This is a genomic window from Traorella massiliensis, assembly GCF_900104665.1.
Taxonomy (GTDB): Bacteria; Bacillota_I; Bacilli_A; order Erysipelotrichales; family Erysipelotrichaceae; genus Traorella; species Traorella massiliensis.
Genome location: NZ_LT629969.1, coordinates 822,402 through 937,744, shown reverse-complemented (window position 1 = coordinate 937,744; position 115,343 = coordinate 822,402). Strand labels below are relative to the sequence as shown.

The 115,343-nt window shown below is 33.7% G+C and carries 102 protein-coding genes, 7 tRNA genes, 3 pseudogenes and 1 riboswitch (2 of these 113 cut by a window edge); of the genes and pseudogenes, 13 read left to right on the top strand and 99 right to left on the bottom strand.

Annotated elements, in window-relative coordinates; genetic code table 11:
- From BQ5367_RS11835 to BQ5367_RS11665, 35 genes and pseudogenes are all read right to left on the bottom strand, one after another.
- Positions 1-170, bottom strand: the start of a protein-coding gene (locus BQ5367_RS11835) for an extracellular solute-binding protein (protein ID WP_071442680.1). It extends 805 nt beyond the left edge of the window; the window shows 170 of its 975 coding nt (coding positions 1-170); it begins with the start codon at positions 168-170; its stop codon lies beyond the left edge, outside the window.
- Between the two features lie 78 nt (positions 171-248).
- Complete coding sequence (locus tag BQ5367_RS11830; RefSeq protein WP_071442679.1) at positions 249-1,508, bottom strand: lipopolysaccharide biosynthesis protein; 1,260 nt, start codon at positions 1,506-1,508, stop codon at positions 249-251.
- The gene (locus BQ5367_RS11825; RefSeq protein ID WP_071442678.1) at positions 1,495-2,355 is read right to left on the bottom strand and encodes a LicD family protein; all 861 of its coding nucleotides are present in this window, start codon (positions 2,353-2,355) and stop codon (positions 1,495-1,497) included. Before BQ5367_RS11825 ends, BQ5367_RS11830 begins: the two co-directional genes overlap by 14 nt.
- Before the next feature lie 121 nt (positions 2,356-2,476).
- Positions 2,477-3,322 carry a dTDP-4-dehydrorhamnose reductase gene (rfbD, locus tag BQ5367_RS11820; protein ID WP_071442677.1) on the bottom strand — a complete coding sequence of 282 codons (846 nt, stop codon included), beginning with the start codon at positions 3,320-3,322 and terminating at the stop codon, positions 2,477-2,479.
- A gap of 39 nt (positions 3,323-3,361) precedes the next feature.
- A complete protein-coding gene (rfbB, locus tag BQ5367_RS11815) occupies positions 3,362-4,390 on the bottom strand; it encodes a dTDP-glucose 4,6-dehydratase (protein ID WP_071442676.1) in 1,029 nt (342 codons plus the stop codon).
- The gene (gene rfbC, locus BQ5367_RS11810; RefSeq protein ID WP_071442675.1) at positions 4,390-4,968 is read right to left on the bottom strand and encodes a dTDP-4-dehydrorhamnose 3,5-epimerase; all 579 of its coding nucleotides are present in this window, start codon (positions 4,966-4,968) and stop codon (positions 4,390-4,392) included. Before rfbC ends, rfbB begins: the two co-directional genes overlap by 1 nt.
- Before the next feature lies 1 nt (position 4,969).
- Positions 4,970-5,857: a glucose-1-phosphate thymidylyltransferase RfbA gene (rfbA, locus tag BQ5367_RS11805; protein ID WP_071442674.1), complete on the bottom strand. Its 888-nt coding sequence runs from the start codon at positions 5,855-5,857 to the stop codon at positions 4,970-4,972.
- Between the two features lie 55 nt (positions 5,858-5,912).
- Positions 5,913-7,073: a MerR family transcriptional regulator gene (locus BQ5367_RS11800; protein ID WP_071442673.1), complete on the bottom strand. Its 1,161-nt coding sequence runs from the start codon at positions 7,071-7,073 to the stop codon at positions 5,913-5,915.
- Positions 7,070-7,867, bottom strand: coding sequence for a glycosyltransferase (locus tag BQ5367_RS11795; RefSeq protein ID WP_071442672.1), 798 nt, complete (start codon positions 7,865-7,867; stop codon positions 7,070-7,072). The genes BQ5367_RS11800 and BQ5367_RS11795 overlap by 4 nt, the downstream gene beginning before the upstream one ends.
- Position 7,868: 1 nt before the next feature.
- Positions 7,869-8,231 (bottom strand): DUF2304 domain-containing protein, encoded by a 363-nt coding sequence (locus BQ5367_RS11790; protein ID WP_071442671.1) that lies wholly within the window; start codon positions 8,229-8,231, stop codon positions 7,869-7,871.
- On the bottom strand, positions 8,221-8,943 hold the full coding sequence (locus tag BQ5367_RS11785) for a glycosyltransferase family 2 protein (RefSeq protein WP_071442670.1): 723 nt from the start codon (positions 8,941-8,943) through the stop codon (positions 8,221-8,223). Before BQ5367_RS11785 ends, BQ5367_RS11790 begins: the two co-directional genes overlap by 11 nt.
- A gap of 62 nt (positions 8,944-9,005) precedes the next feature.
- Positions 9,006-10,850, bottom strand: coding sequence for a hypothetical protein (locus BQ5367_RS11780; protein ID WP_071442669.1), 1,845 nt, complete (start codon positions 10,848-10,850; stop codon positions 9,006-9,008).
- Between the two features lie 21 nt (positions 10,851-10,871).
- Entirely contained in the window at positions 10,872-12,581 is a 1,710-nt protein-coding gene (locus BQ5367_RS11775) for a glycosyltransferase family 2 protein (protein ID WP_071442668.1), read from the bottom strand.
- Positions 12,582-12,598: 17 nt separating this feature from the next.
- Positions 12,599-13,384 (bottom strand): ABC transporter permease, encoded by a 786-nt coding sequence (locus BQ5367_RS11770; protein ID WP_071442667.1) that lies wholly within the window; start codon positions 13,382-13,384, stop codon positions 12,599-12,601.
- A gap of 12 nt (positions 13,385-13,396) precedes the next feature.
- Positions 13,397-14,518, bottom strand: coding sequence for an ABC transporter ATP-binding protein (locus tag BQ5367_RS11765; RefSeq protein ID WP_071442901.1), 1,122 nt, complete (start codon positions 14,516-14,518; stop codon positions 13,397-13,399).
- Positions 14,519-14,573: 55 nt separating this feature from the next.
- Positions 14,574-15,539: a glycosyltransferase family 2 protein gene (locus BQ5367_RS11760; RefSeq protein ID WP_071442666.1), complete on the bottom strand. Its 966-nt coding sequence runs from the start codon at positions 15,537-15,539 to the stop codon at positions 14,574-14,576.
- Entirely contained in the window at positions 15,536-16,714 is a 1,179-nt protein-coding gene (locus BQ5367_RS11755) for a glycosyltransferase (RefSeq protein WP_071442665.1), read from the bottom strand. The genes BQ5367_RS11760 and BQ5367_RS11755 overlap by 4 nt, the downstream gene beginning before the upstream one ends.
- An 8-nt stretch (positions 16,715-16,722) precedes the next feature.
- Positions 16,723-17,679 (bottom strand): glycosyltransferase family 2 protein, encoded by a 957-nt coding sequence (locus BQ5367_RS11750; RefSeq protein WP_071442664.1) that lies wholly within the window; start codon positions 17,677-17,679, stop codon positions 16,723-16,725.
- A gap of 8 nt (positions 17,680-17,687) precedes the next feature.
- The gene (locus tag BQ5367_RS11745; RefSeq protein WP_161940494.1) at positions 17,688-18,596 is read right to left on the bottom strand and encodes a glycosyltransferase; all 909 of its coding nucleotides are present in this window, start codon (positions 18,594-18,596) and stop codon (positions 17,688-17,690) included.
- A gap of 32 nt (positions 18,597-18,628) precedes the next feature.
- The gene (gene pssE, locus BQ5367_RS11740; protein ID WP_071442662.1) at positions 18,629-19,108 is read right to left on the bottom strand and encodes a PssE/Cps14G family polysaccharide biosynthesis glycosyltransferase; all 480 of its coding nucleotides are present in this window, start codon (positions 19,106-19,108) and stop codon (positions 18,629-18,631) included.
- A complete protein-coding gene (gene pssD, locus BQ5367_RS11735) occupies positions 19,108-19,572 on the bottom strand; it encodes a PssD/Cps14F family polysaccharide biosynthesis glycosyltransferase (RefSeq protein WP_071442661.1) in 465 nt (154 codons plus the stop codon). Before pssD ends, pssE begins: the two co-directional genes overlap by 1 nt.
- A 188-nt stretch (positions 19,573-19,760) precedes the next feature.
- Positions 19,761-20,603 carry an aldo/keto reductase gene (locus BQ5367_RS11730; RefSeq protein WP_071442660.1) on the bottom strand — a complete coding sequence of 281 codons (843 nt, stop codon included), beginning with the start codon at positions 20,601-20,603 and terminating at the stop codon, positions 19,761-19,763.
- A 14-nt stretch (positions 20,604-20,617) separates the two neighbouring features.
- Entirely contained in the window at positions 20,618-21,178 is a 561-nt protein-coding gene (locus BQ5367_RS11725) for a flavin reductase family protein (RefSeq protein WP_202615301.1), read from the bottom strand.
- A 37-nt stretch (positions 21,179-21,215) separates the two neighbouring features.
- Entirely contained in the window at positions 21,216-21,830 is a 615-nt protein-coding gene (locus BQ5367_RS11720; protein WP_071442659.1) for a flavodoxin, read from the bottom strand.
- Positions 21,831-21,842: 12 nt separating this feature from the next.
- Positions 21,843-23,012, bottom strand: a complete 1,170-nt coding sequence (locus tag BQ5367_RS11715; RefSeq protein ID WP_071442658.1) for an iron-containing alcohol dehydrogenase — start codon at positions 23,010-23,012, stop codon at positions 21,843-21,845.
- A gap of 125 nt (positions 23,013-23,137) precedes the next feature.
- Positions 23,138-24,037 carry a LysR family transcriptional regulator gene (locus BQ5367_RS11710; protein ID WP_071442657.1) on the bottom strand — a complete coding sequence of 300 codons (900 nt, stop codon included), beginning with the start codon at positions 24,035-24,037 and terminating at the stop codon, positions 23,138-23,140.
- Between the two features lie 98 nt (positions 24,038-24,135).
- Entirely contained in the window at positions 24,136-24,831 is a 696-nt protein-coding gene (locus BQ5367_RS11705; RefSeq protein WP_071442656.1) for a dihydrofolate reductase family protein, read from the bottom strand.
- A 1-nt stretch (position 24,832) separates the two neighbouring features.
- Positions 24,833-25,840: pseudogene (locus BQ5367_RS11700) on the bottom strand (aldo/keto reductase).
- 182 nt (positions 25,841-26,022) lie between these two features.
- On the bottom strand, positions 26,023-27,378 hold the full coding sequence (locus BQ5367_RS11695; RefSeq protein ID WP_071442655.1) for an NCS2 family permease: 1,356 nt from the start codon (positions 27,376-27,378) through the stop codon (positions 26,023-26,025).
- 102 nt (positions 27,379-27,480) lie between these two features.
- Complete coding sequence (locus BQ5367_RS11690; RefSeq protein ID WP_071442654.1) at positions 27,481-27,795, bottom strand: hypothetical protein; 315 nt, start codon at positions 27,793-27,795, stop codon at positions 27,481-27,483.
- A gap of 5 nt (positions 27,796-27,800) precedes the next feature.
- Positions 27,801-29,651, bottom strand: a complete 1,851-nt coding sequence (locus tag BQ5367_RS11685; protein WP_071442653.1) for a vWA domain-containing protein — start codon at positions 29,649-29,651, stop codon at positions 27,801-27,803.
- Between the two features lie 235 nt (positions 29,652-29,886).
- On the bottom strand, positions 29,887-30,504 hold the full coding sequence (locus tag BQ5367_RS11680; protein ID WP_071442652.1) for a flavodoxin family protein: 618 nt from the start codon (positions 30,502-30,504) through the stop codon (positions 29,887-29,889).
- Positions 30,505-30,506: 2 nt separating this feature from the next.
- Positions 30,507-32,327 (bottom strand): alpha-glucosidase, encoded by a 1,821-nt coding sequence (locus BQ5367_RS11675; protein WP_071442651.1) that lies wholly within the window; start codon positions 32,325-32,327, stop codon positions 30,507-30,509.
- A 142-nt stretch (positions 32,328-32,469) separates the two neighbouring features.
- Positions 32,470-36,396, bottom strand: a complete 3,927-nt coding sequence (locus BQ5367_RS11670) for a glycoside hydrolase domain-containing protein (protein ID WP_161940493.1) — start codon at positions 36,394-36,396, stop codon at positions 32,470-32,472.
- A gap of 603 nt (positions 36,397-36,999) precedes the next feature.
- Complete coding sequence (locus BQ5367_RS11665) at positions 37,000-38,232, bottom strand: ATP-binding protein (RefSeq protein ID WP_071442649.1); 1,233 nt, start codon at positions 38,230-38,232, stop codon at positions 37,000-37,002.
- Between the two features lie 188 nt (positions 38,233-38,420).
- Here BQ5367_RS11665 and BQ5367_RS11660 point away from each other — a divergent pair, with 188 nt between their 5' ends.
- A complete protein-coding gene (locus tag BQ5367_RS11660) occupies positions 38,421-39,680 on the top strand; it encodes a methionine gamma-lyase family protein (protein WP_071442648.1) in 1,260 nt (419 codons plus the stop codon).
- On the opposite strand, the gene BQ5367_RS11655 is transcribed toward BQ5367_RS11660, so the two are convergent.
- The 16 genes from BQ5367_RS11655 to BQ5367_RS11585 all read right to left on the bottom strand — a co-directional run bounded on the left by BQ5367_RS11655 (position 39,677) and on the right by BQ5367_RS11585 (position 56,447).
- The gene (locus tag BQ5367_RS11655) at positions 39,677-40,423 is read right to left on the bottom strand and encodes an SDR family NAD(P)-dependent oxidoreductase (RefSeq protein ID WP_071442647.1); all 747 of its coding nucleotides are present in this window, start codon (positions 40,421-40,423) and stop codon (positions 39,677-39,679) included. The two genes, BQ5367_RS11660 and BQ5367_RS11655, sit on opposite strands and share 4 nt — an antisense overlap.
- Before the next feature lie 19 nt (positions 40,424-40,442).
- Complete coding sequence (gene efp / locus BQ5367_RS11650; RefSeq protein WP_071442646.1) at positions 40,443-41,000, bottom strand: elongation factor P; 558 nt, start codon at positions 40,998-41,000, stop codon at positions 40,443-40,445.
- A gap of 76 nt (positions 41,001-41,076) precedes the next feature.
- Positions 41,077-42,303, bottom strand: coding sequence for a nicotinamide riboside transporter PnuC (gene pnuC, locus BQ5367_RS11645; RefSeq protein WP_071442645.1), 1,227 nt, complete (start codon positions 42,301-42,303; stop codon positions 41,077-41,079).
- Between the two features lie 162 nt (positions 42,304-42,465).
- The gene (locus BQ5367_RS13875) at positions 42,466-43,629 is read right to left on the bottom strand and encodes a DUF2075 domain-containing protein (protein ID WP_235858767.1); all 1,164 of its coding nucleotides are present in this window, start codon (positions 43,627-43,629) and stop codon (positions 42,466-42,468) included.
- Between the two features lie 67 nt (positions 43,630-43,696).
- Positions 43,697-44,320 carry a hypothetical protein gene (locus BQ5367_RS13870; protein WP_235858766.1) on the bottom strand — a complete coding sequence of 208 codons (624 nt, stop codon included), beginning with the start codon at positions 44,318-44,320 and terminating at the stop codon, positions 43,697-43,699.
- Positions 44,317-44,631, bottom strand: coding sequence for a nucleotide pyrophosphohydrolase (locus BQ5367_RS11635; RefSeq protein WP_071442644.1), 315 nt, complete (start codon positions 44,629-44,631; stop codon positions 44,317-44,319). The genes BQ5367_RS13870 and BQ5367_RS11635 overlap by 4 nt, the downstream gene beginning before the upstream one ends.
- A gap of 572 nt (positions 44,632-45,203) precedes the next feature.
- Positions 45,204-47,117 (bottom strand): UvrD-helicase domain-containing protein, encoded by a 1,914-nt coding sequence (locus BQ5367_RS11630; protein ID WP_071442643.1) that lies wholly within the window; start codon positions 47,115-47,117, stop codon positions 45,204-45,206.
- Between the two features lie 16 nt (positions 47,118-47,133).
- A complete protein-coding gene (locus BQ5367_RS11625) occupies positions 47,134-49,056 on the bottom strand; it encodes an ATP-dependent nuclease (protein WP_071442642.1) in 1,923 nt (640 codons plus the stop codon).
- 367 nt (positions 49,057-49,423) lie between these two features.
- Entirely contained in the window at positions 49,424-50,653 is a 1,230-nt protein-coding gene (locus tag BQ5367_RS11620; protein WP_071442641.1) for a hypothetical protein, read from the bottom strand.
- Between the two features lie 106 nt (positions 50,654-50,759).
- Positions 50,760-51,158, bottom strand: a complete 399-nt coding sequence (locus BQ5367_RS11615; RefSeq protein ID WP_071442640.1) for a hypothetical protein — start codon at positions 51,156-51,158, stop codon at positions 50,760-50,762.
- Positions 51,139-52,122 carry a DUF4365 domain-containing protein gene (locus BQ5367_RS11610; RefSeq protein WP_071442639.1) on the bottom strand — a complete coding sequence of 328 codons (984 nt, stop codon included), beginning with the start codon at positions 52,120-52,122 and terminating at the stop codon, positions 51,139-51,141. Before BQ5367_RS11610 ends, BQ5367_RS11615 begins: the two co-directional genes overlap by 20 nt.
- 285 nt (positions 52,123-52,407) lie before the next feature.
- On the bottom strand, positions 52,408-52,842 hold the full coding sequence (locus BQ5367_RS11605) for a very short patch repair endonuclease (protein WP_071442638.1): 435 nt from the start codon (positions 52,840-52,842) through the stop codon (positions 52,408-52,410).
- A gap of 10 nt (positions 52,843-52,852) precedes the next feature.
- On the bottom strand, positions 52,853-54,367 hold the full coding sequence (locus tag BQ5367_RS11600) for a Sau3AI family type II restriction endonuclease (RefSeq protein ID WP_071442637.1): 1,515 nt from the start codon (positions 54,365-54,367) through the stop codon (positions 52,853-52,855).
- Positions 54,368-54,421: 54 nt separating this feature from the next.
- The gene (gene dcm / locus BQ5367_RS11595; RefSeq protein WP_071442636.1) at positions 54,422-55,639 is read right to left on the bottom strand and encodes a DNA (cytosine-5-)-methyltransferase; all 1,218 of its coding nucleotides are present in this window, start codon (positions 55,637-55,639) and stop codon (positions 54,422-54,424) included.
- 161 nt (positions 55,640-55,800) lie between these two features.
- Entirely contained in the window at positions 55,801-55,962 is a 162-nt protein-coding gene (locus tag BQ5367_RS11590; RefSeq protein WP_071442635.1) for a helix-turn-helix domain-containing protein, read from the bottom strand.
- 134 nt (positions 55,963-56,096) lie between these two features.
- Positions 56,097-56,447, bottom strand: coding sequence for a hypothetical protein (locus BQ5367_RS11585; RefSeq protein WP_071442634.1), 351 nt, complete (start codon positions 56,445-56,447; stop codon positions 56,097-56,099).
- A 181-nt stretch (positions 56,448-56,628) separates the two neighbouring features.
- On the opposite strand from BQ5367_RS11585, the gene BQ5367_RS11580 reads away from it, so the two are divergent.
- Positions 56,629-58,080: a transposase gene (locus BQ5367_RS11580; RefSeq protein WP_071441052.1), complete on the top strand. Its 1,452-nt coding sequence runs from the start codon at positions 56,629-56,631 to the stop codon at positions 58,078-58,080.
- A 184-nt stretch (positions 58,081-58,264) separates the two neighbouring features.
- Here the strand turns inward: BQ5367_RS11580 and BQ5367_RS13440 are convergent, their stop codons facing one another.
- Together BQ5367_RS13440 and BQ5367_RS11575 are read right to left on the bottom strand one after the other, a co-directional pair.
- Positions 58,265-58,408 carry a helix-turn-helix domain-containing protein gene (locus BQ5367_RS13440; RefSeq protein WP_328586478.1) on the bottom strand — a complete coding sequence of 48 codons (144 nt, stop codon included), beginning with the start codon at positions 58,406-58,408 and terminating at the stop codon, positions 58,265-58,267.
- A 1,108-nt stretch (positions 58,409-59,516) separates the two neighbouring features.
- Positions 59,517-60,974, bottom strand: coding sequence for a hypothetical protein (locus tag BQ5367_RS11575; RefSeq protein WP_071442633.1), 1,458 nt, complete (start codon positions 60,972-60,974; stop codon positions 59,517-59,519).
- 139 nt (positions 60,975-61,113) lie between these two features.
- On the opposite strand from BQ5367_RS11575, the gene BQ5367_RS11570 reads away from it, so the two are divergent.
- Together BQ5367_RS11570 and BQ5367_RS11565 are read left to right on the top strand one after the other, a co-directional pair.
- On the top strand, positions 61,114-61,809 hold the full coding sequence (locus tag BQ5367_RS11570; protein ID WP_071442632.1) for a PIN domain-containing protein: 696 nt from the start codon (positions 61,114-61,116) through the stop codon (positions 61,807-61,809).
- Positions 61,810-61,821: 12 nt separating this feature from the next.
- Positions 61,822-62,019, top strand: coding sequence for a hypothetical protein (locus tag BQ5367_RS11565; protein ID WP_071442631.1), 198 nt, complete (start codon positions 61,822-61,824; stop codon positions 62,017-62,019).
- A gap of 386 nt (positions 62,020-62,405) precedes the next feature.
- Here BQ5367_RS11565 and guaA read toward each other — a convergent pair whose 3' ends face one another.
- The 3 genes from guaA to BQ5367_RS11550 all read right to left on the bottom strand — a co-directional run bounded on the left by guaA (position 62,406) and on the right by BQ5367_RS11550 (position 65,006).
- A complete protein-coding gene (guaA, locus tag BQ5367_RS11560) occupies positions 62,406-63,947 on the bottom strand; it encodes a glutamine-hydrolyzing GMP synthase (protein ID WP_071442630.1) in 1,542 nt (513 codons plus the stop codon).
- A gap of 110 nt (positions 63,948-64,057) precedes the next feature.
- A complete protein-coding gene (locus BQ5367_RS11555; protein ID WP_071442629.1) occupies positions 64,058-64,558 on the bottom strand; it encodes a GNAT family N-acetyltransferase in 501 nt (166 codons plus the stop codon).
- Between the two features lie 31 nt (positions 64,559-64,589).
- Entirely contained in the window at positions 64,590-65,006 is a 417-nt protein-coding gene (locus tag BQ5367_RS11550; RefSeq protein WP_083383258.1) for a CBS domain-containing protein, read from the bottom strand.
- A gap of 243 nt (positions 65,007-65,249) precedes the next feature.
- Between BQ5367_RS11550 and BQ5367_RS11545 the strand changes: the two genes are divergently transcribed.
- On the top strand, positions 65,250-65,450 hold the full coding sequence (locus BQ5367_RS11545) for a cold-shock protein (RefSeq protein WP_071442628.1): 201 nt from the start codon (positions 65,250-65,252) through the stop codon (positions 65,448-65,450).
- A 40-nt stretch (positions 65,451-65,490) separates the two neighbouring features.
- Here the strand turns inward: BQ5367_RS11545 and BQ5367_RS11540 are convergent, their stop codons facing one another.
- A complete protein-coding gene (locus BQ5367_RS11540; RefSeq protein WP_071442627.1) occupies positions 65,491-66,333 on the bottom strand; it encodes a hypothetical protein in 843 nt (280 codons plus the stop codon).
- 215 nt (positions 66,334-66,548) lie between these two features.
- Here BQ5367_RS11540 and BQ5367_RS11530 point away from each other — a divergent pair, with 215 nt between their 5' ends.
- Positions 66,549-68,000, top strand: coding sequence for a transposase (locus BQ5367_RS11530; protein WP_071441052.1), 1,452 nt, complete (start codon positions 66,549-66,551; stop codon positions 67,998-68,000).
- A gap of 234 nt (positions 68,001-68,234) precedes the next feature.
- Here BQ5367_RS11530 and BQ5367_RS11525 read toward each other — a convergent pair whose 3' ends face one another.
- The 17 genes from BQ5367_RS11525 to BQ5367_RS11445 form a co-directional block, all read right to left on the bottom strand.
- Positions 68,235-68,879 (bottom strand): rhodanese-like domain-containing protein, encoded by a 645-nt coding sequence (locus BQ5367_RS11525; protein WP_071442625.1) that lies wholly within the window; start codon positions 68,877-68,879, stop codon positions 68,235-68,237.
- Between the two features lies 1 nt (position 68,880).
- Complete coding sequence (gene srtB / locus BQ5367_RS11520) at positions 68,881-69,621, bottom strand: class B sortase (protein ID WP_071442624.1); 741 nt, start codon at positions 69,619-69,621, stop codon at positions 68,881-68,883.
- 48 nt (positions 69,622-69,669) lie between these two features.
- The gene (gene purD, locus BQ5367_RS11515) at positions 69,670-70,935 is read right to left on the bottom strand and encodes a phosphoribosylamine--glycine ligase (protein ID WP_071442623.1); all 1,266 of its coding nucleotides are present in this window, start codon (positions 70,933-70,935) and stop codon (positions 69,670-69,672) included.
- Complete coding sequence (gene purH, locus BQ5367_RS11510; protein ID WP_071442622.1) at positions 70,935-72,473, bottom strand: bifunctional phosphoribosylaminoimidazolecarboxamide formyltransferase/IMP cyclohydrolase; 1,539 nt, start codon at positions 72,471-72,473, stop codon at positions 70,935-70,937. Before purH ends, purD begins: the two co-directional genes overlap by 1 nt.
- Positions 72,470-73,042, bottom strand: coding sequence for a phosphoribosylglycinamide formyltransferase (purN, locus tag BQ5367_RS11505; protein ID WP_071442621.1), 573 nt, complete (start codon positions 73,040-73,042; stop codon positions 72,470-72,472). The genes purH and purN overlap by 4 nt, the downstream gene beginning before the upstream one ends.
- The gene (gene purM / locus BQ5367_RS11500; RefSeq protein ID WP_071442620.1) at positions 73,039-74,064 is read right to left on the bottom strand and encodes a phosphoribosylformylglycinamidine cyclo-ligase; all 1,026 of its coding nucleotides are present in this window, start codon (positions 74,062-74,064) and stop codon (positions 73,039-73,041) included. Before purM ends, purN begins: the two co-directional genes overlap by 4 nt.
- Positions 74,065-74,072: 8 nt before the next feature.
- Positions 74,073-75,482 carry an amidophosphoribosyltransferase gene (gene purF / locus BQ5367_RS11495; RefSeq protein WP_071442619.1) on the bottom strand — a complete coding sequence of 470 codons (1,410 nt, stop codon included), beginning with the start codon at positions 75,480-75,482 and terminating at the stop codon, positions 74,073-74,075.
- A 9-nt stretch (positions 75,483-75,491) separates the two neighbouring features.
- Complete coding sequence (purC, locus tag BQ5367_RS11490) at positions 75,492-76,199, bottom strand: phosphoribosylaminoimidazolesuccinocarboxamide synthase (RefSeq protein WP_071442618.1); 708 nt, start codon at positions 76,197-76,199, stop codon at positions 75,492-75,494.
- Between the two features lie 17 nt (positions 76,200-76,216).
- Entirely contained in the window at positions 76,217-79,912 is a 3,696-nt protein-coding gene (locus BQ5367_RS11485; protein ID WP_071442617.1) for a phosphoribosylformylglycinamidine synthase, read from the bottom strand.
- Between the two features lie 8 nt (positions 79,913-79,920).
- Complete coding sequence (gene purE / locus BQ5367_RS11480; protein WP_071442616.1) at positions 79,921-80,409, bottom strand: 5-(carboxyamino)imidazole ribonucleotide mutase; 489 nt, start codon at positions 80,407-80,409, stop codon at positions 79,921-79,923.
- Positions 80,410-80,462: 53 nt separating this feature from the next.
- Positions 80,463-80,564: riboswitch (purine riboswitch) on the bottom strand.
- A gap of 336 nt (positions 80,565-80,900) precedes the next feature.
- Positions 80,901-80,976 (bottom strand) — tRNA-Phe (locus BQ5367_RS11475).
- A 3-nt stretch (positions 80,977-80,979) separates the two neighbouring features.
- Positions 80,980-81,056, bottom strand: a tRNA-Met gene (locus BQ5367_RS11470).
- A gap of 24 nt (positions 81,057-81,080) precedes the next feature.
- Positions 81,081-81,171: transfer RNA gene (locus BQ5367_RS11465), tRNA-Ser, on the bottom strand.
- 15 nt (positions 81,172-81,186) lie between these two features.
- Positions 81,187-81,263, bottom strand: a tRNA-Ile gene (locus BQ5367_RS11460).
- Positions 81,264-81,276: 13 nt separating this feature from the next.
- A tRNA-Met gene (locus BQ5367_RS11455) sits at positions 81,277-81,353 on the bottom strand.
- Between the two features lie 7 nt (positions 81,354-81,360).
- Positions 81,361-81,437, bottom strand: a tRNA-Pro gene (locus tag BQ5367_RS11450).
- Positions 81,438-81,442: 5 nt separating this feature from the next.
- Positions 81,443-81,519, bottom strand: a tRNA-Arg gene (locus BQ5367_RS11445).
- Positions 81,520-81,876: 357 nt separating this feature from the next.
- Between BQ5367_RS11445 and BQ5367_RS11440 the strand changes: the two genes are divergently transcribed.
- The 3 genes from BQ5367_RS11440 to BQ5367_RS11430 all read left to right on the top strand — a co-directional run bounded on the left by BQ5367_RS11440 (position 81,877) and on the right by BQ5367_RS11430 (position 85,441).
- The gene (locus BQ5367_RS11440; protein WP_071442615.1) at positions 81,877-82,137 is read left to right on the top strand and encodes a co-chaperone GroES; all 261 of its coding nucleotides are present in this window, start codon (positions 81,877-81,879) and stop codon (positions 82,135-82,137) included.
- Positions 82,138-82,155: 18 nt separating this feature from the next.
- Positions 82,156-83,775: a chaperonin GroEL gene (groL, locus tag BQ5367_RS11435; RefSeq protein ID WP_071442614.1), complete on the top strand. Its 1,620-nt coding sequence runs from the start codon at positions 82,156-82,158 to the stop codon at positions 83,773-83,775.
- A gap of 223 nt (positions 83,776-83,998) precedes the next feature.
- Entirely contained in the window at positions 83,999-85,441 is a 1,443-nt protein-coding gene (locus BQ5367_RS11430) for an IS200/IS605 family accessory protein TnpB-related protein (protein ID WP_071442613.1), read from the top strand.
- A gap of 320 nt (positions 85,442-85,761) precedes the next feature.
- Here BQ5367_RS11430 and BQ5367_RS11425 read toward each other — a convergent pair whose 3' ends face one another.
- The 15 genes and pseudogenes from BQ5367_RS11425 to BQ5367_RS11355 form a co-directional block, all read right to left on the bottom strand.
- A complete protein-coding gene (locus tag BQ5367_RS11425) occupies positions 85,762-86,388 on the bottom strand; it encodes a V-type ATP synthase subunit D (protein ID WP_071442612.1) in 627 nt (208 codons plus the stop codon).
- Positions 86,381-87,826 carry a V-type ATP synthase subunit B gene (locus BQ5367_RS11420; protein WP_071442898.1) on the bottom strand — a complete coding sequence of 482 codons (1,446 nt, stop codon included), beginning with the start codon at positions 87,824-87,826 and terminating at the stop codon, positions 86,381-86,383. Before BQ5367_RS11420 ends, BQ5367_RS11425 begins: the two co-directional genes overlap by 8 nt.
- 14 nt (positions 87,827-87,840) lie before the next feature.
- Positions 87,841-89,592, bottom strand: coding sequence for a V-type ATP synthase subunit A (locus BQ5367_RS11415; protein WP_071442611.1), 1,752 nt, complete (start codon positions 89,590-89,592; stop codon positions 87,841-87,843).
- A 9-nt stretch (positions 89,593-89,601) separates the two neighbouring features.
- Positions 89,602-90,177, bottom strand: a complete 576-nt coding sequence (locus BQ5367_RS11410) for a V-type ATP synthase subunit E family protein (RefSeq protein WP_143052397.1) — start codon at positions 90,175-90,177, stop codon at positions 89,602-89,604.
- Positions 90,178-90,188: 11 nt separating this feature from the next.
- The gene (locus BQ5367_RS11405) at positions 90,189-90,497 is read right to left on the bottom strand and encodes a V-type ATP synthase subunit F (RefSeq protein WP_071442609.1); all 309 of its coding nucleotides are present in this window, start codon (positions 90,495-90,497) and stop codon (positions 90,189-90,191) included.
- A gap of 8 nt (positions 90,498-90,505) precedes the next feature.
- Positions 90,506-90,946, bottom strand: a complete 441-nt coding sequence (locus tag BQ5367_RS11400) for an ATP synthase subunit C (RefSeq protein ID WP_071442608.1) — start codon at positions 90,944-90,946, stop codon at positions 90,506-90,508.
- A gap of 12 nt (positions 90,947-90,958) precedes the next feature.
- Entirely contained in the window at positions 90,959-92,872 is a 1,914-nt protein-coding gene (locus BQ5367_RS11395; RefSeq protein ID WP_071442607.1) for a V-type ATP synthase subunit I, read from the bottom strand.
- A gap of 12 nt (positions 92,873-92,884) precedes the next feature.
- Positions 92,885-93,913, bottom strand: coding sequence for a V0D/AC39 family V-type ATPase subunit (locus BQ5367_RS11390; RefSeq protein ID WP_071442606.1), 1,029 nt, complete (start codon positions 93,911-93,913; stop codon positions 92,885-92,887).
- Between the two features lie 13 nt (positions 93,914-93,926).
- Positions 93,927-94,235 carry a hypothetical protein gene (locus tag BQ5367_RS11385; protein WP_071442605.1) on the bottom strand — a complete coding sequence of 103 codons (309 nt, stop codon included), beginning with the start codon at positions 94,233-94,235 and terminating at the stop codon, positions 93,927-93,929.
- Positions 94,236-94,267: 32 nt separating this feature from the next.
- On the bottom strand, positions 94,268-95,215 hold the full coding sequence (locus BQ5367_RS11380) for an RluA family pseudouridine synthase (RefSeq protein ID WP_071442604.1): 948 nt from the start codon (positions 95,213-95,215) through the stop codon (positions 94,268-94,270).
- Positions 95,216-95,288: 73 nt separating this feature from the next.
- Entirely contained in the window at positions 95,289-95,555 is a 267-nt protein-coding gene (locus BQ5367_RS11375) for a hypothetical protein (protein WP_071442603.1), read from the bottom strand.
- A 54-nt stretch (positions 95,556-95,609) separates the two neighbouring features.
- The gene (gene thiI / locus BQ5367_RS11370) at positions 95,610-96,818 is read right to left on the bottom strand and encodes a tRNA uracil 4-sulfurtransferase ThiI (protein ID WP_071442602.1); all 1,209 of its coding nucleotides are present in this window, start codon (positions 96,816-96,818) and stop codon (positions 95,610-95,612) included.
- Positions 96,799-97,929: a cysteine desulfurase family protein gene (locus BQ5367_RS11365; protein WP_071442601.1), complete on the bottom strand. Its 1,131-nt coding sequence runs from the start codon at positions 97,927-97,929 to the stop codon at positions 96,799-96,801. The genes thiI and BQ5367_RS11365 overlap by 20 nt, the downstream gene beginning before the upstream one ends.
- Before the next feature lie 3 nt (positions 97,930-97,932).
- Complete coding sequence (locus tag BQ5367_RS11360) at positions 97,933-99,672, bottom strand: septation ring formation regulator EzrA (RefSeq protein ID WP_071442600.1); 1,740 nt, start codon at positions 99,670-99,672, stop codon at positions 97,933-97,935.
- A 259-nt stretch (positions 99,673-99,931) separates the two neighbouring features.
- Positions 99,932-100,441: pseudogene (locus tag BQ5367_RS11355) on the bottom strand (IS1634 family transposase); the annotation flags it as partial.
- 142 nt (positions 100,442-100,583) lie between these two features.
- On the opposite strand from BQ5367_RS11355, the gene BQ5367_RS11350 reads away from it, so the two are divergent.
- Together BQ5367_RS11350 and BQ5367_RS11345 are read left to right on the top strand one after the other, a co-directional pair.
- Positions 100,584-100,886, top strand: coding sequence for a transposase (locus BQ5367_RS11350; protein WP_071440699.1), 303 nt, complete (start codon positions 100,584-100,586; stop codon positions 100,884-100,886).
- On the top strand, positions 100,850-101,821 hold the full coding sequence (locus BQ5367_RS11345; RefSeq protein WP_083383113.1) for an IS3 family transposase: 972 nt from the start codon (positions 100,850-100,852) through the stop codon (positions 101,819-101,821). Before BQ5367_RS11350 ends, BQ5367_RS11345 begins: the two co-directional genes overlap by 37 nt.
- Before the next feature lie 9 nt (positions 101,822-101,830).
- On the opposite strand, the pseudogene BQ5367_RS11340 reads toward BQ5367_RS11345, so the two are convergent.
- Positions 101,831-103,063 (bottom strand): annotated as a pseudogene (locus BQ5367_RS11340) (IS1634 family transposase); the annotation flags it as partial.
- A 452-nt stretch (positions 103,064-103,515) separates the two neighbouring features.
- On the opposite strand from BQ5367_RS11340, the gene rpsD reads away from it, so the two are divergent.
- Together rpsD and BQ5367_RS11330 are read left to right on the top strand one after the other, a co-directional pair.
- Positions 103,516-104,118, top strand: a complete 603-nt coding sequence (rpsD, locus tag BQ5367_RS11335) for a 30S ribosomal protein S4 (protein WP_071442597.1) — start codon at positions 103,516-103,518, stop codon at positions 104,116-104,118.
- A gap of 222 nt (positions 104,119-104,340) precedes the next feature.
- Positions 104,341-104,655 carry a single-stranded DNA-binding protein gene (locus BQ5367_RS11330; RefSeq protein WP_071442596.1) on the top strand — a complete coding sequence of 105 codons (315 nt, stop codon included), beginning with the start codon at positions 104,341-104,343 and terminating at the stop codon, positions 104,653-104,655.
- 39 nt (positions 104,656-104,694) lie between these two features.
- Here the strand turns inward: BQ5367_RS11330 and yfmH are convergent, their stop codons facing one another.
- The 9 genes from yfmH to BQ5367_RS11285 form a co-directional block, all read right to left on the bottom strand.
- The gene (gene yfmH, locus BQ5367_RS11325) at positions 104,695-105,975 is read right to left on the bottom strand and encodes an EF-P 5-aminopentanol modification-associated protein YfmH (RefSeq protein WP_071442595.1); all 1,281 of its coding nucleotides are present in this window, start codon (positions 105,973-105,975) and stop codon (positions 104,695-104,697) included.
- Entirely contained in the window at positions 105,968-107,233 is a 1,266-nt protein-coding gene (gene yfmF, locus BQ5367_RS11320) for an EF-P 5-aminopentanol modification-associated protein YfmF (protein WP_071442594.1), read from the bottom strand. The genes yfmH and yfmF overlap by 8 nt, the downstream gene beginning before the upstream one ends.
- Positions 107,234-107,287: 54 nt before the next feature.
- Positions 107,288-108,235 (bottom strand): D-2-hydroxyacid dehydrogenase, encoded by a 948-nt coding sequence (locus BQ5367_RS11315; protein ID WP_071442593.1) that lies wholly within the window; start codon positions 108,233-108,235, stop codon positions 107,288-107,290.
- A gap of 46 nt (positions 108,236-108,281) precedes the next feature.
- Positions 108,282-110,423: a polyribonucleotide nucleotidyltransferase gene (gene pnp, locus BQ5367_RS11310; RefSeq protein ID WP_071442592.1), complete on the bottom strand. Its 2,142-nt coding sequence runs from the start codon at positions 110,421-110,423 to the stop codon at positions 108,282-108,284.
- Positions 110,424-110,508: 85 nt separating this feature from the next.
- Complete coding sequence (gene rpsO, locus BQ5367_RS11305; RefSeq protein WP_071442591.1) at positions 110,509-110,775, bottom strand: 30S ribosomal protein S15; 267 nt, start codon at positions 110,773-110,775, stop codon at positions 110,509-110,511.
- A gap of 121 nt (positions 110,776-110,896) precedes the next feature.
- Positions 110,897-113,035 (bottom strand): Tex family protein, encoded by a 2,139-nt coding sequence (locus BQ5367_RS11300; RefSeq protein WP_071442590.1) that lies wholly within the window; start codon positions 113,033-113,035, stop codon positions 110,897-110,899.
- 53 nt (positions 113,036-113,088) lie between these two features.
- Positions 113,089-114,291, bottom strand: a complete 1,203-nt coding sequence (gene pepT / locus BQ5367_RS11295; protein WP_071442589.1) for a peptidase T — start codon at positions 114,289-114,291, stop codon at positions 113,089-113,091.
- Between the two features lie 52 nt (positions 114,292-114,343).
- Positions 114,344-114,700, bottom strand: a complete 357-nt coding sequence (locus BQ5367_RS11290; RefSeq protein ID WP_071442588.1) for a hypothetical protein — start codon at positions 114,698-114,700, stop codon at positions 114,344-114,346.
- A 48-nt stretch (positions 114,701-114,748) separates the two neighbouring features.
- Positions 114,749-115,343 carry the 3' portion of a transglutaminase-like domain-containing protein gene (locus tag BQ5367_RS11285; protein WP_071442587.1) on the bottom strand. It continues 1,517 nt past the right edge of the window, so 595 of the gene's 2,112 nt are visible here — the last part of the coding sequence; the start codon falls outside the window, past its right edge; it ends in the stop codon at positions 114,749-114,751.

Genomic DNA, 115,343 nt, shown 5'->3' with positions numbered 1-115,343 from the left:
ACCGTAATATTATATTCAGGAAATTTTTTATCTAATTCTTCCTGAAACATTTCATTTCTAAAACTCTCAGCAGTTGAATAAATCATGACACTTGGACGATGATCGCTACTGCAGGATGTGAGCATTATTCCAGATATGATGGTAAGCAAAACTTTTAAAATTTTTTTCATTCATATTCTCCGTTCATTCTTAGTAAGAATACTTCATATATTGAACATTGTCAATAGTAGGTTGAGCAGAAAAAAGATTTATCTTCTTATAGCCTTAAAAAACTGAATTGCAACCAGTAGGAACAAAATAACTCCTAAAACTAACATTGTTAGAGTGAAGGAAAAAGAAGCCCCTAACACCTCATACTGTTGTGTTAAAACATTTGGAACAATCAGTGAAAAGATAAATGTTAAAACATAAGCAAACAAAACATATCTCTGTTTTCTCATGACTGACAGCGTATAATATAAGATCACATTCGCTGAGTTCAATCCTCCCCCTATAAGAAGAATCATGAATGGTAACTTATATCCATTTAAATCTGTCGCATATAAAAAGGATAAGACAGGAATTCCTAAGTAATAACCACAAAAAAGCACTAAAAGTGTAACTCCTAAAACCCCACCTAACAACATCATGATTGTCTTTATAAATTCTTCATAATAACAATAATTCCATTTTCTTGCCATATCTGTCAGCATAGGCTTAAAAAGAAAGCCAACGCATAGATTAATCACTGAAACAGGTAAAAAAATCGCTGTATAGCTGCTATGATAATTTGATGGCATGATACCTTCGATAGCATATCTTGATGCATTCAATATATATGTAGACATAAATGTACTAATGAACAAAGGAAAACAATCAATTATGATATTTTTAATTTTATTAAACTTAAAAATGTATTTTCTAGAATAAAATTCTGGTATGATACAAATATTTGTGTAATAAATAATTACTATACTAATAATAATTGCTGCTAAACTGGAAATATAAAGATTTCTTGTTATATATAAAATAACAATTAAAACAACTGTAGAAAGTACGATGCGTAAAGTCATTGACTTTCCAGATATATCTAATCTTTCTCGTAGCTGAAATTCACCTTCAAATACATCAGCATATACATCCATAAGCTTATAAACACATAGCAAAAAAACAAGAAATGATTTTTCAATAGTAAATCCCTTGATTAAAATATAAATAATTGAGGAAATGATCATGATAATGCTAGTAACAATTTTACTAAAACAATAATCAGAAAAATCATATCTCTCTTGTGTATCTGTTACTTGATAAACTCTTGTTTCAAAATAGCCAATCGTTGCCATCAGTTGCCCGGCAGCTAATGCCATCGCAAAATCTCCGCCCGCAAAATCACCCATGATACGATTGGCTGCAATCGTTAATACCATCGTAGAAAGGGCCATCGAAAGGCTTCCTAACATATTCCAAATATAGTTATTAGCCATCTTTTTTTCTGGTTCTGTCATTAACCAATTTTTAATTGTTTTCATAATAATCTCCAAAATCTAATTCAAAAGGAAAATGATTTTTTCTTTTCTCAACAGGTGGTAATTGCATATAGTCACCAAAGGTATATTCAAGATGTTTTTCAAGACTTTTTGGAAAATTTAACTCTATATCTTCAAATTTTAATTTTTTTAATGGATATAAATCATCTAAATCAAACATATTCGAATAAGGATTGGTATCACATAAAAAACCAATTCGTTTTGTTGGCTGATGGTTGTACTTTGTACATGCATTCAAACATTTTTTATATATCCAAAACTTATTTATATGTAATATTCTCATAGAATAATGCACACATGCACATATAAATTGTACAAGATGTGCTCTAAAGCCTTTAAAGCCTAGAACAGGATGAGGCACACTTCTTAGTATTAATATTTTAGACCAAAACCAAGCATTTCTTGCTTGTTTTTTAAATTGTTTTTCATCATCGCAAAGATTGTCAAAAGGGTACAAATCAAGAAATATTCCAAAATCACAATCAATATTTTTTAATGCATATTCTCTAAATTTTGTACCTTTTAATACAAGTCTTGTAGTCATCAAAGGATAATTAACATTTGTTTTCGTATTTAAAACTTCGTATTTTTCTGGAAATTTTTGCTGGACAAGTTCAAGAAATCTATCAAAGTCCTTTCTTGGCAAAGCGATATCAATATCATCATCCCAAGGAATAAACCCTTGATGGCGAATAGCTCCAATTCCGGTACCTGCTAAGCCAAAATACTTCAAATCATATTCATCGCAAACTGACATAAAATCTTTCAATATTTCTAATTCCAATCTTTGAACTTTATGCAAAGTAATATCATCATATTCTTTAGCCATATCCTATAACTCCAATCTCCTGATACATTTATTTTATCTCTGCGATTCTAATTGATCATCGCCATTTGATTATAGCATTCTAATTTACTCAAATCAAATTCTAAATAAAAAGCAGTGAATTTTATTCACTGCTGATTTCCTTCAAATATCTTCCTAAAGCATCCTGCCAGCTAGGAAGTCTACTAAATCCATTTTTATCTAGCTCATTTTTATTCATACGCGAATTTTTTGGACGTTTTGCCTTAGCGGGAAAAGCATCAGAATCCACAGGTGTAACATCTACCTTCATATTTGCTTGCTTGAATATTTCGCAAGCAAATTCATACCAGCTGCATAGTCCTTCATTAGTTGCATGATACGTGCCATATTTATCTGTCTGAATCATATCTATGACCAGTTTCGCCAGATCATACGTATATGTTGGTGAACCAATCTGATCATTTACGACACTCACTGCGCCTTTTTCTTTTCCTAAACGAAGCATCGTTTTAATAAAGTTATGTCCATTTTTTCCAAAAACCCATGCAATTCGAATTATAAAGTGCTTATCATATGATTCAACAGCTAGTTCCCCTTCATATTTTGTTTGACCATATACATTTAATGGTGTTCTTTGATCATATTCATTCCATGGTTCACTTCCCTCACCACTGAAAACATAATCTGTTGAAAAATACATGATAGGAATATTCAACTCTTTACAAACATTCACAATGTTTTGGGTTCCTTCTACATTCACTTTATAGCATGCCTTAGGCATCTCTTCCGCTTTGTCAACAGCAGTCCATGCAGCACAATGAATCACTGCATCATAATTTCCTGACTTAATTACGTGATTTACTTGATTTTGATCAGTAATATCCATTTCCCGAATATCGACACCATCTGCTTCTATTCCTCGCAAATGAGCTTCATTTACTACATCATAGCCTAGTTGACCATTATAGCCAGTAACTAAAAGTCTCATAATGTCTCCTCTCTTATATAAAAGCAACTTACGTTGCTTTTAAACTCTTCCTTTTTCCTTATACATCTTTTCAAAATAATTCTGATATTCACCACTTAAGATATTTTGCCACCATTCTTTGTTATCTAGATACCACTGGATCGTCTGCTGAATGCCTGTATCAAAGTTATATTTTGGTTTCCATCCAAGCTCTGTTTCAAGTTTTGTTGGATCAATGGCATAACGAAGGTCATGACCTTTGCGATCTTCTACATATTTAATTAATGATTCTGGTTTATTTAAAGCCTTTAAGATTGTTTTCACAACTTCAAGATTTGTTCTTTCATTATGGCCGCCAACATTATAAACTTCGCCTTCACGTCCCTTGCGAATAATTAGATCAATAGCTACACAGTGGTCATACACATGCAGCCAGTCACGTACGTTTTCACCTGTTCCATAAACGGGTAATGATTCATCAGCTAAAGCTCTTGAAATCATCAATGGAATTAATTTTTCTGGGAAGTGATAAGGTCCATAGTTATTTGAACAACGGCTGATCGTTACTGGAAGACCATAAGTTCTGTGATATGCCAATACGAATAAATCAGCACTTGCTTTAGCGCTAGAATATGGACTTGATGTATGTAATGGCGTTGTTTCTGTAAAGAATAAATCAGGTCTGTCTAATGGTAAATCACCATATACTTCATCTGTTGATACTTGATGATATCGTTTGATACCATATTTCACACAAGCATCTAATAATGTTGTTGTTCCAACAACATTTGTTCTGACAAATACTTCAGGATCTTCAATGCTTCGGTCGACATGGCTTTCAGCCGCAAAATTTACGACTACATCAAACTTTTCTTTTTCAAATAAATCAAAGATAAAAGCACGATCCGCAATATCTCCCTTATAAAATTTATAGTTTGGCTTATCTTCAACAGGTTTACATGTTTCCAGGTTTCCTGCGTAAGTCAATTTATCTAAGTTTACGATCATATCTTCAGGGTATTTATTCACCATATAGTGAACAAAATTACCTCCAATAAATCCTGCACCACCTGTTACTAAAATTTTCATTATTTGTTTTCTCCTTCATAAATAAAATTACAATCAGCTTTATCTAAAGTTGGACCATTTTTGTCTTTTTCAGACAATACTGGTTCAATCCCATTCAAAAGAGCTCCCCAATCAACATTAGCTGTCGGATCATCATAACGAATACCACGATCATGTTCTTTTGAATAAAAGTTATCTACCTTATATCTAAATTCAACATTATCAGTCAATGTCAAAAAGCCATGAGCAAATCCCTGTGGAATAAAGAACTGACGTTTGTTTTCTTCACTTAATTCAACACTCACCCATTCACCATAAGTAGGACTTCCTTTGCGGATATCTACTGCTACGTCGATAACAGCCCCACTGGTGCAGCTAACAAGTTTAGACTGGGCCATAGGTGCATTTTGCCAATGCAAGCCTCTCAGTGTCCCTTTTTGAGCTGAGAAAGACATATTATCCTGTACAAACTCTACATCGATACCTAATTCCTGATATTTTTTCTTAGAATAAGTTTCCATGAAATAGCCACGGTGATCACCATGAACATCAGGATCAATAATTAAAACACCTTTGATCTTTGTTTCTGTTACTTTCATACTAACTCCTTTTATCAATATATTTACGTTCCATGATCTTCTTTAAATATGTACCATACTGGTTCTTTTTATAAATTTCATACGTCTTTTCAAGCTGGTCAAGACCAATCCAGCCATTATTAAAAGCAATTTCTTCCAGACAGGCAATTTTACGATGCTGATGTTCTTCAATCGTCTTCACAAAATTAGTAGCATCTACTAAAGATTCATGAGTACCTGTATCCAGCCATGTAAAACCATCACCCAAAAGAGTTACGGACAATGCATTATCTTCTAGATAAATACGGTTCAGATCCGTAATTTCTAACTCACCGCGAGCACTTGGTTTTAAATTCTTCGCATATTCCACAACTTTATTATCATAGAAATAAAGACCAGTAACAGCATAATTTGATTTTGGAAGAGCAGGTTTTTCCTCTAATGAAACAGCCTTCCCTTCTTCATCAAATTCTACGACACCAAATCTCTCAGGATCTTCTACATAATAACCAAATACCGTTGCACCGCTTTTTTTCGCTGCCGCAGCTCTCAAACGTTTTGTAAGTCCGTGACCATGGAAAATATTATCACCTAAGATCATCGCAACATGATCATCACCAATAAACTCTTCACCTAAAATAAAAGCTTGAGCCAATCCATCAGGTGACGGCTGTACTTTATAACTTAAAGAAATACCAAACTGATGTCCATCACCTAATAACTCCTGAAATCTTGGAGTATCATCCGGTGTTGAAATAATTAAAATCTCACGAATACCAGCACTCATCAAAATGCTCATCGGATAGTAAATCATAGGTTTGTCATAAATAGGTAGTAACTGTTTGCTTGTTACTTTTGTCAGCGGATATAAACGTGTTCCGCTTCCGCCAGCTAAAATAATTCCTTTCATTAGAATTCCTCCTGTACCCCCATAATATAAACCATGACGTAACGTCAATGTCAAGTCATTTCTTACATTTAAATACTCCTGCCTGCTTTGTGATTCGAATATGGCCTTTTTCCATAATTTTTTGATCTAAGAATAATTTAAATTGATGTAACTGATTTTTTAAAATTTCATTCTGATTCCCATGACAGCTCATAATATAATCTATCAAAGGTTCAGAATCATCGACTTCAAGATAATCATCATACATGACCAAATCAACATTCTCAAAATAAGAATTTAAGATATCTTTTCCATTTTCTATTCCAAATTGGTCATACAAACAATTTCTAGACAAGACGATCCTTGAATCAAACTCCTTAACTAATTCAGTGATCTCTTTCATATGATTTTTTCCATAAGTACTACAATAAAATGAACCACCCTCTACTAGGACACGTTCAATTTCTTTTAATCCTAAATTTAAATCTTTCAGATAAAATAAGACATGATTTGCAATCACAATGTCAAAATAATTCTTTTTAAAAGGTATCTGTTCACATTCAAAAACCATAAAGCTAAAATCATCACCTAATTTTTTCTTTACTTCTTCAATCATTCCACTCGAAGCATCACTTAAAAACACTTCCCTGTTTCTGAAATCCAATGTTTTATTTTCCCATAGTTTTCCATCACCACAGCCAATTTCCAAGATACGATTAGCATGTGAAAAATCAAGTTGTGAATAGAGCCAATTAAACCATCCAAGTTTATTATGCGAATATTTTTCATGAAGCTGAATGCGAACATCTAAATTTTTGCTTGTTCGATATTGTTCGATAATTTCTTCATCATATTTAGACAATTGTAAGAGTGTAATAATCTTATCCCATTCTACATGATCTTCTCTCACTAATCTAGAAGTATTTTTCAGGGTTTCTTTAAGGTTTTCTAATGAATGGATTTTCTTATTCACAAGTTCAATCTGTAATTTCAAGGAATCTTCTAAGCTTTGTTTATCATTTTTTAAGGTCATCGGATAAATTTCTTCTAAAGAAAAACCTAGATTTTTTAATGAAATAATTCTTTGTAACTTTAAAAGATCTTCATCTGTATAATAGCGATATCCGTTTTTCATAACAAAAGAGGGTTTCAACAACCCTATTTTATCATAGTAGCGAATCGTTCTTTCTGTTACGTTCGCTAATTTTGCGAATTTTCCGGTTGAGTAAGTATTCATTCTTTTACTTCATTGCTCTTTTCTGAATTTGCGTAAATTTTTGTTAATAATTTTGCTATTGCTTCAGGCCAAAACTTACAAAACATTTTATAATCTTCCACAGTTCTTTGATTATCTTTTATAATCTCTGAAGTCGTTGATTCTTCGTGTACACGATGCCCCATAAGAGGTTTAGATATATATGAAAATGATCCAGTCATATTTGAAAGCTGTTCCCAAGCATACCAGTCTATATTACATTTCATATCACAGGAAAAAACATTTTTCATTTTTATATTTTTATTTACAAAAGTCACAGCTGGGCAACAAATAGCACACCCAAGCCTTAATGCACATCTCTTTATAAATCGATATTTAGATAAACATTTTATTTTCAAAGGAAGCAATAAAATTCTTTTAATTTTTAAATTAGTATTTGTATAAACCCTTTTCTGATTTCTTATTTCATAATAATCTGTAAACAAGATCAAAGAATCTTTCTTTTGATCATACCGTTTCATTATTTCTTCTGCATAATTGCCATCATACTGATCATCCTGATGAGCAATCGTCACTAAATCATAATCAGTACAATTTTTTGCGAAATCAAAATCATATCCGATACCTTTTTTTTGACTTTTATTCACAATCAATTCAAGCTGATACTTATTAGCCATATCATTAATGAAATCATTTGGTGTAGATGTAGCTATCACAACATGACTTTTATAAGTTTGATTCAAAACCGACTGAATACAATTTTCAAGATATTGACTTTCTTTATAAGCAAGAACAACAAAACAATGGCTTGTCATCCTATTCACCTCTTTCTTTTTTTTCAAGATCTTCAATCTTATTTTTCAAAATAGAAAGTTCCTGAATCAATAAGGTAATTTTTATCTTTTGACCAGAAATAATGATAGTAAGGGAAATACAGACAAATATAACAAAAACAAAAAGCATTCCTATAATCATATTTGATAATGTCTGAAAACCAAGAAATTCAGTCATATGCATCAACCAATTTGGAAGAACTGAAACCAATAGAATGAGAAAAGCCGGAATCAACCATACTAAAGCAAATTTTAAAGGCATCCTCCCTTTAATTAAAATTACAAATATCACAACAAATAATAAAATTGAAATTAAGAATACAGCTAAACGAAGATTATCTGGCATGTGGATACCTCCTAAAACGAACCACTAAAATATTAAGAATTACATTAATCATGTAATAAAAAGATTTGAAAGGTGTTATAGAAGACTTCCCGCCTGTTCTTTCATGCATCGCAACTGGAACTTCTTCTAAAATAAAATTCTTTCTTAATAGTTCTGTAGTTGTAATTGGTTCAGGATACTCTACTGGATATGATTCTGAAAACAATTGAATGATTGTTTTATTTACAGCTCTAAAACCTGAAGTAGTATCTTTAACAGTCTTACCTGTAACAAGTTTGATTAGAACAGAAATCAGAGTGATACCAGCTCTGCGAAAAATAGATGATTTAAATGAACTAGTTTTATCATCAATAAATCTTGAACCAATCACAAAGTCAGCTTTTCCATCACAAATTGGAAGAATGATATTTTTTACATAATTAATATCATGCTGGCCATCTCCATCATATTGAACAGCTATATCATATCCATGCGCTAAAGCATATTTATACCCTGTCTGAACAGCCCCACCAATTCCAAGGTTATGTATTAAATCAATATGAGGTATATTATTCATATTTAAAATTTCTGAAGTTGAATCTTTTGAACAATCATTTATCACTATAACATCATAATTTGTTTGATGTTCTTCATTGTATTTAACAATTGAACGATAAACAGATAAAATATTCTTCTCTTCATTATAGGCTGGTATAATCAATAATATTCTCATAAACATTTCCTCTCAAATAAATATTATTACAGGTTCACATAATAATTCAATAAATTTGCTAATTACTTTCTCTTTAATATAAAAGATGAACTATTTTCAAAAATTATCTCAAATTCAGATAAATCATTTCTATCAATACCTAATTCTTCAAATGAATAAAGACTTATAAAATGCTCATAATTACTTCCCTTAAATTCTTCAAAAGTAAACGATTCCTCATTAAATTCATTATAAATCCCTTGACTATTAAAATTAGGATTATCTAAAGTAAGGCAATAAAACCACATACGCATTTGAGTAGATCCAATGACAGGTATTGCGTCATTGTATAATGGTAATTTTTCTTTATTATTCTCATAATAAATAATTGTTTGTATATCTTTCTCATCAAGAATAGGAGAATTGATCAAATAATTTCTATTATTTGCGTAAATATCAAAGTAGCTTGTAATCTTTGGAGTAGGATTTATCAGAATATTTATATTGTATAATTTATTTTCAAGATTCAAGATAAAAGCCGAAAACAGTAAAACAATTGTTATACCACAACAATTTATAAATGCAATATTTTTATCAGCAACTAAACTATTTATTGTGTTTAAAAATATATAAAAACATAATAATGATAATACAAAATAATTTTTATAAAAATAATATGTTGCAGCCATTCCTTTAAGTACAAAAATAAATATACCTAATGTAAATATTGCTTGAATTATAAAAAATATTATAGAAAAATCATATTTCTTACTTTTTATATTTGAATAAATTTGGTATAAAATAAAAGGTATAAAAATAATAAAATTCGAATATAAGTCTCGATAAATATAACCTTCATTAGCAAAAGGTGATATGGCACTTCCTGTTTCGCCGCCAGATGAAGGAAATAAAAAGAATATGAAACCTAAAATAAAAGGTAAAAATAAACAGATACAATTCATAAGAACATATCGTTTTTCAAAAATGTTTTTAAGATATAGCTTTTTATCAGAATACACATTTTCGATAAAGAAATATATAAATTCTGAGGCATAAACAACTGGAACAAATAAATAATACCCAAAAAATACAGAGAAATTTAATAAAAACAATATAATGAGAAAAATGAGCTCATCATATTTATTTAATTCTTCATCTTTATATTGTTCAATTACAGTTATTATCGTATTAATTACCATTATGGTGATACCCAAATAAAAGAAACCAAAAAGCATATTATTTAGCGGATATCCAAAGATATAAAAGAATGCAACAATTAAAATAAAGAACGTTAGCTTATGCTTTTCTTTCATTATAAAAGAAATAGAACTGATAAATGATAAACAAGATACAGCAAACATCAATGCATCAAAAAAAGTAAATAATTTGTAATAATACATTTCAGGAATGATTCCTGTCATAGATTTAAATAAGAGTCCTATATTTACATAAGAAATAATCATTGTTCCTTCAAAATCCCCAAAAGAAGGAAACAATGTATTTTCTGTTAAAAGACTATTCGATTTGTAAAAATCAAATGCCATGCTATAATGAAGAGCCGGATCTGTTGTTTCATAAGAAATATTGTTGAAAAAGTTAAATCTTACTAAGGATATGCTTAATACAGCAATTAGCAAAATACTACAAACAATAAAGGATTGTTTATTAAATTCATATTTTTGAATTCCTTTATTTTTGATATGAAAAATCATAATTCCAGATATTGCTAGATTTAATAACATTAAATAGATTAATTCGATTGGTATATGAAATAAGTCAAATATATAACAAATAAAACTGTTATAACACAATTTCAAAACTAAGGTGATAGAAAACCAAACTAAAAAATCTGCTGTCTTTTCTTTTTTTCTAATCAAAATAAAACTAATAATTAATATTAAGCAACTAAATAAATATAAAATTCCCATACAATATCCCTTTCTTAAGTGTTAATAACCATTTTTCAAATTATAAATATCTTTTACTGTCATTTTAATTTCTTTATTACTATATTTATTTACAACATAATCTAAAGTAGAAACTAAAAATTGATCTCTTGCTAAATTATCTTCTCTCTTGCAAGGAACTCTATATAAAGAAGTCGTTTTTTCTATATATTTCCAATCATATTCCAACGCAAAACGCAGCCATAAATCCCAATCCTCTAAAGCATCTATTGTGGTATCAAATCCACCACATTTTTTATATACATCTTTATGAAACATCACTGCTTGAATAGGTGTAATATTCTTAGAAAATAGTTTCATTCTACTAAATTTCCCACTATGTACAACATCAACATTTTTCACCGAATACCTATAAGGATCTCTAGAATACACATCGGTTGCAGCTTCAAAAGCAGTTGTATAAGCAATCATACTTTTCTGTTCTAGTAGTTCTTTCACTAAAACAGATACATGATCAGGATAAAATAAATCATCATCATCCAAAAAGTTTAGATATTCTCCATTAGCTTTTTCTAATCCAAGATTTCCTGCAACTGATCTTCCTTGATTTGTTCCCATGCAATAATAATGAATATTTAAATCAGAAAATTCATTTTCAATCATTTTCTTTGCCATCTCTGGTCCATCTTCAACAACAATAATTTCAATATTTTTGTAATATTGATTTCTAATGCTAATCAATGCCTCTCTTAACATTTTGGGACGATTACAGGTTCTAACTATAATACTTACAAGCGGTCCATCATTTACCAAATCATTTACATTATAAAAAGGATCTAATTTTGATTTTTCGTAATCAAAACCTAAAATGAATTTAGGCTTAAAAGCCGAGCTGCGATGAGAAAATATATTTTTCATTACAGCAACAATACCCTTAAATTGAACTTTTATATATTCCTTAAAAATAATTTTTCTTATTTCCTTATCCTCTTCAACTGATACAATTGGGCTTAAATAATTTTTTAAACATCTCTTAATTACTAAAAGATTTCCTTTAATCATATTTTTTATATTCCCATATTTATACCTTAGATATAGATTATTGATCAAACTATAAATATATTGTGTTTTTTTAAATTCATTCGGATTTTTATACGAATAGTGAGTAATAGAAACATGAGGTAAATATTTTATCTTATAACCTCTTTTTCTAATATTCCAACTTATTTCCACATCTTCTGCATACATAAAAATCAAAGGATCAAATCCATGAATTTTTTCAAATATCTCTCTTTTTATAACAAGACAAGCTCCACTTGCCCAACTTGTAATTCCAGTAATAGGATCATAATATTTAGGATGTTCATATGGCTTTTGCCTCAGTTCCCAAGCACCTATATTCTGATCGCATTTATTCAATTCTTCACTTAATTTTTTAAAAGTATCTTGATCAACTTCAGTGTCGATATTTAAAAACAATATGTATTCAGAGTTTCCAAGTTTAGCAGCTTTATTGTTGCCTCTTCCAAATCCAAGATTAGACATAGATTCAACAATTTCAAATTGATTAAATTTATTTTCATAATTATCTTTATAATTAGATAATATTTTTAACGTATTATCGGAAGAATGATTATCACAAAATAACAAAGAAATATTTGATAAATCATAATCCGAATTTAATATACTTTTTAAACAGTTGTCAATCCATTTTTCTGAATTGAATGTTACAAATACTATATCTAATTTCATATTTGAATTAACTCCTTTTATAGTTCTTCAACAAAACCTTTTTCAAGTTTCTTAAATATAAAATAACCTACAATCAATAATATAACACTAATAATAAGAATTATACTTAAAGCTGGGATATTAAACATTCTTTTATAATACAAAATATCTCTATAAGAATTCATAATAGTTGTTAGTGGATTAAGCTGAACTAAACTTACAATCCATACTGGTGCACCTTTAATGGTATCAAGACCATAAAGAATAGGAGTTCCGTAAAACAGCATCTGAACAATAAAATTAACAATATATTCGATATCTTTTATATATACATTTATTGAAGAAATAATAAAAACTAATCCTAATGAAAATAATGTCTGAACGATGGCTACAATAGGAAGCAATAAAAAATACATACTTAATCCCACACCACTTCCAATTAAAAACGCAACTATTATTACACAAGAAATTAAAAAATTGATTAACCCGCTTATCACTACTGATATAGGAAGTATTTCTCTAGGAAAATATACTTTTTTTATAATTCCTGCTTCATTTCTTACACAAGATCCTCCTTGCGATATAACAACAGTAAAGAAATTCCATGGAATAATGGTTACAATCAAATAAATAAGATAATTATCAATATCTCCGCCTCTTAATAAATATGGAAATACAATTGCATAAACCAAAGTAGTAAGTAAAGGATTTATAAAGGACCATAAAACTCCTAGAAAGGAGCCTTTATATTTTCCACGGATCTCTTTTTTTATATTTGTTTTTAACAACTCTCTATATGTATAAAGATTTTTAAACAAAGTCATATATGTCACCTATTACTCCACATAGAATGTTATTTCTTTTCTGGAGAGTTCCTTTCCCTTATTATCAAATACAATTGCACAAAATTCATGAGCCCCTTCTCGCAAATCAGAAATATCTATTTTAACACCCCAACCAGGCTGCGGGTTTCTAGCTAATCCACCAAATTGATTTTCATAATAATTAATCACATCCATTCGACGAGCCCTTACAATATCATGAATTTCTTTTCCGTCGATAAATATTCTAATTTGCGAATCAAAACATTCACTAAGTTCCCATCCGAAAGCATCTAAAATAGAATTCCTGCTTATTCTAGAAAAAGAAACTGGTGAATCAACATTGATATAGCCTTCATAATTATCATTTTTATCAATCGTATCTATACTATAATCAGTTGTTATCTGATCTAAATATGAATCAATTACATCTTGTGGTTCGCCATCCATCTTTATTTTTCCTTTATAAATCCAAATTGCTCTATTACAAAGCTTTTTGACTACTTCTAAACTATGAGAAACAATAACAACTGTTTTATCGCTATCTCTTAACTCTTCTAGTCTCTTATAACATTTCTCCTGAAAATGTTGATCCCCTACGCCAAGAATTTCATCTATCAAAAGTATTTCAGCATCAACATTGATAGCAACTGAAAAAGCTAAACGCATATACATCCCAGAAGAATAGGTACGTACTGGATTATCAATAAAATCTCCCAATTCTGAAAATTCTATGATATCATCAATTCTCTCATCAATTTCAGCTCTAGTCAACCCAAAGATGGAAGCATTAAAATATATATTTTCTCTTCCTGTAAAATCCTGATGAAAACCTGCTCCCAATTCTAAAAGAGAAGTGAGTTTACCATTTGTTTCTAAAGTTCCTTTATTTGGATAAAGGATTTTTGTCATAAGCTTTAACAATGTAGATTTACCACTCCCATTTGTGCCTATTAACGCAACTGTTTCACCCTTTTTGATATCTAATGTAATATCTTTTAAAATTTCTCTTCTTTCAATTTTATTTCTATTTCCAATAGAAATGAGTCTTTCTTTTAATGTTTGTGGTTTATCATAAACTACCTTAAAATTTTTATATAAATTTCTTATTTCAATTGCATTTTCAATATTCTGCATCATTTACTCCCTCTAACTCAGATAGAATTATAGCAAAAAATATATACTTTGTCATTTATTTAATGAAAAGCTTATAAAGTATATAAACAATATTCCCTATAAATGGAGAAAAATTTCTTAAATAAATATTTTTTAAGTTATTGTTCTTCAAATACTTATTCTTTTTATAATCTGGAAAATGCTGATTTACTTGATCAATGGCCTTCTTAACAGCACTTTCATATTCTTTCTTATCATATTTTGCAGCTGTTTTAACGAAAGTTGCTAATAAATATCGAATATAACTATATTCAAGCTCATCTTTATATTGATCATAAAGATGATGAAGCTTATAAAAATCAAGAATTCCATTCCAATTATCAATATAATGATAAATTCTTGGATCTACAGTAGAAGTAATAGAACCCTTACGAATCAAATAATTATAAAAAGGCTGATTTACAACACCTATAGAATGAACATAAGGAAGCAAGCGGTAACCCAATTCAACATCTTCAAACCACACACCTTCTTTAAATCTAAACTCATCGAATAAACTCCGTTTATACAGTTTATTCCATGCTGAAGGATAGTAATCAATCATATGTTTTTGAATATCCTCCAATGCGAATAAATCATGATCTAAATGACATGTATAAACTTTCATTTCATTTTCATGGATTTCTTTAAAATCACACATGACTAAATCAAAATCATGCTCTTTTGCTTTTAGATACATCTTTTCATACATCTCAGACTCAACCCAATCATCTGAATCAACAAAAGCAATATACTCGCCTTGTGCATGTTCAATACCAAAATTACGGGCACTGCTAAGACCACCATTTTCTTTTTTAAAAGCTTTGATTTGACGATATTTATTACTATATTCTTCAATAATGATATCAGAGTGATCTTTAGTACCATCATTTACTATGATTATTTCAATATCATTCAATGTTTGATTAACTAAAGAATCTAAGCATTTACGCAAATACTTTTCTACATTATATACAGGGACGATGACACTTACTTTTATCATATCTTTCCCCCCTCATCAAAGATAGTTTCAATTCTTTTCAATATTTTAGAATTATCATAATTAAAATTCTTTAAATTATTTTTCCATTGATCAATTGCATCTGGATGCTGAATCAGCTGTTTTAACGACTGATAGAGCCCTTCATCGCTATTTTCACAGATTTCACCATTTACACCTTTTTTGACAGACATGAGTGAAGCACTTGTTTCTGTCGCTAACACGGGAATGCCCAATATAAATGCTTCACTAATCACCGTTCCAAAAGCTTCTGAAAAAGATGGAAGCAACAATAAAGAATAGCACTTCAGTTCTGCATAAGGGTTTGATATTGCACCTTTCATTGAGATTACACCATTTAATTTTTCATTACTTATGCGTTCCTTTAAATGTGTAAATAATGGACCATCGCCAAAAATAGTAAAATGTGCATTGCCAAGCATATTTTCATTTTTTAATCGTATAATCACATCAAAAAACCGGTCATAACCTTTAACAGGATGACATCGTCCAATTAAGACAATATTTAACTTATCTTCATTCACACTAAAAATAGGTGATTCCTGTGAAAGCTTCTTTATGCGTTCAACATCCATAACAACAGGAATTGTTTCTGTTATCTTCTCTAAATGATAAATTTCATTGAATTCCTTTACCACATTGACACTAACACCTACGATATGATCAAAAAGAGGCAATACTTTCTTAAACAAGTTTTCATATTTTGCATTTGGATTAAATGTTTTATAGGAACAGTGCAGCCAATGTATTTTATTCATACAATTACCATAACCAACAAATAATGCTGTAAAGCCATCCTTAAAGGCAACTTCTACATCATATTGTTTATGAATCAATTTCTTTCTTTCTCTTTGAATACTTTGTTTAATAAATCCTGTTTTTAAATCAAAAACGATACGTACTTTTTTCATCAATAAAGGAAATTTCTTCATTTTGATAACTTCTGAAATCGTATAATCTATCGCTTCAAAATAAGGTGTTCCATAAAATATATCTACGTGATCAGGAAGATCATTCAACATATTCCCTTTATTATGTAAGACCAAAATATCAATATTATATTTATTGGAATCAAGTGTATGAACAAGGTCATTTAAAACAACGGAAACACCGCCCATTTCTCTTTCATCCACAACAAATAAAATATTTTTCTTCATGTATTCTCCTATCTTTTTAAAATATATCCTAACAAATTTCTCTTCTTCTTATAGAACAAATAACAAATCAATTTATATTTCCAATCTTTTTGTTTAAAATATTTATTCTTTTTCCATAATGGATACTTTAACTTCATGATTTCTACAATTTTATCTAATTGTATCTCCGTATTCTCAAATTCAAAAAAACGTAAAGATGCTGCATGAAGTAAATGATCGATATATAAATATTCTAATTCATCTTTTATGTTATCTTTATAAAATGAATGTTCGATAAAATTGCTTAAGATATCTATTGACTCAAAAATATCTTCCAATTTTTGATGATATGACTTTTGATGCATTGTCGATCCTTCATGTAAGACATATGTGTACAAGGGTTCGTTTAGATAATAAATTTTATTTGTATATAACCCATAGGATGGCACTACTGCCAAATCCTCATAAAAACGAAGCTTTGGAAAATATAAACTATGATTCTCCAGCAATGAACGACGAATGCATTTTCTCCATGGACTTGCATTATGCAATACATAATTTTTTTGCGAATCATCTGCATTTGGATAAGTTTCATCCAAGGTACCTAATATCTCATCATTTTTTTTGATATAAGCATTACACCATACAAGATCAGCATCACTTTCCTTCTGTGCTTCCATCATCTTTTCTAACATTTCTTTGCTAATACCATCATCAATATCAACAAAACAAATAAACTCGCCTTTTGACTGTTTTATTCCAGCATTTCGAGCTATGGCCTGTCCTTGGTTTTCTTGAGTGATTATTTGTATCTTATCGTATTTAGACGCTAAATTTTCAAGCATTTTTTGACTGTTATCTGTAGATCCATCATTAACAAAAATTACCTCATAATCTTCATAACTTTGATTCAACAGATTCTCACAGCAATCTTCAATGTAGTTTTCAGCATTATAAACAGGAACTATAACACTTACTTTTGGCATATCATCACCTATATATAACCTTTCAGACTCTTTAAATCTTCTTGATATAGCTTTTCAAGCATTTCAAGCGTTTCTAAATGTTTCTCATAGATAAATCGACGTTTTTTATAATCTTTTCCCATAGCTGCACCTGTAGCAGCTTCTTCACAATGAAATATTTTCAAACTAGGATCATAGACACTTTTCATGTGATTGCGAATCAACTGTACAAATAATATATCTTCTTCACCATAAAAATGTGTTCTGTTATCCAATCCATCAAATTTATTGATATAGACTGGAGAAAAAATCATACAGCAGCCATGCAAACGAACATTTTCCATTCTTGGATCAGGAATGATTTCTTCTCTAAAATGATGTCTTATTTGTTTCCAATGTATCAGTTTACCAATATATTTATATAAAAATAAATAAATTGATTCTATAAATAATTTATTTTTAATCAGTAATTTTTTTACACGTTTCCGATCATTATCGATTTCATTGAGTTTTAAAATATGTTTAGGATATTTACAAATCGAACCATCTTTTAAATGAATTTCTGGACCTAATACAGCAAAGTGACTCTTTTCATACTCATTTTTGATTATAGAAAAAAAATTATCTTGTATGATTTCAGTATCATTATTCATCATGCAAATAAAATCACACCCTAGTTGTTTTTTAGCATACTGAAAACCTATGTTATTTCCTCCAGAAAATCCTAAATTTTCTTTATTAAGTAAAACAGTCACATCTTCATCATTTTTAAATTTCTCTTTTAAAACATTACCGCTATTATTAGGAGAAGCATTATCAACCAAAACGATATGATAATGTTGCGTATCTATTTTTCTTTTAATAGATTTTATACATCGCAGTGTTTCATCGATAACCTGGTAATGCAAAATCAAAAATACAATTTCATATTTTTTCATAAAATCCTTTCTGATTTTCATATAACAAAATTTTAATTACCCTCAATCAGCTTTCCAATCAAATTACAAAAATTCTCATTATTTGATTCATAAGGCTTTGTTTGAAAATCTTTCAATTCAGAGATCTTTTCTTCAAGCTCATCTACCTCAATGCAACCTAAAATATACCCAAATCCGGCAAATTTCGTCGTAATTTCAACCTGATGATCATTTTCATGTTCACCATACTTGGCTCTTCTTGCAACAGCTATAACTTTCTTTTGGTGGTTGATTCCATTGATGATCGAGCCAACACCTGCATGTGTAATCATATAATCACATTCTTCAACATATTGATTCAACTGTTCCTGACTACAGAAAGTAAACAGCATCATATGATTGCTCTGATAGCTCGTCTTACCTGCCTGAACGATTACCTCGCCCTGAATAATACCTTTATCAATCAATTCATCTATTTTTATTAAAAGACGTTTAAACGTCTTATCCTGTGTTCCTAAAGTTACAAATATCATTAGAAGATCCATCCCCCATAAACAGCATTCGGATATAATTCCAGCATACTTTCCCACTGTACCACAAAATAATCTGCAATCGGATAAACCAGCTTCCCTGCCATGCTTTTTGTATAAATATTAGCAAATGTTTCAATATAAATCACCTTTTTCCCAAACAAATGAGCAATATAGCACATCGGTACAGCAGTGTGACTTCCCGTAGAAACAATGACATCCGGTTTCTCTTTTAAAAACAGATAAAGACTTCTTAAACAATTAAAAGGAAATACAAAAATATATTTCCACATTTCATGCTTAGTGGCATAAACAAGATAATGTGTTTCATACTGATCTTTTAAAAATAATGTCGAAGGTGTCTTTTCTGACACAAAAACACTTTTATATTTAGAAAAAAGAGGCTTTAACTGGAGCAGTTCATTTAGATGGCCTCCCATACTCGAAATAAACATAACCTTTTTCATAACATTTCCTCATTAAATTTACCAGCTACATTCTATCACGTTTCATATAAAAAATCATTCCAATTTTATATTCTTAAGACATTTTCAGATAAACTTCACAATCAAAATGTTCATGACCTCTCTTTTTAACCCTTTTTATCTTCTTCTGTATGATCGCAAACATAATAAAAGAGCAAGCTGACTTGCTCTTAACGTTTTAAATTCACCATCATTTCTACTGTTTTTGGATCATAATGAGAGAAAAATAAACTTTCTTTTTCATCTAAAGCAGAAATAAGTTTCATATCCTCATCATTCAGTTTAAAATCAAATACATTTATATTTTCAATCATTCTTTCTTTATGTGTCGATTTTGGAATCACAACAACATGATTCTGAATCAGATATCTTAAAGCAACCTGAGCAGCACTTTTTGAATACTTTTCACCAATCTTTACTAAAACAGGATTTGTAAAGAAATCTTTTCTGCCTTCCGCAAAAGGGCCCCATGATTCATGCTGGACATTGTATTTTTCCATATATTCATGAGCGGTTTTCTGCTGATGGAAGACATGTGTTTCAATCTGATTGACAGCAGGTTTTACTTCTACAAAGCTATATAGATCAATGAGTCGATCCACATAGAAATTCGATACACCGATCGCACGGATCCAGCCTTCTTTATATGCTTCTTCCATTGCTCTATAAGTGCCATAATAGTCATTAAATGGCTGATGGATCAATACAAGATCGATATACTCGCTTTGTAGTTTTTTTAGTGATTCCTGCAAAGAAGCCTTTGCTTTTTCATACCCTCCATTACTGATCCATACCTTTGTCGTAATAAATAAGTTTTCACGTGCGACACCACATTTCTTTATCGCATTGCCTACTGCCTCTTCATTGCCATATGACTGAGCTGTATCAATTAAACGATAACCTGTATCAATAGCATCTAACACACATCTTTCGCACTCTTCATTTTTTACCTGATATACACCATATCCTAATATTGGCATCTGAATACCATTATTTAATGTTACATATTCCATGATCTTTCACCTCTTTATTTGAATGCATTGCCATCCTGAAAAGCATTGCCGATATGTCCTTGTACTTTTACATAAGTGTTATGAGATGGATCAAAGGAAATCGCTTCTAAACGATTGACATCTATTTTACCATCTTCACCTAAAATGGATTCATCTGCACTCACATTGACGATCTCACCAATGATATTGCCATCTTCTGTGTCTTTGATATAACGGCATTCAAGCGTTAATGGAAATTCATCAATAAGAGGAGCCTCAACGAATTCACTTTTTGTCACATGTAAATTTGCTTTCTCAAGTTTATCATGTACCTGATTTCCACTTACTAAACCAAGATAATCAGCTTCGACCACATGTTTCGCATCTGCGAAACTTACTGTAAATGCTTTTTTCAAATGAATGTTTTTTGTTGTTTTATGAGAAGCACTTAAACATAAAATTACCTGATTCGCATCATAAAGTCCTCCCCATGCAGCATTCATGCAATCGGCTCTTCCTTCTTCATCATAAGTAGCGATCATTAATACCGGCAATGGATAAAAGTACGATTTAACACCAAAATTTTTTCTCATCATAACCCTTCACTCCTTTATCATTAAAATTAGTACATAATTACTCAGCTAATTCAAGTCCATCGATCCATTCCACTACTTCTTCCTCTGATGTTCCTGATGTAAATCTTTGACCTTCAAGCCATTCTCCACTTTGAGCTGTTTCTGCCAAAAGATTACCGCTTTCTCCTAATCCAGAACTTGCGGAAGTTGCAAATGGAATCACTGTCTTTCCACTAAAATCATTGGCTGCGACAAAACTGCTTACCGGCCATGCAGCGATTCCCCACCAGATCGGATATCCAATAAATACCGTATCATAGGAATCCCAGTTATCTACAGTCTCATGAACTAATTCAACATTACGGGCTTCTTCATTCTCATATTCATAAGTAACACGACTGTTTTCATCTGTCCAATTTAAATCTTCATCTGTATAAGGCTCGGCTGGTTCAATTACAAAAATATCACCCTCAGTTGTTTCTGCGATAAAATTCGCTATTCTTTCAGTATTTCCAGTTGCGCTAAAATAAACAACCAGCGTCTTTCCTTGACTTTCTGTTCCAGCTTCATCACCCGTAGTAGTATTACTACTTGGATTTTCTTCCTGTGGTGTACAGGCTGCCAAAGAGAATCCACATGTTAAGCTTAATAATAGAGCTGTTAATTTTTTCATTTTCTTTACCTCCTAGTTCCAGCATTCTTTAAAAATTTCTAAGATTTCTTCATGAGTCATTGGTTTATAACTGGTTGGAATGATGTTACATGAATCAGCGATTGCTTTAAGATCAATATCATCCTGGATACCTAGTTGTTTTAATGTCGTAGGTAAACCGATCTTTTTAATAAATGATTCAAGAGCATCAATTCCTTCTAAAGCTATTTCTTCATCACTTTTACCAGCATCATTTACCTGCCATATTTCAATCGCAAACTGTTTGAATTTTGGTAAACCATACTTATAGATATGACGATAATATGTTGGATGTAATACCGCTAACCCTTCTCCATGGTTACAATTGGTAAATGCCCCTAATTGATGTTCCATCTGATGAACTTCAAAATCAGTATTTTTTCCTAATTTTATAATTCTATTCTCTGCCATTGCAGCATCCCACATCAAATTACTTCGTGCATTATAATCTAAAGGATTTTTAAGAGCAATTTCTAAATTGTGAATCACATTTTTCATTAAAGCAATTGAAATTTCATCCGATACGTTATTTTCATTGGGTTCTCCAAAATAAGTTTCCATGATATGTGAAAGAATATCAAATCCACCAGATACCATCTGTCTTTTAGAAACTGTGAAAGTATAAGTAGGATCAAGTAGGGCAAATATTGGATTACAAGCTGGATAATCACGTCCTGTTTTTACTTTTAGATCTTCATTTGTAATCACTGCCCCACCATTCATTTCACTACCCGTTCCCGTTACGGTAACAATGACCCCTAATGGCAAGACATCAAAATCAATGATTCCTTTATGAGCCCAAAAATCATTCCAAACATCTCCTTCATAGCAAGCCGCTAAGGAAATCGCCTTACAGCAGTCCATAACTGAACCACCACCGATTGCTAAGATCATATCAACATGATTTTCTCTTGCAAGTCTTGCACCTTCCATGACTTTGGTGTAAGTAGGATTTGCCATGATATTTGGAAATTCTATGACTTTTTTTTCTTGAGAATTTAAAATTTCCATGATTTCATCATAAATCCCATTTTTTTTGATAGATCCTCCTCCATAAGCCAACATAATCGTTTGATACTTTTTACTTAGACATCCTAAATATTCGGATACACATCCTTTTCCAAAAAATACTTTTGTTTTATTTTCAAAAATAAAGTTGTTCATGATTTCCCTCCTTTTTTATAACGACTTTATGAACATTTCCTCCTTTACAGGGTCATTATAAAAAAACCAGGACTTCTTTTGAAGTCTCGGTTTGTTCATGAATATATACCAAAAAGTTATAACTCTTATTTTTCCTGCTGAATCACTTTTTGGATGGCATCAAGAAATTTTTTTACTGTAGGTGATGGATGAGGCGAATGAAGAAGTCCATAAGGAATCGAATGTTCCCATTCAACAGGTATGATCTTTAGAAGCGGATGTACAACGCTCCATGCATCAACAGCCATCAGGATCTCATTTCCATTTTCACAGCGATTAAAAATATTTACATCATAAAAATCAAAATCTTTAATAGCTATCTGTGAATGGTGCTGCCAGATATCATCACGAAGATCATCGACATATCGGCTCCAGCCACGATGCATTAGTAATAATGATTGTCCATATAAATCTGAAATAGCCAGTTTTCTTTTAGCAGCTAAAGGATGATGGATCGATACAGCCACACATAGTGGCACTTTTTTAAGTTCAAAGCCATCACAATTTCTTAAATTCAGCATCGTATCATCAAAAATACCTGCCACAACATCAATATGATCTCCCAGATTCTTTAAAATCTCACGAGCATTTTCCTCTGTATTTTCAAAAGGAACGATCTGAAATTTGATATCTGAGCAATAATTTTGTATCTTTGGCCATAATTCTACCAATACTTGAGCAGGTGTCAGAGGTGAAGTTCCAATGCGTAATATCTGTGTATCTTCCTGCATGGAATTTTGAGCACGGATAACAGAATCTTTGCAGTATTGTATGATATATTTCGCATCTTTGTATAACGAAATCCCTGCTTTGGTAAGCTTTAATCCACGATGTGTACGATCAAACAGTTTTACACCTAGATTCGCTTCCAATAAATTAATCTGTTTAATGACCGCTGTAGGTGTAATAAAGATCTGCTCAGCAGCTTTATTAAAGCTTCCAGCATCAGCAACCATGATGAATGTTTCAAGCTGTGGATTGTACATAAAAGGCTCCTTTCTAAGAAATATTTTAAATAGAAAACAATTTGAAGTCAATGAAAAAGAAAAAGGATAAAGCTTTGATCTTTACCCATTCATTTCCATTATTTTTTATAAACAAGCCATGCAGCATCCCCATCAAGTCTTTTTACATCGGCTAGATGAAATGATTTAGGCATAGAATGATGATCCATCGCTTCAAAGGAAGTCGCTGACTTTTCAGATTCACTAAGTGGTGCAATCACCAGACTGATTTCGTCAATTAGATCTTGTTGTAAAAAGGAATCATTGCATAATCCTCCTCCAGCAATCATTACTTTTTCTATATTAAAGTAAGTTCTTAACTTTTCCAGCAAAACACAGCAATCAATTTTTTCACTCTCACTGATGATATAAGAAATATTTTTATCACGTAAATAACTTAAATAAGCATCTGATACTGAACTACTTACTACCTGAATAATATGAGCTGAGGGTCTGCCCTTACGCTCGATAAAATTCGAGTCAAAAGCAAGAGTTCCTTTAGGGTCCAAAGAGACAATATAATAACTCGTATGCAAAGCGATATGATCTTCTCGATGATCATTTAAGATCACTGTGTTAGAAGAAACCCACTCTCCTGATGCATATCCTTCTTTCATAGTAACCTGTCCATAAACAACCGCCTGTGCATCATATTCTGTTCTAATTTGATTATAAGCTTTCAATGCACCTGTACATTCTTTGTTTGACATATAATCGCCATCAATCTTTCCATTCATGGAAGTTAACATATGACAAATCACTTTTGGATATTTCATTTCATTCCTCTACTTTCTTACTGGAGACGCCAAATACGGCAGACATCGGGATTTCATTTAGTTTTTGATCGATCCTCTTAATTTCTTCCTGACTTAATTCAATTTCACAGGCTTCAAAATTTTCCTTTAATCGTTCAATTTTTCGAGTTCCTGGTATTGCACTTAAATATGGTTTTTTAGAAAGCATCCATGCTAATGATATCTGTGCACAGGTTGCATTCTTCTGCTCTGCAATCGTTCTTAATAAATCTAATAACTGCTGATTCTCATCGATCGCATCATCTGTAAATTGCGGCATAGCACTTCGATAATCTACACGTTTATCAAAATGACTATCCTTGCCATATTTACCACTTAAAAAACCGTTTGCAATCGGCGAAAAAGCAACAAAACCAATTCCTAGTTCTTCTAACACAGGAAAAAGTTTCTCATAATGACGAGCCATCATCGAATAACGATTTTGAATCGCTGTAATAGGACATACTGCATGAGCCCGACGAATATATTCCTCATCAGCCTCAGAAACACCCCAATGAGCAATCTTACCTTCCGCAATCAATTCCTTCATTACCTTTGCAACTTTCTCTGGTTCAACATGTGGATCGATACGATGTTGAAAATATAGATCGATCGTATCTACCTGTAATCGTTGAAGAGATTCATCTACTGATTTTCAAATCACTTCTTCACGAGCATCTGGAATTAGAGGACTTGGATACTGCTCGCTTTCTGTATCAAAACGAATACCAAACTTGGTAGATATTACTACCTGGTCCCTATATGGTTTTAAAGCTTCACCCACAATTTCTTCATTTTCATGAGGATTCTCTTCTGAACCATAAATTTCAGCTGTATCAAAAAAAGTATAACCTATTTTTACTGCTTCACGAATCATTTCAATCGCTTCATTTCTATCAGTTGGTTTTCCATAGGCATGCGAAAAGCCCATACATCCTAAACCTATTGGTGAAACAAACAAACCACTTTTGCCTAACTCTCTTTTCTTCATTGTTTTCCTCCTGATTACTTCAATAAATGTATTATGTTTTACATTTTCATTATAAACAGGAAACCTATTGAAATGAATTCTCTCTTAGTTCTTTTGTTATTACCTAAAGGTTAAAACAAAAGACTGTTAATCAGCTATCAACGATAAACTGTTTAACAGTCTTATTTCATTTATATATAAATTTATATAATAGCAAGCAAGACAAAGTTTAAAATGAATAAAAGAGCAACTACCGCAATAATTGGATGAATTTCTTTTGCCTGCTTTTTAACGATCTTAACGATGCAGTAAAAGATAAAGCCACTGGCAATACCATATGAAATACTGTAGCACAGAGCCATGAATAATCCAGCAAAGAATGCAGGAACTGCTTCTTCTAAGTCAGCCCAGTTGATCTGAGCAAATGAAGAAACCATCATACATCCAACAATGATCAAAGCAGGTGCTGTTGCTGCAGAAGGAATTGCACTTACAAAAGTAGCTAAAAAAGCACTTAATGCAAAGCAAATAGCTGTTACTACAGAAGTTAATCCCGTTCTTCCTCCAGCACCAATACCAGCTGCACTTTCTACATAAGTTGTTGTATTAGAAGTACCAAAAATAGCTCCGATAGAAGTTGCTGTTGCATCGGCAAACAATGCTTTATCCATCTTAGAACTAAATCCGCTACCACTCTCAAGTGCCTTTTCATCTTCATCAGAGAAAATTCCACTTCTTTTTCCGGTTCCAATAAATGTACCGATCGTATCAAACGTATCTGACATACTGAATGCGAAAATAGTGATGATCACCAATGGAATTTTCGCTGGATCAGTAAACAATGAAGGCAGACCAGCAGAAGTGAAGATGACACCAAATGTAGATGGCAATGCATTTACAGCATCCATAAAACTTACCGTATTTGCAGTTGTCGTAACCCCAAATGGAATTCCCAAAAGAGTTGTAACCACGATTGCAATCAAAATGCCACCCTTAACATTTTTTAAAGTCAATACGACTGCTAATAAAAGCCCAATCAAGAAAACCCATAATACTGGCTGATTTAATGTCGAAATAGCAGGAACTCCACTATCAAAATTAATAAAGCCAACATTTAAGAAACCTAAATAAGCAATAAAAACACCGATTCCACCACCAATGGCATTCTGAAGAGATTTTGGAATTGCTTTGATAATTACTTTTCTTACTTTAGTAACTGTAATAAAGATATTGATCAATCCACAAATAAACACCATCGATAATGCCTGCTGCCAGCTAAACCCTAATTGAAAGCAAACCGTATAAACAAAAAAAGCGTTTAACCCCATTCCAGGTGCTTGCGCATAAGGAACATTGGCCACTAATCCCATGATCAGCGTACCCACTACAGCAGAAATAATCGTTGCTAAGAAAACAGCGCCCCATTCCATACCTGCCTGACTTAACGTATTCGGATTGACAGCAATAATATAGGCCATCGCAAAAAACGTTGTAATACCGGCTACGACTTCAGTAGATACGTTGGTTCCGTTTTCCTTCAGTTTAAAAAACTTCTCCATATTTTACCTCCCTCTTGAAATAAATCAAGAATATAAAGACATTATCACAGATTTAATTTTTTTTCAATATTTTACATAAAAGAAACAGCATTTAGCTGTTTCTTAATTTACATGTTCGCTGCACCATTTTAGAAAAGTACTTTGCGCAACATTCAACATTTTTGCTGCAGAACGACTTGAAAGACGATGACTGACATACATTTCATATACGACTTCAAACTGAGCAGGAATCTTTTTTCTTGGTCTGCCAAAAACGATTCCCTTATCCTGAGCAGCCCTTATACCATTCACGATCTTTTCTTTACGTTCTTCTTCCTCTTCTTTTTTATATTTCAATACAGCTTCCATGACATTTTCTGTTTTCACTTCATCCTGTATGATTTGAGATATCTCCTGCCGCAGTTTTACAATGTTCATGCTATTTAATTTGTAAATTCCTTTTTAAAATCTAAAAAAGCAATTGCACATAAAATTAACATAGCGCATGCAGCAGCTATCAAATACATATGAAGTGTATCACCCGTATTTGGAGTGTTTGTTTCTGTGTCATCTGTATCATCAGGTGTGTTATCATCAATCACCGGATTCTGTACAGTTGTATAAACATATTCTACGCTTGTAACACCCGCTTTTGCTAAAAGTCCATTTTCATTTAATTGATTAAACTCATCAATAGACATTGTGACAGTTTCTGTATCTGGATATGTTACGTTTACTTCAACTTCAAATCCATCGTATGAGACAGTATTAGCAGCATCTTCCTTAGCAAAATGCTTTTCTGTCCAATCAACGATCAATGGTTCAGAAGTGAATTTTTCCGGAAGTGACAATGTCTGATCCTTTTCTCCAACACTTTCATCATAGCGATGTGTTACTTCTAGAATTCCAATTTCATAAGATGCCTGTGGTTTTTCAAATGCTTCATTACCACTATTTCCATTTGAATCTTTATAATCTAAGACAGCTGACTCATTGGTTGGCGTAGTAAAAGAACCTGCTTCTGCCTTTGCACTGTCTTTTAATTTTACTGTATATTTTAACTGAACAGGCTCATCCTTTTTCACTGGAACATTGATATCCCAAGTAATAACTCCATTTGAATGAGAAACAGCATAATCCTCTGTTGTACTTAAATCAACTTCTTCACCATTTACAGTTACACTGAAAGGAACACTTTCATCTAAAACAAAATCTTCACCAATCACATCTGTGACACTACCGCTATCAAGCAAGTAAATGATTTCATTCTGTAATTCAGTAAATACCTGATCAATGTTCTCTTCAACTGAAGATGCTCCAAGCACATTTTTCATCAAATCAACACTTAGAGGATATTCTTCATTATTCACTTCCCAGTATAGGCTAACTGTATGATAGGAATCATTTAAATTCTGCCAAGCCGAAGCTGCATAATATGTAGCTAATTCAACCTGTGAATAAACATTAGGGAATGGTGCATTTTGTATAGTTAAACCATTTGATACTATGCAGTCACCTTCACCTAGATCATCAAGCTTTAATCCATATGGGCGATCATATTCGTCAGTAAATACCGAAGGATCATTCTGCATCGTAGAAATTAGACTTTCATAGGAAGTAATCTTATTTTCACCTCTGAAATATAAATAAGGTGTCGTTCCATCATAGGAATTGATCGTACCATCGTTATTGGTTTTCCAATACGTTGTCATTGTCTGACCACCAGCTACGTGGTTTTCATTCCATGAATGCGTGATACCATCTGATACTAAAACAAGATATTTATTTTCTGCAGGAACATCTGTATCTTCATCTAAGATCTTAGTACCTGCTAAGATACCTGCTTCAAGGTTTGTTCCGCTCTTTGTTGTAGAATTTATAGCATTTTGAATTGTTTCAAGACTATCTTCGGTCAATTCAGTTAATTCTAGGTCAACATGAGCTTCATAATCAAAATTTACTACAGCTACATTGATCGTACCTTTTCCTTCGCCTGTTTTAGAAGCAAGCTGAGCAAGTAATTCGTTAGCCTTTGCTTTTACATCTGTCATCACAGAGCTGCTTGATCTGTCTAAAACAAATACAACATCACTCGTAGGGACATATTCTTTTGAAGGTAATGATAAAGTTACTTCCCATTTGTCTTCATCAATTCTTTCAGCACTTTTTGATTTAGAAACGTCCCACTTGTCGGCATCGCTATCACTCGTCTCAGTAGCAGAGAGTGTATAGCTTCCTAGCGTTAGTGCCATAAATGCCGAAAGCACTAAACTGCATAACTTCTTGAATTTCATTTCTGTCTCCTTTCCATTCAAAGATAGCGAACGATAAAGCAGACAATTTCTTTCAAAGGTATTATAATGAAAAAGAAGCAATAAAGTGGATTATTAGAGATTTTTAAAGTCTTTTCAAAGTTTCTCAAAATGTCTACATTTTGAAGAAAAAATTATAAAAAGGTTTCTACATGATGTAAAAACCTTTTTAGTCATACTGATTTTTATTTTTTACTTATACATAATTGTAGTATTTTTAGCGAATAAAATTTGTTGACTGACGAGCTTCTTTTTCAGGCAAACCATATTTTTCTTTACCTAAAGCAATGCTCTTCATTAAAAAGGACACATTTCTTGCAAGTGTACGCATTGTTTGCAGACCTTCTAAATCTTCATTCGCTTCACCAGTCTTAGCTCCGTGAACACTATTCCAATACTGACTGGATGCAACTGGCATACTATTGATCGTAAAATATTTATTCAACTCATCAAAAGTAGCTGAGCATCCACCACGTCTGGCAATCGTAACACTGGCACCTACTTTCATACATTTGTCAAAATGAGAGCTATAAAATAAACGATCTAAAAATGAAATCAAAGTACCATTTGCGGAGGCATAATAAACAGGACTTGCGATAACCAAACCATCACTTTCTTCAAATTTCGCAGCACACTCATTTACGATATCATTGAAAACACACTTTCCAGTCTTATAACAGCTGCCACAAGCAATACATCCACGGATATCCTTTTGTCCGATCTGTATAACTTCGCTTTCAATTCCTTCTTCTTGAAACACCTTCACCATTTCATTAAGAGCAATAGCCGTATTACCATTGACTCTTGGACTTCCATTGATCAATAATACTTTCATTTTCAACCCCTCTTTCTAAAAATTCTAGCTTCATAAGCCTGTAACTTATCTGAAACAACTTTTTTAGGAAAGATACATTCATAGCTTTCATCTACAGGATAAGCCTTTTGTTGTTTTTCACCTAAGTTACAATCGATAAGATAATCATTCCTTTGGTAAGTAAAACGATTTTTCTTTTTATTTAATACGTTAAAATCACCATATATTAATTGTATATCACTTTTTCTTAAACAAATCAATTCTTTATAAGCCTTGTATACATTCTCATTCATTGTCTGATTCAGTCCTTGATGATGATCTGGAAATTTCTTATTCCATGGCAACAAAACACGTGTATGTTCACGAGTCCCTGCAAGAATTGTTTTAAAGACTTCTTCATGAGACTGTGTTTGAATATGCTCTTCATAATAACCTTTTGATTCGACATCACTGATTTGTGCCATAGATGAAAATGGATAATTAACTAAACCCATTTCATCTCCTTGGAAGATAAAAGGAGTTCCTTTTAAAGTCATTTGCATGACGGCTAGTAAAATAGCAATTGATTCATGATATTCTTTTTTACTAGAAATCTTAGAGATCATTCGAGGATTATCATGATTATTGTAGAAAATGGACATCCAGCAGTTATTGCCATAATTTTCGATCCATTCAATCATATAATCCCGAAAATAATTTAGGTCATAAGCATAATCCTCAAAACGTATATGACCTGGTGTTTCTAAATGATCAAAGGAAAAGATCATATCTAACTCTTCCCTTTCTTCGCCAGTTACTAACTGTGCCATCTTCATTCCTAAACCCGGTGTCTCACCTACAGAAAAGGCATCATGTTTTGCGAAAGCATTTTTATGGATCTCATGTAAGTATTCATGTAGATGAGGCCCATAATAGTAATGTTCAATACCTGTATAGCCCATCATTTTTCCAATGGTTTCATTTCCAGATGGCAGACCATTTTCTTTGGATATATAGTTAATGACATCCATACGGAATCCATCGACACCTTTATCTAACCACCAATTGATCATCGCAATGATATCTTCCCGAACATGAGGATTGTCCCAGTTTAGATCCATCTGTTTTTTTGAGAATAAGTGTAAGACCCATAAGTTTTCCTTCTCATAATGATTCCAGGCAGATCCAGAAAAGAAAGAAGTCCAATTATTTGGCAATGTATCCTGCTCTCTAAGGAAATAATAATCACGATACTTGCTTTGAGGATCATGTAAAGCTTTTTGAAACCATTCATGTTCATCTGAAGTATGATTTACTACAAGATCCATGATTAGTTTCATTCCTTTTTGATGAACCTTATTAAGCAATTCATCAAAGTCTTCCATCGTTCCAAATTCTTTCATGATTTTATGATAATCTCGAATATCATAACCATTATCATCATTTGGAGAATCATAGATCGGAGATAACCATATCGCATCTACTCCAAGATCCGCTAAATAATCCAGTTTTTCGATAATGCCCCTTAAATCACCAATACCATCGTTATTACTATCATAAAAACTTCTTGGGTAAATTTGATAGAAAACTGCTTCTTTCCACCATTTTTTTTTAATTTCACCCTTTGATACAAATGGAATATCCTTTTCCATATTCACCAAATGCAGCAACGCATCAAAAAAGGAATCACCTAATTGCTTACGAGTTACTTTAGCGACTGTTTTTAGCTTTAAGTTAGACACAAATGCATTTGTAATAAGTTTTTCACTCAATCCTAATTGCATCAATACTTTATATAAAGCATCATGCCCTACTGGATTTTGATATAAGTCTTTGATCTTGCTTTCTAATGTTAGTTTTTTCATAATTGTATTATAGCTTATTTTTAAAATGATTCATATATAGTTTTTCACGAACATCTTAAAATCATTCATAACTTAAAAAAGAGATGACAAATTAAATTGGCCACCTCTTCTTATTAAAAAATGTTCAACAGACTACAAGTCTTTAATTAACATTTCTTTTTCTTCTGATAAACATTAAAGCAAGTACTCCTGCGCTTAGAATCATCAATCCTGCAAATACTGCAACTTGATAATTGTCACTTGTATTTGGTCCTTCTGGATCTGTTGGTGTTTCTGGTTCACTTGGTGTTGTTGGATTCTCTGGTTCAACCGGAATTGCTGGATCTGTTGGTTCAGATGGATCCTCAGGTTTTCCTGTATCCTTCTTCACAAGTCCATTGATTGCATTCTCAATTGCTTTAGCCATGGCATCCACTTCTTCCTGTTCGGTAATGTCCTTGCCTTCTGCAACACCTGCTAGTGCATCATTCAATGCTTTTACAGATTCTTCTGTATAGATGCTTAGATCAGCCGGTACTTTTTCCTTTGCCTTCTCTACCGCACTGTAATCAGCATCTTTATACTCAAGAGCACTGAGTGCATCTTCGATAGCTTTTGCCATCGAATCGACTTCTTCCTGATGAGTGATGTCCAGATCGGGAACTACTGCTTCTAATGCTTTTTCCACTTCTGAGAAGTCTTTATATAACGTTTTATCTAAATTGCTTGCTTTTAAAATCGCTGCATTTAATGTTGTATAATCTGCATCCTTGTATTCAAGTGCATTGATAGCATTTTGCAAACGAAGTGTTTGATCGTTGATTGTATCTTGATCAGCAAATTCATCATTGTATACTTCTAATGCTAATTTCAATTCATCCTGAACAGTTTCGTAAGAGGTATCGGTATAAAGTTCTTTTTTTAGTGAATTAGCTAGCTCAATGACTTCTTTTAAATCACCCTTATCTGTTTCTACTAATTTAGAAATTCTTCTTAATTCATACCTCATACGCATTACTTCCTGATTAATCAATTCTTTTGATGAATCATTTTCTGTATAACTACCTTTTAGTGAATGAAGCATTTGTTCAATTTCATCTACTAATTCTGGATAATTTTCTTCTAAATAATAAATTTTCTCAATATCACGTTTTCCTTCTTTTAATTTTTCCCATCGTGGCGTAGAGTGAATTTGTGGTAATTCGGCGTTATGGTCTTCATCTGGATAAATAATCATGGTATCGCCTGATTCAAATGCCTCAAAATCCAAGCTTTCATAAGGATTCTGTAACCAGCAATCATAAGCCCATCTTAAGAAACCATCCATTTTTTGAGAAGCATTAAACCACATTGTCCATGCACTTTCTCCTGGATTGCTGTATCCAAAACTATTAGGATATATACCGGTACAAGTATAGAATGAGGTCGTTAACCCTTTAGAACGTCTATCCTCAGTAATTTGCCGAGTTGTATCCCCACTTAAATCTACATGATTTAATGATATTGAGATATCATCAATACGGTCCAACGTAGTCTGTGATAAATTTCCATAATTAACAGCAGCAGCTAATTTCAAAGTTTTTCCATCTTTATTTGGATAATTCTGAATCAATTCATAAATTGCGTTAATATGACTTTCACCGACTTCATCTGTGGCCGTATAGGTCATATCAAACCATCCTTTTTCATCAAGATGAGGGATAAACACTTCTAAAAACTGGCCCCAAACTTCTTTCCATCGTTCTGAACCAACTTCCAAACTTTCATATATTTCTTCACCCGTCAGAGCATCTCTGTAAACCATTTCATGATATGGAGACATACTGAAACATTTAATTCGCTGATCTACTCCCAATGAAATATTTAATTCAACCCACTTATCAAAGTGAGTAAAATCAAAACTAAATGTTCCATCTTCATTTTGTATCCATTTTACTTCTGATGGATACAGATATGGGCGTGGTCCCTTACCCCATGGATACTCCGTAATAGAAGCTGTAATTGTGTTTCCTCCAGCTGAACGGTATTCTTTTATATTTTGAGATAATAATTCTAAATGTTTCTCTCCATATAATTCTGAATCATCGATATTGTAATATTTTGCTACAGAATTTGGATACTGCCACAATTCTAAATTTCCTTGATAATCATCTACGGATGGTTGTGTCAAATTTATCACCTCAAATGAATAAGGTAATAAAACAGAGGCATCATCAGAAGTTATCTGAATATTTCCTGTATAATATCCAGGGTCTGCATTTTCTGGAATCATAACTTTCATCCAGACAGATCGAACTCTTTCTTTTTCTAAATTGATGCTTGTATCATCTGATAAAATATCTGGAATATCATAATGAATATTAAACGGACTTGCTTGTCCTATTGCAACCGAATTTTCCCTTAAAAAATTTAATTGAATCTGTTCATTGGAGATAATCGATCCATTTTCATTCTTAAAGTCTGTAGCTTTAACTTCAACATGATTAATTTCTGATTGTTTCGTAAATAAAACAATTAATGCATTTATTTGATCATTTTTCCATCCAAAATCAGAATTATACAAGTTGAATTCGGTTCTATATTTATTTACTATTTCATCATAATCCTTTTGAAGATAATGTATATTTGAATTACCAAACATTGCATACAGATTGCTTTCTTCGACAACTGTAACATTTATTTCATGAGAAATCCCATTTTGGATTGTTCCAATAATAGTCGCAGTACCCAAAGAATTTGCAGTAACTTCACCATATGCATCAATAGATACAATTTCTGGGGATGTGCTCTTCCAAATAACTTCTTCATTAGAGTCAACAGGCTCTAGTATAGGATCAATAATCAATCGATCTCCTAATTGTAATTGCATTGTATCAAAACCTATTTCAAAATCCGCAGCCGGGGTTATCGTATTGTGATATATCTTTGCAAAATCAATTGAACATTGAGTTCCTCCAGAACTTGGATTTTTATTTTCTGTGTTGATAATCTTTAGTAAATGCTTTCCATCTTCAAGATCATATTTTTCAAAAAATTTATAGTGATAAATCATATCTGGAGAATAACCATCGATGCTAGTAATAAAAACATCATCTATATAAATATCAAATATTCCTAATCCTGGCTGAACTCTTCCATATAATTCAACACCCGTTCCTTCAAAATTCAATATTGCATAGTCATTGGGTGTCGTTGTCCAGTGATTTGTACCACTATAGAATAAATCAAAGTTTTCATCAACACCCCAACTTCCTACATATTGAAATTTTTCATCCATATCATCTAAAATTTTAGAATATGCTGCATTATGTTTTGGTAAAACTTCTAAAATTATTTCTGAAGTTAGTTGATAATTATCGAGAGTTACAGTTATTCTGGTTTTTCCAACTTTGTGAGCCGTAACAGTGCCATTCTGATCAACACTTGCAATTTTAGGATTACTTGAACTCCATAAAATATCTGAATTAACGATTGCATCTTCAGGATCGACTTTTAATGTTAATTGTATTTGATCCTCTATTTCTATAGATGTATCTCCTTCTGCAATCGTAACATTTTTTGGTGTTTCACCTTGAACATATACTTTTGCAAAATCAAAATGTCCGTCATAAGCATTTGAAGCTTCATTTTTTGTATGTGTCATTTTTACCGTTATAACGTGTTCTCCATCAGCTAATGGATCAGACTCAAATAATAATTTTTGATTTTCATAAGCTTCCTGGTGTGCATCAATAAGCCCTTTAAATTCTCCATCTATAGAAACTTCATAAATTCCTAAATTAGGCTGCTTTTGCCCATAAAGCTCAATTCTTTCACCTTTAAATCTGATAGTATAACTTGGTAATAATGATTCATTTGTCCAATCAGACATATTTGGCGTTGTCCAATGTTCTGTTTCTTTATAGCATGCAGAATTAGGTCCACTATCCCAAACTCCATTATACTGAACTTGATATAATTCATTGCCAATATCTGAATCATCTATAACATAAGTTAATAATTGTTCAGCTTGAATATTTAATGGTAAATTAACCAATGTTGTTACAACTGCCAAAAACATACATATGAGAAATGAAATACATTTTTTCATACTTTTATACATAAACGTCCGTTTATTTCCTTTCTCATTGTTTCAATTATATTTGCTGAATAATGCTTAGTACATAAAATATAAGTAGAATAGTTTACTTAATCAAAAACAATGAAAAATATTAAGAATTCTACTTAATATAGCCTTCCTGTCCATTGGTCTGTCCTCCTCTTGTTAATTTCATTATAAACTAGCTAAATTAATTGTCAATAATACACATAACAATAATACATTGTTTTATTTACATTATTTTGTCTATTTTTAGATTCTAAGCTTAACTCATTTTTTTCTTAATATTTTCGTTCTTTTCAAGAATACTGTTGATCATTATATGCCAAAGCTTTTGCGTTAATATTTACCATAAACTTAAAATATTCATTGTGATTTGCTAAATAATGAATATTCTTTACTTTCTCATAAAGACAAAAGAAATCTAAATTTCCTTACTTATGTATATATCAGCGATTTGTTTGAAAAGAGCGAATATTTTAATATAAAAAACAATTATTGTTTAAATAAGAGATGGTTTCTGAGTTATTTTAGGTGTATGAATCTTATTTGATACACCCCAATATTTTTATTACTTTTTTAATAATATATCATTTAAAATTGTTCGTTGTTTTTCATGAAATCTATGATATTGATATGTTTGATTCCATTTCTTTTCTGTAATAAATAATCTGTCGTCGCTACATATTTTGGATAATTATCTCTGATTTGTTCCAACGGTCTATATTCTCTATCTTCGGTATCTTTACTTAACATTATTGTATAGGATACCTGGAGATAAGAATAATTTAATTCTCTATCACGTAATATAAAATCGCATTCCAACTTACCAATTCTTCCCACACTTATAGAATAATCATGACTTCTTGCATAGATATATACAATATTTTCTAAACAAGGGCCATAATTCATCTGATTATCCGTATTCAATGCATAATAAAAACTTAAATCTGCTATATAATATTTCTTTTCACCTTTTATAGCTTTTTTTGATTTCATATCATATCTGGAACACTCATATATGATCTTGGCATCTAGTAAAGCTTGAATATATTTAGAAAGTGTTGTCTTGCTAATTAAAATACCATTTTTTCTTAAAGCACTTAAAATACTATTTATACTCATGAATGATCCAAAATTATTAATCACAAAATTCTTAACAATTTCGAAGTGATTTCTATCTCTAATTTTAATTCTTTTAAGTATATCCTTTTCAAATATTTCCTTTATAACACTTTGAGTATATGTTCTTTTATCACCTAAATTATCGAATTGTATTGCACGTGGAAAGCCGCCTTCCATAATATATGAGTTGAGTTCTTCTAAAGGGTTCGTGTGAATTGTCTTATTATAGAATTTTTTCATATTTTCATACTCTTCAAAACTTAACGTAAATATTTCAAATTCAATATACCTTCCCGTTAATTTTGTCATTAACTCACCACTTAATAAATAAGAATTAGAACCGGTTATAAATATTGAATAATCGCCATCATTTCTAAAACTATTTATAACATCTTCAAATTTATCTACATTCTGTATTTCATCGATAAAAAGATATTTTAAGCCCTTAATACCAGAAGTTTTATTTTCAATAAGTGATTCTAGCTGATCAGCATTTTTTAATTTTCTAAATTCCCTTTGGTCTAAATCTAGATATATGATATTCTCTTTTGGTACCCCTTTTGATATGATTTCATCAGCAATTGTTTGCATCAATGACGATTTTCCGCATCTGCGTACTCCTGTTATTACTTTAATGATATCATCCGCATTATAAAAACCTCTAATCTTTTTTAAATAATTTTCTCTTTTATATAATTTCATCACGTATCACCAATATCATTATAGCACAACATAGGAATTTAACGTTACCATTTTTGACAAAATCGCAAAAACGGTAACGTTAACTAGCTATTTTCTTAGATTCTTTCATTATTTCTTTACTGATATCAATGCAAATTATCAAGATTCGTGTATAATATACAAGGAATTATTTTATGGGAGGTTTTTATATGATACTCGAACAAATCAATCCTCAACTTCTTGCCCTAGCTGAAGAATCGGATGTAGTTTTAAAAGATATTTATAAAAAGATTGATACGATTTGTTTATCAAATTCCAATCGTATCTTATCTGCTTTTATAGAAAACAGAGTTTCTTATTCAGATTTTAGTGATATTAATGGGTATGGAAACTATGATGAAGGAAGAGATAAATTAGAAAAAATATTTGCTACGGTACTCGGCTGTGAAGATGCTTTAGTACGTCCACAGATCATGAGTGGTACAAATGCTATTTATTTAGCTCTTTCTGCATTATTAAAACACGGAGATACGATAATTTCATTATCTGGGACTCCTTATGATTCACTGCAGGAAATGATTGGTATCATTGGTCATTCAAGTCAATCGTTAAAGGCAAACGGTGTTCACTATGAGCAAATAGAATTGGTTGATGATGATTTTGATGACGAGAAGATTATTGAACGATTGAAAGAGAACAACGTCAAACTTGTTGAAATTCAACGTTCAAGAGGATATTCACATCGTAAATCACTCTCTATTTCAAAAATTGAACGTATCATTTCTAAAATACGTGAAGTGAATCAAGATGTCATTATCATGGTTGATAACTGTTATGGAGAATTAGTAGAAACAAAAGAACCAGGCCATGTTGGTGCAGATGTCGTTGTTGGCTCTTTGATGAAAAACCTTGGAGGTGGAATTGCACCTACCGGAGGATATGTCGCAGGAAATCAAGAACTGATTCATATGGTTGCTGAACGATTAACAGCACCTGGAATTGGAAAAAGTCTTGGAGCTAATTTCAACTTAAACAATTCTTTTTTCAAAGGTCTCTTTATGGCTCCTAATGCTGTGAAAAATGCTTTGAAAACTGCCGTGTTTACCTCTTATATATTAGAAAAATTAGGATATTCAAACATCTCCCCTCGTTATGATGAACCACGAACAGACATCATTCAAACGATCGAATTAAAAACGAAAGAGAATTTGGTCAATTTTACTCAAGGCATTCAACAGACAAGCCCTATTGATTCATTTGTACGAGTTTTACCTGCTCCTATGCCTGGTTATCCTTTTGATGAAGTCATGGCAGCAGGAAGTTTTACACAAGGAAGTACCATCGAATTAAGTGCTGATGCTCCTGTCATTGAACCTTATACATTATACATGCAAGGTGGATTAACCTTTGAATATGGAAAACTATCTATTTTACTTGCATTAACTAACATGAAAAGGAAGTTGGATTAACAACTTCCTTTTTGTCCGCCATCGATTCGAATGACTGTATTATTGATAAAATCAGCTTCATCACTTATTAGAAACTTAACTAAATAAGCAACATCTTTAGGGTCCCCATATCGGTTGACCATAATTTTTTCAACTTCTTCTTTTAGAAATTCCTCATCATATCCATCCAGTTCATTTTCTGTGCCAATAAAACCTGGAGCAATACAATTCACATGAATATATGGTGCAAATTCAAAAGCAAGATTATGCGTCAACGAAATTAAGGCAGCCTTAGATGCATCATAATCAATACACATTGGATAATATGTATTAATACCGTTTGTTGAAGAGATATTGATGATCCTTCCATATTCTTGATCTAACATATGTCGATAGACTCTTTTACTGCAATTAAAAGCCCCTACGACATTTACATCCAATGTCTTTCTAAATTCATCAGCATTTTTTAAATGAAATAAATTTGATAAGTCAATGGCAGCATTATTGATCAGAATATCGACACCACCTAATTCTGATTCAATCAAAGATACCATTTTATCTACTTCATCCTCTTTCGAAACATCTGCCTGAATAGCCAAGCATCGCACACCATAATTTTTAATGATGGCATCTTTTAGTGCATGAGCTTCTGATTCAGATGTTAAATAATTGATGACGATATCATAACCTTGTTTCCCTAGTTCTAAAGCAATTGCTTTCCCTATTCCTTTAGCACCACCGCTAATCAATACAACTTTGTTCATAATTTTAAAAAGAGCTTAATTAAGCTCTTCCTGCATATTTACCATCTGTTGTAAATACAACGATTTTTTCTCCCTGTTCAATGAACTGAGGAACACGTAAAGATAATCCAGTTTCTGTAACAGCATCCTTTGTCTGATTTGATGGTGCGCCTTTGATTGCTGGATCTGTCTGTGTAATCGTTAATTCTACTTTTTCTGGAACAGATACGGATAAAAGTAATCCTTCAAAGAACATCAGTGATACTTCTGCCCCTTCAATGATGTAATATTTGTTATCCCCTACCTGATCTTCTGTCAATTCATATGTTTCATAAGTTTCCATATCCATAAAATAATAAGTAGAATCTGCCATATATGAATATTGAGCAGCTTTTTTGGAAATATTTGCTGGTTCAAACTTCGTAGAAGCATTAAAGTTTTTCTCTTGAACTGCACCCGTCTTTAAATTTTTCATCTTTGTCTTTAAGATGGCAGCACCTTTTCCTGGTTTTACATGTTGAAAATCTAATACCTGACAAGGATCACCATCAACAATTAAAGTTAATCCTGTTCTAAAATCACCTGCTGAAATTGCCATAATTTTTTTCTCCTAACCTTTCATTTTTTCTTTACATATTCATTTTAACAATTTTAGTCTTATTCCTCAAGACTAATTAGGATATTTGTGCCGGTTTTTCCGTTGTATGTGATTGAATATACTTGGTCCACTTGATATATCCATAAGTCGTATTTGTGAAATAGCCAAGCTTTAAAACCAATAAAACATACTGTCCGGAAACAATATTTATCATTGCTTCAAGGAATGCACAAATGTACCATGCTATCCATTGTTCCCGTAGTCTAAAGAAAATAAACAATCCATTTGCAATTCCTACAGCTGATGCACAAGCATCAATATAGATAATTGCTGTTTCTAAAGATTCATTGTTATAGAAATCCGTTGCGATATCTAATCCACTAATCAAATATCCAACAACAAATGTCCAGATAATGATTCCAAGAATTACCAAAACTTCCTGATATCCTTTTAGTTTTCGAACCACGGTCAGTTCATTTTCTTCATCATCCTTGTGTTTTGACCAGTTTATAAAGCTAATAATATCGATTGGCAGCCAGAAGAACAGGGTTGTTGCCATTGTCGCAAATCGATACATTAAAACGATACAAGAGATAATTTCTACAATTTCTACCAAAACAGAAACAAGGAAATTATATCTCGATTGTTTCGAAATCAATAACTCACAAAGAATATTCAAGAACGTATCTAACAGATAAAGCAGCATGATGACAATTCCATTGACACCATTGGCGCTTTCTTCTGGAAAAATAACTGAGATAATTGTTGCCAATACCATAATTGACATAAACCATGATTTTTCATATGTAGTAAACTGTTTTGAAAATAACATCATGATCAAAACTGATAACATCAAAATAAAAGAAGCAATTCCTAAATTAAACAATTGTGTTAATTCATTTGCTCTTACTTGCTGATAAGAATACTGTACTTCATCATCACTAATATCTTGATGGTCAAAATATAATTTTGTTCCATTATCTGTTTCAAATTCATATGCTGTAATTGTATCACTCTCTAATTTCTCATATTCTTCATATGTATAAGATACAACTAATTCCTTATCACCATTTCTATAGGTAACATCACAAATCGTGTTATCCTCACTGTAATCTTCTAGTTCTGTATCTCTTGTCATTTCTATACTCTGGACAAATTGAATTTCATCAACATGAGAATTAATTTCAATCGCCCCATATCCGATTGAAACGATAGAAACAATACATAATAAAATTGAAAAGATAATTTCAAACATTCTTAACCCCTTTTTAGGTTCTATGTTTTGTTTAAAAAACTGAATCATATCATACCCTCTTTCTAATGAATTGCATTTTATTATGCGCCTCACTATTATAATCTATTTTGTTAGAATATGGTAGGATTTATTTTTAAACTATAATTTGTTTTTCAATATTATCGATTAACGATTCAAAATTTATCCCACAAATTCTAATCCACACAAATTTTATTTCATTAATCTTTCTTTTAAATACAATTTTAAATTCTCATCAACACAATAGATATAACATCCTTTTTGACCTCTTGTTAATAATGTTCTATATGTATTTTTTATAATTTTATCTGCAATATCTTTAGCTTTATCTTTATCTTTCTTATATAAACCTTTCAAGCCTTTAATAGATTGATCTGTACTAGCCCTTTTCATAAAATCAGTAATGATACCATTGTCATATCGCATATCTTCACCAATAATAACGCCAACATAATCAAACTCAAGCCCTTGACATGTGTGAATACAGCCTATTTCATTTACAGATTCAGGATCGATGGCCCATGTTGAAGAAGATCCAAGATTCCATGACATTCCAAAATCTCCAATTTGTATATCATGAACATGACTATCATTTTTTCCTTCTTTAATCCATTTCCAACAATAACCAGCAACCATTCTCGATTTATTATTAATTTTATTTTTCTCTAAAATTAATTGTCTTACTTCATCTGGAGTATCACAAATGCGAATATCATAATCACAATCAAAGTCATCTGTTGCTTCTGGATTGATTTCCAAGACATTATCTATCCATGAAAGATAAGAGTCACTACCATTGCATCTAAATTGTGATATCAGTGTATCTTCATATACTTGAGCATCAAAGAAACGACACCATTTTTTTATTTCATTCGTACATCCGATATCTTTAGTAGTTACGATTTGAAAATCATCAACAAAGAATATATTTGTTTTCGCTGCATTTATAATTTCTTTTATTTGGTTTTCCCCTAAATTTTGAAACATTCCAGATTTTTCGTTCAACCGATGGGCCTCATCGACAATTAAACAATCAAAATCATCTGATATAGCTTCTGTAAAAGCTCCTGATCCTTTAAATAGATTATCTATATATGCTTTTCGATATTTTCCTTCAGTTAGTTTTTTGCGATAAACTTCTCTCGGTGCAGAATTTTTTGTTACATACATGACATTTTGATTCATGTTCAATATTGCAACAAGCATATTTATTGCTAAAACCGTTTTTCCAGTACCCGGACCTCCATGAATTATATATACTTTTTTCTTGTTTTGATTTCTTACAATTTCTAACGCTCTTTCAAACACTACTTTTTGTTCATCAATCAATGTAAATTCTCTATTACCTTTTAACATAGATGATAAACTATCTTGTAAAGATTTACTAGGAACAATTCTTCCTTGTTCGATATGATAAAGTACATCAGGATTCCCTTTTTTTTATATATTTTGAAATAAACTTTGCTAATTTATCTGTATCTCCTCTGGTGAATACTGGTGCCTTATCAATATAATATTCATAACATGAATCTGTTAAGTCATCATGCTCTTGAAGTCTATAATTGTGTAAATAAGCGCATGGTTGTAAATTGATTTTATATTTTCTAACATCTTCATTATAGTCTTCGATCATACTTACGTAAAACCAAGCCTGATAAGAAGGGTGCGTTGTCTCCACCATTCTTCCTTGTAAATGAGTTTTGACAACCGCTTCTTTGGAGTCCACTTTTTCTAATTTTTGCCACTGTTTCAGTTCTATAATAACCGCACTTTCTCGTCCTAATCCATCCTCACCGCTAATTATGAAGTCTACTCGCTTATTTGAATTAGGTATCCTATACTCTATTGCAATTACACTATCATCTGGAATACTTTTTTCCTCTAAAACTTTATACATGTATTGCATCGAATTCATCCAAGATAAAAATTCATTATGTGCAGTTTTTTTGTGTAATCTTTCAAGTACTTTTCTTTCAATTTTCTCTTCAATCAAATCCAGTCTAACATCATTTAAAAATTTCTTTTTTGTTTCTTGGTATACAATCATAATTCGTTATACTTCTTTGAATTTCCTTTTGCTTTTTCGACTGGATATTTTTGACGATTTTTCTCTAATTTATCTAACACTATTGTTTCTAAATCCACTTGCAATTGATTAGCCATTACAATGCAATAATTCACTACATCGGCTAATTCTTCACACACTTTTTCTTTATCATAGTTATTATTCCATTGAAAGCATTCCAATAATTCTACTGCTTCTATGACAATAGATTTTGCTAAATTTTCAGGTGAATGAAATTGATCCCACTCTCTTTCTTTATTAAACTCTATGATTTCTTTTATCGCTTTTTGCATGAAACATCCTCCCTCTATATTCTATAATATTTGAAGTTCAACCTATATTATTTTTTTCCATCTTCACAAATTCCATTCCCCCTATACTATTTATAATTATATATTTTATTTATGGTCATTTATATACTTTTCTTTCACTTTTAAAATTTTTTTATCAAGCTCTTACTTTAATTTAGTCATTTTCAAGATAAATCACTAAATTAAAATGTAAATGATCAAATTAAAAGAAGTAGGTTACCCTACTTTCATTAAAAAAATCTCTTTACCTTTATTTCAGTAAAGAGATCTTATTATTTTATATACAACCTGCAAGCCACCGGGTACAATTCATTTATTCGAACTCCGAAACGAAATGATTATAATGAACATATTTGTTAACATATATATCAAGAAAAACTCTAATTTTATGTATCTTATTCAACCTATTATACATATATTTATATTTTGGTAGCACAATGGTATCAAGTATATATGCCTTCAAAGTTATTTGTCATTCAGCTACCTTCAAAATTTCTATTTTGTAAATCATTCCGTATCACATAATTATGCTATGCTTTAACACGAACAAATACTTATTTTCTCAAATCAATAATTTCCCAATCATCCTTGAATACTTCTTGACTTTTTTCATAAGTTTTAGCTTGCATTGCAACACATAACAGTTTCTTTGCTCTACTCATGCCAACATAAGCAAGCTTTCGACTATACTCAAACAACTCCGAATCACCGCATTTGCCTACACCAAAATATGGAAGAATTCTATTTAAGTCAGATGATCCTTGTCTGTCGGTTTCAAGATAAAGAGTTGCATCATGTGTTTCACCTTTTACTCCATGAATAGTATCAAATTCTATTCTACGTCCTCTTATTGGATCAATATATATGTTTTTTTCCGACTTTTGCACCTGATTTCCAGCGGCATTTTCATCAAGAAAAGCCTCTGGTAGCAAAGCAAAAAAATCATCTATATCTGGATTCTTAACTTTCAAAATTTTATTTATATTTTGACGCATCAGAGAGTCAATATTCTCCCTATCAAAATTCTGAATCCTAGACAATTCATAAATCCACTGGCTATATTCTTCTCTATATTCATTAGTAAGCTTTCTTCTTATTGTATACACAGAATATTCTCTGCCCGAACTTGGAGATTTAATTTTTATATAATGAAATATGCAACATAAAATTTCACGAACAGTATATTCTACTTTATACAAATTACCCTCTAATAAATTTGTAGCAATATCATCTATTAATTTCCAATACTTGTGTTTTGCTTGATTTTTAACGGAACTATCAAATTCTGTCCAATAGCTTCCTATTTTAAGTCCTGGGGAGTCTTTATTTCTAATAGCACCAATAGCTTTATATATAGCTTTATTATCATAAAGACCATGGCTCTCTAAAACACCTATGAATTCGCTAATTACTCTGTCAATTTTATCAGGATCAAAGACAAGTAATATTGGCTTTAATCCTGTATTGCCTACAGATGTAATGATAGTTTCATCGGATTTCTTTAATTTACATATCACATCTGCAATTTCCTGGCTATATCTACAAGAAGTTTGTATCGGCAAAAAACCGTCCTGTGGCACCCAATCTGACACTTTGACTTTTGAAGAATTATAAATAGCTTGATCTGGATCTCCTATTTTGATTAATGTACATTTTTGTGGGTTAAATATTGCAGAGATGACTTGTCGTTGAATAATATCACAATCTTGATATTCATCAATAAAGACATACTGGAAACGTAATGAAAATAAATCTTGATACGTTTCAGATAGAACACTTACAGCCTGATTAGCATATAAATATGCATCTTTGTATCGTATTATACCTTCGTATTTTAAAAGATCAATAATTAAGTCTTTGTACTGTTTAGTAGAAGGTTTATCTCCAAGAGCTAACGCATTTTTTTGCTTACCTACACAAAGAGCTCCATCATCACGTATATAAAATTCCTGTATATATTCGAGTAGATTATTAAATTGACCACCAGTTTTAAATCTATTCTTTATTAAATAATCAAGAGCATTATACTTCTTGATGTTTTGCATCCTGTCTAGCATATGCTGCGCATAAGTATGATTGTCAACCACTTGTACATTACGACCAGAAATATTTCTCAAATATGGCATAGTAACAAATTTATCAACAAATGATTGAATCGTTCCGATATAATTTGGATAGCTAAAAAGTTTATCAGCATAACTTGATAGACGTTTTTTTATTTCCTCTACAGCAACATTAGTGTGAGATAGAACACAAATTCCTGCACCTTTTTCAAATGGCATCCGATCACTCAATAGTTTCAATTTTGCAAGAAGGACAGTTGTTTTACCACTTCCCGGGCAAGCAGATATATCGGTGGAATGCCAACAACGAATAACATTTCTTGCATCTTCTTGAAAGTGTGCTCCTTCTGGCAAAAGAAGATTCTCAATTGATTCAATATCTTTATCAGAAATTTCCAATTCCATAGTAGAATTCTCCTTTTTAATCTCTTTCTCCTGCAGCATATTTGATAGCTTTCACAATATAGCTTAAGAATTGATCTTCTTCAATTTTAGTTTTCAACTCTAATCTCTTTTCCTCATCTTTCTTTAAACTATACAAATCAAGATCAAACATCTTCTCTTGCGATAGTTCGCTTGGAATAACAGATATTCTCCAACGTAAGATTGATGCTAAACATTGAGAAACGATTGCTTTTAAGCTACTTTTCCCATCCCCATTGAGCATTAAATTGTAAATTTCATATGCTTTTTCTGCCTGAGATAAATCATGCCACTGCTTTTTTTCTTCTTCAACTATTTTGTTTGCTTCAGTGATTTTTTTATCAGTAAGTGAAATGTGTTCTCGTGCATTCAAAATTTTCTTTCCGTAATGAACCGCTTTATGGAAGTCTTCTGAAAGACTACTCATAGCAATACAATATTCCAACGTCCATCTAGGTGAAGTAAATCCGTGGACTGATCCTTCGGTGTATTTTTCATTTTTCTCTTTTTCGTTTTGCTCAGATTCAATTATTTTTTCATTGAACGTTTTTCTCTTTGTTACTGGGTCAACATCATATGGTTTTACATCACAATCTGTAATCACAGAAACTGGAATATTAATTGTTTGTCCATCTTCTCTTACCATAATCCTACTGTATCTAAGGAATGCAGTACTTCCAACATTTACAATGGATATCCCGTATTTTTCTAACGGATAACCTAAAATATCAGCAATTACAGGAATAAGTATATTCTCAGCGTCACCTTCTACCATTATAATGCCCTTAGCAAAAAATAAGTTAGCTTTTGTTGAATCGAGAAAACGCTGAAGAAACAAATAATCCCCTTTTTGAAGCCCTGTTTTTCCCTCAGCCAAATCATAACCAGCACCATCTTTCATTAATATCAAATTTTTAAGATTGATTTTTGAAGCAAGTATTGGACTATGTGTAGATATAATAATCTGAACATCATTCTCGTTATATTCGTTTTGAAGATAATTGATTAATCGAAGTTGAGCCTGTGGATGAAGATGTGCTTCCAATTCCTCAATAAGAGCCAATTTCATGCCACCATCGTTATCATCCTTAAGCAGTAATAGTTCTGCTGCAATAAATAACAGATTTAATTCTCCCAAACCTGGATTTATCTCTGGAGCATTCAAGGACAGAGATTCAAGTATAGACTTTAATTGAATATCTGATGTCTTAAACTCTGCGTTACTGGCTTGTCCTCTGTCATTAAACAATTCTAAATTATTACAGATTGTTTGAAGAATACACTTTCCCTCAGGATCATTCGTGAAATATTCCTCTATCTGCGTATTCGCTTCTTGAAAAATATCTTTGATAGCATGTTCTTTTTTGCCTTTGAAAACGGGGTGGCTAAGAAGTATTTGTGAAATTCTGGAACCTCGTCCAGAACTCATTTCACGTTTAGCGTCCCTAAGTGGTTTTAAGTAGACCGCTTTCAACAAATCTCTTGCTTTTCCATCAATTGAAACACTGTCATCTACATCCCCTACCCGTAATTCCTGAAATATTTTATGGCCTTCTTTCCATGCACGATAATGAAGTTCAAGTATGTATTCCACTTTTTCGCCATTCTTTTCAAATTTTAAATACTCGATAAAGTTTTTTGCTTCATTTTGAGTAAAATTCGTAATTCTACAATCAATTTTAAATTCGCTACACTCCTCTCCATGGGTAGACTTATAAAAATTATCATCCATAGGCCTAATATATTCATTACTTTGAGTTAACAAAACTAGCTTGAGTGCATCAATTACTGCAGTTTTTCCTGAATCATTTTCTCCTATCAAAGCATTTAATCCTTTATGAAAAGTAATATGCAATCCTGGAAGACCATCTTTAGATTTAAATCTACGGAAATTATATATTTTTAATTCAGATATAATCATAATGTTCCCTTCTATTTTTCCTTTCTTTTTTCGCTAATCATATAAATATAAGTTAAGCTACTAAATTATTCATTATTTTAAACCAAATTATATATCTGAGACATTCTTACGTAACATCTATTCTCGAATACGGTGCTCAATAATTTTTAATCATATTATTCCAAATTAAGTTTTTTAAAAAGAACTCTTGTAAATTTCCAAATTAAACTAACCGTATTTTAAAATACATTTTCTTATATCAAATATGATTTTAAATAATATCAATGATGCACTATTTATATATTTTAAGCATGTCAGAATACTCTGATTTATACTTTTTGTTGTGTGGATCTAGTTCAATTGCTCTATCAAAGTATTCAAACATTTTCTAATATTCCTTTTCAATAAAATAATAAACCCCTATATTCCACCAAGCATATGATGCAGTCGGTATATATATAGTTATCAATTTATTAGCTTTAAAAAATTCCTGATAATTGTGCTTTTCATAGTAATATTTGCTATGTTTAATTAGTCTTGATTCAACATTTTTTGAAAAATCATAAGTCTGATTATTATTTCGATTATAAAGAAATAGTTGCTTAGGAGTGTAATCACAATTAAATAATTCATCAAACAATTTAGAGAACTCCTTTAACTTATCATTAATAGCATCTATCGATAAAGGAGACTCAGGTACTTCATCACATAAATATTGTAATAAAATAGATATCGCTTCATCAAATGTAACTTTAGAAACAATTGGTTTTGGCAAATCAAAAAGTAAACTTCTCTCTCCTAAAGAAATATTCATCTCCTTAAAGTAATAATCAGAAACAGAGCAAATGTCTGATAAATCTCCTATATTGATTAATCCATTATTTTTATCAAACTCATCTAAAATCTCTTTTCTTTGTGTATTTATTACAACTCGGACTTCACTCTGATGTTCAAATCTAAGTTGTTTAAAAAATAATTCTTTTGGAGCTTGTTCTGCTAACATCCAATTTTTACTTCTATCTACATAATGAACCGGATTAATGATTATTTCATGATTATATACTCCTTGAGAACGCAATGACTTTCTAATTCTTTCAAAAAATTCTTTAGGCTTGTATATAAAAATATCAACAGGTTTTTCTTCATCATCAAGAGAATCATACCCCTCTTTAGTGACTTCAGTAAAATCTTGAAAATAACTTTTAGGTATCACGCCTTTTTTGAGATTATTTAAAAAATGATCTGTATATTCTTCTGAAAATAAGGATTTACTTAGTCCATACAAACAAAAAGAACGCAAATTTAAAATTTCATCGTCAAAAAAACAGAACTTATCGACTTCTTCAATATATTCACAAAACGAATTAGCTCTCAGTGATAAAAAAAATGCTTCAGCTCCATCTATGTTTTCTACAGCAGAATAGCAGCCCTCTAATTGATCGCCTTGACCATCTTTATCTATTTTTCGCCATTCCTTTGGAGTCCCAAATCTAATCAATCCTTTTTCAACAAATGCATCGGCATAATTCCTTATTGTGCAACGTAAAAGCATTATAGTCGGTGAATAATTCGTTGAAATCCCTTTATATCTTATATTTGGATGATGAATAAATACCATCAAATCACCTCTATTTCAAATTACACTTTCTCATAATTTATTGTTTCCATGAGTAAAGACTCTAATTCCTTCATATTTTATGAAATTTTCAATATATGTCATCACTTTAGTAACATCCTCCTATAGTTAAAATGATTTGTGTATGCTTATAACCTTTATTTTTATTACTACATTCCATAACTATGAAATAATCACTCTCATTTTTTGCTTTTACAACAATTCCTTGTGAAAAATCTGTTTTCCAAAGAGCTTTAACACCATAATATCTAGCTACAACTACATTTGTAGGATTTGGAGATTCAGTATCAAAGCCATTTTCGAATAACCAAGAATAATAATTTTTAATAGCAGGAGGTGGCCCCATAAAATGAAACGCCCTTACTATCGCCATTTGAAAATCCATCTCTTCTTCAATATCAATTAAATACTTTTCAGTGGAATCCAGACTATATCCATCGAAAGATTTTGTTCTTCCTGCATCTGTATTAAGTTTTATTTCTTTCATTTTCTTCTCCTTTCGGTCTTATATCAGTATGAGGTTGAATTTGTGATACATATTCATCCACGTTTAAAAATGATTTCCCTAATTCATTTAAACTAATATCCAACATATATTCAGCAACTTCACCTGAATGAATGATGCTTCTCATCGGATTTAATTTTTTTCGAAAATCCTCAAATTCATCACCTACAACCAACCATTCTCCAATTTCTTTATCAAAATAACAATGATACTCTCTCCAAAGACGTCTATCATATTCATAAAAAAAATCTTCATCTGCTGCAAAATCTGCCCAAGGAAATAACCGAGAAAACACCTCAACATAAGGTGTAAATGGAAACCAATATGGGTACGAATACTTTTTAATACTTTTTCCATCATTTACAATAAATTCCATATTTCCTCTTCCGTTGCTCTTATTTATCCATTCTTCTGAGTGTAGTTTTATTTGACCGCCATCTTGAATAATTTTCATAAAATTTTTTTGAGATAACAAAAAATTATAATTAGCAATATGATGCGGTAAATTCGTTAAAGAAATAAGTTTATTATTTGATACATTATCTAAAAAAATTTGAGTTAGAGGGACCTTCACAAAAAATCCTTTTCCTTTTCCATTATTGGTTCTTTCAATGCTTTCAGCAGTTAATTTTTGCCAAATACATAAATTATCATCTGGATTGTACAGAACAATTATGCATGGTAAAGTGTTCATGGTCCAATAGTTATACTGTCTTTCATCTATGTCACGAAATATAATATAATTACCTTTTTTTTCTTTAAACCAACTTATTCCTGATTTTATTTGTAAAGCGAGAAGCTGTTTTGACTTTCCTGTTGGTTCTGTTAGCTCCATATGAGCATCAATACCTATATCATTTATCGGTTGCTCACGAAACATCCATTGGTTTCGTTCCGCAATCTCTCCAACATGATTAATCCCTATTCTTTCTGTTTTATTAGCCATAAGCATTCTCCTTTTTATCTCTAGTAATTTAGATACAACAAATCTATTGCTACTATTTTTCATAGTTTCATTTTATTAATTAACAATACACATTATTAAATTCTTACATAATTTCACAAACCCCTTATTGTATTGCCATATATTTATCTTGAAATCAAAAAAATAGTTTTTATCATTAATTTTCATTTCATCATATAGAATATAAATCTATTTTGAAATTTTAGGAGTCCATACCGTAAAAATATACTAATAAATCTCAATTAAACAATAGTCATTTAATACAGTCTATTCTCTGATATATATTTCATAAATGTTTTCTTCTATCTCATCTATACAGTATGGTAAATATCTTTTTACATCATTACTCCAAAAGTGTAATGGTGTCCAACCCATTTGATGAAGTAAACTGTCATTTCTTAGATCTCTTTGAATGTTCTCCTCAATCTTTTCAATCCAATAATCTTTATTGTTCTTAAGTTTATCTTTCGTTTTTTCGAAATCTTTCCCGTGCCAAAATTCGCCGTCAACAAATATTGCTATCTTATATTTTGGTAATGCTATATCAGGTGTCCCAGGTAATTTTTTATAATTCAATCGATAACGATACCCTTTATGCCATAAAGCTTTTGCAAGCACAGATTCAACCTTACTTTTTTTATGGCTCAACGCCTTCATACGCTTTGAAACTTCCGGAGTAGTTTTTAAATTTTGATGCTTCACATACATCACCTTACTTTAATTGTTTTAATATATATTGCTTGTTCAACCAAAAACTCTGTTTTGTCATCCATTCTCCATTTGGCAATTCATCTGCATCTCTTTCAACATTGCCTTTTAAAAATCCATCATTTAACTTATAAGCGGATTTCTGGGCATGAGGACGTATATGTATGATTTCAGTATCTTTCATTCCAGGTAAGTTATTCTTAACTTCTAATTCACCATCTAGATTTTTAACCTTTTTGAAAATCACTCCATTTTTGATTATATTTTTATAATTTTGCCATTCACTTTTCACAATCTCATTCAAATCATAGTAAGGCATGTGCCATAATTTTGCTTTCTGTAGTACATAAGCATCACTAACTTTTTGAAAAACGACAAATAAGAATTGCGTTGTATCAAAATAATTAAATACTGTAGAATCTTCCCATTCTTCTTGCACAAGTTCTTTGAATTTGAATGGTGCAAAAGACATGTTTTCTCTATTCTTTCCATTTTCTTCTATTCGTATGGTCTTAACTACGATATTTGCTTTTTGAAATTCTGCAGCATGATTACCTTTGATTCCTAACATTCGGAATGCAAGATCATTCCATTGTGCTTTGTTATTGTTATAAGGGCGATCATACATTTCACATAATTCTTTATCTGTCATGCCAATGTGCTTATTTATCAAAGATACAACATGCTCTTGGAAATTTGTTTTAATATCTCCTTTTATGATAGATTCACACGGCACATTGTTTTGAAGGATATAATTTTTCAAAACATAATTCATGTAAGATACTTTGAAACAATAATTTCTTTTCTTAGCTAAAGTATGATCACCATAATATTGCGGCCTCATGCTTTTTTTGGCAGTTGCACCTTTCGTACAAGCTCCCAGATACATCGTATCTCCTTCGCTTAATTCATGAGCTTTTCCTTGTTTGATTTTTTCATTGATCTGATTATAGTCATCGATGATGATCTTAAGATCATCCTTAGGCGGACTAAATAAATTTACAAATTTAATAACATAATCCAAACGTTCAATGGACTTGTCCCTCAAATAATGAATCAAAAGGATACATTTAATTTTTTTCCATACATGACTTTTATAGAAATCTTCTTCTACAGGTTCATTGTAAGAAATATTTGTTATGGACAGTCTTTCTCCTGCTCTATATTCACCTTTTTTCGTCTTATCAATAGGTGTTTGTTTTAATTCTAATCCTATCTTATTAAAATCCGCTTCTTGATTACCATTTGGATCATAACCAAAATAGTATTTTTCTATAAAATTACCCAATTGACCTTTCGCTTTGTCATTCAAAGATGCTCCAAAACCATATTCTACTGCTTTTTCTCTTATTACCATATTTTCAAAATTGGCATATGCATCATATATTTTCCCTCCATAACTTTTTATTGGACTTCTTTCATATTCATCCAATACCTCATGAAAGGTCATTCCTTCCAATTTTTTTGCATATGAATAAATACTATTGATATCTGTATCATCATAATCAAATAACTTCATATCTATCACCCTCTTTCCCTATATGCACAAAAATCTTATGCCTAAGACATAAGATCATTGTTCTTTATCGATTATTTTATCCAAAACTCTGGCCATTCTTGTGATCATTGGCACTACCAAAGCATTTCCCATGCAAAAGAATCTCATCCTATTAGGCATTCCACTATTAGTCCAATCGTCATCAAAACCTTGCAAACGTTCTGCTTCGATTGGAGTCAAAGTTCTCAATCTTCCTGTTCCAGGATCTGAAACGACATGTGTGCTTCTATTCAAAGTAGATTCGCTAGTAAGCATGGTTCTACCTGGTTTATCCCATGAATCCGGAAAAGCAATAGGACCCTCTGAAAAGACATACTCATGCCCTGTCTTAGATACACGATTTATTTTTTTCGCACCTTTCAAATAAGTCCATTTGCTCATTTTTTCGTTTGTTATATAAAAACTTTCGTCAACATTAGACTGTAAGATATCTCCCAATAGTATAGGTGTCTCCATTACTGGAACGACATTATTTGTATATATTTCCCCGTTTCTCATCAATCCAGCGGACTTAAAATCAAATGAGAATTTATCTGTCATTTCTAATAAATCATTCATCAAAGTTCCTTCAAAACAATTTTCTACTTGTTCAATCGGAAATGATTTCGCCATGAATCCATCTAAATTGATCAGTGATAATTCGTCCATTTCTTTTACTGAATCAGCATAAACCGTATCATTTCTATATGCAAAAATAAATACTCTTCTTCTGCGTTGTGCCGCACCATATTCAGCAGCATTTATTACTCTCCACTCAGCAGAATATCCTAAGGCATTCAAACAACTTAAGATGATACCAAAATCTCTCCCACGTTGCTTTGCTGGAGATTTTAATAATCTATCAACATTTTCAAAAATACAAAATGCTGGTCTCTTTGCTTCGATGGTATCTCTAATTTGCCACCATAGAACTCCTTTTTTTCCTTCGATACCTTTTGAACTAGATAACGATTGAGCTACTGAATAATCTTGGCAAGGAAATCCACCAACCAAAAGGGTATGATCTGGAATAGCATTTTTATCTACAGTAGAAATATCTTCACAAGTATGAAATTCCCCATTTATATCTGGTGAATCTCCAAAATGTTGCACATAGCACTGATTTGCCCATTGTGTTCTCGCCCCTGGTTCCCATTGTGAAAACCATGTAGTTTTCCATCCAGAATCGGCTCTTTCAAAACCTAATCTAAATCCTCCTACACCGGCAAATAATTCACATATTGTTTTGTTCATAAAGTCCTCCTAGTTTACACTTCTCACTTATTTTTTCGGAATCTAAGCTTTGCCTTGAACACTATCAAACGATAGATCATGATTCCATACCGAAATGAGCCTCAGCTCAAAAAAGAAAATCAATCAATAACTTCTATGATTTCATCAAAACTATTACAACCTCAAAACTTATAAATCTTTAATAAATTTTCCATCGAAATAGTCTCATTTTTTGACAACTTTGCTAAAGTCCCAGGAGAAATTCCAGCTTCTTTTGCAAATTCCGTCTTTTTCAAACCTTTATCAATTAATTTTTTGAATAAATCATTATAACTGACTTGCATATTGATTTTCCTTTCGACAATAAAATTATATCAATTATCATCATATAATTGAATAGTTTTTTCATATAATTGGATTTTTTATTTGTTAAATTGAAAAAGCCTCTGGGCTAGAGGCTTTTATTAACATTTATTCATCAACGTTGATACTGTTCAAGTTCCGCTCCATATGTTATTTCATTTAACACCATGCAACGAAGTTTTTTATTAATCTCACTAAATAACATAGATTTTTGTTTCTTATTTAGTTTTGAATAAGTTTCAACAATTTCCTTATCATGGATCAATATCGCTTGTGCCTGTGCAATAAATAAATCCAATGACATCTTAGCAACATTAGTGATGTCTTCTTCCAACAGACCTTCTTTGATTAGATAAATCAAATAATCTTTCTTATTATTTTCTAATATGAACTTTCTTTTTTCGATAAAGAAATCAATAAGATCATCGCTTAGATATTTTTCTTTAAATTCTTCATATAAAGTCATAATAATTTCTCCTTTTATTATTAGAGCGTGGTCGAAAACATTTTAACGGCTTGTTTACGCTCTTTTTTAATTGCCGTTTTTTTGAAATCCCCCCAACTTTTTTCACTTTTTGCTTGACAAATCGCCCTCGTTGCGGGCTCGCTTTGCTCGCCTTTCTGTAGTAAGTAGGTGGTGATTTTCAATGTTAATTTATTTCTCTTCGTCTCAAGATTACAAAGAATTTCTTAAGACAGAAAAGTCTTCTCTTTCAACTTCTGATCTTTTCAGACTTTCTTCTCCTAATTTTAAGTCTGCTATTCATAAGTTGTCTAAACTTGATGTCGACCTTGTCGCCGATATCATCTTTCCTTTATATTCTCCTTTGGGTCGTCCCGCTAACGATCCTGCTATCTATTTGCGTTCTGTCGTTTTGATGCTTCATCTTGGTTTTACTTCTCTTAAAAATTGGTGTTATGAAGTTCATCACGATAGGCTTCTTCAATATCTTATCGGTTCTTGGAATGTTCCTAACCATTCTTCTCATTACGATTTCATTAACCGTATCACTCATTCTTTTTCTCACCATAACGATCTTCTTCCTAAAGGCCTTTTTACGAATAAATCTAATTCTTCTAAACCTAAGAAAGGTGAAAAATTAATGAACTTCTCTAATGATGATACTTATTCTCTTTTCGATAATTACACTCATGATGGTTCTGTTTTTGACCGTGATCGTATGATTTATACTCTTCAATTACTTTTTAACGCTATTGCTGTCATTCCTTCTCATGACATGGGCTTTATTGATTCCTACAATCTTGTCTTTTCTGGTGATGGTTCTGCTTTTCATATTCATGCTTCTCCTTTTGGTCATCAAATCATTAAAGATGACAATATTTTAAACACTCATCGTTATAGCGCTAAAAACGCAGATTTTGGTTGGGACAGTGATCTTGGAATGTATTACTTCGGTTATACTCTCTATAACATTTCTTATCATAACCCTCTAATCCATACTGACCTTCCCGTCTTTATCGATTTAGAGAAAGCTTCTCGTCATGATGCTCTGTCTTCCATTTCCTCTACCGCTCGTTTCCTTGATATTAACCCTGAACTCTCTCCAAAATTCATGTGTTTCGATTCCGCAAGCGATTCTTCTGCCGTTTACCAATTTCTGCGTCACCATAATATTATCCCAATCATTGATTTCAATCAACGTAAATTGGGTAAAAATATTTATAAACACTTTGATTCTATTAGTGAAAACGGCAAACCAATTTGTGATTGTGGTGTTGAAATGTATCACTGTGGCTACGACTATCAAAGGCAAAGAAGAAAATTCCGTTGTCCTCTAAAAATGGGATTGATTGATTCTTGTCCACATGCAGATACATGTTCTCCTTCTCCATATGGTAGAACTGTTTACATTAACGATTCGCTTGATATGCGTCTTTTTGGCCCTGTTCCTTACAAAACAGATAAATGGAAAGAACTATACAAAAATAGAACTTGTACTGAGAGAATCAATAATAGAATTCTCAATGACTATCATCTTCATCAGATGAGAATTCGTGAAGACTCCAAAGCAGCTTTCTTTTCAATCTTTGCCGCCATCAATATTCATCTTGATGCTTGGATTAAAAATGAAACCTGATTTTCGCTAAATTTATTTTATTTCATTTGTGCACTTGTTTTTAGTGCGCTCATTTTTTTTATTTAACTTTTTTATTTAAAATCTCTTCTTTTTCTTTTCGATTAAGTACTACTTTTCGTCCTTACTCTCTATATAATCTCCACAATATCATCCAATGTGCAATCAAGTTAATTACATATTTTAACTAACATACCATTGATATGAATTGTCCTTTTCCCATTTTTGCTAAAGTGCTTTGACTAATACCAGCTTTAGCAGCAAATTCAGTTTTCTTTTCATTACGATCAATTAACGGCTTAAATAATTTCTTGTATGATACTTGTTCCATAGAAATCTCTCAACTTTCTTACTTTTTATTATAAATGAAAACCTCCATGTCATAAAGATAAATCTTTCTATTTAACAAGATTTCTTGACGTTTTTGCTGTTTTTGTGCAATAAAAAAGGTCCTCTGTTTCGAAGATTGATGAGCTTCGATTCAAAGGATTTTTAGTACATCTTAGAAAAATTATTGCATTACATTAGTATCAAGTCGACTTAGTTAAAATTACTACTCATTAAATTCCATTAAGAAATCTTCTAATTCAGAGCTTTCTTTTAAGAAAGATATTTCTTCATCTTCTGATATAGACTTTAGAATATTTTTTTGCAGTTTTTTTCAAAATCTTTATCAACTTCTTTTGTTTTTATATGTTTGTAAAGCGATGATTTGTTAACATCCCATTTCTTAGTCAAAGATTTAATCATAGCTACAAATATTTTCAAGAGTTTTACACGATCTTTAAGAGCTGAATATGGCTTAAAATGTGCTAAATTTTTTTTATGTATAAATCTAATGAAAATGGAATAAGAACCTCTGCATACATTACAGAAGCTCAATTTTATAGTTATAAATTGTCTTTAACTTGCAAGCCTACTGGTACAATTGCACTTGTATCAGAAAACCTTTTTTAGTCATCGTGTATCAAAAGTGTATCAAAATCACTTTCCTAAAAAGTCGATGCTTCACAAAACCCTTTAAATAACAATGTCATTTAAAGGCACTTTTCGTTATTGTACACTATTCGAACTCGACTCCTGCATATCATTTTCATCTATATCATAATGTTTTTCATCATTTATTTTATCTAATATTTACAGATTACATTGGTTGTAAATACTTTTAATATTATAATGTACTCAATATGTACTCGAATTGAATCATTTTTAAACTAAAATCAGTTGTGGCAATTTATGCAACAACTGATTAGCTACCATAGCTTATCCTATCTAATTCGAACTCATAGATTTTTATATTCTACACAGAATATCATTAAATTTAAATAATTGAATTTTACCTCGTATACTTATTGTTTCAAATGATTTATACATTATATAAAAATATGGAATTATCGAAAATTCAAATTAACTAAAATTAAAAAAAGTAGCTATATTAACTACATTTCTTCATATAATGCTTCTAAAGAGCCAATTCTTTCTTTAACTGAACATATATCATTTGCGTTTTTCATTCCGAGTTCACATGCAGTTTTAACATCTTCTCTCGTTATTATATAAATTTTATCATTATATCTATAGTTAATTTTATTTCTTGTCGTGTAATAAAACTCACCATCTTTTTTTAATGAAAATTCTTTTACTAATTTTAGCGCTCGACACATTAAATAGAATTCATCAGGTTCTCCATCTATTAAAATACTTGATGAAATAAACTCTTTTTTATACTTAATTTCATTTTTCAATTTTGAGATATTCGAAGTTAAGTCATTGCATATTTTAATTATAGAATTTTGTATTACTTCATGATTTTTATATATAGCATCATCTTTAATATCATCAACACTATTATATTCCCATATAGCCTTAATTTTTTCGCAATGATATTCTTCACGATATCGAATATCGTCATATAATTTTGACATAAACATACTTTTCTTTGAAATTAATATTTTAGTATCTTTGCAATCATCTTCAACGAGTATATAAAGTGGAATCTCTGGAACCTTGTTATTAAAACTCTCTGAAATAAAAACTATTCTACCATTTTCAAATTTTGCTGTTGTACGATTACCGTAATTTTTAGTATCATTTTGTATTATTTGTAGTTTATATATTTCTTTATCAATTTTCATAACGAGAAATGAAAGAACTGTCTTTAGGTTTTTATAGTGTTCAAATTTTTCTATTGGTAAAATTCTAGTCGAACCTGATAAAGAATGTATAAGAAATTTTTTATCTTTAGATCCTGTTATTATATACTTTTCTCCAGTATTTAGGTTTTTTATTAACATTTCTGCACTACAGTCATAATTTTTAATATTAAATTTTTCTGATAAGCAAAAATCATAATCATTTATTAAAGGGAATACTCTAATATTAATCACTTCATATTCATCCTGTTTTCTAAATGTTGATATTTGTTTCTTTATAATAGGTATATGCAAAGGTGAAAATCCCGAGGCGACTAAATAATTATTAACTTCATGTAAAGTCATATCACCATTATATTTATCTAAAATTTCCATCAATAAATAATCTCGTGTCATAGAATCACCGTAGCTTCCGTCATATAATTCTGACATTCCGTATTTGCGTAATGCGAGATTTGTGCTATCCAAGTCTAATTTTATAGCAATACATAAAGAAATAATTAAATCTCGATTTGAAGTAGGTTGTGTCTTGTTTATCAACTTACGAATTGACTCTTCTGGAGCACCAGTTATTTCAGACAGTTCTTTATATGTATATGTATGTCTAATCCTCTTATTTTTTGAAACACCATCTTCACAATCAATCTTCCTCATTGAATCAAAGTATTTTTTAAATTCATATTTATCAGGTATATACGGAACATATTTAATTTCTTCTAGTTTAAAACCATTTTCTTTTCTCATTTAAATCACCTCGCAGTCAGAATATCACATTTAAATAGACTCAAAAATTAAAGTGGGATATTTTCTATCCCACTTTAATTTTATCAAATAAGAATTTGTTATACAATCTAAATGTAAAACAGAAAGGTAGGTAATCAATATGACAACAAACCTAGATTACATTACAAAACAAATCCAAAACAATCAAATAATATGGATTGATACGTGCACGATGATGTATATCCAAAGATTCGAACTTTTCATTAAAAATGTTCGTCCAGTTCTTCTCGAATCTAATAAGAAAATACAAATTCCTGATTGTGTAATGGCTGAACTAGCAAAACATCAATTATCGTCTGATGAGTACAAACAAACTAGTGCAATAGAAGCTTTGAATTTGGTTAAAACAAACAATGATATTTTTAAAGTTGAACGCCTTAATAATGACGCTAGTAATGGAGAGAACTTCGCTGACCCTAAAATCTTAACTGTAATTTTAGAGAAAAGAAGAAACATACCACAACTACTTATATCTAATGATCAAAGACTTACTTCGGATGCATATAAATTTAATGATATAGAATCATTTTACGGAAACAAAGTCAGTGTTTGTTACATTGGAGCAAATGGTGATATGAACATGTGTGATTGTGTTAAATCTAAACCTACCAAAGAACAACCAGAAATCATCTACAAAGATAGAATCATTGAAAAAGAAGCTGTTAAAGAAATACCCCGTGATAAAACATTTATTGAATCCTATGGCTTACCTATTGGCATTACAGTAGGTGGATTAGGAGCTTGTATTTTGTGTAATTGGAAAAAAATCGTAAAATTCGGTAAGAGTTTTGCGTAGAAAGGACTCATTATGAATGATATTATAAAAGATAGAACAAACCGCGTACTTGTTGCATTCGGATTATATTTACTTTATGAATTAGCAAATAAAGTAATTGATAGTAATTATAATTTCAAGGCAACTTACGATGACAAAAGTATTGTATTACAAAAGGAGCCTATTATTTCACCTGAAACAAATGACACCATCATTGAACAAAACACCTAGATTTATGCACTATTCTAAGAATATTTAAAAAACACCCTATTTAAAGGCGTTTCTAACGTTTTTTGATGTTATTTCAAAAATCCCGTTAGCGTCTTTTTTGCAAATCTCATTAACGTCCCCCAACTTTTGTAACGCCTTCTGACACGACTGTCACACCGGGATTTTTTCCTGTATTCCGTAACCAGATTTCGTTACAGGAGTCGTAAAAGTATTGATTTTACAAGGTTTCTGACAGATTTCATATTGTTTTTCGCAAAAAAAGACCTTAAAGGCTTACGCCCCTAAGGTCTAATTTTTTGTGTATTTTTTATTCTCTAGTCATTCTTCCCACGATAACGGAATTTACGAAAAACACGCTATCGATGGTTGCAAAACAACAAAATATACTACTCGAACTCTATCGTTCCAGGAGGCTTCGATGTAATATCTAACATTACTCGATTCACATGAGGAACTTCATTTACGATACGATTTGATACGATCGTTAAGACATCATATGGGATTCTTGCCCAGTCCGCTGTCATACCATCAATCGATGTTACTGCACGAATCGCTACAGCATAAGCATAGGTACGCTGATCTCCCATGACACCTACTGACTTCATATTTGTAAGTGCTGTAAAATACTGCCAGATCTCACGATCTAATCCGGCTTTCTTGATTTCTTCTCTTAGAATAGCATCAGATTCTCTTACCATCATCAGCTTTTCTTCTGTAATCTCTCCAATGATGCGGATACCAAGCCCTGGACCTGGGAAAGGCTGTCTCCATACCATTTCATCTGGAAGCCCTAATTCGCTTCCTAGCGCTCTTACTTCGTCCTTAAATAAAGTATTTAGAGGTTCGATCAACTGAAACTGCATGTCCTTTGGAAGGCCACCAACATTATGATGTGATTTAATGGTCTGAGCTGTTTTTGTCCCTGACTCGATCACATCCGTATATAAAGTACCCTGAGCCAGCCACTTAATATCTTCCCCTTCAACAAGCTTCTTCACTTCTTCATCAAAAGTATACACAAACTCATTTCCAATGATCTTACGCTTTTGTTCAGGATCACTGACACCCTTTAATTTTGATAAGAAACGATCTTTCGCATCAATCTTCACAAGATTCAGGTTCATTTCACGTCCAAATACTTCCATGACGCTATCCGCTTCACCTTTTCTTAAAAGACCATGATCGATAAACATACAATACAGCTGATTACCAATTGCCTTATGTAACAAAGCAGCAACTACTGAAGAATCGACACCACCGGATAATCCTAAAAGCACCTTATCATTGCCTACTTGTTCTCGAATCTTTGCAATCTGCATCTCGATAAATGAACTCATCGACCAATTATTCTTTGCATGGCAGACTTCAAATACGAAATTTCTCAAGATATCATTTCCAAACTCTGAATGACGTACCTCCGGATGAAACTGCAACGTATAGATCTTCTTCTGTTCATTGCTTGTCGCAGCATAATAACAAGTATCACTCGAAGCATCCTTTACAAATCCATCTGCAAGCTTATCTACCTGATCACCATGACTCATCCATACCGTCTGTTTCTTAGGCAAGCCCTTGAAAATCAAAGAATCCGTATCAATCGTAATCTCACATCTTCCATATTCCTTTGCTTCACAAGCCTTTACATGCCCGCCATTCATATAATGCGTCATCTGCATTCCATAACAAATTCCTAAAATAGGAATTCCGCTATCAAAAATAGCTGGATCACACATAAATGCATCCTTCTCATATACACTATTTGGTCCCCCACTAAACACGATACCCTTTACATCTTCGAAACTCTTGATCTGTTCCAAAGTCAACGTATGTGGATGTAATTCACTATAAACCCCAAACTCACGAATACGTCTTGCAATCAGCTGGTTATACTGTGAGCCAAAATCCAAAACAATAATCTTATCTGCCATAATTTCCTCCATCTACCTACAATATTTTACCATATTCTTCTACAAATACCTATACATTGTTCACGATAATTCATGATATTTCACAAAGAAACCACTATAAAAGAGTACCTTTAGTACTCTAAACACCTTTCATAAGCAATCCTTGGTGACACACCACCAATATAAATCGTTCCACATTCAATAAAACCATTTTTCTCAAGAAATCTTCTCATCGAACGATTATCCTGATGCGTATCAATACGAAGACTTATCGCATGACTTTCTCTACAGCCTTTTATCGCATATTCTAAGAGCTCTTTAGCTCTTCCCTCACCTTTATACTTATCATCGATTACAATGCGGTGGATGACTCCATAAGAACCCTCACACAGCCATTTGCCATCAATTCTTGCATAATCAGGATCATCTGCAACCTTAAAGCTCATCGTGCCTATGATATGCCCCTCCTCTAAGACATAGCTATAGCCTTGCTTGATGTCTTCCAAAAGCACTTCTTTATTTGGATAACCATCCTGCCATTGATCGATTCCCTGCTCTTTTAAATAAGCTTTGGCCTGATCAATGATCCTTATTAATTCATCAATATCATTTCTTACAGTTTTACGAATCATGAAACTATTATAATCAAAAAAAAGCTTCTTTTCAATCGTGCTTATTCACTAAATATTCAATGATTGCCTTTCTTGTAACGATTCCAATAAATACATTTGAATCATCCACTACAGGAACAAAATTCTGTCGCATCGCCCGAGTCAAAAGTTCCTCAATACCTACTGTAATACGAATGCTCGGATTCTTATCCGCCCTTAAAATATCCTTGATCTTCGTATCCTCAACACTTTTCATATTTGTCTTATGCAGCTGATCATCATTTTCATCGACCAGATACCATAAAAAATCACCCTCAGATACCGTACCTACATATTCATTTTTTTCATTGATCACCGGAATCGAAGTATAGCCATAATACTTCATCTTTTCAAGTCCTGCCCGGATACTGTCATTTTCATACATATAAACGACCTGGAATTTAGGTCTCAAAAAAAACGCAACGTTCATAAGAACCTCCTTGTTGACAGCTATATTGTATGTTTCTTTCATCATGATTTCAAGTCATCCGAACAAATCACATTTTTTCACAATATAAGAAAACAATTGACAAGTGATTAGACAACTGTCATAATGAAATTGAATAAAAGCAATATTTTTTACGTTATCAAAAAGCTAGCAGTAAAGGTATGAACTCAATAATAACAATTTAATTCTTGAGTGTGCTTCTTGTTCGGATAAGGAGGTACAACTATGAAAACTGGAAAAGTAAAATGGTTCAATGCTGAAAAAGGCTATGGATTTATCACAGACGAAACAGGCAAAGACATTTTTGTTCATTTCTCAGCTATCAATTCTGAAGGTTTCAAGACTTTAGAAGAAGGTCAAACAGTCAGTTATGAAGTTGTTGAAAAAGAACGTGGACCACAGGCTAGTAACGTAACAGTCATCTAGTTTGACAGAAAATTGGACAAATCATAAAGATTTGTCCTTTTTATTTAGAAAGTAATTGTTTCATACAATTTAAAATATCTTCCTGATCTTTTGATGAAATCTGAGGATGAGCACGATCCCCTACAGTAAAATTTTCTGAATCTTTATGAAGATACACTTCATATATCCTTTCCTGATACGAGAAAACGATTCGATAATAAGGAATATATTCATCTTCTAATCCAGTAGGCTCTTCATATTGATAAACTTGAAAAAGGATCTTATCTTGTTCCCATTCATCATAAGTGAGCGGCTTTTCTTCTCTTTTTAAGACCAATAGTTCCCATAATATATTTTCCTTTACAAAATGATCATTTTCAGAAATATAAATATTTATTCCATAAAGATTTTCATTAGAAAGAGCACCCCTACAATAAATAACATCCGGATCAAAATTTGTTAATGAAAAATGATCATCAACAGAACATACTTCAGCATCAAATTGCAAGGCATACTGGTTTTGAACATCTTCTATATCTACATTATAAGTAATGATATTAATATGATCAAAAAATAGCCATATAAACAAACTGAAAGCAACAGCACCCATGATCTTTGTTTTCTTTGAAGGACTTCTCTTTATAAAAGTTGAAACAGCTATTACGATAACAAGCAGCGAACTAGAATAAAAATAAAAAGGATTCAGATACCTATTCACGATTCCATCGTATATGGCATATAGAAAAAGAAATAAACTCAACAAAGGAAAAACGCAACCAAATATCTTATTTTTATTCCATAGTCTTCTTTGAAAGATCGCTAACACCCCATATACCAAAGCTGCTATCCAAGCTGCTGTCAGCAGCAAGAGAAAACGAAACAAATATTTCTCAATGAATGTCATAAGCGATTTCCTCTATTTATTATTCTTTTTTTCATGACAATTCTCCCCTTTCAAAATGAGCGTGGTCGAAAACATTTTAACGGCTTGTTTACGCTCTTTTTTAATTGCCGTTTTTTTGAAATCCCCCCAACTTTTTTCACTTTTTGCTTGACAAATCGCCCTCGTTGCGGGCTCGCTTTGCTCGCCTTTCTGTAGTAAGTAGGTGGTGATCTTCAATGTTAATTTATTTCTCTTCGTCTCAAGATTACAAAGAATTTCTTAAGACAGAAAAGTCTTCTCTTTCAACTTCTGATCTTTTCAGACTTTCTTCTCCTAATTTTAAGTCTGCTATTCATAAGTTGTCTAAACTTGATGTCGACCTTGTCGCCGATATCATCTTTCCTTTATATTCTCCTTTGGGTCGTCCCGCTAACGATCCTGCTATCTATTTGCGTTCTGTCGTTTTGATGCTTCATCTTGGTTTTACTTCTCTTAAAAATTGGTGTTATGAAGTTCATCACGATAGGCTTCTTCAATATCTTATCGGTTCTTGGAATGTTCCTAACCATTCTTCTCATTACGATTTCATTAACCGTATCACTCATTCTTTTTCTCACCATAACGATCTTCTTCCTAAAGGCCTTTTTACGAATAAATCTAATTCTTCTAAACCTAAGAAAGGTGAAAAATTAATGAACTTCTCTAATGATGATACTTATTCTCTTTTCGATAATTACACTCATGATGGTTCTGTTTTTGACCGTGATCGTATGATTTATACTCTTCAATTACTTTTTAACGCTATTGCTGTCATTCCTTCTCATGACATGGGCTTTATTGATTCCTACAATCTTGTCTTTTCTGGTGATGGTTCTGCTTTTCATATTCATGCTTCTCCTTTTGGTCATCAAATCATTAAAGATGACAATATTTTAAACACTCATCGTTATAGCGCTAAAAACGCAGATTTTGGCTGGGACAGTGATCTTGGAATGTATTACTTCGGTTATACTCTCTATAACATTTCTTATCATAACCCTCTAATCCATACTGACCTTCCCGTCTTTATCGATTTAGAGAAAGCTTCTCGTCATGATGCTCTGTCTTCCATTTCCTCTACCGCTCGTTTCCTTGATATTAACCCTGAACTCTCTCCAAAATTCATGTGTTTCGATTCCGCAAGCGATTCTTCTGCCGTTTACCAATTTCTGCGTCACCATAATATTATCCCAATCATTGATTTCAATCAACGTAAATTGGGTAAAAATATTTATAAACACTTTGATTCTATTAGTGAAAACGGCAAACCAATTTGTGATTGTGGTGTTGAAATGTATCACTGTGGCTACGACTATCAAAGGCAAAGAAGAAAATTCCGTTGTCCTCTAAAAATGGGATTGATTGATTCTTGTCCACATGCAGATACATGTTCTCCTTCTCCATATGGTAGAACTGTTTACATTAACGATTCGCTTGATATGCGTCTTTTTGGCCCTGTTCCTTACAAAACAGATAAATGGAAAGAACTATACAAAAATAGAACTTGTACTGAGAGAATCAATAATAGAATTCTCAATGACTATCATCTTCATCAGATGAGAATTCGTGAAGACTCCAAAGCAGCTTTCTTTTCAATCTTTGCCGCCATCAATATTCATCTTGATGCTTGGATTAAAAATGAAACCTGATTTTCGCTAAATTTATTTTATTTCATTTGTTCACTTGTTTTTAGTGCGCTCATTTTTTTTATTTAACTTTTTTATTTAAAATCTCTTCTTTTTCTTTTCGATTAAGTACTACTTTTCGTCCTTACTCAAAATGATTTAAATATAAAACATTCATTTCTATGATATCTACAACTTTATTATAGCTGTCTGTCCAATTAATCGTCAATCAAAAGCAGTAAATAAAAAGACAAATCATCAAAGACTTGTCTCATTTTCTTCCTGTAAAACAACATCAAATGGCCAATCCATAATTGAACCAAATTCATATACATCTTTAAATCCTTTATCCACTAACAGCTGTGCACCCTGCTTACTTTTTTCTTCTGCTCTGCCGTATACAAGAATCGTCTTATTCGGATCTAAGTTCATCTCATCGATCTTTTCTGAAAGAACCTCTAAAGGAATCGATACAGCTCCAACCACATGCATTTCATCATAATATTCCGGAACACTAACTTCAATAATCAGACAATCTTCTTTCATGATCTCATAAGCCGTTGCCGGTTTGATCGTCATAAAGCCATCAACACCGCGCTGAGCATTCGTTAGACGAACTTTTTTGATTTTCCCCTGTACTAACATCTCTCTTCTTTTTTTCGTGTTCAAATAGTAACAGATGATAAACAAAACGATCGTTACTGTAAGAATATAAGGCATATAAGACGTAAAGAAATAATTCAGGATCATTGCTATGAGAAGGAACAGCAGTTGTACATATAAAAACATATTCCATTCATATTTAGCTTTTTTACTTGTATACTGCATCATAAAAACTTCATTAAAAATTTCTTTACCACTCTGATGCTCATCTGTATATTCGATTGGGTCACCTTTTTTCATACTATTCCACCTTCCTTGCTACTACTACTAAGCGTCCATTGTCGTTTGAATATTCACAGGTTGACAATGTCAAAAGCTTATCCCCATACTGAGGCGTAATTCCTGTATCATAATAAGAGGCCTGTTTATATTTTTGAATTTGTTCATTAAAACTTTCTTCATCCTCAGCATTGAAAAAAGTATAATAATCAATATAAAGCTCATGATCAGGATCATCCACTGTTTTAAATACCGCAAAAATCTCATAAGTTGAGTTATGATAAATCGTATCAAATTCAAAAGTTTTATGCGTTTCATAGAAACTATAATCTGTAAATTTTCTAAGATTGCCAAACATCGTTCCATCATCCATGTTATGTGCATAAATGATCATGTTGTCATCTTCATCCTGAAGATTTGCATTCGCATTGACAAAAGGTGTTCCTCTGAATTCATACTCCTTATCAAAGTTTCTTCTTAAATAAAATTCCTCATCATTGGGCGTCTGCATGACCGGATAATTGACTTTAGTATCTTCAATGGTGATCCAGCCAACCATATCCGAATTTTGTTTCAACAGTTCACCGTATTTCTCTACAAAGCTCATCGTCCGTCCTTCATCCTCTTTTACTTGCGAGAGAAGTTCACTAACTCTTTTTTCTGACTGATAGCCTTCATAATAATAGCTTACGATTTTATATAGAGAAAAGCAAAATACACCAATACATAAAACAAGTAATAAATTTCTTAAAAATTTCTTCATGCTACCACCTTCGTCTATTATAAACGATTCATCAAAAAAAAGAAACTGTCAATCAGTTTCTTTTGATAATTCACGATCTCCAATATCACTTCGATAAAATAAACCTTCTCTTTTAATTTCATCTATCAAAGCATAGGTTTTTTGTTTAGCTTCTTTCAAAGTAGGAGCACTTTGAGAAATGAATAGTACTCTTCCCCCACTTGAAACAAGTCCTTTATCTGTTTTCTTAGTTCCCATATGGAAACATGCCGGTGAAGTCAATTTCAAATCACTTAAATCAATATTTTTCTGATAGCTTTGTGGATATCCTTCAGCTGCCAATACAACTCCTAAAAAAGCCTCTTTAGAGAATGTAATGACTGGCTCTTTATGATCCATGACATCCATGATCGTCTGATATAGATCACTTGTCATCGCCTGTAAGACCACTTCACTTTCCGGATCACCAAAACGGCAATTAAATTCAATCGTTTTGACACCCTCATCCGTAAGCATAAAGCCACCATATAAAATACCTTGATAAGGCATTCCTTCTAAAACCATCGCTTCAGCAATAGGCTTCATCACCTTTTCCATCGCTTCATCAACAGCACTTTGAGGAAGATGTGCCACAGGTGTATAAGCACCCATACCACCCGTATTTAATCCTTGATCATGGTCGAAAGCACGTTTGTGATCCTGAGCGATCTGCATTGGATAAACATCTTTACCATTGACAAAAGCAAAAAGAGAAAATTCTTCTCCTTCAAGATATTCTTCAATGACCAAAGAAGTCCCGGCTTCTTTAAATAAATCATTGCACATCATATCTTTTAAGCTTTTCTGAGCTTCTTCCATCGTAGTTGCGATGATAACTCCTTTTCCGGCTGCTAACCCATCAGCTTTTAAAACGATCGGACATTTTTGATTGGATAAATAAACACTTGCTTTTTCATAGTCATCAAAGCTGGCATATTTGGCTGTTGGAATATTGTATTTATGCATCATATCCTTGGCAAAACACTTACTTCCTTCCAGCTGGCTTGCAGCCTGAGTGGGTCCAAAAATACTCAACCCTGCTTTTTGAAAAGCATCACTGATTCCTGCACATAAAGGAATCTCTGGACCTACGAAAGTCAGATCGATCTTATTTTCTTTCGCAAAAGCAATGAGCCCTTCAAAATCAAGAATATCAATATCTACAAGCGTTGCGACATCGTCCATGCCCCCGTTGCCATTAGCAACATATACCTGCTCAACATACGGGCTTTGAGCAAATTTATAACAAAGGGCATGTTCACGTCCGCCACTGCCAATGACTAAGACCTTAGCCATTAGTGTTTAAAGTGGCGTTTGCCCGTAAACACCATGGATACCTGATTTTCGTTACATGCTTTGATTGAATCTTCATCTTTGATCGAACCACCTGGCTGAATGATAGCACTAATGCCATATTCACTGGCTAGCTTGACCGTATCATCCATTGGGAAGAAAGCATCACTGGCCAATACAGCACCACGTGCTTTTTCACCTGCCTGTTCCAAAGCAATTTTAGCCGCACCGACACGATTCATCTGTCCGGCACCAACACCTAATGTCTGACCATCCTTGACGATCACGATCGCATTTGATTTCACATGTTTTACGACCTTAAAGCCAAACAACAAGTCTTCCATTTCTTTTTCGGTCGGCTGTTTTTCAGTGACACATTTGCAGTCTTCTGCTCTCGTTACTGCACGATCTGTATCCTGTACTAAGATACCACCGCTCACTGAAACAAATTTACGTACATACTCTTTCTGAGCTTCTTTAGTGAAGGTCATCAAACGAATATTTTTCTTACGGCTTAAAATTTCAAAAGCTTCCTCTTCAAAAGCCGGTGCTAATATAATTTCTAAGAACATCTTGCTTAATTCTTCCGCAATCTGTACCGTAACAGTTTCATTAAAAGCAACGATACCTCCAAAAATGCTTGTTGTATCTGCTTCATAAGCTTTTCTCCAAGCCGTATAAAGATCAGATGCAACACCAATACCGCATGGATTCATATGCTTGACCGCAACAACAGCACTGCTTCCCTCAAAATCACGCAAAATTTCTAAAGTTGCATTTGCATCCTGAATATTATTATATGAGAGTTCTTTACCATGAAGCTGCTTTGCAGAACAAAGTGAATAAGGTGTCGTAAACATCTCACTGTAGAAGCTTGCCTTTTGATGTGGATTCTCACCATAACGTAATGTCTGTTTCAAATCAAAGGTCATCGTTAATGACTCTGGATTTTCTTCCTGTACATAATCACTCATATACTGGGCGATCATCGCATCATAGCTTGCCGTCGTACGATACACCTTGGCTGCCAGACGTTGACGAGTTGCTAGGCTCGTATCACCATTTTCTTTGATTTCATTTAGAACCTGTTCATAATCCTTGACATCACAAACCACTGTGACATAAGCATGATTCTTTGCCGCACTTCTTAACATGCTAGGACCGCCAATATCGATATTTTCAATGGCTTCGGCATGTGTAAAACCTTCTTTTGAAATCGTCTGTTTGAATGGATAAAGATTAACACAAACCAGATCGATCGTTTCAATGTGATTTTCTTTTAGCTGTTTTTGATGACTTTCTAAATCACGAACTGCCAAAAGTCCTCCATGAACCATCGGATGCAATGTTTTAACACGTCCATCCAGAATTTCCGGAAAATGGGTGACCTCTTCAATTCCCAAACAGTCGATACCTGCTTCCTTTAACGCTTTGTAGGTTCCTCCTGTAGAAATGATCTCATAGCCGCATTCAACCAATCCCTTCACAAAAGGAATCAAGTCTGTCTTGTCACTTACACTTACTAAAGCACGCTTTTTCATTTCATTTCCTCCAATAATTTTTGAATCACAGATGGATAAAGCACATGTTCGATCGCATGAATCGATGCTTCAATTTCCTCTCTGCTCAACCCTTCTTCAACATCAAAACTTCTCTGTGCGATGATCTTGCCACTGTCCATGCCACTATCCACATAATGAATCGTAACTCCCATGACCTTGACACCATAATCAATCGCCTGTCCGATCGCATCTTTTCCCTTAAATGCCGGTAAAAGCGATGGATGAATATTTATGATTTTACCCTCATAGGCATTTAAAAGCACTTCACCACATAAGCGCATATACCCTGCCAGTACGACTAAGTCCACTTTTTTACTGTCTAACAGTGTAACAATTTCTTTTTCATAATCTTTTTTTGAAGGATAGCTTTTTGGATCAAAAGCAAACACTTCAATATTTTTTTGTTGTGCCTTTTCAACGACTTTCGCATCTCTATGATCCGATACGACACATTCAATCGAAGCCTCTAATTGATGATCTTCGATCGCTTTTTGAATCGCTTCAAAATTCGTTCCTGTACCACTTGCGAAAACGGCTATGCTTTTCATTTGAATGAAATTCCTTCCTGACTTGTTACCTCACCAATCACAAAAGCCTTTTCCCCCATATCCTTCAAGATTGACAAAGCAGCATCAACATCATTTTCATCCACAACAAGAATCATACCAATTCCCATATTGAATACATGATACATTTCATCTTCTTCAATATTACCAAGCTTCTGTAAGAAGTGGAAAATTTCTAACACTTCCCATGTACCCTTTTCAATTTCAATTCCTAATCCCTTATTTAAACAACGTGGCATATTCTCATGGAAACCACCACCTGTAATATGTGCAACCCCATGTACATCTATTTTCTTCATTACTTCACTGACTGCTTTTACATAAATGCGTGTCGGTGTTAACAACGTTTCCCCCAGCGGTTTAGAAAGTCCTTCATATGTTTTCGATAAATCCAGATCATGATCCTTAAAAATAAGCTTACGTACCAATGAAAAACCATTGGAATGAACACCTGAGCTTGCTAAACCGATAACAACATCGCCAGCTTTTGTTTTTGAACCATCAATGATCTGATCCTTCTCGACAACACCCACCGTAAAACCAGCCACATCATATTCATCTTCTTCATACATATCCGGCATTTCGGCAGTTTCACCGCCAACCAAAGCGCAATTTGCCAAAACACAGCCATCACTGACCCCTTTAACGATCGCTTCAATTTTTTCCGGATGATTCTTGCCGACAGCAATATAATCTAAGAAAAGTAAAGGCTGAGCTCCCTGCGCTAAGACATCATTGACACACATCGCCACGACATCCTGACCGATCGTATCATGCTTATCCATCATAAACGCAAGTTTCAGCTTTGTTCCTACACCATCTGTCCCGCTGACAAGCACAGGATTTTTATAATTTAAAGCACTTAAATCAAATAATCCTCCAAAAGAACCGATGTTTCCCATCACACCTAAGCGATGAGTCGCAGAAATATGTTTTTTAATTCGCTCGACAGATTCATAACCTGCTTCCAGATCTACTCCGGCATTTTTATATTGTTCGCTCATATATCCTCCTAGAATTTTGTTTCCTTATTGGCATCCTTGATCGAATCAAACAATTCTGTCGGATAATTTCCGCTGAAGCATGCCATACACATATCATTCAAACCAATCGCCCGTTTCAATCCTTCCATCGAAATAAACGCTAAAGAGTCACAACCCGTGATCTTTCTTACTTCTTCAACATTGTGGAAGGCACTGATGAGTTCATCATAAGTACTCGTATCTACACCATAGAAGCAAGGAGAGATCATCGGCGGTGAAGCAATTCTCATATGAACTTCACTGGCTCCCATATCACGAAGCATCTTCACGATTTTTGTAGAAGTTGTGCCACGAACGATCGAATCATCAATCAAAATGATTCGTTTGCCCTTAACGATACTTCTTACCGGTGAGAGCTTCATACGAACTCCTTTATCACGCAATTCCTGACTTGGTTCAATAAAAGTTCTTCCCATATATTTATTTTTGATCAAACCTACTTCATAAGGAATGCCACTTTCTTCTGCATAACCAACAGCTGCACTCAGACTGGAATCGGGTACTCCGATCACGATATCGGCATCCACTGGTGCTTCCTGTGCCAATACCTTTCCTGCCATTTTTCTTGAGGCATGAACATTGATTCCGCAAATATCACTGTCAGGTCTTGAAAAATAAATATATTCCATAGCACATATTTTATGACAGGTATCTTCTGTATAAAAACAAGAAGTCACTTTATTTTTAGAAAAAGTAACAATTTCTCCCGGCAATACATCTCTGATAAACTCTGCACCAATAACATCAAAAGCACATGTTTCACTGCTGATCACATAGCCATCCTGCAGCTTACCGATCGATAGCGGACGAAGACCATTTTTATCACGCATCGCATATAATTTATCTTTAGTAATGATCAAAAATGCAAAACCGCCAATAAGAATATTCAATGCTTCCTTGATTGATTCAAGTCTTGAGCGAGTTGCATTTTTCTTTACGAGATGAGCAAGGATCTCTGTATCGCTCGTCGACTGAAAAATGGAACCATTTCTTTCCAATTTTTCACGAATCTGCTTAGAATTTACGATATTTCCATTATGACACAATCCAAAATCACCCGTTGAGTGATTGAACATGAATGGCTGAACGTTATTAGGTCCACTGCCTCCAGCTGTAGAATAGCGAACATGTCCGATCGCAAAGTTACCCTTGCAGGCTCTTAACTCCTGTTCATGAAAAGTTTCTTTAACTAATCCCATGCCACGATGTCCATACAGCTTTTCCCCATCTGTAGAAACGATGCCACAGCCTTCCTGACCGCGATGCTGCATGGCATGAAGAGCATAGTAAGTAAGTTCACTTGCCTTATCTACATTAAAGACACCAAAGACCCCACATTCTTCATGAATTTGTTGATCCTGATAGATTGACTGATTCATAATTTCTCCTTATTTTGATAATCTCTTTAAGATTTCCTGATAAGCATCTTCGACATTTCCAAGATTTCTGCGGAAACGGTCTTTGTCAAGCTTTTCTTTTGTTTCTTTGTCCCATAGACGACAAGTATCCGGTGAAATTTCATCAGCAAGAACGATTTCACCATCCGTTGTACGTCCAAACTCAATTTTAAAATCTACAAGAATGATTCCTAATCGATCCCACATATCGATCATCACTTCATTGATCGTTTTCGTCATTTCATAGATCTTATTTAATTCATCATAAGTTGCCACCTTCAATGCAACAGCATGATGATCGTTGATCAGCGGATCACCCAGACTATCATCTTTATAACAGATTTCATAGATTACATTTTCAGGCTTTGTTCCTTCTTCAATACCTAAACGCTTTGACATGCTGCCAGCAATATAATTACGAACGATCACTTCCAAAGGAATGATAGAAACTTTACGACAAAGCTGTTCACGCTCATTTAACTTTTCGATCAGATGTGTCTTGATTCCCTTTTCTTCCAGCTTTTTGAAGATGATGTAGCTGATCTGATTATTTAAATACCCCTTATTATCAATCTGTGCTTTCTTTTCCCCATTAAAAGCTGTCGCATCATCTTTATAATAAATAATAATCTTATCTGGATCATCTGTCGCATAAATCTGTTTTGCCTTACCTTCATAAAGAAATTCTCTTTTTTCCATTTTTTTCTCTCCTCACTCTACTTTTTAAAATATTGAACACCATTAGCAAAAATACTTTGTTTCTTTTTACCCGAAATATTTTTAAATACGTCATCAAAATATCTTTCAGAATGACCCATTTTTCCTAAGATATGACCATCAAAAGACGTAATGCCTTCAATCGCATAACAAGAGCCATTGACATTGCTGTGTGAATCATAGCTCAGTCTTCCCTCAGCATCACAATACTGGAAGGCAACACAGCCCTTTTCAAAAAGTTCTTCAGCCATTTCTTCACTCACAACAAACTTGCCTTCTCCATGACTCACAGCAATCGAATAAACATCGCCTACGTTTTCATGCGCTAGCCATGGTGAATGATTGCTGGCCACTCGTGTATGAACGATCGTTGAAATATGACGATTAATATCATTTCTAAACAGCGTCGGTGCACTCTCATCTAACGTTTTGATTCTTCCATAAGGCAGCAGTCCTGACTTCACTAAGGCCTGGAAACCGTTGCAGATACCTAAGATCAAACCATCACGATCTAAAAGATCATGAACTGCCTTCTTGACCTTCTCATTCTGCAGGACATTCACAATAAACTTGGCACTGCCATCCGGCTCATCGCCACTTGAGAAACCTCCTGGGAATGCCAGGATCTGACATTGACCTAAAAGTTTTACTAATTCATCAATGCTATCAAATATCATCTGCTCTGTTTCATTTCTGAATACAAAGATATGAGCAATCGCTCCCTCTTCTTCAAAAGCACGAGCGGTATCATATTCACAGTTGCTTCCAGGGAAAACCGGAATACAAACATGTACCTCATCTACCGGATACTTTGATTTGAACTCTTGAACGGATCGTGTATCACGATATGGAATTAAATCTTTGCTGCTTTTTGAAGATGTTGGATACAATTTTTCAAAAGTGGATGTATAAGCATTTACAGCCTTATTAATATCAAGTTCAATATCATTGATACGTACCTGATCAGAAGTATGACCAATGATCGTTGCATATTCGCTATCCAACGCCTCTTCACTTTCAACAATAAAGCAGGCTGGCATGAAATCAAAGACATGGTCAAGTTTGACATCAAAGCCGATCATATTGCCGAAAGCCATCTTAAATAAGGTTGCGGCTGCACCACCTTTTTCAATGACACTGCAGGACAGTACCTTTTTAGACTGTATGATACGTTCCATATCTTCAAATACTTTTTGAACGCTATCTAAATCAAATTTTTCAAAATCAAATGCATAAGCAACAAGGCTTAGTACATGACCCTTTCCTTTTAGTTCATTGGAAATAATGCCATCCACATGACCATGAGCACAAGCAAAGGAAATTAATGTAGGTACAACAGAAATGTCCTGGAAAGTTCCTGACATTGAATCTTTACCGCCAATCGCTGCAATTTTAAATTTATCTTGAACAGTAATCGCTCCTAATAAAGCCTCTGTTACTTTTCCCCATGAACGTTCATTCTTTCCTAAGCGTTCAAAATATTCCTGGAATGAGAAATGGATATTTTCCATTTTACCACCAACAGCAATGATCTTAGCCATTGACTGCAGTACACTGTTTTGAGCCCCTACAAAACAGGAATACTCCATGACTTCCGGATCAAATCCATATGTAAGGATGGAACATGTTTTTGTTTTGCCATCACGCACCGGAAGCTTTTGAACACTTGCCTGAGCAGGTGTCAGCTGCGTCTTTCCTCCAAAAGGCATTAAAACGGTCGTACTTCCAATGGAAGCATCAAACATTTCTACCAATCCTTTTTGTGAAGCAACATTCATATCTGAAAGAATCTGATAGATATTTTCTTCATTGCATTCAAGATCGCTTCTAAATGGATTTTTACCTGATAACGTGCTAATATCTACATCCGCATTTTGGCGAGCTCCACTCGTATCAATAAAATCACGTGCCAGATCAACGACCACTTCACCATGATATTCCATGACCAGACGATTGGAATCATTGACAGTGGCCACTACATAAGCTTCTAGATTTTCAGCTTCAGCCAAAGAAATAAACGTATCTGCATCTTCACTAGCTACCACAACAGCCATTCTTTCCTGACTTTCACTAATCGCAATTTCTGTCGCATTCAAACCAGCATATTTTGTACGTACCAAATCAAGATTGATCTTTAAACCACTTGCCAATTCACCAATAGCTACACAAACACCACCAGCACCAAAATCATTACATTTTTTAATTAATTTCGTACAAGCTTCATTTCTGAAAAGACGTTGAATCTTTCTTTCTTCAGGAGCATTTCCCTTCTGTACTTCACTTGCACAGACTTCCAGTGATTTTACATTATGCTCTTTACTAGAACCAGTCGCACCACCGATACCATCACGTCCGGTACGTCCACCTAATAAAATCACAACATCTTTATCTGCAGGAGTTTCCCTTCTTACATTTTCAGCCTTGCTGGCACCAACAACAGCTCCTACTTCCATATGTTTTGCGACATAAGAGTCATGATAGATCTCACGCACAAAAGTTGTCGGCAGACCAATCTGATTACCATAAGAAGAATTTCCCTGAGCTGCTTTTTTAGAAATCACTTTCTGTGGAAGCTTGCCTTCCATCGTATTTTCAATGCTTTCTAAGACATTGCCGCTGCCACTGATACGCATTGCCTGATAAACATAACTTCTGCCACTCAACGGATCACGAATGGCTCCTCCAATACAAGTACTTGCACCACCAAATGGCTCAATTTCTGTTGGATGATTATGGGTTTCATTTTTAAACTGAAGCAGCCACTTTTCCATGACTCCATCATGATCAACATCAATGAAAACACTGCAAGCATTAATTTCTTCACTGACTTCAACCTCATCCGCCATTTTCTTATTTCTTAGATCTCTTGCATTGATCGTTGCCATATCCATCAAAGTAACTGGCTTTTCACAACGTCCGTTTTCTTTTCTTAATTCCATATAACGGTCTAATGCCGCCTGGATATCTTCTTTAAAACGTGAAGTCGTGATCTTGATATTTTTCAGGCAAGTTTCAAAAGTCGTATGACGACAATGATCCGACCAGTAAGTATCTAATACACGAATTTCGGTTTCACTTGGATCTCTTTTTTCAGTATTCTTAAAATAATCCTGAACCATCAAAAGATCTTCTTTGGACATAGCAAGTCCTTCTTCTTTTAGAAAGCCTTCTATCTGTTCTTCATTTAATTCAATAAATCCACTATAATCCTTTAACGGCTTCACATCAACATTTGAGTCAATGCTTAACACATCCATATTTTTCTTTCTTGTTTCAATAGGATTGATCACATAATGAGAAACTTTCTCATATTCTTCTTCACTCAAATCACGATCAAAGATCAAAAGCTTTCCGCTAGTGATCACACAGCTATCTGTTGAATCTAACAATCTTACACACTGCATCGCACTATCCGCTCTTTGATCATACTGTCCTGGAAGCGTTTCGATCGCAATCACATTCATTCCTGAAACTTCTACATCATCTAAAACAACATCAACAACCGGTTCACTAAAAACTGTTGCCTTCGCTTTTTCAAGAATGTCCTGTTCAATATCAAAAACATCATAGACATTTACTAGACGCATTGAAGAAGCCTGAATATGAAAATTCTCTTTTAACTGTGCAAAAAGATCATTAGCCTCAACTTGAAATCCTTCTTTTTTCTCAACGAATATTCTCTCGCTAACCTTCATGTTTCCTCCTAGAATTTCATATTTTCAAGCACATTGCGTTTCATGCTTTCTTTATGATCAAGCATCTTCTGATGATATTTCTCATCAAAAGCCCCTAATATCGTTGCGCAAAGCACGGCCGCATTTTTAGCTCCTGCTTTACCAATAGCAACTGTCGCAACCGGAACTCCAGCTGGCATCTGAACGATACTTAAAAGTGAATCAAGGCCATCCAGCGTACTTGTCTTAATAGGAATACCGATGACCGGAAGCGTAGTACATCCCGCAATCACACCTGCCAGATGTGCAGCTCCGCCTGCAGCAGCAATAATGATCTTTAGTCCTCTTTCATAAGCACTTTTCGCATAAGCAATCGTTTCATCGGGTGTGCGATGCGCACTTAATACGATCTTTTCATAAGGAATATCAAATTCCTCCAAAAGCTTTGTTGTTTCCACAACACAGTCAAAATCACTCATGGAACCCATCACGATTCCAACCAACGGTTTTCTTTCCATCTTTCTCTCCTTTTTAAATATAAAAAGACATTAGAAATCTAATGTCCACAAAACAAAAAAGACTTTTGCTTTGTAGTCGCTTTTTTTACGGAAAAGCGGTAGAAACTTGCGAGCCATATCCTCACGATTATACAATTCAAAACCAATAAAAGAAAAAATAGATGCGTCAAAAACATCTATGATTTCAATATATAATTTTCTGAAAATGACTGAGATACGTTTATATTTAAAAACATGCTATCACCCTCACTTTCAACATTATTCTAACACATTTTACAAATGAATAAAATACATATTTAGAATTTATCGCAAGTTTATATAGGTTTATTTAACCCAAACATCCTTATTCATTGAAAAAAAGGATAAAACCATGAACCTATTATTCATTTTTTTGGTTTCTCCTGAACTATTGTTTATAAAGATATGAAAATCATCATTTTAAAACAAAAAAAAGCGAAAGCTTTCATACAAGGCTTTCGCTCATTTTCCAATGGTGGTTTCGGGCAGAATCGAACTGCCGACACACGGATTTTCAGTCCGTTGCTCTACCGACTGAGCTACGAAACCATTTGGTTGCGGGAGAAGGATTTGAACCAACGACCTTCGGGTTATGAGCCCGACGAGCTACCAGACTGCTCCATCCCGCGATGTGTAAACAAATTTTTAAATAATGGCGGAGGAACTGGGATTCGAACCCAGGCGCCGGTTTCCCGACCTACCGGTTTTCAAGACCGGACCCTTCAGCCACTTGGGTATTCCTCCACTACTTAATTAAAATGGTGGACCATGTAGGACTTGAACCCACGACCCACCGGTTATGAGCCGGATGCTCTAACCAACTGAGCTAATGGTCCAGGATTAAATATATGGTGGCGGGGATGGGACTCGAACCCATGACCTTCCGGGTATGAACCGGATGCTCTAGCCAACTAAGCTACCCAGCCAAATTAATGGTCGGGATGACAGGATTCGAACCTGCGACCCCTTGATCCCAAATCAAGTGCACTACCAAGCTGTGCTACATCCCGTTAAATGGCGCGCCGTACAGGAATCGAACCCACAACCTTTTGATCCGTAGTCAAACGCTCTATCCAGTTGAGCTAACGGCGCATATCAGCACTAATCAGTGCCTATATATAATAACCTAGCTTTTCTTAAAATGCAAGAACTTTTTTAAATTTTTTTTATTAAATGTGAAAAATTGGTAAAGTTATTGTCTGAAATACGATAATTAAATAAATAAGGTATATTTTTTATTCTGTTCTTATCTTCCCTGTCATTGATCAAAAGGTTCTTTATATAAATTTTATTCATATAATATATAATACGATATAAATAAAAATTGTAATGAAATGACAAAAAAGTTAGCAGTCGTATTGACAGTTTGCTAACAACGTGGTATAAATATATTAGCACTTAGTTTTGGCAAGTGCTAAAACAACAAACAATAAGGAGTGATATAAAATTATGTTAAAGCCATTACACAATCAGGTAGTATTAAAAAAAGAAGAAATTGAAAACAAAACTTCAAGTGGTATCATTTTAACAACAGAAAACAAGAAAATGCCTAGCGTTGGAAAGGTATTAGCAAAAGGTCCAAAATGCGAATCAGAAATCAAAGAAAATGATCGTGTTGTTTACAAGGAATACTCCGGAACAAGCATTACTTTAGATCATGAAGATTATGTAGTTATTGAAGAAAAAGACATATTGGCTATTGTAGAGTAATTAAGGGAGGAATAAAAAATGAGCAAAGAAGTAAGATATTCAAACGATGCACGTAAAAGCATGTTAAAGGGTGTTAACACACTGGCTGATGCAGTATGTGTTACTTTAGGCCCTAAAGGAAGAAATGTCGTATTAGAAAGAAGCTATGGTTCCCCACTGATCACAAATGATGGTGTAACGATCGCAAAAGAAATCGAACTCGAAGATAAATTTGAAAACATGGGTGCTAAGCTCGTTTATGAAGTAGCTAACAACACAAATGATGTTGCAGGTGATGGAACAACTACAGCAACGATTCTTGCAAGAAGCATGATCAATCAGGGTATCAAAGCTGTTGACAATGGTTATAATCCAGTATTGATGCGTGAAGGTATTGAATATGCCAGCAAAGAAGTTGCAAAGACTATTTTGAAAAATTCTCACACAGTTGAAACAAACAGTGATATTGCTTCTGTCGCATCCATTTCATCCGGTAGCAAAGAAATCGGTGATTTGATTGCGAAAGCTATGGATAAAGTTGGTAAAGACGGTATCATCAATGTAGATGAATCAAATGGTTTTGATGATGAACTTGAAATTAGCGAAGGTATGCAGTATGACAAAGGATATGTTTCTCCATACATGGTTAGCGACCGTGATAAGATGCAGGTAGAAATGGAAAATCCTTATGTACTTGTTACAAACCAGAAAATCAGCAACATTCAAGAAATCCTTCCTCTTTTGGAACAGATCATTAAGACAAATCGTCCATTATTGATGATTGCAGAAGATTATGAAAATGAAGTTATTTCTACATTAGTTTTGAATAAATTGAGAGGTACATTCAATATCGTTGCGACAAAGGCTCCTGGCTTTGGTGATAACCAGAAAGAAATGCTGATGGATATTGCTGCCTTGACAAATGCTACTTATTTCAACACTGACTTAAATATGAAGCTGGAAGATGCTACTTTAGATCAGTTAGGAACGATCAAGAAAGTTATCGTTACGAAAGATACAACAACTCTTGTTAGCGGTAATGAAAAGAATGAAGCTGTCATGGAACGTGTTGCTGAAATTCAAAAACGTATTGAAACTTCTACGAGTGACTATGATAAGAAGCAGTTCAAGGAACGTCTTGGTAAGCTAACAAACGGTGTTGCTACGATCAAAGTTGGCGCAACTACTGAAAGTGAACTTAAAGAAAAGAAATTGCGTATTGAAGATGCATTAAATGCTACCAAAGCTGCTGTCAGCGAAGGTATCGTTATTGGTGGCGGAGCTGCTTTAGTAGAAGCTTATAAAGAATTAAAACCAGTATTGAAGAGCGATATCAGAGATGTTCAAAAAGGTATCAGCATCGTAATGGAATCACTGTTTACACCTATTTCTCAGATTGCTGAAAACTCTGGATATAATTCTGAAGATATTATCGATGCTCAGAAGAAAGCTGATAAGAACGTTGGATTTGACGCTAAAACAGGTGAATGGGTAGATATGTTTGAAAAAGGCATCATCGATCCTACTAAAGTTACACGAAGCGCTTTATTGAATGCAGCTAGTATCTCTGCCCTGTTCATTACAACAGAAGCAGGAATTGCTGAGATCAAGTCTGACAACGACAATGCAGTTGCAGCTATGCCAAATCAGATGTATTAATTAAATAAGTGATGATAGAATTTAATTTCTATCATCTTTTTTTTATATATTAGGAAATTTCATTTTTTGATTGATAGAAAGATGATGAAAGAAAATAAAAAAAAGTTAAGTGTGATTTATGTTATGATAATATATATCATTATTTTAAAATTATAGTATCATTATATCTATTATTATGATATAATATCTGTACAAAACATCTCATTTCTGTCAAGGAGGCATCATGAAAGTCTTTTCTCTTTCCAACCGTTTCTATTACCGCGAATTCCCTGATCTGAAGAACACCGTTCTTCATGATCTTGCTGTCTATAACCGTGTCCTTCATAAGGCCTATAAATGTCTTTACGATCGTGCCTATAAGGGAGCCGCGTTTAAGGACAGCGAGCTTCACCAGCTCCTTAAAAAGCAGTTTCATCTCAATGACTATATCCCTCTGTCTGCTGTCCATGAAGCCAAGGCCCTGCTAAAGGCTAATGCTGCCTTGAATAAAAAACTGATCCGGAAAACAGATAAAAGAATGAATAGGATCAGAATGAAGATCAGAGAAAAGGAAACGGAACTGGAAAAGGTCATCTGTGAAAAGGAAAAGATGATCCGGAAAACGAAACTGCATGGAACTACAGAAAAGGACTATCTGTATGAAGCAACTGTGATCGATCCTAAAATAAAGAATCTGAAGAATCAGATCAAACTATTAAAGTATCGGTTAACAGGAGAAAAGCAGAAAAAGGAAAGATTCATGGAAAAGCCGAAAAGCGTATGCTTCGGAGGAAGGAAGAATCTGAAGCATGATATGGATACCTACCGCTATAACCGCAGAAAAAGGATGCTGATCTGCGGAAGAAGGCAGGGAAAGTACGGCAATAATCTTTTCAAATATCATATCGATGAAGGGATTCTTGTCTACCGGGGAATCAGACAGGAAATAAGGATGCCGGTTGTTTTTCATCAGCACAGGGAGCATATAGAAAGAGCAGTAAGAATGAAGCACAATACTCCCGGGAAGGCCATTGCGTATGAGCTGTATGATCATGGAGAATATTTTATCATCAAAGCAATTGCTGAATATCCTGGCGAGCCGGTATTACCATCCGGCAGAGGAAGTATCGGAATGGATATCAACAGGGATCATATAGCGCTGGCAGAAACCGACAGAAAAGGGAATCTGGTAAAGGCATGGAGGATTCCATTGAAAGAAAGAGGAACAAGGAACCAGAGGGAATATGAAAGGTATGTGGCAGTGAAACGGATCGTAGAGGAATGTGCGGGCAAGAAAAAGAATCTGATCATGGAAGATTTAGAATTCGAGAGGAAGAAAGAAGAGAGCCTGTACAGGGACAGGAACTATAACCGGATGCTGGGAACATTTGCATATAAGAGGCTGGAGGAGAAGATCGAAAGGAAATGCATGGAAAAAGGAGTATATTTAAGGAAGGTGGATCCAAGGCACACAACGCAGATCGGGAAGCTGAAATATGCGAAGCGGCTAGGGCTAAGCATCCACCACAGTGCAGCGTATGTGATTGCAAGGAGGGGAGAAGGGTACCGGGAAAGGATACCGAACGAATATCATGAATACAGGGAATGGAAAGAAGTGATCAGGGATCTGGGGAAAGCGACATTGGAGGAATGTCAGAGGACCCCGTATTTATGCCTGTTCAGATAGAAAAGAAGCAGGACCCGGCAGTCATGCGATTCACTGGAAGATGGAAGCATGGCAAAGGGATGGAATCCTGCCAGAAAAAAATAATAAGCTGACACTGGAACATTTCGCCAATGCCTTACGCTTCAGAGAGGAGCAAAAGAAGGAGATGTGAAGGTGTCGGTGGAACCACGCCGCTAGAAAGGCAGGTGGGTATGCAGATAGGGAGTCGCTTATTTGCATATGATTTTGGTTACAAAATCATTTTCTTGTTCAATCGCACATGATAAAAAAGATGACAGTCAAACTATCATCTCTATTTTTTTATATACATTTTGTCTATCTTAAGATTCCATTCTTTTATGATCCATCATTGTTTTGATCACCTTTTGACGAGAGAATTCTTCTCTTTCCTTTTCTTCCAGTGATTCCGTGATGAATTTTACCGTTGATTCCATATTAGGAATTACGATATTTTTTAATGCATTGGCTCTTTTCTGCGTTTTCATGATCGCATTGGCCAAACGATAGACACTATTCTCTACCTGAACAAGAACGATCGTCAGCTGTTTTACTTTTGTAAAGCAGCGATAACAATAATCCAGTTTTGAATTTGCTCGGTCTAAACCATAAGTTAATTCAAGACTTGGTTCATCATAAGTAATCTTTGGAAGCTCTACCCCCATAACACTACGATAAGTCACATGAATTCCATCATCGATCGGCACGGCATCTACAATGTCACTGATAAGCCCTAATGACATATTTGCTTCTGACAAAGCATAATATGCTTCGCTATATACTTTTTCAATGTCATCACGGATCTTCTTAACACTCTCTACCTGTTCCATCATCTCACGAATAAGGATATTACGTTTACGATCCATCAAATCGTATCCCATGGTCGCAAGATCCAATGATTTTTTTGATGCGATCAAATTTCCTTTTGTTGGAAATACCTGATTAGCCATTGACTGATCTCTCCAGTTCCTTAATAAACTTCTCTTCTTTTAAGCCAAATTCTTTAACGGCAGCTTCATGATCATAGAACTTATCAAGTACTTCATCATCGACACGATCCAGTTCACCTCTAGGAAGCACTGACAAAAGTTTCCATCCAAGATCCAATGTTTCATCGATCGTACGGTTACAATCAAAACCCTGATTCAGAAAATGTTCTTCAAACAAGTTTCCAAATAGCATATATTTTTTATCTACATCACTTAATTCATCTTCACCAATAACACTGGCTAGACTCTTTGCATCAGAAACTTTCGCATAAGCAGCAAACAGCTGATTACTTAAAGCTGAATGATCTGCACGCGTATATCCTTCACCAATACCATCTTTCATCAGACGTGATAATGAAGGTAATACACCTACTGGCGGATAGATTCCCATCTGATCCAAGTTACGATCCAATGAGATCTGTCCTTCTGTGATATATCCCGTTAAATCAGGTACAGGGTGTGTGATATCATCATTTGGCATCGTTAAAATTGGAATCTGTGTAACAGAACCCTTGCTTCCTTTAATAATACCTGCTCTTTCATACAAAGAAGCTAAATCAGAATATAAGTATCCCGGATATCCTTTACGTCCTGGAATCTCACCTTTTGAACTTGAGAATTCACGAACTGCTTCACAATAACTAGTCATATCACTAAGAATAACTAGTACATGCATATCTTTTTCATAAGCAAGGTATTCCGCAGCAGTCAAAGCACAACGAGGTGTTAAGATACGCTCGATGATAGGATCGTTTGCCAGATTGACAAACATGACAACACGCTCCATGACACCTGCTTCTTCAAAACTTCTTTTAAAGTAATCGGCAACATCGTTTTTAACACCCATTGCCGCAAATACGATACAGAAGCCTGCTCCCTCTTTATCAGCGATATTCGCCTGTTTTACGATTTGTACAGCTAATTGATTATGCGGCATACCACTACCAGAGAAAATCGGCAGTTTTTGACCACGAATCAATGTCATTAATGCATCAATACTAGAAATTCCAGTATTAATATAATTTCTAGGATATACACGACTGACAGGATTCAAAGGAAGACCATTAATGTCCATTCTTTTTTCCGCAAAAATATTTCCTAAATGATCAATAGGTTTGCCGGCACCATTAAAGGTACGTCCTAAAATTTCTTTTGATAATGGAAGTTCCATTGGATGTCCCATCAATCGAGTTGTTGTATTAACTAATGAAATCTTATTGGTTCCTTCAAATACCTGAATAACCACTCTTTCCCCTTCAATTTGAACGATTCTACCTGTTCGCGTTGAACCATTTTCAAGTTCTAACTCAACAATTTCATCAAAGCTAGCATTTTGTACATGATCCAAAACAACCAAAGGTCCATTGATTTCACTCAATCCTTTATAACGCAAGCTCACAAGCATCCTCCTTTCTATTGAATGGATAAGATCTTCTCATCAATTTCTTTGATGTAATCATCAAGAAGATGAAGATCATGATTCGGTACGTCATATTTCATTTTTACGATCTTTTCAAATAATCCTAATGAAAGAATGGTGCTAACCGGAATACCCTTTTCAACACATTCTTTGCATCGCTTATTAAGATGCAGGATCACATCCATCATCTTTAACTGTTTTTCCAAAGGTACATACGTATCCTCCGGGTGGAAAGCATTCTGCTGCAGGAAGCCGACACGAATCAGCTTAGCAACTTCAATCGTACATTTCTGATCATCTGGCAGTACATCTGCACCAATCAGCTTCACGATTTCCATCAGCTTCGTTTCTTCATTTAATATCTGCATGATTTCCTGACGGTCTTTCAAAAAGCGTGGACTAATTTTTTCGTTATAGTAATTTTCAAGATCACTGACATATTCACTATAACTCTGATTCCAGTTTACGGCTGCATAATGTCTGGCATACGCCAAAGCCTTATCCAGCGCCCAGAAACAGCGTACGAAACGTTTCGTATTCTGTGTAACCGGCTCTGAAAAATCAGCACCCTGTGGTGAAACGGCACCTATAATTGATACAGAACCATTTTTTCCATTGAGTGTTTCCATATAACCGGCACGTTCATAGAACTGTGAAATTCTAGAAGGAAGATAAGCTGGGAATCCTTCTTCAGCAGGCATTTCTTCCAAACGTCCACTGATTTCACGCAATGCTTCAGCCCAACGGCTCGTAGAATCCGCCATGATAGCTACATGATAGCCCATATCACGATAATATTCAGCTAAGGTAACACCTGTATAAATAGATGCTTCACGAGCAGCTACTGGCATATTTGAAGTATTTGCAATCAATACTGTACGATCTGTCAAAGGATGTTTACTTTTTGGATCAATCAGTTCTCTGAACTCCTCCAAAACCTGTGTCATTTCGTTACCACGTTCACCACAGCCAACATAGACGATGATATCAGCATCACACCATTTAGCTAATTGGTGCTGCATCATTGTCTTACCGGTACCAAATCCTCCTGGAACCGCCGCTGTACCACCCTTAGCTATTGGAAAAAGCGTATCAACAACACGCTGACCTGTGATCAAAGGAATCGATAAAGGCAATCGCTTTGCAACCGGACGTGGGTCTTTGATTGGCCACTTCTGAGCTAATTTACATTCATGTATAATACCGTTGTCATCTTTTACTTTGATGATCGTATCTTCAATGGTATATTCTCCATCACTGACACAATCTACAACCTCACCCTTTAAATCAGGATGGATCATACATTTATGAACGATTAAATGTGTTTCAGGTGTGGTCGCAAAAATATCGCCACCCTTTACCTTATCTCCTTTTTTTACACAAACCGTAACAGACCATTTTTTATGAACATCTAACGGTGCAACATGGCTTCCAGTTGGAATAAAAGCTCCTGCTTCCGCTTCGATCTGTTCAAGAGGCCGTTCGATTCCATCAAAAATATTTCTTAAGATACCTGGACCTAGCGTAACACTGATAGGAGATCCTGTTCCTTCAACTGGTTCTCCCGGTCGAAGTCCTGTCGTTGATTCATACACCTGGATCGTCGTTTCTTTTTCACTGATTGAAATGACTTCACCAACTAACTGTGCATGACCAACATAGACCATTTCCAGCATCGAAAAATCTTTCGCATTTCTTACCTTTACAACAGGCCCGTTGATTGAATAAATTCTATTTTCGCTCATATAGCCTCCTTACTGTAAGATCATCATGGAATGATCCTCAAACCAGACTCTCTGATCTTTTAATGCACTATCCAGCGTTTCATCCATGACCTGCTGATTCAAAGTTTCTATCTTAAAGCCACCGATTTCAATGTTACCTTCTAAAACTTCACAATCAAGTTTTTCCTTAAACATCTTCTCTAGCTTTAAATCCTCTTTTTTCACATATACCTTTACCTTTTGATCAAAAGTATATTTACTGATCTTTTTCTTCATGTATTCAAGATACTCATCACTTGAACAGAAATCTAAAAGCTTTTCTTTCGCTTCTTCAAAAAGCTTTTCTGTATAAACATTACGCTGTTGAATCAGTGTTTTTGTCTTATTACTTTGATATTGAGAAATCATTTGTGCCTTATTTTGATTCATCTTTCTTTTAGCGGCTTCTAAATGAAGATCGGCTTCTTTTTTTGCCTCATCCATCACTTTCTTCTCTTCTCTTTTTCTGATTTCATCAGCTTCTTTTTGGATGCGTTCTACTTCTACATCCGCCTGCTTATTGATTTCCTCTTTCATGTAGAAAACGATTTTATCTAAATCATTCATCGTTTCACCTCTCATAGTTTTACACCGATTGCACTTGAAACATACGCATCGATCGTTTCTCCAATTTTGGAGTTCCCATGTCGATCCGGTATTTCCACAATCAATGGTTTCTGCTGCTTCAGTTTGATTTCAGAAATAATATTCGGACACATCATGACCAGCTTGGTAGTAATTAAAATGATGGCAATGGATTCATCGTGCATTTTTTCTTCTAGAATTTCTAGAAATTCACGACGTTCATGAACCACGACCCCTTCAATGCCAACCAGACGCAGGCCCATCTGTGTATCGATATTGTCGCTGATCAGAAAAAATTTCATAATTTGGCCTACAGCTTATTGATGATCAAAATAGAAATCAATACACCGTAAATGGCAACACCTTCACCCAAAGCAACGAAAATCATTGCTTTACCGAAGTTTTTGTCATTTTCACTAAATGCTCCGATAGCAGCAGGAGCAGCAGCAGCAACGGCAATACCAGCACCAACACTTGAAAGACCTGTTGCTAAAGCAGCAGCAAGGAAACCAAGTCCCTGAGCCATTGTTCCGGTTATAGAATTAACAACTGTTTCACCTTCCGCAAAAACTCCCATGCCGTTCAACTGAAATAAAGAGAAACCAATCACACATACAAAGAAGCAAGCGATATGAGTATAAAGTCTAAATTTTGCTTCCTTTTTTGTCACCTTTCCTGTAAATACCTTTACAAGGGGCAAACAGATCATCACAACACATACTGCAGGTAATAAAATTTCTAATACGTTCATCTTTCTTTCCTCCTAATTTATTGCCTTAAAAGCGATTCCGTTACCACTGAAATAACGTGAGAACATTTCATAAAATTCAAGTCGCAGCACCTGAATACCTACGATCATACCTTCAAGTGCCATAACGAAGATATTTCCAAAAATACATACGATAGGAGCGGCGCCACCTGTAATCTCCATCAAAACAGAAACTACCAGCATCATGCCGGCGTGGCTCAATACGAAGCCGCCAACACGCATATAGGACATCGTATTTGACAAGAATGTCAAAGCGATTTCCAAGAGTTCAAATACATTTGTCATCAAAAAGCTTCCAATACCTTCAGGAAATAGTTTTTCATGAGTCAAAGCTCTTTCCAAAGGTTCCTGCATGAAAATAACGAGCACAGGAATCACGATGATTAACAGAATGTAAACAGGTGTAAATATCTGCCACCCAGCCAGCATCATACCAGCAATACCACCAAGTAAGCCTCCATAGAGAACAAACCCGGCTAAACCATTTTGAGAGAATAGCATTCCTCCCCAATCTTTTTTATGTATATGGTTGGCCATATTCAATCCCATTGAACATAAGATCAAGATTGCTCCAATCACGATAGCTCCAATAATTAAAGTCATCGTAAAATCCGGAGCCAATACTTCAAACGGTTTTTCTTCAAACCCTAAGGCGTGGAACATTGGATTTAATATTTCTTCATTACCAAATACACTTCCAAACATTAATCCAAAAATAGCTGAAAAGATACCGATCCTTTCCATGATTGCACCCAGCTTTAACTTCATTTTATGATAAGCAAAGGCCCCTACAAGAGATACGACCAAACCCTGTCCTAAATCAGCAAACATAATACCAAACAAAAGACAATATGTAATCGCAAAGAAAGGGGTTGGATCAATTTCATTATAAGCCGGCATGCCATACATTTCTACAAACATTTCAAATGGACGCACAAACCAGTTGTTTTTCAATTTTGTCGGAGGAACCAAACGAGCATCCGAATACGGATCATTAATTTCGATTTCCACCTTATCATAATCTTTAAAGACCTCTTTCAAAGCCTCTTCTTTATTTTCAGGAATAAACCCACTAATAGAAGCACGCTGTCCATACACAACAACATATTTCTGCAGTTCATAAGTTGAAGACAAGCCTTTTAAGCTCACCTCATAGACACTCAACTGTTCACGCTTCTCAGCTTTGAATTTTTCCATCTTTTCTTCTACATGAGCCAACATCTTCGTATTGGATTCTATTTCCTCACGAATTGTTTCAATCGCTTCAGCAGGCTTGCCATGTACAAAATCAGGAATACGGATTCTTGAAAAATCAAGACTTGAGAAAATATTGTCTACTTCTCCCTCGTACAATAATGTTGTCATATATAAGATCCAGACCGTTTTATCATCTTCGCTTAATTTGATCCATAAATAAGGTCTGCTTCCATATTTGTTTAAACAATCCAGGTTTTTCTTCGGCATTTTTCCAATTCGTAGCTTTAAATACGTACATTGAAATAAATGATCAAAGTTAATATCTAAATCCTGAACATTTAAAAGCTGTTCCAAAGCCAGCTTATCTTCATTGATAATTCTTTGAATATCAGCTCTCGCATTGACATACAGCTGAAATTCCTCATTCATTTCATTAAGCTGTTCATTCACCTGTTCTAAATCAATACGTGATATTTCATGGACATTTTTATCGACCTGAAGCTGACAGCTTTCACATATCTCATGAATTTTCGCAAGTGTTTCTGAATAAGGATTCGTCTGATTCAGCGTTTTAAGTCCCGAAACACGATCCACGATCCGCTGTGCCAATTCAGGATGAAAATAATCTAAATCTTTAAATTTCAATAGCACATTCTGGATATGATCGGCATCACTGATCAGATTGACTTCTTTCAATTTTTCAATTGCCATAATATCTCCCTTCTAAAAAATACAGGTCTTTTCTATCTGTTCTTCATTCATTCCATAACGTATGCCTTCTACGATATTTACCAGATTCATAATTTCAATCTGATGCAGAATGATATAAGTCATAAATACTAAAGGCGGACTGCTTGAAAATCGCATAATTCTTTTTGAAAGATTATATTTGATTTTCTCAGCATAGTATTCAATATAAATATATTCTTTTTCATCCATATAAAAATGATATTTACTTTTTTCCAAAAGAGCCAGCACTTCTTCACCGCTTTGTGCATGAATCAGTTCGTCTACTAGCTGTTTGCTCATTCTAATATGTGAAAAATCAACATATTTAAGAATACTCTCAGCACTTGAGTGATAATATTTCTTTAAACGATAGATCTTCGTAATAACTCTAAGTTCAATAGCCGTTAGATATATCGTTAAGGCATCTTGTTTATCTTTTCCTTTTAGATATTTTTCAATATCAGCAAGAATCATATCATCATACAACTGATCCATTTCCTTTTCTAAAGAAACATAGTCTACGGTATGATTGTTTTGCGGCCGATATTTTAAAACGATCTTATAATAAGGAGTTTTCACAAGTGCTTGAGCTACCTCGTCATAAGTTTTTGCTTCTTCTAATAAATTCTGATCAAAACAGAAATCTTTATAATGAAAATTTTCTGTTGAAAACATCTCACTATATAAGGAAGAAGTCACCTGCTTGATTTTTGTCAGGATTCTATGTATTTCAATTTCTCGCAGCGTTGCTTTATAGAAAGAGCGCTCTTTGATTGGTGCATAAGTCGCCAGACGAAGTTCTTTATAATAAAGATCTCGATTAAGCAATGTTTCCAGCTCTCCACGGTGAATATTGTTCTCTTTAACATCTCTCAACGCAGAAGCATAATCTGTTTCATTCTTCAGATAGGAAGCAACCTCGCCTACCGTACTTTTCTTTAATAGGGCACGATAATCTTCATCTTTCAGCCTCTTTGCATACATAGCTTTTGCTTTAGACGCTATTGCATTACTACTTCCCATAATGACTTCCTTTCTAGTTCAAAACGTTATTTACGATCTGCCTTACCCATTCATCTTTATGAGCTTCAAACTGTTCGCTCAGTTTTTTTAATCCTTCCTCTGTTTCATCGCTGCACTGTTTTTTCACTCGTGCAACCTCCTCATCCATTTCTTTTTGGAGCTGATTCATCTGTTTTTTTTCATCTTCCATGAACTGTTGATAAATCATATGACTTTTGGAAGAAACTTCGCTTGTTATGTTCATAAGTGCACGTTTTGCGTTCTCTACTTTTTCTCTGGCATTTCTATCTTCATTTACAACTTCTTCAATGTGTTTTTCCATACCTTTTTCTCCTAACTCGACCTATTATACTCCTAATCAATTTCAACTTCAACATTTTCGAGATTTTTATATTTTTGAATTACAAAATTATTTTTTTGGACAATTTTAACTGAATTAAGATATTCAAAGCCAGCCTCCTTTGTATGAAAAGAAAGCTTATAGGCATATAACGCCTGATGCTTCATGATTTTTTTACCATGATATTTTACATCGCCGATCAATGGATGATGCAAATGAGCTAACTGAGCTCGAATCTGATGCGACCTGCCACTAATCAAATGGACATCTAACAAAGCATATTGTTTTCCCTGATGTAACGTCTGAAGCCCTAAGGATACCTCAACACTATTTTTTCTAGGCTCATCAAAAATCAAAGCCTTATTCTTTTCTTCATCTTTTATATAATAATGTTTATACAAGCCATCTTTAATTTTTCCTTCTATGATACATAAATAATGCTTTTCAACCTGATGAGATCGTATCATTTCATTCATGAGGCGTAAGCTTTTCGCACTTTTACATGCGATGATAAGACCACCTGTATTCTGATCAAGGCGATTCGCAAAAGCCGGCGTAAAACTATTTTCTTTATAAGGATCATACTGATGCGTATCAATCAGATATTTTAATACCTGATCGATCAATGTATCTTCCTGAAACTTTTCATTGCTGTGAACAATGATACCTGTCTTTTTATCTAAAATTAAAAAATGTTCATCCTCATATATAATGCCATTTAATTTTGAAATACGTGACAGATCCATTTTCTCATCACTAAAAAATTCATCACTGATAAACATCTGAACCTGATCTCCTTTTTGGAGGATGGCATTTGGTTCACTTCTTTTACGATTTACTTTGATCTTTTTTTGACGAATCAGACGATACATCAGACTTTTCGGCATCTTCTTACACGTTTTTTGAATATATTTATCAAGACGCTGGTCAGCATCATTCTCGTTTATCAAAAAATCTCTCATATCATCCCTCCCCTATCCATTATAACAGTTACCAAGAAAAATACCAGATGTCGTTTTGACATCTGGCAATTACTTATTTAAACTGATTTTTCTTTGTATTAAAATTGTTGTTTTGACGTTTCTGATTATTATTGCTGATAAGCTTATCTTTACAATATTCATCTTTAAACATCGTCTTTTCCTGCTCAACATCAGCTCCTAGTTCATTTCCCATTTCAAACTGAAACAGATTATTCTGCTGCTGTTTATTAAGAGAATTGTTCTTTTTGCTTGGATCATTCTGATTGAGTCGATTCTTGTTTAGGATATTCTGATTTTTGCTGTTTTGATTGTTCTGCATTTTTCTCACCTCTACTAATAGAGTGAGTGCTTTTAAACCTTATATACCAACTTTTTAAAAGATATTTTCATCAACCTTTTTTGTTGGATAAACATCTACGGTTTCAGCCTTTTCTAAAGCCTCTTCAAGCAATGCTTCAAAGTCAAAGCGGCTTTCAAGTTTTTCACATTTTTTAATTGTTGGCTTAGTTACAGGATTTTTAGGTGTAAAAATCGTACAGCAGTCCTCATAAGGCAAAATGCTTGTTTCATAAGTTCCAATCTTATTAGCCAGATCAATGATTTCTAATTTATCCATAGCCACACATGGACGAATAACAGGTATTTTTACTACTTCATTGATAGCCCCCATAGAATCAAGTGTCTGACTTGCTACCTGACCGATGCTTTCTCCATTAACAATTGCCTTACAGTTTTGTTTTTCACTGAGTCTTTCAGCTAAGCGATACATCATACGACGCATGATCGTAATCGCATAACTTTCATCACAGTTTTTATAAATAGCGAGCTGTGTATCCGTAAATGGTACAATATGCAAACGAATGTGCCCCTGATAAAGGCTGACGATACGTGCCAGTTCAAGAACCTTCTGACGAGCTTGCGAAGAAGTATAAGGAGGTGATGCATAATGAATGCATTCCACTCGAATACCACGCTTCATCATCAGATAAGCTGCCACCGGTGAGTCGATACCTCCAGAAAGCATTACCATCGCCTTACCGCCAATACCAACAGGATAGCCTCCGGCTCCTTTGATCTTATTCGGCATGATATAAGTATCAAACTGACGTACTTCTACCATCAGCAATAGTTCAGGATGATGAACATCCACCTTCATATCTGTATTTTTTAGAATTTCAGAGGCAATAGCACGATTAATTTCATCAGAAATATATGGAAATGGCTTATAATGACGTCTAGCCTGTATTTTAAACGTTTTTGCCTGTGACTGTTTAGCTGCTTCTACACCTGTTTTGACCATATCCTCTAATTCACTATTTATCTTTATTGCATAACTAAAAGAACTGATCCCAAATACCTGGCGAAGATATACAGCCACTTCATCCGGATCTGTACCATTTAACATGATATAAATACGATCATAACTTTTTTCATAAGTTAATTGATCAAAAGTCCGCAATGCATTTTTAATGTTCACTAAAAGCTTTTTGATAAAATCATTTTTATTTTTACCTTTAGTTGATAATTCTCCATAACGAACAAGAATATGATCCACTACTAATTTATTTGATTCGATACTCATTTAAGATCTCCTTTAAATTTCTAATAAATTCAATTACTTCTTCTTCCGTATTTAAATAGGAGAAAGAAATGCGAATTGCCTGTGAGGCTCTTTTTTGACCGATTCCCATAGCTAAAAGAACTTCACTGACACTTTTAGTTTTACTATGACAGGTACTTTGTGCTGACACATAGATCTGTCTTTCATTTAGCGCATTTAACATGATTTCACTTGTCATGCAAGTACAAGAGAAGTTTAAGATATAAGGCGTAGCATCCTCAGGTGAATTAATAATAATATCATCCATCCGATTCAGTTCCCATCTTAACAGATCATTTAACTGTGCCACTTTTTGACGATGTTCATCCATTTTTTCCATTGCTAGACGAAGTGTCTTTGCTAAAACGATATTACATGGATGATTGCTTGTTCCACCACGAAGTCCTTCTTCCTGCTGACCGCCATTGATCAATGGCAAAAGCTGGATATTCACTTTCTTATATAAAAAACCACTGCCTTTGCATCCATAAATCTTATGAGCTGAAAAACTCGCTGCATCCAAGCATTCCATAGGAATTTCCATCTTGGCAAGCGATTGCGTACAGTCACTATGAAAAAAAGCATGAGAATAAGTTTTAACTATCTTCGAAAGTGCTTTTAAATCATTGATAGAACCTACTTCATTATTCACCGACATGATTGATACAAGAATCGTATCTGGACGTAATGCTTTTTTTAACTGTTCACATTCCACAACACCTTTTGAATTAACAGGCAAATAAGTAACCTCAAAGCCAAAATATTCTTCTAATTGCTTAAAAGCACCCATTACCGAAGAATGTTCCACTGCCGAAGTAATCAAATGCTTACCTTTATGCTGATAAGCAAAACTAATTCCTTTGATCAGCATATTGTTGCTTTCACTGGCACCGCTGGTGAAAAAGATTTCATTATCTTTGACCTTCAGCATGCTTGCAATCTGTTCTCGGCTTTGTTCCATCAGTGATGAACTTTTCAATGCATAATCATAAAGCGCATCACTGTTAGCAAAATAATTTTCTAGTATATATACATACGTTTTCAACACCTCTGGATGCAGAGGTGTCGTTGATGCACTATCAAAAAAGATCATAATTTAAACTCCCTGTGATTTTCTCAAAAGTTTTTCATAAGAACCCGGGTGTATCTTTTCGATAGCTGAAATGGCTATCTTCAATGCTTTCGTATACTGTCCGTTTCTAAAACAAAGTTCAGCTCGTGTCAGCTCGCTATCTATTTCAGCATTTGTAGAACGATAACGATTACCAAAAACAATCGTATTCTCTACCATGGTCGCCATACCCACTAAATTGTTCACTGAATTATAAAGCGTATAAATAAAATCGATTGATTCTTTGATTTTCACATTTAAGACATCAATATCTAATGGTGAAACATTTAATATATGTACAATATCAGCAACCATCATTTCAGCTTTATGATAATCATCTGAATAAGTCATCGATACACTTGGCAAACGCTTTTTATTCATCTTAACATGAATTTCATTCAAGATCAGCTGCAGCTTTAAAAGCTGTTTTTGAGCACGAATTTCATCACTGCAGGCACTCTCCAGCTGTTCCTTGATCTTTTCAAAGCGATCACAGACTTCATTGGTATCCGCAGACAGATCCTTATAGCTTAAAAGAAGTGTCGTTGCTGGAATCGTTTTTTCTAATATGCATCCCTTCAGCGTTTCACGATCCTCAAAAAGCTTTTTCACTTCCTGATCGATCATTTCCAGCTGAACACTCATATCATTAAGACCAAAACGTTCTTTTTTCTTTTCATAAAGTTCTTTTAACATGATACGCTGTTTTTCTAAATGATCGATCTGATCATATAAAAACTGCACATTGCTTCTCAATTCATCATAAGCTTTTTCTTCGTGAATCACTTGTTCCTTTAACTGTGTAAGACGTTTACGGCTTTCTAAAAGTGAATCCATGATATGATCGACCCTACCTTCTGAAAGCTGATTCAAATCGTCTTTTAACGTACCTGAAATAATTTCTAAATTTTTGCTCACTTCCAAATGTTCTAAATAAACACCTTTATTGCGAGCCTGCGAATATACATAACTCGTTTCATCAATGGCCTTTGGCAATGTGAGCTTAGCTTCTTCATATAAAGCCGGGTATTCTTTCATCAGCAATTCAAGTTCATCAATGGCCTCACTGATTTCTTCCTGCTGTTTCGCTGCCTTAGAAAATTCACTCGCATACATCCATTCTTCAAATGTTGAAAACATTTTCTCGATGGTCAGTACTCGATCTTCCAAAACTTCAATACCGCTATTATAGATTTCTCTGTTGCTGGCGATCACGCCTTTATTGACACGGAAGCGATTTTGTAAACGAATGATCTGTTCACGCTGTGTTGACTGTTGTTCCAAAATAGAGTCTAAAACTGCATTTAATGTATTGGCTTCACTTTCACATCCGTGAAGTTTTTCAATCAGGCTTACCAATTGTACTTTAGCTGCTTTTGTTTTATGTACATAAATCAAGTCATCGATCTCGCCTAATTCACTGCTGCACTCCTTAAGGCATTCCTGTACGCTTTCAAATTGCACCCGTGACTTTTCAACAGCTTCTTTGATAGTAGTATTGACTCTCGCAAGCGACTCTGCTTTATTCATTTTAAAAGGCAAAGAAATGCTTTTAATAGAAGTATACAGCGTTTCTGCTTCATTCTGCATCAACTTTACCTTTTTTCTTGAAAAAAACGTTACTATAATAATCAATATTAATAGTAAAATACATACACCTATAACAATAAACAGCATTGAATCGCTGCCTGTAAACTGATTTAAAAATTCTCTTATCTGATCCATATCGTTCCACCTACTTACTATATTATTGTATCATAATTTTCATTCCTTGAATCACTAATCTTCAACTTTTTAGTCGATTCAGATCATTCACCCTTTTATTCATGTAAAAAAAAGCTTAAAAACCCCATTTAAAGCCATTTTTTATTTGACTTCATTTCCATAATCCCATCTTTGACAGTTAAAAAGTAAGAAACCTCAAGAAAACACCGAGATTAAGGGTTATTCCTGAGGTTTTGGTTTTGTAAAGATATGTAGTATTTTATTGCTTTTCCTTACTTTTTTTAATGATGCTTCTCATCTTTGATTTCTTGATGATCTCTGTATCAGTTCTGAATCCGAATACTTCGTGTAATTTATCCGTTAATTCTGTTCTTGTGTATGTCGGAATATATCCATATTCTTCTAGCCTACATACTTCCATCTTCTTCAGTGTGCTGATGATCTGTTCGGCTGTATATTCTTTTTCCAGCCTGATCTCCAGTAATCGAAAGATCATCAGTGCAATGAAACAGATCAGAAAGTGTGCTTTGATTCTGTCTTCTCTACGCAAATATACAGGTCTTGCATCGAATTCTGTTTTCATGATCCTGAAACATTCTTCAATCTGCCATCTGCGCTTATTAATGTTTATGATCTGTGCTGCATCTCCTTCTATATCGGTTACCACTGCATAGAAACCATCATACATAGTTTCTTTGTCTATCATGTCTTTATCGAGTTCATATATTTCTTTATCTGCTACCTCGCCATATTCCGTAACTGATGTCTTAGTGCTAGTATTAATTTAGGGCCAGTTAAACTGAGAAATTCTCCAAAGATCAATCTTGATTTTTAATAAAGAAAAGACTATCTTTATTGCGAGAAAGATATACAGATATTGTTTATAAAATTGAAAAGAGGTTTTGAATACTATGAGCAGTAAAAAGAAAGTCATTGATAAAGAATTTAAAATAAATGCAGTCAAATACAAAGAAGAACATCCTGATTTAACCTGTGAAGAGGTGGCATCAAATCTTGGAATATCTACAAGTTCTCTTTACAGATGGGTGAATGAATATGCTTCAACCGATGATAAATCGAATGTTTTTAGGGGCTCTGGCAATTTTTCGAGTGATGAAGCTAAGGAAATTGCACGTCTGAAAAAAGAAAACAGAGACCTTAAGGATGCTGTTGAAATATTAAAAAAAGCTATGAACATTCTCAACAGCCAGTAGCTGCCATCTATCAGGCAGTAAAGGAATATGTTGAACAAAATATAGGAATAAGAGGCATTTCAATAAGGTCAGTATGTAGGATTATCGGCATATCACGAAGTGGCTTGACCAGCTGGCTCCATCGAAAGAAATCAAAGCAACAGAGCAATAAGGAGAAAATCAAGAAGATGATCAGGGGAATTTATGAAACAAGCAAGGAAGTCTATGGAGCACCAAAAATAACATATATTCTCCGACAAAAAGGACTAAAAATATCACAGAAGACAGTAACCAATTATATGCATGAAATGGGCATAAAAGCGTGCTACATCAAGCCCAAAACAAAAACAACGATATCAAAAGATTTCAGCAGCAAACTCAAGAATATCCTCAAAAGGGATTTCAATCCTGAAAAGCCGGATGCAGCATGGTGTACAGACATCACGTATATATGGACATATACAGATGGTTTTGTCTATTTAACGAGCATCATGGATCTGTATTCAAGAAAGATCATAGCATGGGTGCTTACAAAGGACATGAAAGCCTCATCAGTTTTGGAAGTCATTAAAAGAGCCAAGAAGCGGCGAAATGTGAATCATCCACTGGTCATACATAGTGATCGCGGCATACAGTTTACATGTGAGGAATACAGAGAATTAACTAAAGATTTAAAGAGAAGTTATTCAAAAAAAGGGACACCATGGGACAATGCATGCATAGAATCATTTCATTCATTATTGAAAAGGGAGTGGATAAACAGATATAAAATATGGGATTATGAACAAGCGAAGAGATTAGTGTTTGAATACATAGAAACATTTTACAACACAGTGAGAATACATGGACATTGTCAATACATGAGTCCAGATTCATATGAAAAAGAATATTACAATCGTCAAATACAATCACTACAAAATTACAAAACTATCAATTTAACTGGTACTTTTTCTTGACATAGTACCAGTCTTCTTCACAAAGCGAGCAGGATCGTTCGGATTCCTTCTCTCCTTCTTCAATTTATCTCCACTTTCGATCAGCTTCTTTGCTCGTTCTAATTGCTGCTCTCTGATCTTTTTCTGATAAGCTCTGTATTTTGGCGAATAGGTAACGATCATGGTTTCTGACAGTTTTTTTGATTCGATCGGCACTTCTTTATAGTAGATGGTTTCGTATACTTCAGGATTCGTCTCATCCAGAGCAGAAATATCGATCCATTCGTTACTTCCCGGCTTTCTGAACTGTTTTGGATCTAAGGCAGTTTCCCGGTATTCCTGTTTCAGCTTTTTCAGTGACTGGGTAACTACATAGCCTCTTCCGCCCATGTCATTGAAGAGCCTGTTGTCCTGAGAAGCGAGTCCGGAATCTGAACAGAAAATGAATTCAGAGCATTCGAAATCACGGATGACCTTCTGTTCGAGAGGTTTTAGAGTTTTCTGTTCATTCTGACTGCCTGGATAAATATCAAAAGCAAGAGGAATACCGTCTGCATCCATAAAGAGTCCCATTCCAACGATAGGATTAGGTCTATGTTCTTTGCTCTTGCCATATTTCCTCAATTCATCGGATTCTTCAATTTCAAAATAATAGTTAGTACAGTCATAATAAAGAATCTTCGTATTTCTGCTGTGTACGAAATGACTATTGCGATAGAGTTCGGACTGGATATAATCAGACTCGCCTGCAAGGACAGAAAGAGAACGATACATGTGATGAAGATCATACTCAGGCTGTTCCAGAAGAGTCTGTGCAAAAGAATAAGTGCTCTTCTTGCTGGCAGGATAAAGGATACGGGCATAGACCATATCAAGCAGGATATCCTGAAAAGGATATTCATAATCATGGCGATTCCTGATATTCCGGCAAATATTATCGAAACGCAGATCAGAGCATAGCGACTGAAGGAAGAGATAGCCGCAGTTGAAATTTCTTTGCTCGTTTAATTTGATCTGCATATTAGGATGAAAAGGGATAGAAATGGTTTCGTTTTCTTTTTTATAGGAATCGGTAGCAAGTTTAGCCTGCTGTTTCGCCCAGGCAATGACCTTATCCCTGTCATTATCATGAAGAGGGAGCAATTGATCCATGGAACCAAGCTTTTTAAAGATTTTAGAAGTACTTTTTCCATTCCTATCACGGAAAGAATGAATAATATAAACCTGTTCTGCATTTGTAGATTTACTGATACTGACACGCATAAAATATCACCAGATATATTATAACACAGAATACCACAAAACACTACATATAAAAACATAAAAATTGACAAAATTTCATTAAAAAAAAGCTTATTTTAAGCCTTATATTAAATATCATTAATTTGATAAGGTGTTAAACTCCCGCCTTGAATCACTAATCTTCAACTTTTTAGTCGATTCAGATCATTCACCCTTTTATTCATGTAAAAAAAAGCTTAAAAACCCCATTTAAAGCCATTTTTTATTTGACTTCATTTCCATAATCTGTTATCATAAATAAGCGTCAAAATGATGGCAGCAGGCAAAGTCTGGCTATCTGCGTCAATAACCAAAGAGTGATTCAAGTAGCACGGCTGCATTGGTGAAAGAATCGAATATTGACACACAGGCAGATGATTTGCATCTGTTATTGTTTTATGCACACCATAAAACAATTATAGGAGGAAAAAATTATGGCAAGAATTACAGGACCTGTTTGGAAGAAGTCTCGCCGTTTAGGATTTTCTGTATTAGAAACTGGCGAAGAACTGACAAAGAGAAATTATGCACCTGGTCAGCACGGACCAACAAAAAGAGTAAAGCTGACAAACTACGGTTTGCAGCTGAGAGAAAAGCAACGTATCAGATACATGTATGGCGTTAACGAAAAGCAGTTCCACAACACTTTCGTAAAAGCTAGTAAGATGAAAGGTGTTAAAGGTGACAACTTCTTATTCATGCTTGAATCAAGACTTGATAACCTGGTTTACAGAATGGGTTTTGCAAGAACTCGTAGAGGAGCAAGACAGTTAGTTAATCACGGACACATTTTAGTAGATGGTAAGCGTGTGGATATTCCTTCATGCCTGATCAAACCAGGACAGACAATTTCTGTAAAGGAATCTATGATGAACAACAGCGCTATCAATGAAGCATTAGAAGCTACATTAAATACAGTTGCTTTCGTAGAAGTTGATAAAGAAGCTAAAAAAGGTGTTTACACACGTTATCCTGAACGTAGTGAATTAAATCAGGAAATCAATGAAGCATTAGTTGTTGAATTCTACAACAGATAGTCGTAAGCCCCATATGGGGCTTTTTCTATATATATAATAACAATAGGCATTTCTTGCCTGTTTTTTTATTATTTCCAAAATTTGTCTATATCATGAATATTTGAAACCAAGATCTCTTTATATTCCTTTCTATCATTATAAAAAAATAATACTGGACAAATATCTTTTTTTGACGAAAGAAAGCATTTATCATATCCTAGTATACGAAAAGGAGGTCAATTTATGATTAATACATTTATTGTAGAAGGAAAACTCAAAGAAATCAGCGAAATCAGAGAAACAGATAAAGGAATCAAGTTTTCTCGTGTCACGCTTGATATCGAACGTAACTTTCGCAACAGTGAAGGTTTTTATGACGAAGATACGATTGAAGTAGAATTATGGAGAGGAACTGCGGAAATCTGTTGTGAAAACTCTAAAGAAGGTGACATCCTCAGTATTCAAGGACGTATTCAATCTTCAAAGTTAAAAACAAACGAAGGAAAACCTTTTATCGCTTACAAATTTGTCGCAGAAAAAGTATCCTTTCTTTCTTAAAGCAGCGATTCATTTGAATCGCCATTATAAAAAGAGGCATTAGCCTCTAAGCGGTTGACATTCAATAAATGAGAAATGAGTCAGATCTAATTTATCTACAGCTTTACAAACATCTTCAAGCATTGTATTTTCAATCATATCATATACTTCAAAAAACGAAAGCTGATTGAAATAATTACGAATATAAGTAACAGCAATTCCCTCAAAATCATTCAACTCACGTATATTTTCTCCATAATATCTTCGCTTTAACTGATCAAATATCTCTTTCTTTAGCGGAGTACTCTTCATCTTTTTTAATTGTTTAAAGACCATTTGTTTAAATTCTTCAATTTTATCCGTTTCACTATAAAGCATGCAGTAGCCATAATCTTCACCAAAATCAAATTCATATCCAAAGAAATCGTTGATAATTTCCTGATCTAGCCATTCCTGATATTCATCATTGATAGAAGAGAATAACGCATCAAAATAAAAACGGAGATAAAGTTCTGTTCGACAACGTTCTTTTGGATCAGTAATACCCTTCAATTTGAAAGCAAGATTTACCTTCGGACGATTAATATCCATTTCAAAAACAACATGTTCTTTAACTACTTCTTTTGGCTCATATATATATTTACGTTTTGCCGCACTAATATTCGCAAATTTCTTAGAAGATTGATTATTTTCAATGATATTCATTACTTCATCAGGATTTTTACCCGTTACTACGACACAAATCATGGAATGTGGATGATAATTGTTATGGAAACAACGCTTTAATTCATCCAAAGTTGTTTCATTAACACTTTGAGTCGTACCTCCAACATCATATTTTAGAGGATGTTCATGGTAGAGTGCCGCAAAGCTTTCTCTAACAAGACGAAAGTCACTCATCTGCTGATACATATTCAATTCTTGAATGATAATTCCCTTTTCCTTTTCAACACTTTTCTCATCGATATCTAAGCTTTGAGTAAAATCAAGAAGTAAATTCAACGGTTCTTTTAAGTCATGGCTTGTCTGAAAATAATAACAAGTCATATCATAAGTCGTAGCTGCATTCACATTTGCTCCCATTCTAGAAAAATCTTCCATTACATCACGGTGTGCACATTCAAACATCTTATGCTCAAGAAAATGGGCCACACCTGAGTGATATGTATACTCATTACCTTTTGAATCAATCTGTAAAACATCAAAAGCTCCCATAGGTGTCGCCATGATTGCAAAACTTTTTTCATAACCTTCTTTATGCCAAATGACTACTCTTAATCCATTTTCTAATGTTGTTTCATAGTAGCATTCCTTATATTTATCTGATAGAACCTTATTCATAAGCTTTCTCCTTTGAAGCACATATAAAAGTAGCAACGTGTGTCATTTTTTGAAATACCTTAACTACATCTTCCTTAGTAACAGCTGATACTGATCGAATATTTTCTTCTATTGGATAATTGCGCTTTAATATAGAGTTTCCTAGCTGATAACCAATAATACTGCTCATTTCATCAAGCGAATTCATCAATGCTCCGATCAACATCTTTTTCGTTGTTTCAAGAAGATCATCACTGATATCTCCCTGTTTACAACGTTCCATCTGTTTTTGAATCAAGTTTAATGTCTTGTCTATATTTTCTTCTTCAATACCCGTTGAAATCAAACACGCACCATCATAAGAAATAAGATTTGATGAGATGGAATAACAAAGTGAATTTTGTTCACGAACTACTTGAAAAAGATAACTGCTTGGAAGCTGACCCAGTATTCCATTAGCAACTTTCAAAGCTGGATAATCGGGATCTTTTACAGTGGTTTGAGTTGCATAGACCATAGCAATATTTGTTTGGGGCTGATTTCTTTCTTCCCTGCTGAATCCAAATTCTTGTGGCTTTAAAAGATAGAACGTTTCATAATTAACTTTTCTATCAACAAAATTCAACTTCTGAGCCACTAATTTAAAAAGAGCATTTTCATCGATATCACCACAAACAATAATTTCAATCTGATCCTCTTTTAACATTGAATGATAACAGGAAGTAACATCTTCCTTCTTTAACTTTTCAAGAGATTCTTTGCTTCCTCTTACACGAACGCTAAGCGGCTGATCTTTACCAGCTATTTCAAAAGCTTTCATGACGGTATAACTTTGAGCATCATCTTCTTTACGTTTAATTTTTGAAAGCAAAATACTTTTATTTTCCTGAAATAAATCTTCATCAAATTTTTCATGATTCATTAATGGGTGAAACAATACCTCATTTAAAAAATTCAACCAATCATTTAAAATATTGTGATTTTCATGAATATAAAGTGGATTAATAATTTTACTACGAATTTCTATGCAATGTGCTTTTCCATAAGTAACTGCTCGGCTTCCAAGAGAACAGCCATATAAATGATCAGCTACCTCATTCATTTTTTTCTTAGTATCATAACGGTTACAGCGATCAATTAACATCATTGAGAGCAGTGATCTCTCAGTTGCTTTTTTTTCTTCATTTTTATTTATAAAATTGATGGATATACAGATATCTTTAAACTTTTTACTTTGAATAAAATTCAATGTAACACCTTCGGCAATCGTTTTAATCATAAAATTCCTCCCATACTAGTATAAACATTCAATTTACTTTAACACAATATTCAATCATTTCACATCAATTCGATAGCCGCTATCCAAATCAACCAGATTTAAACATAGGCGGTTTTCAGTCAATCGACGTACATTTTCAAGACATAAGCGAATATACTTGTCTCGGGTACTTTTCCATGTAAATCCACCAGCACTATGAGGCGTGATCAATACTTTTGGATTTGACCATAAAGGATCCTCTAAAGGTAGTGGTTCAGGATCTGTTACATCTAAACCTACACCGCCAAGATGGTATGGAAGAACTTCAATAAGATCATCATGAATGATAGCACTTCCTCTTCCTACATTAATTAAAATGGCATCTTTCTTCATTTTAAGCAATCTTTCTTTATTAAAAAGACCCTTTGTTTCTTTTGTATGTGGCAAGCAAAGGATCACTGTATCCATATCACCAATAATGTCATCCAATTCATCGATCGTCTTAATCTCGTCAAAATATTTTAATTGCTTCGTATTTCGTCTTTTGATACCAGTAATATGACAGTCAAAAGAACACAGCCTTTTCGCTGTCTGAGTTCCTAAATCTCCACACCCTACAATACAAACACGAGAATGAAAAACTTCTTTTCCCTGATGAAGATTTTTCCATAAGTGCTGATCCATATGATGTATATAAACTGGAATATTTTTAGAAAGAGCCAAAAGAAGAGCAAGGACATGTTCACTAAGAGGTACCCCGTAACAGCCACTGGCATTGCATAAAAGCGTATTAGGATGGATCCGGTTTACAAAAGTATCACTACCTGCACTTCTTAACTGAATCATTTTTATATGTTCTTTCTTTATATCTAAATCAGACGATGGATTCCCTAAAATGATCTGAGCTTCATCAACATCTTTCTGAGAAATTTTCTGAACAAATTTTAAATGATGTCCTATAAGTCCTTCTTCTAAAAATTTTCGCTCTGTATCATTAAAACGATCTTGTATCAATATTTTCATACAGCCTCCTTTTAAAAGAGATTTGCGTTTAGCGCAAATCTCATAATTACTCAGCATTTTCTTTATTAACCTTTTTAGGTTTTGGTTTTTCAAGCAAAGCCTTACGAGATACATTGACTTTTCCCTTATCATCGATCTCCATAACCTTAACTCTTACGATATCTCCCAGTTTTAAAACATCTTCAGGCTTTTCAACTCTTTCATGTGCAATCTTAGAAACATGAAGCAATCCATCACAGCCTGGGAACAATTCTACAAAAGCTCCAAACTTCTCAAGTCTGACAACTTTCGCATCATAGATTTCACCAACTTTTGCTTCACGCACAATATTACTGATCATATCTGCTGCTTTTTGGATTGGTTCACGATCCATATGATAAATCACGACGTGTCCAAAATCGTCAATATCAATTTTTACATCATCACATGCAGCAATGATCTGATTAATCATCTTACCACTAGGGCCGATAACATCACGAATCTTTTCAGGTGAGATCGTCATCTGATAGATCTTAGGTGCATATCGACTTACTTCTTTACGTGGTTCACTGATAGCACCCATCATATTTTCCATGATCTGCTCTCTACCTTTGTGTGCTTGTGCTAAAGCTTCTGTTAATATTTCACGAGTGATTCCATCAATTTTGATATCCATCTGTAAAGCAGTGATACCATTTTTAGTCCCTGCAACTTTAAAATCCATATCTCCATAATGGTCTTCCATACCTTGAATATCCGTCAAGATCGTATAGTTTTCTTTTTCCTTTACAAGCCCCATTGCAATACCTGCTACCGGTGCTTTGATAGGAACCCCTGCTGCCATTAATGCCATTGTTCCGGCACAAATAGATGCCTGTGAACTTGAACCGTTTGATTCTAATACTTCTGCAACGACACGGATCGTATATGGAAATTCTTCTAATGAAGGAAGTACCTGACTCAATGCTTTTTCACCTAAAGCGCCATGTCCGATTTCTCTTCTTCCTGGAGAACCCATACGTCCTACCTCACCAACAGAATATGGCGGGAAGTTGTAGTGATGCATAAAACGCTTTGTTTCTACCTCAGTAAGATCATCTACGATCTGATTGTCATTGACAGGTCCTAATGTACAGACTGACAGAACTTGTGTTTCTCCACGAGTAAATAAGGCGCTTCCATGAGCACGAGGCAACAAATCAACCTGAGAATTTAATGGACGTACTTCATCAATCTTTCTACCATCTGGTCTGATCTTATCTACTGTGATCAAGCGGCGAACTTCTTCCACAACGATATTGTGACAAATTTCATGTACTTGTTTTAAGACCTGAGCTTTTTCTTTTTCGTCTGCATATTCTTTTGCTTCATAAAGAGCAACTGTTTCTGCTTCTAAATCATCGATTTTTCCATAACGCTCCAGTTTTTCATGGATACGAACAGCTTCAACCATGCGCTGTTGTACATAATCACGAACTTCACGATTTAACTCTTCATCAATTGCATATAAAACTACTTCACGTTTTTCTTTGCCGCAATCTTGCATGATTTCTTCCTGGAACTGACATAGTTTTTTGATATATTCATGTCCAAACATGATTGCTTCGACCATTTCTTCTTCGCTTACCTCACTAGCACTGCTCTCTACCATATTGATAGCTTCTTTAGTACCAGCAACAGCTAATAAGATGCGGCTCTTTTCAATTTCTTCAACGGTCGGATTAATAATATATTCACCATCTACATATCCAACATAAACTCCAGCTATTGGTCCATTGAAAGGAATATCACTGATGCACAATGCTAATGATGCACCAAACATAGCTGTCATTTCTGGTGTTACATCTGTATCTACAGATAATACAGTATTTACAACCTGAACTTCATTTCTAAAACCCTCTGCGAACAGCGGACGAATCGGACGGTCGATCATACGTGCCGTCAATGTAGCATGTTCGCTTGGACGTCCTTCTCTCCTTAAAAATCCACCGGGAATCTTTCCGACGGAGTAAAGTTTTTCCTCAAATGTAACAGTCAACGGGAAAAAATCAATTCCTTCCTTTGGCTGTTTGCTGGCAGTTGCTGTTGATAAAACAACTGTATCATCATAACGTACTAAAACAGATCCTCCTGCCTGTTTGGCAATTTCGCCTGTTTCAACTGTGATCACCCGACCACAGAAATCTAAACTATATGTATGTTTAGCCATTCTTTCACCTCTATTTTCCTTGTCTATCTTATCATATTTTCATCACATTTGAAACAATAAAAAGACATCTTTCGATGCCTTTTCACTACTTTCTTAAATTTAATCTCTCAATTAGATTTCTATAGCGGTTTAAATCTTTCTTCTTCAAGTAAGCCAAAAGATTACGACGATGACCTACCATCTGAAGCAAACCACGCTGTGAATGATAATCATGTTTATGCTTCTTCATGTGTTCAGTCAAGTTATTGATATTAGCTGTCAATACCGCTACCTGAACTTCAGGACTACCTGTGTCACCTTCATGAGTCGCAAATTCTTGCATGATTCTTGTTTTTTCTTCTCTACTGATCATTTTATTTTCCTCCTATTTCTTTGCCGTTTCAATCCGAGACAGAAGTTGAGGATTCAACTATCACAGAATGAAACCTTTAGTATAATAGCATATTTTTTCATTAATCGCAATCATTATTTGATTAAATCGGTTCAACCATCGTAAGTTGTACTTTTTGTTTTTCTTCATCAATCTTTTTTACCCAAACATCAACGATATCCCCTACACTCACAATTTGTGATGGATGTGAAACTTTATCCTTTGTCATATTAGAAATATGAACCAATCCATCATCATGCAGCCCGATATCAACAAAAGCACCAAAATCAACAACATTACGTACCGTTCCCTGAAGCTTTTCATTTATTTTTAAATCTGATAACTCTAAGATATCACTTTTTAATAATACTTTATCAAAAGAATCTCGATAATCTCTTAATGGTGAAGATAAAGCATCACAAATATCTTTCCATGTATAATCATCACAACCTGTTTCCTGTTTGATCTTTTCTTCATCACAATTTTCTAAAGCTTCTTTTATTTTTTCTGTACCGATATCGCTGCTATCCACCTTCAAAGCCTCTAATATTTTATAAGTCAACTGATAACTTTCAGGATGAATGGCCGTTTTATCCAATACTTCATCGGAATCTATGATGCGTAAAAAACCTGCAGCCTGTTCAAATGATTTAGCACCAATCTTAGGAATTTTCTTAATTTCACTGCGATTTTTGATTTTACCATGATTTTCACGATAATCTACGATTGATTGAGCACTTGCTGCACTCAATCCAGATACATTTTTTAAAAGTTCAACACTGGCTGTATTAATATTAACACCCACTAAATTTACTGCTTTTTCTACAACAAAATGTAAACGTTCCTTTAATTTTTTATTAGGAAGATCATGCTGATACTGTCCTACACCAATCGCTTCCGGATCTATTTTGATCAATTCACACAAAGGGTCCATCAGTCTTCTAGCAATCGAAATGGCACTTCGTTTCTCTACACTTAATTCCGGATATTCCTTACGAGCTAATTCACTTGCGCTATATACCGAAGCACCTGCCTCACTAACAAGTGTAAACTGAACATCATAATGATATTCCTGAATAAATTGAGCAACAAACTTTTCACTTTCTCGAGATGCCGTTCCATTGCCAATCGCAATCACTTCCACATGATAAGTATCAATCAATCGTTTTAGTTCTTCCTTGCTTTGTTTCACTTTAGCATTCGGCTCATGCGGATATATAACACTTACTTCCAGCATTTTTCCCATCTGATCAATCACTGCTAATTTACATCCTGTACGGAAAGCGGGATCAAAGCCAAGAATCACTTTATCTTTCAAAGGTGGCTGAAGCAAGAGTTTTTCTAAATTCATCGAGAATACATCCATGCTGCTGGCTTGGGCTCTTTCAGTCAATTCACTACGAATCTGATTCTCAATGCTAGGGATTGCTAAACGGGTACATCCATCTTCGACTGCTTTTTCTATAAGAACTTTACATTCTTCACTCTGATAGCGAACAAATTTTCTAATAGCATAGTTTATACAGTATTGATGATCAAAACTTATTTCACATGTGATGACCTTTTCCTTTTCAGCACGATTGATGGCCATAATATTATGATTCGCAATACGATCTACTCGTACTGAAAAATCATAATACATCCGATAGACCTTTTTCTCATCATCATGCTTCTTCTTTTCTTTGGTTACGATCCTGCCATAATGAAACATCGAATCATAAATTTTCTGCCGTATCTCAAGATGATCGCTTGCCATTTCCGCAATAATATCACTTGCTCCTTGAAGTGCCTCATCAATCGTTGGCACCTGTTCATTCATATATTTGGCAGCTTCCTTTTTCAAATCATGATCTTTATTTTTTAAGATCCACTCACTCAAAGGCTTCAGACCTTTTGATATTGCTTCGCTCGCTCTTGTTTTACGCTTTTGCTGATAAGGACGATAGATATCTTCTACCTGTGAAAGCTTTACACAGGCTGCCAATTGCTTTTTGATTTCATCAGTCAGCTTCCCTTGTGTTTCAATCAGACGAGCAACATCTTCTTTTCTTTTGTCCAGATTTTGCTGATAAGTATATTTCTCAGAAATGCTACGAATCTGTTCCTCATCAAGTCCCTGTGTCATTTCTTTTCTATATCGTGCAATAAAAGGAACAGTATTCCCTTCTTCAAGCAATTTTAAAGCTGCTTCTGCCTGTTCTTTTTTTATATTCAGCTGTTGTGCTATTAATTCTAATTCCATATTATTCACCCTTTTTTATTATAATCAAAAACAATCAGATAAAAAGGCTTGACTTATGCAGATACGATCTTAAGCAGTACTTCAGTCATCTTTTCCATATCTTGAATGCTCACATATTCATATCGGCCATGATAATTTTCACCGCCAGTGCCTAAATTAGGACAATTTAATCCTTTATAAGTCAATGCCGCACCATCTGTACCACCTCGTATTGCTTCACTCTCTCCGCTTAATCCACATGCCTTTAATGCTTTTACGGCTCTTTCTACGCAACGCATATCTTTTTCAATATAACTTCTCATATTCTTATATTGTTCACGTATTTCCAAAACAATGACCTCATATCCATATCGCTGATTCATAAAGTCTCTGGCAGTTTCAAATTCTTTGATTTGTTGTGCTAATTTGTTTTCATCATGGTCACGTAATATATAAGAAAGCGTTGCCTGTTCACACTGTCCTTCAAAATCAGTCAAATGATGAAATCCCTCATATCCCTCAGTCACTGCTGGATCTTTAAAAGGATCTAAGCACGCATGAAATTGCATTCCTGCCAAAGAGGCATTCACCATTTTCCCTTTCGCATCACCTGGATGAACACTTTTTCCATGTACATGAACAATTGCTTCATAGGCATTAAAATTTTCATATGCAATGACATTAATATCACCACCATCTACCGTATAAGCATAGTCACAGTTAAAAGTTTCTAAATCAAAATTATCTGCACCACGTCCTACTTCTTCATCACAAGTAAATGCAATACCGATATATCCATGTTTTATTGAATCATCTTTAACGATATGCTCTGCCATGCTCATAATAATAGCGATCCCTGCTTTATCATCAGCTCCTAAAAGCGTTGTTCCATCCGTTACGATCAGATCCTGATGAAAATGCTGATAAAGGTTTGTAAATTCTTTAGGTGAAAGGATTGTTTCTGAATTTAGTACAATATCTTCTCCATCATAATTTCTAATGATCTGAGGATGAATATCTTTTCCTGAACAATCTGGGGAAGTATCCATATGTGCGATAAAACCTATTCTTTCCTTCACATCACTATTAGCTTCAATATGTGCATAAACCTCACCATATTCATTCATAAAAGCATTCTCAATACCCAATTCATGCAGCTCATCTACTAAAAACTGCGCTAGTTTTTTTTGTTTCATGGAACTTGGGGTCGTTTCTGAGTCAGGATCTGAAGTTGTATCAAATTTTACATAATTTAAAAATCTCTCTTCTATTTTCATAGTTATATCTCCTTTATATTTTCATTCATTATAATCAAATAAAAGCCATCTTTCAATCAAGATGGCCCTTTTCTATCATCATTTTTTTTATTTTTTCTAAAATCCAGACATAATCTGTCAACATATCTTCATCAGCATCTAGCTCTTTTAATTCCTGATAAGCCAAACGCATTGAATCAAAAGCTTCCCGCAAGATCTCTAAATCAGCCTCAAAGATAAAATAATGAAGACGATGAAAGAAAAATGAAATTCTTTGATACCATGTCAGTTCATGGGTCATAGGATACTTTTTCATTCTTTCCATACAATCAAGAAATTCAATTCTTAAAAGAACATCATAAAGATTTTGATAACAGCAATGCAAATGTACATATTCATAGTGATTTTTATATGCGATCATATCTTTCATGAGTGCATTCTAAATTAAAGAAAGCAAAAAGATTGTTGGATTTTAGTATTAGATCAAACATTTTACATATTTGTATAAAATCTTTTTTTGCCATGGCAATGAGCGATAAACCTCAAATGAAGACTGCCTTGCAAAATCAAGCAAAATTTCATATTCTTTTTCATCAAGACCTTCTTTTGAAAAACGGTTCTTTTCAAATAAAGAAAGTATTTTTTCATTGATCACTTTCTGATATTTCTCTATATGGCATAAATAACGATAAATTTCAAAAACTGCTTGCTGACGATTCGTCTGTGTAAGTTTTTTATTTAATAAACGACGATACAGAATACGATAAAGCATATACAGCAATGATAAAACTACAATAGCTAAAATCACGCCAATAATATGTAAATAAATTTGATTGGTGTTTTCTGGAGGATTATCTTCTATTGGATCATCAGATGGATCATCCGGCTGATTTCCAGAAGGATCACTAGATGGATTATTGGGTGTATCATTAGGCTGTTCATTTTGAGAAGATGATGGTTCATCTGGCGTTTCATTCGATGTCGAATGATTCATTCTGCCAACGGTTACCTCGATAGGAACCCAGCCATATGTATCATCAAATACTTCCACCCATGCGTGAGCATCAGAATCA

Bases quoted from the DNA above. Each gene is read 5' to 3' on its own strand.
- BQ5367_RS11830 (WP_071442679.1), bottom strand. From the start codon at position 1,508: ATGAAAACAATTAAAAATTGGTTAATGACAGAACCAGAAAAAAAGATG.
- BQ5367_RS11825 (WP_071442678.1), bottom strand. From the start codon at position 2,355: ATGGCTAAAGAATATGATGATATTACTTTGCATAAAGTTCAAAGATTG.
- rfbD (WP_071442677.1), bottom strand. From the start codon at position 3,322: ATGAGACTTTTAGTTACTGGCTATAATGGTCAACTAGGCTATGATGTA.
- rfbB (WP_071442676.1), bottom strand. From the start codon at position 4,390: ATGAAAATTTTAGTAACAGGTGGTGCAGGATTTATTGGAGGTAATTTT.
- rfbC (WP_071442675.1), bottom strand. From the start codon at position 4,968: ATGAAAGTAACAGAAACAAAGATCAAAGGTGTTTTAATTATTGATCCT.
- rfbA (WP_071442674.1), bottom strand. From the start codon at position 5,857: ATGAAAGGAATTATTTTAGCTGGCGGAAGCGGAACACGTTTATATCCG.
- BQ5367_RS11800 (WP_071442673.1), bottom strand. From the start codon at position 7,073: ATGAATACTTACTCAACCGGAAAATTCGCAAAATTAGCGAACGTAACA.
- BQ5367_RS11795 (WP_071442672.1), bottom strand. From the start codon at position 7,867: ATGACAAGCCATTGTTTTGTTGTTCTTGCTTATAAAGAAAGTCAATAT.
- BQ5367_RS11790 (WP_071442671.1), bottom strand. From the start codon at position 8,231: ATGCCAGATAATCTTCGTTTAGCTGTATTCTTAATTTCAATTTTATTA.
- BQ5367_RS11785 (WP_071442670.1), bottom strand. From the start codon at position 8,943: ATGAGAATATTATTGATTATACCAGCCTATAATGAAGAGAAGAATATT.
- BQ5367_RS11780 (WP_071442669.1), bottom strand. From the start codon at position 10,850: ATGGGAATTTTATATTTATTTAGTTGCTTAATATTAATTATTAGTTTT.
- BQ5367_RS11775 (WP_071442668.1), bottom strand. From the start codon at position 12,581: ATGAAATTAGATATAGTATTTGTAACATTCAATTCAGAAAAATGGATT.
- BQ5367_RS11770 (WP_071442667.1), bottom strand. From the start codon at position 13,384: ATGACTTTGTTTAAAAATCTTTATACATATAGAGAGTTGTTAAAAACA.
- BQ5367_RS11765 (WP_071442901.1), bottom strand. From the start codon at position 14,518: ATGCAGAATATTGAAAATGCAATTGAAATAAGAAATTTATATAAAAAT.
- BQ5367_RS11760 (WP_071442666.1), bottom strand. From the start codon at position 15,539: ATGATAAAAGTAAGTGTCATCGTCCCTGTATATAATGTAGAAAAGTAT.
- BQ5367_RS11755 (WP_071442665.1), bottom strand. From the start codon at position 16,714: ATGAAGAAAAATATTTTATTTGTTGTGGATGAAAGAGAAATGGGCGGT.
- BQ5367_RS11750 (WP_071442664.1), bottom strand. From the start codon at position 17,679: ATGCCAAAAGTAAGTGTTATAGTTCCTGTTTATAATGCTGAAAACTAC.
- BQ5367_RS11745 (WP_161940494.1), bottom strand. From the start codon at position 18,596: ATGAAAAAATATGAAATTGTATTTTTGATTTTGCATTACCAGGTTATC.
- pssE (WP_071442662.1), bottom strand. From the start codon at position 19,108: ATGATATTTGTAACTTTAGGAACACAGGATAAGACGTTTAAACGTCTT.
- pssD (WP_071442661.1), bottom strand. From the start codon at position 19,572: ATGAAAAAGGTTATGTTTATTTCGAGTATGGGAGGCCATCTAAATGAA.
- BQ5367_RS11730 (WP_071442660.1), bottom strand. From the start codon at position 20,603: ATGGAATATGTAACATTAAATAATGGTATTCAGATGCCAATATTAGGA.
- BQ5367_RS11725 (WP_202615301.1), bottom strand. From the start codon at position 21,178: ATGATGAGAAAAAATTTTGGTGTTAAATCGTACTTTTATCCATTGCCG.
- BQ5367_RS11720 (WP_071442659.1), bottom strand. From the start codon at position 21,830: ATGAAAAAATTAACAGCTCTATTATTAAGCTTAACATGTGGATTCTCT.
- BQ5367_RS11715 (WP_071442658.1), bottom strand. From the start codon at position 23,012: ATGAACAACTTTATTTTTGAAAATAAAACAAAAGTATTTTTTGGAAAA.
- BQ5367_RS11710 (WP_071442657.1), bottom strand. From the start codon at position 24,037: ATGTACAATCCACAGCTTGAAACATTCATCATGGTTGCTGATGCTGGA.
- BQ5367_RS11705 (WP_071442656.1), bottom strand. From the start codon at position 24,831: ATGAAATATCCAAAAGTGATTTGTCATATGTTAACTTCCATGAATGGA.
- BQ5367_RS11695 (WP_071442655.1), bottom strand. From the start codon at position 27,378: ATGGAGAAGTTTTTTAAACTGAAGGAAAACGGAACCAACGTATCTACT.
- BQ5367_RS11690 (WP_071442654.1), bottom strand. From the start codon at position 27,795: ATGAACATTGTAAAACTGCGGCAGGAGATATCTCAAATCATACAGGAT.
- BQ5367_RS11685 (WP_071442653.1), bottom strand. From the start codon at position 29,651: ATGAAATTCAAGAAGTTATGCAGTTTAGTGCTTTCGGCATTTATGGCA.
- BQ5367_RS11680 (WP_071442652.1), bottom strand. From the start codon at position 30,504: ATGAAAGTATTATTGATCAATGGAAGTCCAAGAGTCAATGGTAATACG.
- BQ5367_RS11675 (WP_071442651.1), bottom strand. From the start codon at position 32,327: ATGAAAAAACTAACATTAGAAAGCAAGATCAAAGACTTATATCAAAAT.
- BQ5367_RS11670 (WP_161940493.1), bottom strand. From the start codon at position 36,396: ATGAAAAAATGTATTTCATTTCTCATATGTATGTTTTTGGCAGTTGTA.
- BQ5367_RS11665 (WP_071442649.1), bottom strand. From the start codon at position 38,232: ATGAAATTATATAAAAGAGAAAATTATTTAAAAAAGATTAGAGGTTTT.
- BQ5367_RS11660 (WP_071442648.1), top strand. From the start codon at position 38,421: ATGATACTCGAACAAATCAATCCTCAACTTCTTGCCCTAGCTGAAGAA.
- BQ5367_RS11655 (WP_071442647.1), bottom strand. From the start codon at position 40,423: ATGAACAAAGTTGTATTGATTAGCGGTGGTGCTAAAGGAATAGGGAAA.
- efp (WP_071442646.1), bottom strand. From the start codon at position 41,000: ATGGCAATTTCAGCAGGTGATTTTAGAACAGGATTAACTTTAATTGTT.
- pnuC (WP_071442645.1), bottom strand. From the start codon at position 42,303: ATGATTCAGTTTTTTAAACAAAACATAGAACCTAAAAAGGGGTTAAGA.
- BQ5367_RS13875 (WP_235858767.1), bottom strand. From the start codon at position 43,629: ATGTTAAAAGGTAATAGAGAATTTACATTGATTGATGAACAAAAAGTA.
- BQ5367_RS13870 (WP_235858766.1), bottom strand. From the start codon at position 44,320: ATGATTGTATACCAAGAAACAAAAAAGAAATTTTTAAATGATGTTAGA.
- BQ5367_RS11635 (WP_071442644.1), bottom strand. From the start codon at position 44,631: ATGCAAAAAGCGATAAAAGAAATCATAGAGTTTAATAAAGAAAGAGAG.
- BQ5367_RS11630 (WP_071442643.1), bottom strand. From the start codon at position 47,117: ATGGAATTGGAAATTTCTGATAAAGATATTGAATCAATTGAGAATCTT.
- BQ5367_RS11625 (WP_071442642.1), bottom strand. From the start codon at position 49,056: ATGATTATATCTGAATTAAAAATATATAATTTCCGTAGATTTAAATCT.
- BQ5367_RS11620 (WP_071442641.1), bottom strand. From the start codon at position 50,653: ATGGTATTTATTCATCATCCAAATATAAGATATAAAGGGATTTCAACG.
- BQ5367_RS11615 (WP_071442640.1), bottom strand. From the start codon at position 51,158: ATGAAAGAAATAAAACTTAATACAGATGCAGGAAGAACAAAATCTTTC.
- BQ5367_RS11610 (WP_071442639.1), bottom strand. From the start codon at position 52,122: ATGGCTAATAAAACAGAAAGAATAGGGATTAATCATGTTGGAGAGATT.
- BQ5367_RS11600 (WP_071442637.1), bottom strand. From the start codon at position 54,367: ATGAAGTTATTTGATTATGATGATACAGATATCAATAGTATTTATTCA.
- dcm (WP_071442636.1), bottom strand. From the start codon at position 55,639: ATGAACAAAACAATATGTGAATTATTTGCCGGTGTAGGAGGATTTAGA.
- BQ5367_RS11590 (WP_071442635.1), bottom strand. From the start codon at position 55,962: ATGCAAGTCAGTTATAATGATTTATTCAAAAAATTAATTGATAAAGGT.
- BQ5367_RS11585 (WP_071442634.1), bottom strand. From the start codon at position 56,447: ATGACTTTATATGAAGAATTTAAAGAAAAATATCTAAGCGATGATCTT.
- BQ5367_RS11580 (WP_071441052.1), top strand. From the start codon at position 56,629: ATGTTAATTTATTTCTCTTCGTCTCAAGATTACAAAGAATTTCTTAAG.
- BQ5367_RS13440 (WP_328586478.1), bottom strand. From the start codon at position 58,408: ATGGAACAAGTATCATACAAGAAATTATTTAAGCCGTTAATTGATCGT.
- BQ5367_RS11575 (WP_071442633.1), bottom strand. From the start codon at position 60,974: ATGAGAAAAGAAAATGGTTTTAAACTAGAAGAAATTAAATATGTTCCG.
- BQ5367_RS11570 (WP_071442632.1), top strand. From the start codon at position 61,114: ATGACAACAAACCTAGATTACATTACAAAACAAATCCAAAACAATCAA.
- BQ5367_RS11565 (WP_071442631.1), top strand. From the start codon at position 61,822: ATGAATGATATTATAAAAGATAGAACAAACCGCGTACTTGTTGCATTC.
- guaA (WP_071442630.1), bottom strand. From the start codon at position 63,947: ATGGCAGATAAGATTATTGTTTTGGATTTTGGCTCACAGTATAACCAG.
- BQ5367_RS11555 (WP_071442629.1), bottom strand. From the start codon at position 64,558: ATGATTCGTAAAACTGTAAGAAATGATATTGATGAATTAATAAGGATC.
- BQ5367_RS11550 (WP_083383258.1), bottom strand. From the start codon at position 65,006: ATGAACGTTGCGTTTTTTTTGAGACCTAAATTCCAGGTCGTTTATATG.
- BQ5367_RS11545 (WP_071442628.1), top strand. From the start codon at position 65,250: ATGAAAACTGGAAAAGTAAAATGGTTCAATGCTGAAAAAGGCTATGGA.
- BQ5367_RS11540 (WP_071442627.1), bottom strand. From the start codon at position 66,333: ATGACATTCATTGAGAAATATTTGTTTCGTTTTCTCTTGCTGCTGACA.
- BQ5367_RS11530 (WP_071441052.1), top strand. From the start codon at position 66,549: ATGTTAATTTATTTCTCTTCGTCTCAAGATTACAAAGAATTTCTTAAG.
- BQ5367_RS11525 (WP_071442625.1), bottom strand. From the start codon at position 68,879: ATGAAAAAAGGTGACCCAATCGAATATACAGATGAGCATCAGAGTGGT.
- srtB (WP_071442624.1), bottom strand. From the start codon at position 69,621: ATGAAGAAATTTTTAAGAAATTTATTACTTGTTTTATGTATTGGTGTA.
- purD (WP_071442623.1), bottom strand. From the start codon at position 70,935: ATGGCTAAGGTCTTAGTCATTGGCAGTGGCGGACGTGAACATGCCCTT.
- purH (WP_071442622.1), bottom strand. From the start codon at position 72,473: ATGAAAAAGCGTGCTTTAGTAAGTGTAAGTGACAAGACAGACTTGATT.
- purN (WP_071442621.1), bottom strand. From the start codon at position 73,042: ATGAAAAGCATAGCCGTTTTCGCAAGTGGTACAGGAACGAATTTTGAA.
- purM (WP_071442620.1), bottom strand. From the start codon at position 74,064: ATGAGCGAACAATATAAAAATGCCGGAGTAGATCTGGAAGCAGGTTAT.
- purF (WP_071442619.1), bottom strand. From the start codon at position 75,482: ATGAATCAGTCAATCTATCAGGATCAACAAATTCATGAAGAATGTGGG.
- purC (WP_071442618.1), bottom strand. From the start codon at position 76,199: ATGGAAAAAAGAGAATTTCTTTATGAAGGTAAGGCAAAACAGATTTAT.
- BQ5367_RS11485 (WP_071442617.1), bottom strand. From the start codon at position 79,912: ATGAAGGTTAGCGAGAGAATATTCGTTGAGAAAAAAGAAGGATTTCAA.
- purE (WP_071442616.1), bottom strand. From the start codon at position 80,409: ATGGAAAGAAAACCGTTGGTTGGAATCGTGATGGGTTCCATGAGTGAT.
- BQ5367_RS11440 (WP_071442615.1), top strand. From the start codon at position 81,877: ATGTTAAAGCCATTACACAATCAGGTAGTATTAAAAAAAGAAGAAATT.
- groL (WP_071442614.1), top strand. From the start codon at position 82,156: ATGAGCAAAGAAGTAAGATATTCAAACGATGCACGTAAAAGCATGTTA.
- BQ5367_RS11430 (WP_071442613.1), top strand. From the start codon at position 83,999: ATGAAAGTCTTTTCTCTTTCCAACCGTTTCTATTACCGCGAATTCCCT.
- BQ5367_RS11425 (WP_071442612.1), bottom strand. From the start codon at position 86,388: ATGGCTAATCAGGTATTTCCAACAAAAGGAAATTTGATCGCATCAAAA.
- BQ5367_RS11415 (WP_071442611.1), bottom strand. From the start codon at position 89,592: ATGAGCGAAAATAGAATTTATTCAATCAACGGGCCTGTTGTAAAGGTA.
- BQ5367_RS11410 (WP_143052397.1), bottom strand. From the start codon at position 90,177: ATGAATGATTTAGATAAAATCGTTTTCTACATGAAAGAGGAAATCAAT.
- BQ5367_RS11405 (WP_071442609.1), bottom strand. From the start codon at position 90,497: ATGAAATTTTTTCTGATCAGCGACAATATCGATACACAGATGGGCCTG.
- BQ5367_RS11400 (WP_071442608.1), bottom strand. From the start codon at position 90,946: ATGAACGTATTAGAAATTTTATTACCTGCAGTATGTGTTGTGATGATC.
- BQ5367_RS11395 (WP_071442607.1), bottom strand. From the start codon at position 92,872: ATGGCAATTGAAAAATTGAAAGAAGTCAATCTGATCAGTGATGCCGAT.
- BQ5367_RS11390 (WP_071442606.1), bottom strand. From the start codon at position 93,913: ATGGGAAGTAGTAATGCAATAGCGTCTAAAGCAAAAGCTATGTATGCA.
- BQ5367_RS11385 (WP_071442605.1), bottom strand. From the start codon at position 94,235: ATGGAAAAACACATTGAAGAAGTTGTAAATGAAGATAGAAATGCCAGA.
- BQ5367_RS11380 (WP_071442604.1), bottom strand. From the start codon at position 95,215: ATGAGAGATTTTTTGATAAACGAGAATGATGCTGACCAGCGTCTTGAT.
- BQ5367_RS11375 (WP_071442603.1), bottom strand. From the start codon at position 95,555: ATGCAGAACAATCAAAACAGCAAAAATCAGAATATCCTAAACAAGAAT.
- thiI (WP_071442602.1), bottom strand. From the start codon at position 96,818: ATGAGTATCGAATCAAATAAATTAGTAGTGGATCATATTCTTGTTCGT.
- BQ5367_RS11365 (WP_071442601.1), bottom strand. From the start codon at position 97,929: ATGATCTTTTTTGATAGTGCATCAACGACACCTCTGCATCCAGAGGTG.
- BQ5367_RS11360 (WP_071442600.1), bottom strand. From the start codon at position 99,672: ATGGATCAGATAAGAGAATTTTTAAATCAGTTTACAGGCAGCGATTCA.
- BQ5367_RS11350 (WP_071440699.1), top strand. From the start codon at position 100,584: ATGAGCAGTAAAAAGAAAGTCATTGATAAAGAATTTAAAATAAATGCA.
- rpsD (WP_071442597.1), top strand. From the start codon at position 103,516: ATGGCAAGAATTACAGGACCTGTTTGGAAGAAGTCTCGCCGTTTAGGA.
- BQ5367_RS11330 (WP_071442596.1), top strand. From the start codon at position 104,341: ATGATTAATACATTTATTGTAGAAGGAAAACTCAAAGAAATCAGCGAA.
- yfmH (WP_071442595.1), bottom strand. From the start codon at position 105,975: ATGAATAAGGTTCTATCAGATAAATATAAGGAATGCTACTATGAAACA.
- yfmF (WP_071442594.1), bottom strand. From the start codon at position 107,233: ATGATTAAAACGATTGCCGAAGGTGTTACATTGAATTTTATTCAAAGT.
- BQ5367_RS11315 (WP_071442593.1), bottom strand. From the start codon at position 108,235: ATGAAAATATTGATACAAGATCGTTTTAATGATACAGAGCGAAAATTT.
- pnp (WP_071442592.1), bottom strand. From the start codon at position 110,423: ATGGCTAAACATACATATAGTTTAGATTTCTGTGGTCGGGTGATCACA.
- rpsO (WP_071442591.1), bottom strand. From the start codon at position 110,775: ATGATCAGTAGAGAAGAAAAAACAAGAATCATGCAAGAATTTGCGACT.
- BQ5367_RS11300 (WP_071442590.1), bottom strand. From the start codon at position 113,035: ATGGAATTAGAATTAATAGCACAACAGCTGAATATAAAAAAAGAACAG.
- pepT (WP_071442589.1), bottom strand. From the start codon at position 114,291: ATGAAAATAGAAGAGAGATTTTTAAATTATGTAAAATTTGATACAACT.
- BQ5367_RS11290 (WP_071442588.1), bottom strand. From the start codon at position 114,700: ATGAAAGATATGATCGCATATAAAAATCACTATGAATATGTACATTTG.